Origin of the sequence: Pseudomonas frederiksbergensis (assembly GCF_900105495.1) — a bacterium.
GTDB classification, from domain to species: Bacteria; Pseudomonadota; Gammaproteobacteria; order Pseudomonadales; family Pseudomonadaceae; genus Aquipseudomonas; species Aquipseudomonas frederiksbergensis.
The window spans coordinates 2,988,111-3,101,866 of record NZ_FNTF01000002.1 but is presented as its reverse complement, the minus strand read 5'-3'; the positions used below and the strand labels follow the sequence as shown (position 1 = coordinate 3,101,866).

113 protein-coding genes, 1 tRNA gene and 1 pseudogene (2 of these 115 cut by a window edge) are annotated in these 113,756 nt (G+C 59.2%); 41 read left to right on the top strand and 74 right to left on the bottom strand.

The genetic code is table 11. The features are described from left to right. Positions 1–1,319 carry the 5' portion of a bifunctional 23S rRNA (guanine(2069)-N(7))-methyltransferase RlmK/23S rRNA (guanine(2445)-N(2))-methyltransferase RlmL gene (gene rlmKL / locus BLW70_RS14580; protein WP_074875043.1) on the bottom strand. Its footprint begins 958 nt before the window's first position, so the window shows 1,319 of its 2,277 coding nt (coding positions 1–1,319); its start codon is at positions 1,317–1,319; its stop codon lies beyond the left edge, outside the window. Between the two features lie 531 nt (positions 1,320–1,850). On the opposite strand from rlmKL, the gene rmf reads away from it, so the two are divergent. After that, entirely contained in the window at positions 1,851–2,066 is a 216-nt protein-coding gene (gene rmf / locus BLW70_RS14570; RefSeq protein ID WP_003223300.1) for a ribosome modulation factor, read from the top strand. A 285-nt stretch (positions 2,067–2,351) separates the two neighbouring features. Here rmf and BLW70_RS14565 read toward each other — a convergent pair whose 3' ends face one another. Further along, entirely contained in the window at positions 2,352–3,371 is a 1,020-nt protein-coding gene (locus BLW70_RS14565; protein WP_074875041.1) for a quinone-dependent dihydroorotate dehydrogenase, read from the bottom strand. Between the two features lie 229 nt (positions 3,372–3,600). Here BLW70_RS14565 and BLW70_RS14560 point away from each other — a divergent pair, with 229 nt between their 5' ends. From BLW70_RS14560 to cobA, 8 genes are all read left to right on the top strand, one after another. Beyond that, the gene (locus tag BLW70_RS14560) at positions 3,601–4,812 is read left to right on the top strand and encodes a CmpA/NrtA family ABC transporter substrate-binding protein (RefSeq protein ID WP_074875039.1); all 1,212 of its coding nucleotides are present in this window, start codon (positions 3,601–3,603) and stop codon (positions 4,810–4,812) included. A 15-nt stretch (positions 4,813–4,827) separates the two neighbouring features. After that, entirely contained in the window at positions 4,828–5,403 is a 576-nt protein-coding gene (locus BLW70_RS14555) for an ANTAR domain-containing response regulator (protein ID WP_074875038.1), read from the top strand. Positions 5,404–5,751: 348 nt separating this feature from the next. Next, positions 5,752–6,963, top strand: a complete 1,212-nt coding sequence (locus tag BLW70_RS14550) for a nitrate/nitrite transporter (protein ID WP_074875036.1) — start codon at positions 5,752–5,754, stop codon at positions 6,961–6,963. 7 nt (positions 6,964–6,970) lie between these two features. Next, positions 6,971–8,641: a bifunctional protein-serine/threonine kinase/phosphatase gene (locus tag BLW70_RS14545; RefSeq protein WP_074875034.1), complete on the top strand. Its 1,671-nt coding sequence runs from the start codon at positions 6,971–6,973 to the stop codon at positions 8,639–8,641. A 463-nt stretch (positions 8,642–9,104) separates the two neighbouring features. Then, positions 9,105–11,558 carry a nitrite reductase large subunit NirB gene (gene nirB / locus BLW70_RS14540; RefSeq protein ID WP_074875032.1) on the top strand — a complete coding sequence of 818 codons (2,454 nt, stop codon included), beginning with the start codon at positions 9,105–9,107 and terminating at the stop codon, positions 11,556–11,558. Further along, positions 11,555–11,872 carry a nitrite reductase small subunit NirD gene (gene nirD / locus BLW70_RS14535; protein ID WP_074875030.1) on the top strand — a complete coding sequence of 106 codons (318 nt, stop codon included), beginning with the start codon at positions 11,555–11,557 and terminating at the stop codon, positions 11,870–11,872. The genes nirB and nirD overlap by 4 nt, the downstream gene beginning before the upstream one ends. Further along, positions 11,872–14,586, top strand: coding sequence for a nitrate reductase (locus BLW70_RS14530; RefSeq protein ID WP_074875028.1), 2,715 nt, complete (start codon positions 11,872–11,874; stop codon positions 14,584–14,586). The genes nirD and BLW70_RS14530 overlap by 1 nt, the downstream gene beginning before the upstream one ends. A 10-nt stretch (positions 14,587–14,596) precedes the next feature. Then, a complete protein-coding gene (gene cobA, locus BLW70_RS14525) occupies positions 14,597–15,361 on the top strand; it encodes a uroporphyrinogen-III C-methyltransferase (protein WP_074875027.1) in 765 nt (254 codons plus the stop codon). 86 nt (positions 15,362–15,447) lie between these two features. Here cobA and BLW70_RS14520 read toward each other — a convergent pair whose 3' ends face one another. The 8 genes from BLW70_RS14520 to ppsA form a co-directional block, all read right to left on the bottom strand. Next, positions 15,448–16,482, bottom strand: coding sequence for an OmpA family protein (locus BLW70_RS14520; protein ID WP_074875025.1), 1,035 nt, complete (start codon positions 16,480–16,482; stop codon positions 15,448–15,450). A gap of 107 nt (positions 16,483–16,589) precedes the next feature. Further along, positions 16,590–17,180 (bottom strand): RNA polymerase sigma factor SigX, encoded by a 591-nt coding sequence (sigX, locus tag BLW70_RS14515; RefSeq protein ID WP_008146300.1) that lies wholly within the window; start codon positions 17,178–17,180, stop codon positions 16,590–16,592. Positions 17,181–17,269: 89 nt separating this feature from the next. Beyond that, positions 17,270–18,094, bottom strand: coding sequence for a mechanosensitive ion channel family protein (locus tag BLW70_RS14510; protein WP_074875022.1), 825 nt, complete (start codon positions 18,092–18,094; stop codon positions 17,270–17,272). 2 nt (positions 18,095–18,096) lie between these two features. After that, entirely contained in the window at positions 18,097–18,345 is a 249-nt protein-coding gene (locus BLW70_RS14505; protein ID WP_008146303.1) for a hypothetical protein, read from the bottom strand. Positions 18,346–18,408: 63 nt separating this feature from the next. Beyond that, positions 18,409–19,404, bottom strand: coding sequence for a zinc transporter ZntB (locus BLW70_RS14500; RefSeq protein ID WP_074875020.1), 996 nt, complete (start codon positions 19,402–19,404; stop codon positions 18,409–18,411). 26 nt (positions 19,405–19,430) lie between these two features. Continuing rightward, positions 19,431–19,922: a ribonuclease E activity regulator RraA gene (rraA, locus tag BLW70_RS14495; RefSeq protein WP_074875018.1), complete on the bottom strand. Its 492-nt coding sequence runs from the start codon at positions 19,920–19,922 to the stop codon at positions 19,431–19,433. A gap of 121 nt (positions 19,923–20,043) precedes the next feature. Next, the gene (locus BLW70_RS14490; protein ID WP_074875016.1) at positions 20,044–21,033 is read right to left on the bottom strand and encodes an alpha/beta fold hydrolase; all 990 of its coding nucleotides are present in this window, start codon (positions 21,031–21,033) and stop codon (positions 20,044–20,046) included. 162 nt (positions 21,034–21,195) lie between these two features. After that, on the bottom strand, positions 21,196–23,571 hold the full coding sequence (gene ppsA / locus BLW70_RS14485) for a phosphoenolpyruvate synthase (RefSeq protein WP_074875014.1): 2,376 nt from the start codon (positions 23,569–23,571) through the stop codon (positions 21,196–21,198). Between the two features lie 174 nt (positions 23,572–23,745). Between ppsA and ppsR the strand changes: the two genes are divergently transcribed. After that, positions 23,746–24,564: a posphoenolpyruvate synthetase regulatory kinase/phosphorylase PpsR gene (gene ppsR / locus BLW70_RS14480; RefSeq protein WP_074875012.1), complete on the top strand. Its 819-nt coding sequence runs from the start codon at positions 23,746–23,748 to the stop codon at positions 24,562–24,564. Positions 24,565–24,701: 137 nt separating this feature from the next. Here ppsR and BLW70_RS14475 read toward each other — a convergent pair whose 3' ends face one another. Continuing rightward, the gene (locus BLW70_RS14475) at positions 24,702–26,111 is read right to left on the bottom strand and encodes an aminotransferase-like domain-containing protein (RefSeq protein WP_074875009.1); all 1,410 of its coding nucleotides are present in this window, start codon (positions 26,109–26,111) and stop codon (positions 24,702–24,704) included. A gap of 137 nt (positions 26,112–26,248) precedes the next feature. Between BLW70_RS14475 and BLW70_RS14470 the strand changes: the two genes are divergently transcribed. Further along, a complete protein-coding gene (locus BLW70_RS14470; protein WP_162493970.1) occupies positions 26,249–27,136 on the top strand; it encodes a DMT family transporter in 888 nt (295 codons plus the stop codon). 41 nt (positions 27,137–27,177) lie between these two features. Here the strand turns inward: BLW70_RS14470 and prpD are convergent, their stop codons facing one another. From prpD to BLW70_RS14440, 6 genes are all read right to left on the bottom strand, one after another. Then, on the bottom strand, positions 27,178–28,662 hold the full coding sequence (gene prpD / locus BLW70_RS14465; RefSeq protein WP_074875005.1) for a 2-methylcitrate dehydratase: 1,485 nt from the start codon (positions 28,660–28,662) through the stop codon (positions 27,178–27,180). Positions 28,663–28,875: 213 nt separating this feature from the next. After that, positions 28,876–30,066 (bottom strand): 2-methylaconitate cis-trans isomerase PrpF, encoded by a 1,191-nt coding sequence (gene prpF / locus BLW70_RS14460; protein ID WP_074875004.1) that lies wholly within the window; start codon positions 30,064–30,066, stop codon positions 28,876–28,878. Between the two features lie 54 nt (positions 30,067–30,120). Beyond that, on the bottom strand, positions 30,121–32,715 hold the full coding sequence (gene acnD / locus BLW70_RS14455; RefSeq protein WP_074875002.1) for a Fe/S-dependent 2-methylisocitrate dehydratase AcnD: 2,595 nt from the start codon (positions 32,713–32,715) through the stop codon (positions 30,121–30,123). 205 nt (positions 32,716–32,920) lie between these two features. Beyond that, entirely contained in the window at positions 32,921–34,048 is a 1,128-nt protein-coding gene (gene prpC, locus BLW70_RS14450; protein WP_074875000.1) for a bifunctional 2-methylcitrate synthase/citrate synthase, read from the bottom strand. 202 nt (positions 34,049–34,250) lie between these two features. After that, positions 34,251–35,141, bottom strand: coding sequence for a methylisocitrate lyase (gene prpB, locus BLW70_RS14445; RefSeq protein ID WP_008146328.1), 891 nt, complete (start codon positions 35,139–35,141; stop codon positions 34,251–34,253). Beyond that, the gene (locus BLW70_RS14440; protein ID WP_173860498.1) at positions 35,138–35,857 is read right to left on the bottom strand and encodes a GntR family transcriptional regulator; all 720 of its coding nucleotides are present in this window, start codon (positions 35,855–35,857) and stop codon (positions 35,138–35,140) included. Before BLW70_RS14440 ends, prpB begins: the two co-directional genes overlap by 4 nt. A 302-nt stretch (positions 35,858–36,159) precedes the next feature. Here BLW70_RS14440 and rloA point away from each other — a divergent pair, with 302 nt between their 5' ends. The 4 genes from rloA (at position 36,160) to pabB (ending at position 40,779) form a co-directional block, all read left to right on the top strand. Beyond that, positions 36,160–36,696, top strand: a complete 537-nt coding sequence (gene rloA, locus BLW70_RS14435; RefSeq protein ID WP_074874996.1) for a retropepsin-like aspartic peptidase RloA — start codon at positions 36,160–36,162, stop codon at positions 36,694–36,696. 5 nt (positions 36,697–36,701) lie between these two features. After that, on the top strand, positions 36,702–38,237 hold the full coding sequence (rloB, locus tag BLW70_RS14430) for an osmotic stress tolerance membrane protein RloB (protein WP_074874994.1): 1,536 nt from the start codon (positions 36,702–36,704) through the stop codon (positions 38,235–38,237). After that, positions 38,237–39,223 (top strand): alpha-L-glutamate ligase-like protein, encoded by a 987-nt coding sequence (locus BLW70_RS14425; protein ID WP_074874991.1) that lies wholly within the window; start codon positions 38,237–38,239, stop codon positions 39,221–39,223. Before rloB ends, BLW70_RS14425 begins: the two co-directional genes overlap by 1 nt. Before the next feature lie 218 nt (positions 39,224–39,441). Further along, positions 39,442–40,779 carry an aminodeoxychorismate synthase component I gene (pabB, locus tag BLW70_RS14420; RefSeq protein ID WP_074874989.1) on the top strand — a complete coding sequence of 446 codons (1,338 nt, stop codon included), beginning with the start codon at positions 39,442–39,444 and terminating at the stop codon, positions 40,777–40,779. A gap of 144 nt (positions 40,780–40,923) precedes the next feature. On the opposite strand, the gene thrH is transcribed toward pabB, so the two are convergent. Further along, positions 40,924–41,541 (bottom strand): bifunctional phosphoserine phosphatase/homoserine phosphotransferase ThrH, encoded by a 618-nt coding sequence (gene thrH, locus BLW70_RS14415; protein WP_074874987.1) that lies wholly within the window; start codon positions 41,539–41,541, stop codon positions 40,924–40,926. Positions 41,542–41,714: 173 nt separating this feature from the next. Between thrH and BLW70_RS14410 the strand changes: the two genes are divergently transcribed. The 3 genes and pseudogenes from BLW70_RS14410 to BLW70_RS14400 all read left to right on the top strand — a co-directional run bounded on the left by BLW70_RS14410 (position 41,715) and on the right by BLW70_RS14400 (position 45,346). Further along, on the top strand, positions 41,715–42,455 hold the full coding sequence (locus BLW70_RS14410) for a phosphoadenylyl-sulfate reductase (protein ID WP_074874985.1): 741 nt from the start codon (positions 41,715–41,717) through the stop codon (positions 42,453–42,455). A gap of 571 nt (positions 42,456–43,026) precedes the next feature. Continuing rightward, positions 43,027–44,561 (top strand): annotated as a pseudogene (locus BLW70_RS14405) (NCS1 family nucleobase:cation symporter-1). 56 nt (positions 44,562–44,617) lie between these two features. Continuing rightward, positions 44,618–45,346 carry an aspartate/glutamate racemase family protein gene (locus BLW70_RS14400; protein WP_074874983.1) on the top strand — a complete coding sequence of 243 codons (729 nt, stop codon included), beginning with the start codon at positions 44,618–44,620 and terminating at the stop codon, positions 45,344–45,346. A 132-nt stretch (positions 45,347–45,478) separates the two neighbouring features. Here BLW70_RS14400 and BLW70_RS14395 read toward each other — a convergent pair whose 3' ends face one another. Then, the gene (locus tag BLW70_RS14395) at positions 45,479–46,402 is read right to left on the bottom strand and encodes a LysR family transcriptional regulator (protein WP_074874981.1); all 924 of its coding nucleotides are present in this window, start codon (positions 46,400–46,402) and stop codon (positions 45,479–45,481) included. A gap of 125 nt (positions 46,403–46,527) precedes the next feature. Here BLW70_RS14395 and BLW70_RS14390 point away from each other — a divergent pair, with 125 nt between their 5' ends. Continuing rightward, entirely contained in the window at positions 46,528–47,274 is a 747-nt protein-coding gene (locus tag BLW70_RS14390) for a 3-oxoacyl-ACP reductase family protein (RefSeq protein WP_074874979.1), read from the top strand. 72 nt (positions 47,275–47,346) lie between these two features. On the opposite strand, the gene BLW70_RS14385 is transcribed toward BLW70_RS14390, so the two are convergent. Next, positions 47,347–48,042 (bottom strand): HAD-IA family hydrolase, encoded by a 696-nt coding sequence (locus BLW70_RS14385; protein WP_074874977.1) that lies wholly within the window; start codon positions 48,040–48,042, stop codon positions 47,347–47,349. Between the two features lie 263 nt (positions 48,043–48,305). Here BLW70_RS14385 and BLW70_RS14380 point away from each other — a divergent pair, with 263 nt between their 5' ends. Together BLW70_RS14380 and BLW70_RS14375 are read left to right on the top strand one after the other, a co-directional pair. Then, positions 48,306–53,192, top strand: coding sequence for an RHS repeat-associated core domain-containing protein (locus BLW70_RS14380; protein ID WP_074874975.1), 4,887 nt, complete (start codon positions 48,306–48,308; stop codon positions 53,190–53,192). Continuing rightward, positions 53,189–53,620, top strand: coding sequence for a HEAT repeat domain-containing protein (locus BLW70_RS14375; RefSeq protein WP_232252146.1), 432 nt, complete (start codon positions 53,189–53,191; stop codon positions 53,618–53,620). Before BLW70_RS14380 ends, BLW70_RS14375 begins: the two co-directional genes overlap by 4 nt. A 550-nt stretch (positions 53,621–54,170) precedes the next feature. Here BLW70_RS14375 and BLW70_RS14365 read toward each other — a convergent pair. The 5 genes from BLW70_RS14365 to BLW70_RS14340 form a co-directional block, all read right to left on the bottom strand. Beyond that, positions 54,171–54,383, bottom strand: a complete 213-nt coding sequence (locus BLW70_RS14365; protein WP_074874971.1) for a hypothetical protein — start codon at positions 54,381–54,383, stop codon at positions 54,171–54,173. 107 nt (positions 54,384–54,490) lie between these two features. Continuing rightward, entirely contained in the window at positions 54,491–54,679 is a 189-nt protein-coding gene (locus BLW70_RS14360; protein ID WP_074874970.1) for a hypothetical protein, read from the bottom strand. Between the two features lie 128 nt (positions 54,680–54,807). Further along, on the bottom strand, positions 54,808–55,236 hold the full coding sequence (locus tag BLW70_RS14355; RefSeq protein ID WP_074874968.1) for a glycine zipper domain-containing protein: 429 nt from the start codon (positions 55,234–55,236) through the stop codon (positions 54,808–54,810). Positions 55,237–55,418: 182 nt separating this feature from the next. After that, complete coding sequence (locus tag BLW70_RS14350) at positions 55,419–55,790, bottom strand: hypothetical protein (protein WP_059404653.1); 372 nt, start codon at positions 55,788–55,790, stop codon at positions 55,419–55,421. A gap of 665 nt (positions 55,791–56,455) precedes the next feature. Next, complete coding sequence (locus BLW70_RS14340) at positions 56,456–56,776, bottom strand: YbjQ family protein (protein WP_074874964.1); 321 nt, start codon at positions 56,774–56,776, stop codon at positions 56,456–56,458. Positions 56,777–58,045: 1,269 nt separating this feature from the next. Between BLW70_RS14340 and BLW70_RS14335 the strand changes: the two genes are divergently transcribed. Beyond that, positions 58,046–58,297 (top strand): hypothetical protein, encoded by a 252-nt coding sequence (locus BLW70_RS14335; RefSeq protein ID WP_074874962.1) that lies wholly within the window; start codon positions 58,046–58,048, stop codon positions 58,295–58,297. An 8-nt stretch (positions 58,298–58,305) separates the two neighbouring features. Continuing rightward, positions 58,306–58,602, top strand: coding sequence for a hypothetical protein (locus BLW70_RS14330; RefSeq protein WP_074874960.1), 297 nt, complete (start codon positions 58,306–58,308; stop codon positions 58,600–58,602). 83 nt (positions 58,603–58,685) lie between these two features. Here the strand turns inward: BLW70_RS14330 and BLW70_RS30245 are convergent, their stop codons facing one another. The 25 genes from BLW70_RS30245 to BLW70_RS14210 all read right to left on the bottom strand — a co-directional run bounded on the left by BLW70_RS30245 (position 58,686) and on the right by BLW70_RS14210 (position 77,671). Continuing rightward, the gene (locus tag BLW70_RS30245) at positions 58,686–60,053 is read right to left on the bottom strand and encodes a HEPN domain-containing protein (RefSeq protein WP_139273383.1); all 1,368 of its coding nucleotides are present in this window, start codon (positions 60,051–60,053) and stop codon (positions 58,686–58,688) included. Positions 60,054–60,136: 83 nt separating this feature from the next. Beyond that, complete coding sequence (locus BLW70_RS14320) at positions 60,137–61,114, bottom strand: phage baseplate assembly protein V (protein ID WP_074874956.1); 978 nt, start codon at positions 61,112–61,114, stop codon at positions 60,137–60,139. Continuing rightward, positions 61,087–61,791: a hypothetical protein gene (locus tag BLW70_RS14315; RefSeq protein ID WP_074874954.1), complete on the bottom strand. Its 705-nt coding sequence runs from the start codon at positions 61,789–61,791 to the stop codon at positions 61,087–61,089. The genes BLW70_RS14320 and BLW70_RS14315 overlap by 28 nt, the downstream gene beginning before the upstream one ends. Next, positions 61,788–62,339, bottom strand: coding sequence for a baseplate complex protein (locus BLW70_RS14310; protein ID WP_074874952.1), 552 nt, complete (start codon positions 62,337–62,339; stop codon positions 61,788–61,790). The genes BLW70_RS14315 and BLW70_RS14310 overlap by 4 nt, the downstream gene beginning before the upstream one ends. Next, positions 62,336–63,259, bottom strand: coding sequence for a hypothetical protein (locus BLW70_RS14305; protein WP_074874950.1), 924 nt, complete (start codon positions 63,257–63,259; stop codon positions 62,336–62,338). The genes BLW70_RS14310 and BLW70_RS14305 overlap by 4 nt, the downstream gene beginning before the upstream one ends. Further along, positions 63,256–63,963: a DUF4376 domain-containing protein gene (locus BLW70_RS14300; protein WP_074874948.1), complete on the bottom strand. Its 708-nt coding sequence runs from the start codon at positions 63,961–63,963 to the stop codon at positions 63,256–63,258. Before BLW70_RS14300 ends, BLW70_RS14305 begins: the two co-directional genes overlap by 4 nt. Positions 63,964–63,971: 8 nt before the next feature. Beyond that, positions 63,972–65,711: a phage tail-collar fiber domain-containing protein gene (locus BLW70_RS14295; protein ID WP_074874946.1), complete on the bottom strand. Its 1,740-nt coding sequence runs from the start codon at positions 65,709–65,711 to the stop codon at positions 63,972–63,974. Positions 65,712–65,720: 9 nt separating this feature from the next. Further along, positions 65,721–66,245 (bottom strand): phage tail protein, encoded by a 525-nt coding sequence (locus BLW70_RS14290; RefSeq protein WP_074874944.1) that lies wholly within the window; start codon positions 66,243–66,245, stop codon positions 65,721–65,723. Next, entirely contained in the window at positions 66,242–67,414 is a 1,173-nt protein-coding gene (locus BLW70_RS14285) for a baseplate J/gp47 family protein (protein ID WP_074874942.1), read from the bottom strand. Before BLW70_RS14285 ends, BLW70_RS14290 begins: the two co-directional genes overlap by 4 nt. After that, a complete protein-coding gene (locus tag BLW70_RS14280; protein WP_074874940.1) occupies positions 67,411–67,728 on the bottom strand; it encodes a DUF2590 family protein in 318 nt (105 codons plus the stop codon). Before BLW70_RS14280 ends, BLW70_RS14285 begins: the two co-directional genes overlap by 4 nt. Beyond that, complete coding sequence (locus tag BLW70_RS14275) at positions 67,725–69,758, bottom strand: phage tail tape measure protein (protein WP_074874938.1); 2,034 nt, start codon at positions 69,756–69,758, stop codon at positions 67,725–67,727. The genes BLW70_RS14280 and BLW70_RS14275 overlap by 4 nt, the downstream gene beginning before the upstream one ends. A gap of 5 nt (positions 69,759–69,763) precedes the next feature. Beyond that, positions 69,764–69,904, bottom strand: a complete 141-nt coding sequence (locus BLW70_RS30805) for a DUF6890 family protein (protein ID WP_162842852.1) — start codon at positions 69,902–69,904, stop codon at positions 69,764–69,766. Positions 69,905–69,927: 23 nt separating this feature from the next. After that, a complete protein-coding gene (locus BLW70_RS14270; protein WP_074874936.1) occupies positions 69,928–70,218 on the bottom strand; it encodes a putative phage tail assembly chaperone in 291 nt (96 codons plus the stop codon). A 48-nt stretch (positions 70,219–70,266) separates the two neighbouring features. Continuing rightward, positions 70,267–70,734 carry a lysis system i-spanin subunit Rz gene (locus BLW70_RS14265; RefSeq protein WP_074874934.1) on the bottom strand — a complete coding sequence of 156 codons (468 nt, stop codon included), beginning with the start codon at positions 70,732–70,734 and terminating at the stop codon, positions 70,267–70,269. Further along, the gene (locus tag BLW70_RS14260) at positions 70,731–71,258 is read right to left on the bottom strand and encodes a lysozyme (protein WP_074874932.1); all 528 of its coding nucleotides are present in this window, start codon (positions 71,256–71,258) and stop codon (positions 70,731–70,733) included. The genes BLW70_RS14265 and BLW70_RS14260 overlap by 4 nt, the downstream gene beginning before the upstream one ends. Continuing rightward, positions 71,255–71,551 carry a hypothetical protein gene (locus BLW70_RS14255; RefSeq protein ID WP_074874930.1) on the bottom strand — a complete coding sequence of 99 codons (297 nt, stop codon included), beginning with the start codon at positions 71,549–71,551 and terminating at the stop codon, positions 71,255–71,257. The genes BLW70_RS14260 and BLW70_RS14255 overlap by 4 nt, the downstream gene beginning before the upstream one ends. Next, a complete protein-coding gene (locus BLW70_RS14250) occupies positions 71,551–71,760 on the bottom strand; it encodes a TraR/DksA family transcriptional regulator (RefSeq protein WP_074874928.1) in 210 nt (69 codons plus the stop codon). The genes BLW70_RS14255 and BLW70_RS14250 overlap by 1 nt, the downstream gene beginning before the upstream one ends. Beyond that, positions 71,760–72,212 carry a phage protein gene (locus tag BLW70_RS14245; RefSeq protein ID WP_074874926.1) on the bottom strand — a complete coding sequence of 151 codons (453 nt, stop codon included), beginning with the start codon at positions 72,210–72,212 and terminating at the stop codon, positions 71,760–71,762. The genes BLW70_RS14250 and BLW70_RS14245 overlap by 1 nt, the downstream gene beginning before the upstream one ends. 6 nt (positions 72,213–72,218) lie before the next feature. After that, on the bottom strand, positions 72,219–73,334 hold the full coding sequence (locus BLW70_RS14240; protein WP_074874924.1) for a DUF2586 domain-containing protein: 1,116 nt from the start codon (positions 73,332–73,334) through the stop codon (positions 72,219–72,221). A gap of 11 nt (positions 73,335–73,345) precedes the next feature. Beyond that, on the bottom strand, positions 73,346–74,029 hold the full coding sequence (locus BLW70_RS14235; RefSeq protein WP_074874922.1) for a phage virion morphogenesis protein: 684 nt from the start codon (positions 74,027–74,029) through the stop codon (positions 73,346–73,348). Beyond that, positions 74,016–74,468 (bottom strand): phage tail protein, encoded by a 453-nt coding sequence (locus BLW70_RS14230; protein WP_074874920.1) that lies wholly within the window; start codon positions 74,466–74,468, stop codon positions 74,016–74,018. The genes BLW70_RS14235 and BLW70_RS14230 overlap by 14 nt, the downstream gene beginning before the upstream one ends. Next, positions 74,465–74,926, bottom strand: coding sequence for a head completion/stabilization protein (locus BLW70_RS14225; protein WP_074874917.1), 462 nt, complete (start codon positions 74,924–74,926; stop codon positions 74,465–74,467). The genes BLW70_RS14230 and BLW70_RS14225 overlap by 4 nt, the downstream gene beginning before the upstream one ends. Before the next feature lie 99 nt (positions 74,927–75,025). Continuing rightward, positions 75,026–75,742, bottom strand: a complete 717-nt coding sequence (gpM, locus tag BLW70_RS14220) for a phage terminase small subunit (RefSeq protein ID WP_074874915.1) — start codon at positions 75,740–75,742, stop codon at positions 75,026–75,028. Next, positions 75,742–76,758: a phage major capsid protein, P2 family gene (locus tag BLW70_RS14215; RefSeq protein ID WP_074874913.1), complete on the bottom strand. Its 1,017-nt coding sequence runs from the start codon at positions 76,756–76,758 to the stop codon at positions 75,742–75,744. Before BLW70_RS14215 ends, gpM begins: the two co-directional genes overlap by 1 nt. 1 nt (position 76,759) lies before the next feature. Further along, complete coding sequence (locus BLW70_RS14210) at positions 76,760–77,671, bottom strand: GPO family capsid scaffolding protein (protein WP_074874910.1); 912 nt, start codon at positions 77,669–77,671, stop codon at positions 76,760–76,762. 162 nt (positions 77,672–77,833) lie between these two features. Between BLW70_RS14210 and BLW70_RS14205 the strand changes: the two genes are divergently transcribed. The 3 genes from BLW70_RS14205 (at position 77,834) to BLW70_RS14195 (ending at position 81,010) form a co-directional block, all read left to right on the top strand. Then, complete coding sequence (locus BLW70_RS14205) at positions 77,834–79,897, top strand: terminase large subunit domain-containing protein (RefSeq protein WP_074874908.1); 2,064 nt, start codon at positions 77,834–77,836, stop codon at positions 79,895–79,897. Next, complete coding sequence (locus tag BLW70_RS14200) at positions 79,809–80,687, top strand: phage portal protein (RefSeq protein ID WP_083383371.1); 879 nt, start codon at positions 79,809–79,811, stop codon at positions 80,685–80,687. The genes BLW70_RS14205 and BLW70_RS14200 overlap by 89 nt, the downstream gene beginning before the upstream one ends. Positions 80,688–80,752: 65 nt before the next feature. After that, positions 80,753–81,010 (top strand): ogr/Delta-like zinc finger family protein, encoded by a 258-nt coding sequence (locus tag BLW70_RS14195; protein WP_074874904.1) that lies wholly within the window; start codon positions 80,753–80,755, stop codon positions 81,008–81,010. Positions 81,011–81,356: 346 nt separating this feature from the next. Here BLW70_RS14195 and BLW70_RS14185 read toward each other — a convergent pair whose 3' ends face one another. Next, positions 81,357–81,707 carry a helix-turn-helix domain-containing protein gene (locus BLW70_RS14185; RefSeq protein ID WP_074874900.1) on the bottom strand — a complete coding sequence of 117 codons (351 nt, stop codon included), beginning with the start codon at positions 81,705–81,707 and terminating at the stop codon, positions 81,357–81,359. Between the two features lie 84 nt (positions 81,708–81,791). Between BLW70_RS14185 and BLW70_RS14180 the strand changes: the two genes are divergently transcribed. The 8 genes from BLW70_RS14180 to BLW70_RS14145 all read left to right on the top strand — a co-directional run bounded on the left by BLW70_RS14180 (position 81,792) and on the right by BLW70_RS14145 (position 88,062). Further along, positions 81,792–82,004 carry a helix-turn-helix domain-containing protein gene (locus BLW70_RS14180; RefSeq protein WP_074874898.1) on the top strand — a complete coding sequence of 71 codons (213 nt, stop codon included), beginning with the start codon at positions 81,792–81,794 and terminating at the stop codon, positions 82,002–82,004. A 29-nt stretch (positions 82,005–82,033) separates the two neighbouring features. Then, the gene (locus BLW70_RS14175) at positions 82,034–82,513 is read left to right on the top strand and encodes a YmfL family putative regulatory protein (protein WP_328586412.1); all 480 of its coding nucleotides are present in this window, start codon (positions 82,034–82,036) and stop codon (positions 82,511–82,513) included. Beyond that, on the top strand, positions 82,510–82,875 hold the full coding sequence (locus BLW70_RS14170) for a hypothetical protein (RefSeq protein WP_074874894.1): 366 nt from the start codon (positions 82,510–82,512) through the stop codon (positions 82,873–82,875). Before BLW70_RS14175 ends, BLW70_RS14170 begins: the two co-directional genes overlap by 4 nt. A gap of 72 nt (positions 82,876–82,947) precedes the next feature. Beyond that, positions 82,948–83,181 (top strand): hypothetical protein, encoded by a 234-nt coding sequence (locus tag BLW70_RS14165; RefSeq protein ID WP_074874892.1) that lies wholly within the window; start codon positions 82,948–82,950, stop codon positions 83,179–83,181. Between the two features lie 4 nt (positions 83,182–83,185). Then, positions 83,186–85,984: a toprim domain-containing protein gene (locus tag BLW70_RS14160; protein ID WP_074874890.1), complete on the top strand. Its 2,799-nt coding sequence runs from the start codon at positions 83,186–83,188 to the stop codon at positions 85,982–85,984. Between the two features lie 15 nt (positions 85,985–85,999). After that, on the top strand, positions 86,000–86,293 hold the full coding sequence (locus BLW70_RS14155) for a hypothetical protein (protein WP_074874888.1): 294 nt from the start codon (positions 86,000–86,002) through the stop codon (positions 86,291–86,293). A gap of 66 nt (positions 86,294–86,359) precedes the next feature. Then, positions 86,360–86,608: a hypothetical protein gene (locus tag BLW70_RS14150; protein ID WP_074874886.1), complete on the top strand. Its 249-nt coding sequence runs from the start codon at positions 86,360–86,362 to the stop codon at positions 86,606–86,608. 269 nt (positions 86,609–86,877) lie between these two features. After that, positions 86,878–88,062: a site-specific integrase gene (locus BLW70_RS14145; RefSeq protein WP_074874884.1), complete on the top strand. Its 1,185-nt coding sequence runs from the start codon at positions 86,878–86,880 to the stop codon at positions 88,060–88,062. On the opposite strand, the gene BLW70_RS30690 is transcribed toward BLW70_RS14145, so the two are convergent. From BLW70_RS30690 to BLW70_RS30685, 8 genes are all read right to left on the bottom strand, one after another. Next, positions 88,046–88,198: a hypothetical protein gene (locus tag BLW70_RS30690; protein WP_159439162.1), complete on the bottom strand. Its 153-nt coding sequence runs from the start codon at positions 88,196–88,198 to the stop codon at positions 88,046–88,048. The genes BLW70_RS14145 and BLW70_RS30690 overlap by 17 nt on opposite strands. Before the next feature lie 26 nt (positions 88,199–88,224). After that, positions 88,225–88,437, bottom strand: coding sequence for a hypothetical protein (locus BLW70_RS14140; protein WP_074874882.1), 213 nt, complete (start codon positions 88,435–88,437; stop codon positions 88,225–88,227). A gap of 89 nt (positions 88,438–88,526) precedes the next feature. Continuing rightward, the gene (locus tag BLW70_RS14135; RefSeq protein ID WP_074874880.1) at positions 88,527–88,766 is read right to left on the bottom strand and encodes a DUF1652 domain-containing protein; all 240 of its coding nucleotides are present in this window, start codon (positions 88,764–88,766) and stop codon (positions 88,527–88,529) included. Positions 88,767–89,006: 240 nt separating this feature from the next. Continuing rightward, complete coding sequence (locus tag BLW70_RS14130) at positions 89,007–89,198, bottom strand: hypothetical protein (protein WP_074874878.1); 192 nt, start codon at positions 89,196–89,198, stop codon at positions 89,007–89,009. A 367-nt stretch (positions 89,199–89,565) separates the two neighbouring features. Further along, positions 89,566–89,970 carry a response regulator gene (locus BLW70_RS14125; protein WP_074874876.1) on the bottom strand — a complete coding sequence of 135 codons (405 nt, stop codon included), beginning with the start codon at positions 89,968–89,970 and terminating at the stop codon, positions 89,566–89,568. A 607-nt stretch (positions 89,971–90,577) separates the two neighbouring features. Next, a complete protein-coding gene (locus BLW70_RS31075; protein ID WP_074874872.1) occupies positions 90,578–90,796 on the bottom strand; it encodes a hypothetical protein in 219 nt (72 codons plus the stop codon). A 224-nt stretch (positions 90,797–91,020) separates the two neighbouring features. Beyond that, positions 91,021–91,110: transfer RNA gene (locus tag BLW70_RS14110), tRNA-Ser, on the bottom strand. Positions 91,111–91,203: 93 nt separating this feature from the next. Next, positions 91,204–91,353, bottom strand: a complete 150-nt coding sequence (locus BLW70_RS30685) for a hypothetical protein (protein ID WP_156886736.1) — start codon at positions 91,351–91,353, stop codon at positions 91,204–91,206. Between the two features lie 64 nt (positions 91,354–91,417). On the opposite strand from BLW70_RS30685, the gene BLW70_RS14105 reads away from it, so the two are divergent. The 3 genes from BLW70_RS14105 (at position 91,418) to BLW70_RS14095 (ending at position 94,178) form a co-directional block, all read left to right on the top strand. After that, positions 91,418–92,107, top strand: a complete 690-nt coding sequence (locus tag BLW70_RS14105) for a crotonase/enoyl-CoA hydratase family protein (protein ID WP_074874870.1) — start codon at positions 91,418–91,420, stop codon at positions 92,105–92,107. Between the two features lie 214 nt (positions 92,108–92,321). Beyond that, positions 92,322–93,044 carry a 1-acylglycerol-3-phosphate O-acyltransferase gene (locus BLW70_RS14100; RefSeq protein WP_074874868.1) on the top strand — a complete coding sequence of 241 codons (723 nt, stop codon included), beginning with the start codon at positions 92,322–92,324 and terminating at the stop codon, positions 93,042–93,044. 162 nt (positions 93,045–93,206) lie between these two features. Further along, on the top strand, positions 93,207–94,178 hold the full coding sequence (locus tag BLW70_RS14095; RefSeq protein ID WP_074874866.1) for a magnesium and cobalt transport protein CorA: 972 nt from the start codon (positions 93,207–93,209) through the stop codon (positions 94,176–94,178). Positions 94,179–94,293: 115 nt separating this feature from the next. Here the strand turns inward: BLW70_RS14095 and BLW70_RS14090 are convergent, their stop codons facing one another. From BLW70_RS14090 to BLW70_RS14080, 3 genes are all read right to left on the bottom strand, one after another. Beyond that, positions 94,294–95,025, bottom strand: a complete 732-nt coding sequence (locus BLW70_RS14090) for an amidotransferase (protein ID WP_074874864.1) — start codon at positions 95,023–95,025, stop codon at positions 94,294–94,296. A 95-nt stretch (positions 95,026–95,120) separates the two neighbouring features. Next, positions 95,121–97,265 carry a 3-hydroxyacyl-CoA dehydrogenase NAD-binding domain-containing protein gene (locus tag BLW70_RS14085; RefSeq protein WP_074874862.1) on the bottom strand — a complete coding sequence of 715 codons (2,145 nt, stop codon included), beginning with the start codon at positions 97,263–97,265 and terminating at the stop codon, positions 95,121–95,123. A gap of 29 nt (positions 97,266–97,294) precedes the next feature. Next, on the bottom strand, positions 97,295–98,500 hold the full coding sequence (locus BLW70_RS14080; protein ID WP_074874860.1) for an acetyl-CoA C-acetyltransferase: 1,206 nt from the start codon (positions 98,498–98,500) through the stop codon (positions 97,295–97,297). A 598-nt stretch (positions 98,501–99,098) separates the two neighbouring features. Between BLW70_RS14080 and BLW70_RS14075 the strand changes: the two genes are divergently transcribed. After that, a complete protein-coding gene (locus BLW70_RS14075; protein ID WP_074874858.1) occupies positions 99,099–99,920 on the top strand; it encodes a c-type cytochrome in 822 nt (273 codons plus the stop codon). Positions 99,921–100,072: 152 nt separating this feature from the next. Here BLW70_RS14075 and BLW70_RS14070 read toward each other — a convergent pair whose 3' ends face one another. The 7 genes from BLW70_RS14070 to BLW70_RS14040 all read right to left on the bottom strand — a co-directional run bounded on the left by BLW70_RS14070 (position 100,073) and on the right by BLW70_RS14040 (position 105,401). Further along, entirely contained in the window at positions 100,073–100,882 is an 810-nt protein-coding gene (locus BLW70_RS14070; protein ID WP_074874856.1) for a transglutaminase family protein, read from the bottom strand. Then, a complete protein-coding gene (locus tag BLW70_RS14065) occupies positions 100,879–101,829 on the bottom strand; it encodes an alpha-E domain-containing protein (protein ID WP_033055742.1) in 951 nt (316 codons plus the stop codon). Before BLW70_RS14065 ends, BLW70_RS14070 begins: the two co-directional genes overlap by 4 nt. 12 nt (positions 101,830–101,841) lie before the next feature. Next, positions 101,842–103,251, bottom strand: coding sequence for a circularly permuted type 2 ATP-grasp protein (locus BLW70_RS14060; RefSeq protein WP_074874854.1), 1,410 nt, complete (start codon positions 103,249–103,251; stop codon positions 101,842–101,844). A gap of 403 nt (positions 103,252–103,654) precedes the next feature. Next, positions 103,655–103,996: a ribonuclease E inhibitor RraB gene (locus BLW70_RS14055; RefSeq protein ID WP_008148805.1), complete on the bottom strand. Its 342-nt coding sequence runs from the start codon at positions 103,994–103,996 to the stop codon at positions 103,655–103,657. A gap of 213 nt (positions 103,997–104,209) precedes the next feature. Next, positions 104,210–104,443 (bottom strand): hypothetical protein, encoded by a 234-nt coding sequence (locus BLW70_RS14050; RefSeq protein WP_008148802.1) that lies wholly within the window; start codon positions 104,441–104,443, stop codon positions 104,210–104,212. Positions 104,444–104,614: 171 nt separating this feature from the next. After that, entirely contained in the window at positions 104,615–104,806 is a 192-nt protein-coding gene (locus BLW70_RS14045) for a PLDc N-terminal domain-containing protein (protein WP_008148797.1), read from the bottom strand. Positions 104,807–104,870: 64 nt separating this feature from the next. Further along, complete coding sequence (locus BLW70_RS14040; RefSeq protein ID WP_074874852.1) at positions 104,871–105,401, bottom strand: hypothetical protein; 531 nt, start codon at positions 105,399–105,401, stop codon at positions 104,871–104,873. A 178-nt stretch (positions 105,402–105,579) separates the two neighbouring features. On the opposite strand from BLW70_RS14040, the gene BLW70_RS14035 reads away from it, so the two are divergent. Beyond that, a complete protein-coding gene (locus BLW70_RS14035) occupies positions 105,580–107,061 on the top strand; it encodes a methyl-accepting chemotaxis protein (RefSeq protein ID WP_074874850.1) in 1,482 nt (493 codons plus the stop codon). 229 nt (positions 107,062–107,290) lie between these two features. Beyond that, on the top strand, positions 107,291–107,656 hold the full coding sequence (locus BLW70_RS14025; RefSeq protein ID WP_074874845.1) for an Mpo1-like protein: 366 nt from the start codon (positions 107,291–107,293) through the stop codon (positions 107,654–107,656). On the opposite strand, the gene BLW70_RS14020 is transcribed toward BLW70_RS14025, so the two are convergent. From BLW70_RS14020 to BLW70_RS14010, 3 genes are all read right to left on the bottom strand, one after another. Further along, the gene (locus BLW70_RS14020; RefSeq protein WP_074874843.1) at positions 107,657–108,454 is read right to left on the bottom strand and encodes an acyl-CoA thioesterase; all 798 of its coding nucleotides are present in this window, start codon (positions 108,452–108,454) and stop codon (positions 107,657–107,659) included. It lies immediately after the preceding gene. A gap of 171 nt (positions 108,455–108,625) precedes the next feature. Continuing rightward, on the bottom strand, positions 108,626–109,384 hold the full coding sequence (locus BLW70_RS14015; RefSeq protein WP_074874841.1) for a CHAD domain-containing protein: 759 nt from the start codon (positions 109,382–109,384) through the stop codon (positions 108,626–108,628). A gap of 88 nt (positions 109,385–109,472) precedes the next feature. Further along, positions 109,473–109,751, bottom strand: a complete 279-nt coding sequence (locus BLW70_RS14010) for a hypothetical protein (RefSeq protein WP_052964059.1) — start codon at positions 109,749–109,751, stop codon at positions 109,473–109,475. Between the two features lie 222 nt (positions 109,752–109,973). Here BLW70_RS14010 and BLW70_RS14005 point away from each other — a divergent pair, with 222 nt between their 5' ends. Beyond that, positions 109,974–111,014 (top strand): patatin-like phospholipase family protein, encoded by a 1,041-nt coding sequence (locus BLW70_RS14005; protein ID WP_074874839.1) that lies wholly within the window; start codon positions 109,974–109,976, stop codon positions 111,012–111,014. Positions 111,015–111,155: 141 nt separating this feature from the next. Here the strand turns inward: BLW70_RS14005 and BLW70_RS14000 are convergent, their stop codons facing one another. Both BLW70_RS14000 and BLW70_RS13995 read right to left on the bottom strand, forming a co-directional pair. Further along, positions 111,156–111,854 carry a response regulator gene (locus BLW70_RS14000; protein ID WP_074874837.1) on the bottom strand — a complete coding sequence of 233 codons (699 nt, stop codon included), beginning with the start codon at positions 111,852–111,854 and terminating at the stop codon, positions 111,156–111,158. A 68-nt stretch (positions 111,855–111,922) separates the two neighbouring features. Continuing rightward, on the bottom strand, positions 111,923–113,756 hold the 3' portion of the coding sequence (locus BLW70_RS13995) for a sensor histidine kinase (protein WP_074874835.1). 812 nt of this gene lie beyond the right edge of the window; 1,834 of the gene's 2,646 nt are visible here — the last part of the coding sequence; the start codon falls outside the window, past its right edge; its stop codon occupies positions 111,923–111,925.

Genomic DNA, 113,756 nt, shown 5'->3' with positions numbered 1-113,756 from the left:
ACCGGGGCCGGTTTGATCGGGTTGCCGTTCTTGTTGTACTTCTCGTACTTGCCCGGTGCTACGTCGTTGTCTGCAGCTTCGACTTCGGCTTGAACTTGTTCGCGCTCGACCTGACGCTGCTCCGGAGTGCGGCGTTCGCCAGTGACGAACTGGTCCGGGGTGACTTTGATCAGCAGCAATTTGCACGGCAAGGCGCCGTTCCAGAACGAATACTGTTTGTGGCTGCGGATGCCCATGCGCTTGCCCAGCTCCGGGGCGCCGGTGAATATGGCGGCTTCCCAGTTCAAGCAGGCCTGTCGCAGACGTTCGCCGAGGTTCTGGTAGAGATAGAGCAAGCTCGCTTCATCACCCAGACGCTCGCCGTACGGTGGATTGCAGATCACCAGGCCTTTCTGGTTCTGGTCCGGACGTGGCTCGAACGTCCCGACTTCGCCCTGGTAGATCTTGATCCACTCGCTCAGGCCGGCACGTTCAACGTTGTTGCGACCCGGTTGAATCAGGCGCGGATCGGCTTCGTAACCGCGAATCCACAGCGGTGGCTTGGCCAGACCGGCCGCGCAACGCTCAGTGGCTTCTTCGTGAAGCTTTTTCCACAGGGCCGGGACGTGACCGAGCCACGCGGTGAAGCCCCACTGCTCGCGACGCAGGTTCGGTGCCATGTCGGCGGCGATCATCGCGGCTTCGACGAGGAACGTACCGACACCGCACATCGGGTCAGCCAGCGCGCCGCCCTCGGCCGCAATACGTGGCCAGCCGGAACGGATCAGGATCGCTGCCGCCAGGTTTTCCTTCAGCGGCGCTGCGCCCTGCTGCAAGCGATAGCCACGCTGGTGCAGGCTGTGGCCGGAGAGGTCGAGGGACAGGATCGCTTCGCCGCGGTCCAGGCGCAGGTGAATGCGCAGGTCCGGGTTGAGCTTGTCGATGGATGGACGGTCGCCCTGTGGCGTGCGCAGTTTGTCGACGATGGCGTCCTTGACCTTCAAGGCGCCGAAGTGAGTGTTGTCGATGCCCGAGCCGTGACCGCTGAACTCAACGGCCAGGGTGCCGTCATTGAGCATGTGGTCTTGCCACTCGATATCCAGCACGCCGTGGTACAGGTCTTCGGCGTCCTTCATCGGGAACCGCTTGAGCACCAGCAGCACCCGGTTCGCCAGACGCGACCACAGGCACAGGCGATAAGCGGTTTCCATGGTGGCCATGCCGCGCACGGCAGAGGTGTGCTCACGCGCTTCTTCAAGGCCAAGCCCGACGGCTTCCTCGATGAGCAGGCCTTCAAGGCCTTTAGGGCAAGTGAGGAAGATTTCGAATTGATCGGACATTGGAATTTCAGAGCCTTTCGCTAAGTGAACCGGCAACGCATTGCCGGCCCGGTTTTCAATCAGGCGCTTTTCTAAAAGAGCGCCCGCGTGGCACGAAGGTGTGCCGTCCCATCCCTGCAAGCTCGGGTTAAAAGAGCTTAGATGCAAAGACAGATAAAAAAGTTGATGCAATAAAATGTCATAAGTCGACCCTTCGTCGAATAATGCCTCATTTCAACGCGAGCCATTCTCAGCAAAGGATTAACCCCATCATCCAGCGAGGGGCTGATCATACCGGGGTTTTGCCAATAAACACGGGACAACATGGTGTTACTTATCGCCATACCATCTTTATCGTTACGTCCTTATGACAAAACGATCATTCCCTCGATGTGACGCATTGGTTAGAACTCACCACAGGTTGACGCCGCTATGACGTCAACACCTTGGCTCGCGACGCCGGCAGCGAGCCCCAACGGCAGGAGGTTTTTCTGCCAGACCTCGATTGAGGTCAACGCGATAAATACAGTCAACAAGTGAGGGCAACACCCTATGAGAAGACTTAAGCGTGATCCGTTGGAAAGAGCATTTTTGCGCGGATATCAATACGGCGTTGGTGGCAAATCCCGCGAGCTTTGCCCATTTACTCTACCGTCGGTACGCCAAGCCTGGATTAACGGCTGGCGAGAAGGACGCGGCGACAACTGGGACGGTATGACCGGCACTGCGGGAATCCATAGACTCAACGAACTTCACGCCGTCGGCTAATACAGGGCACACACTCCGACACGACAATCTGATTACGTAACGACTTACCACGCACGCCCCATCCGGGCGGCGGGCTTCGGCCCAGGGGCTCCTTCGAGGAGCCCTTTTTTATGCCTGCTCCCCACACATCCCCCTGTAGCAGCTGCCGAGCACCGCGAGGCTGCGTTCGGCTGCGAAGCAGTCGTGAAGTCAGACACTGTGGTCTTGCAGGTACGCCGCGCATGCAGATTTTACGACTGCTTCGCAGCCGAACGCAGCCTCGCGGTGCTCGGCAGCTGCTACAGGTCAGCGCAGGGCTGCTATCGCGTCGACGGATTCCCGGATCAGCGCCGGGCCTTTATAGATGAAGCCGGAATAGAGCTGCACCAGGCTGGCCCCTGCAGCGATTTTCTCAGCCGCGTGCTTGCCTTCGGTGATGCCGCCCACGGCGATGATCGGCAAGCGACCAGCCAACTCGGCCGCCAGCACCTTCACGGTGTGGGTGCTCTTGTCGCGAACCGGTGCGCCGGACAGACCGCCCGCCTCGTCACCATGCTCCATGCCTTCTACGCCAACGCGGCTCAGGGTGGTGTTGGTGGCGATCACCGCGTCCATACCGGTTTCGATCAGCGCTTGCGCGACCTGAGCGGTTTCTTCGTCGGTCATGTCCGGCGCAATCTTGATCGCCAGCGGTACATGTTTGCCGTGGCGCAGCGCCAGTTCTGCACGGCGCGTCGCCAGGTCGGCCAACAATTGCTTCAGCGAATCGCCGAATTGCAGGCTGCGCAGGCCCGGGGTGTTCGGCGAGCTGACGTTGACTGTCACGTAGCTGGCGTGGGCGTAGACCTTGTCCAGGCAGATCAGGTAGTCGTCGACCGCTCGCTCAACCGGGGTATCGAAGTTTTTGCCGATATTGATGCCCAGCACACCCTTGAACTTTGCCGCCGCCACTCGAGCCAGCAGGTGATCGACGCCGAGGTTGTTGAACCCCATGCGGTTAATGATCGCCTCGGCATCCGGCAGACGGAAAATCCGTGGCTTGGGGTTGCCCGGCTGCGGACGCGGAGTGATGGTGCCGATTTCGACAAACCCGAAACCCAGTTGCGCAAAACCGTCGATGGCCGCGCCGTTCTTGTCCAGACCGGCCGCCAGACCCACCGGGTTCGGGAAGTCCAGGCCCATGACGGTCACCGGCAATTTAGCCGGCGCCTTGCACAGCAAGCCGTTGAGGCCCAAACGCCCGCCCGCGCCGATCAGGTCCAGGGACAGATCGTGGGAGGTTTCCGGGGAAAGTTTGAACAACAGCTGACGGGCCAGGGTGTACATGGGCAGGTTTGACTCTGGGCTACGAAAAGTGGCGGCGATTATAGCCGGGCATCGGGGTTGCAGGCGAGGCGCGCGAGAAAATCAGCGGGCGATGGCATATGCCTTGCACCGCCACTCACATCAGCACTCATGCCAACGGCGGGATGAGTCGAAAGACAAAGGCGTCGTCACTTGGCCTTGCCCTGGCAAGCAGCCCGGTCCGGCGCTTTTTTATGAAAGGTGTTTACAGATGATTGAAGTTCCAGCCAACCCTCTGGCCTGGGTCAACGGCAGCGATGCCCCGGAAAAGACCGAAATCAACCTCGGCTTCATGGCCCTGAGCGACTGCGCCTCGGTAGTGGTCGCGGCCACGCAGGGCTTTGCCCAACCGTACGGCCTGACCCTGAACCTCAAGCGCCAGTCGTCCTGGGCCAACCTGCGGGACAAACTGGTCAGCGGCGAACTCGACGCCGCCCACAGTTTGTACGGTCTGATCTACGCCGTGCATTTGGGCATCGGCGGTGTCGCGTCGACCGACATGGCGGTGCTCATGGGCCTGAATCAGAATGGCCAGAGCATCAACCTCTCCCATGGCTTGCAGGCGCTGGACGTGACCAGTCCTGAAGCACTGGAGCGGCACGTGCACCAAAGTCGCCCAAAACTCACCTTCGCCCAGACATTTCCTACGGGCAGCCACGCCATGTGGCTGTATTACTGGCTCGCGAGCCAGGGCATCCATCCGTTGCAGGACGTCGACAGCGTGGTGGTACCGCCGCCGCAGATGGTCGCGCACCTGCAAGCCGGGCGCATCGACGGCTTCTGCGTCGGCGAACCATGGTCCGCCAGCGCGGTGCAGCAAAACCTGGGGTTCACGATGGCCACCACCCAGACCATCTGGCCCGATCACCCGGAAAAAGTCCTCGGCTGCACCCGCGCCTTTGTCGAGCAATACCCCAACACCGCACGGGCGCTGGTGATGGCGATTCTGGAGGCCAGCCGCTTCATCGAAGAAAGCACCGAGAATCGCCGCAGCACCGCAAAGCTGTTGAGCGCTCCGCAATACCTTGACGCGCCACTCGATTGCATCGAACCGCGATTGCTCGGTGACTATGCCGATGGCCTGGGTAATCGCTGGCAAGACCCGCACGCCCTGCGCTTCCACGACAATGGCGAGGTCAATCTGCCGTATTTGTCCGATGGCATGTGGTTCATGACTCAGTTCCGCCGTTGGGGCTTGTTGCGCGACGACCCGGACTACCTGGGCGTGGCCCGTCAGGTCCAGCAACTAGACTTGTATCGAGAGGCCGCCACCGCTGTCGGTGTGGCCGCGAGTGATCAGCCAATGCGCAGCAGCCAGTTGATCGACGGCAAGGTCTGGGATGGCCTGGACCCTGCCGGTTATGCCCGCAGTTTCAAGCTGCACGCCATGAGCGACAGCTCGCCCCTTCTCGCCAGCCGCTGACAGGAGACTGCGAATATGTTGCGTATCCTGCTGATCAACGACACCGCAAAGAAAGTCGGACGCCTGAAGGCGGCCCTGACCGAAGCCGGGTTCGAGGTGATCGACGAGTCAGGCCTGACCATCGACCTGCCCGCGCGCGTCGAAACGGTGCGTCCGGACGTGATTTTGATCGATACCGAGTCACCGAGCCGCGATGTCATGGAACAAGTGGTGCTGGTGAGCCGCGACCAACCGCGGCCGATCGTGATGTTTACCGATGAACATGACCCCAATGTGATGCGTCAGGCGATCAAGTCCGGGGTCAGTGCCTACATCGTCGAAGGCATCCACGCACAGCGCTTGCAGCCGATTCTCGACGTCGCCATGGCGCGTTTTGAAAGCGACCAGGCCCTGCGCGCCCAACTCAATGCCCGCGACCAGCAACTGGCCGAGCGCAAGCGCATCGAGCTGGCCAAAGGGCTGTTGATGAAAATGAAGGACTGCAACGAGGAAGAGGCCTACACCCTGATGCGCCGCCAGGCCATGAGCCGCCAGCAGAAGCTGATTCAGGTGGCGGAGCAGATCATTGCCATGAGTGAGTTGCTCGGCTGACTCCCCCAAACGATCGTTCCCACGCTCCGCGTGGGAATGCCGCCATGGACGCTCTGCGTCCGCTTCGAGCTGTGACGCAGAGCGTCACGGGATGCGTTCCCACGCAGAGCGTGGGAACGATCAGCGTGAATGTGGCACAGATCTCGCTAGGTAATCACTACAGGTAACCAACGGCGGTTGCCCCACCTACGACAAAGACGTCGCTCACCTCATTTGCCCTTTGGCGAATCCGGTGGCGGCGTTTTTTTGTTTTGGCCCCACAGACCGGGGCCGGTGGTGCGGCCGATGCGGCGCCCCACCTGCAAGCTCATGACTCCTTCTCGAGACTCCTAACAGCTGAGGTGCGCGATGAATTCAAGCTTCTGGAAATCTGGCCATACCCCGACATTGTTCGCGGCCTTCCTCTATTTCGACCTGAGTTTCATGGTCTGGTACCTGCTCGGCCCACTGGCGGTGCAAATCGCTGCTGACCTGCACCTGACCACCCAACAGCGCGGGCTGGTGGTGGCCACGCCGATTCTGGCCGGGGCCGTGTTGCGCTTTGTAATGGGCTTGCTGGCTGATCGCCTGTCGCCGAAAACCGCCGGGCTGATTGGCCAGGTGATCGTCATCTGCGCCCTGTTCGTTGCCTGGAAACACGGCATCCACAGCTACGAACAAGCGCTGGTGCTGGGCCTGTTCCTCGGCATGGCGGGCGCATCCTTTGCCGTCGCCTTGCCGCTGGCCTCGCAATGGTATCCCCCTCAGCACCAAGGCAAAGCCATGGGCATCGCCGGTGCCGGTAACTCGGGCACTGTGCTCGCCGCACTGATCGCCCCGGTGCTGGCCGCAGCATTTGGCTGGAGCAACGTGTTCGGCTTCGCCCTGATCCCGCTGATCCTGACCATCATCGTCTTCGCCTGGCTGGCGAAAAACGCGCCTGAGCGGCCAAAAGCCAAGTCCGTGTCCGACTACTTCAAGGCCTTGGGCGACCGCGACAGCTGGTGGTTCATGTTTTTCTACAGCGTGACCTTCGGCGGCTTCATCGGCCTGGCCAGCGCCTTGCCCGGCTATTTCAACGACCAATATGGCCTCAGCCCGGTGACCGCCGGCTACTACACTGCCGCATGCGTGTTCGGTGGCAGCTTGATGCGTCCGTTGGGTGGCGCTCTGGCGGATCGTTTCGGTGGCATTCGCACCCTTCTGGGGATGTACACGGTGGCGGCGCTCTGCATCGCCGCGGTGGGTTTCAACCTGCCGAGTTCCTACGCAGCGCTGGCACTTTTCGTCTGCACCATGCTCGGTTTGGGTGCCGGTAACGGCGCCGTTTTCCAATTGGTGCCGCAGCGTTTTCGTCGCGAGATCGGTGTAATGACCGGTTTGATCGGCATGGCCGGCGGTATTGGTGGATTTGCGCTGGCAGCGGGCATGGGCGCGATCAAGCAAAGCACCGGCAGTTATCAACTGGCCTTGTGGTTGTTCGCCAGCCTTGGCGTTCTGGCCTGGTTCGGCCTGCACGGTGTGAAACGTCGCTGGAGAACCACGTGGGGTTCGGCGGCCGTGACCGCTGCACGGGTCTGAGGCTTCAATGAGCCTGCAACTGAGTTTTGCCGAAGCGAGCGCCATCGGCCCTCGCGAGGAGAATCAGGACGCCCTGCGCCTGGTGACTCCGGCCCCGGCGCTGGCGGCGAGCAAGGGTTACCTGTTCGCCATCGCCGATGGCGTCAGCCAGTGCGCCGATGGTGGCCTCGCCGCCCGCTCGACGTTGCAGGCCCTGGCGCTGGATTACTACGCCACGCCGGAAACCTGGGGCGTCGCACAGGCCTTGGATCGCCTGCTACTGGCACAAAATCGCTGGTTGCAGGCCAATGGCGGTGGGCAACCGTTGCTCACCACTGTCAGTGCTTTGGTCATGCGCGGCAGGCGATTTACCTTGGCCCATGTCGGCGATTGCCGGGTTTATCGCTGGCACGCCGACACCTTGCAACGGGTCAGCGAGGATCACGTCTGGGACCAGCCGGGCATGCAGCATGTACTCAAACGGGCACTTGGGCTCGATCAGCATTTGGTGCTGGATTTTCTCGATGGCGAACTGCGCTTGAACGAAAGTTTCGTACTGCTCAGCGACGGCATTTGGGCCGTGCTGGGCGACACTGCGATCGCGGCAATTCTGCGCGATCAACCGGATTTGAACAGCGCGGCGCAGACCTTGGTCAGTGCGGCGCATCTGGCCGGCAGCCAGGACAACGCCAGCGCCTTGTTGGTGCGGGTCGATGCCCTCGGTGAAACCAGCATCGGCGATGCGTTGATTCATTTGCAGCAGTGGCCGCTGCCACCGGCCTTGAAACCAGGCCAGACTTTCGAAGGCTGGCAGGTTGAAGGAATACTCGGCCAGAGCCAGCAGTCGCTGCTTTATCGGGTGCGCGATGGGCAACAACAGCCCTGGCTACTGAAAACCTTGCCGGGCGCGCTGCGTGACGATCACCTCGCAGGGCAGGCGTTGCTGTCGGAAGAATGGTTTCTCAAGCGCGTGGCCGGGCGGCACTTCCCTGAAGTCCATGCCGCCAGTCAGCGTCAGCATTTGTACTACGTGATGCGGGAATATTCCGGATCGACCTTGGCGCAATTGCACGCCGATGTAGGACCGCTGCCGCTGCCCCAATGGCAGGATCTGGCCGAACGCCTGCTGCGCGCAGTAGGCATGCTGCATCGACGGCAGATTCTTCATCGCGATATCAAACCGGAGAACTTGCTGCTGGGGGACGACGGCGAATTGCGCCTGCTGGATTTCGGTCTCGCCTACTGCCCGGGCCTGTCCGAAGACCAGCCTTCTGCCCTGCCCGGGACCCCCAGCTATATCGCGCCGGAAGCCTTTCGCGGGGACGCACCGACACCGCAACAGGACCTGTATGCCGTCGGCGTGACCTTGTATTTCCTGCTCACCGGGCATTATCCCTACGGTGAAATCGAAGCTTTTCAGCGCCCGCGGTTCGGGGTTCCTGTCAGCGCCAGTCGCTATCGACCCGACCTGCCGGAATGGATTGCGAAAAGTCTGGAGCACGCAGTAGCGGCGGATCCGGATCAACGCTTTGAAACGGCGGAAGAATGGTTACTGCTGCTGGAACAGGGCGAGCGGCGCAGTTTGAGCGTGCGCCCCAGGCCGCTGCTGGAGCGCGAACCATTGAAGGTCTGGCGGACCTTGGCGCTGGTGTCGTTGCTGGTGAACCTGGTGCTGCTGTTTCTGCTGTTCCACGACTGACACCGCCCCCTTGTAATTCCCTTGTAGCAGCTGGCGAAGCCTGCGTTCGGCTGCGAAGCAGTCGTGAAATCAGGCACCGCGCTGTTTCAGGTAAATCGAGCTGGCTGGATTGACGACTGCTTCGCAGCCGAACGCAGGCTTCGCCAGCTGCTACAGAGACCGCGCCAATTACGGGCAACATGCATTGTTTCGGTGCACAAACATCCCAATCCAAATGCCTAGAGCGCGATTCCCTCCAGTAAATCCGGGCACCTGAAGAACTTGGCACAACCACTGCATTACCTCTCTCACCATACATAAAGCCCAGCCTTCAACGATGAAGGGTGCGCTGCCCGAGAGAACGGGACCAGGACAAAGGCGTCCTCGCTAGGCAACTAGCGGGACGCCTTTTTTTGTTTGCGCACATTTGTCGAGCAAGACCTGAAAGCCCTGTTGAGGCGAGTCTGAGCTCCCGGAGATCCTGATGAAAAAACTAAAACTGGTGATGATCGGCAACGGCATGGCCGGGGTTCGCACCCTGGAAGAACTGCTCAAGTTGAGCAATGAGCTGTACGACATCACGGTCTTCGGCGCCGAACCTCATACCAACTACAACCGCATCCTGCTCTCGCCCGTGCTGGCCGGCGAACAGACCTTCGAAGAGATCGTGCTCAACGATCTGGACTGGTACCTGGACAACAACATCAAGCTGCTGCTCAACCGCAAAGTGGTGGAGATCGACCGGGTCAAACGCCGCGTGATCGCTGAAGACGGCAGCGAGGCCGAATACGATCGCCTGCTGATCGCCACCGGTTCGACCCCGTTCATCCTGCCGATTCCCGGCAACACTCTGGACGGCGTAATCGGCTACCGCGACATCGCCGACACCCAGGCCATGATCGACACGGCGAAAACCCACAAGCACGCCGTTGTAATCGGTGGCGGCCTGCTCGGCCTGGAAGCGGCCAACGGCCTGATGCTGCGCGGCATGCACGTCACCGTGGTGCACATCGGTGAATGGCTGCTGGAACGGCAACTGGACAAAACCAGCGGCCAACTCCTGCAAACCGCCCTGGAAGCCCGTGGCCTGCACTTTCGCCTGTGCGAGCAGACCCAGGCCCTGCACGATGCCGGCAATGGCCGGGTCGGCTCGGTCGAGTTCAAGAATGGCGACATCATCCCCGCCGACCTGGTGGTGATGGCCGCCGGTATTCGCCCCAACACCGAACTCGCGGAAAAATCCGGCATCCCTTGCAACCGCGGGATTCTGGTCAATGACACGATGCAAACCTACGACCCTCGGGTCTACGCCATCGGCGAATGCGCCAGCCACCGCGGCATAGCCTACGGCCTGGTGGCGCCGCTGTTCGAACAGGCCAAGGTCTGCGCCAACCACCTCGCCCAACTGGGCTTCGCCACCTACAAGGGTTCGGTGACGTCGACCAAATTGAAAGTCACCGGCATCGACCTGTTCTCCGCTGGCGACTTCATGGGCGGCGAAGGCACTGAAACCATCACCCTTTCCGACCCTATCGGCGGGGTCTACAAAAAACTGGTGATCAAGGATGACGTGCTGGTCGGGGCCTGTCTGTACGGCGATACGGCAGACGGTGGCTGGTATTTCCGGCAGATCCGTGAGAACCACGCCATCGACGAGATCCGCGATCACCTCATGTTCGGCGAAAACGCCTTGGGCGACGTAGGACATCAGGGTCAGGACAAAGCCATGAGCATGGCCGACACCGCCGAAGTCTGCGGCTGCAACGGCGTGTGCAAAGGCACCATCGTCAAGGCGATTCAGGAACACGGGCTGTTCAGCGTCGACGACGTCAAGAAACACACCAAGGCTGCCAGCTCCTGCGGCTCCTGCGCAGGGTTGGTGGAACAGATCCTGATCAACACCGTGGGCGGCGCAGCAGACGTCAAACCGAAAAGCGAAAAAGCCATTTGCGGTTGCAGCGACCTGAACCACGGGCAAATCCGCCAGGCCATCCGCGACCAGCACCTGCTGACCATCGCTGGCACCATGAGCTACCTGAACTGGCGCACGCCGAACGGCTGCGCCACATGCCGCCCGGCGCTCAACTACTACCTGATTTCCACCTGGCCGGGCGAAGCCAAGGACGACCCGCAATCGCGCCTGATCAACGAACGGGCCCACGCCAACATTCAGAAAGACGGCACTTACTCTGTAGTCCCGCGGATGTGGGGCGGTGTGACCAATCCTTCGGAACTGCGGCGCATTGCCGACGTGGCCGACAAATACAACGTGCCGATGGTCAAGGTGACCGGCGGCCAGCGTATCGATTTGCTGGGGATCAAGAAGCAGGACCTGCCCGGCGTCTGGAAAGATCTCGACATGCCGTCCGGCCACGCCTACGGCAAATCCATCCGCACCGTGAAGACTTGCGTCGGCAGCGAGTTCTGCCGTTTTGGTACGCAGAACTCCACGCAACTGGGCATCGAGCTTGAGCACGACCTGTTCAACATGTGGTCGCCGCATAAAGTGAAACTCGCCGTCTCCGGTTGCCCACGCAACTGTTCGGAAGCGGGCATCAAGGACGTCGGAATTATCGGCGTGGATTCGGGCTGGGAAATGTACATCGGCGGCAACGGTGGGATCAAAACCGAGGTCGCGGAATTCTTCGTCAAACTGAAAACCGCCGAAGAAGTGCGTGAATACAACGGCGCGTTCCTGCAGCTTTATCGCGAAGAGGCTTTCTACCTCGAACGCACCGTGCACTACCTGCAACGGGTCGGCATGGAACACATCAAGAAAGCCGTGCTGGAAGACCCGGAGCGGCGCAAGGCGCTCAACGAGCGCTTGCAATTCTCCTTGTCGTTCGAACAGGACCCGTGGAAGGAACGCCTGGAACAACCGCTGCTGAAGAAAGAATTCGACGTCATCACAGTGAAGAATCTGGAGGTGCCGGCATGAACTGGCTGGATATCTGCGCACTGGAAGAAATCAATGCCCTGGGCTCGCGGATCATCGCTGGCCCGAAAGGCGACATCGCGATTTTTCGTACCAGCGACGATGAGGTTTTCGCACTCGATGACCGCTGCCCACACAAGGGCGGGCCACTGTCCCAAGGTCTGATCTACGGCAAACGAGTCGCCTGCCCGCTGCACAACTGGCAGATCGACCTTGAGACTGGGGAAGCCCAGGCCCCGGACATCGGTTGCGCTCACCACCACTCAGCACGGGTCGAGAACGGCCGGGTGTTGCTGGCTCTGCGGGAAGCAAACTGATGAACCAGATCACCGCCTCCACCTGCTGCTACTGCGGGGTCGGCTGCGGCGTGCTGATCGAGCATGACGGCGAGCGCATTCTCGGCGTCAGCGGCGATCCGGCCCACCCGGCCAACTTCGGCAAATTGTGCAGCAAAGGCTCTACCTTGCACCTGACCGGCGACCTCGCAGCCCGGGCGTTGTACCCCGAGCTGCGCCTGGGCAAAGGCCTGGCCCGCAGCCGCACCGACTGGGACACCGCCCTCGATCACGCCGCCAGCGTTTTTGCCGAGACCATTGCCGAACACGGCCCGGACAGCGTGGCGTTCTACATTTCCGGGCAATTGCTGACCGAGGATTACTACGCCTTCAACAAACTGGCGCGCGCGCTGGTGGGCACCAACAACATCGACAGCAATTCGCGCCTGTGCATGTCTTCGGCAGTAGTTGGTTACAAGCGCAGCCTGGGCGCCGACGCACCGCCGTGCAGCTACGAAGACCTGGAACTGAGCGACTGCGTGATGATCGTCGGCAGCAACATGGCCTACGCCCACCCGGTACTTTTCCGTCGACTGGAAGAAGCGAAATCCCGCCGGCCGCAGATGAAAGTCATCGTTATCGACCCGCGTCGTACCGACACCTGCGATCTGGCTGACCTGCACCTGGCGATTCTGCCAGGCACCGATGTCGCCTTGTTCCATGGGATTTTGCACCTGCTGCTGTGGGAAGACTGGGTCGACCGCGACTTCATCAAGGCCCACACCGAAGGCCTGGCCGAACTGAAGAACCTGGTGCGCGATTACACGCCGCAGATGGTTTCGCAGCTCTGTGGAATCAGCATTGATCAACTGCATCAATGCGCAGAATGGGTTGGCACTTCACCGAGCTTCCTGTCGCTGTGGTGCATGGGCTTGAACCAGTCCACCGCTGGCAGCGCAAAAAACAGCGCACTGATAAACCTGCACCTGGCCACCGGGCAAATCGGCCGCCCCGGCGCAGGACCTTTCTCCCTGACCGGTCAGCCAAACGCCATGGGCGGCCGCGAAACCGGTAGCCTGTCGAACCTGCTGCCCGGCCATCGCGAAGCCGCCAATGCTGAACATCGCGCGGAAGTGGCAGGGTATTGGGGTGTGGATCAATTGCCTGCAAGCACCGGGCTTACTGCCATTGAATTGTTTGAGCAGGTGCGCAGCGGAAAAATCAAGGCTCTGTGGATCGCTTGCACCAATCCAGCACAATCAATGCCGGATCAAACCGCTGTGCGCGAGGCGCTGCAAGCCTGTCCGTTCGTGGTGTTGCAGGAGGCCTTCCGCACCACCGAAACCGCAGCCTTCGCTGACTTGCTGCTGCCTGCTGCCAGTTGGGGTGAAAAGGACGGCACGGTAACCAACTCCGAACGGCGCATTTCCCACGTTCGTCGAGCCATCGTCGCACCTGGCGAAGCCCGCTCTGACTGGGCGATCACCGTGGATTTCGCACAGCGCCTGGAGAAATATCTGCGTCCCGGACAAACCAGTCTGTTTGCCTTTGAAAACCCGGCGCAGATCTTCGACGAGTACAAGCAATTGACCCGCGGGCGTGATCTGGACTTGTCCGGCATCAGCCATGCGTTGATCGACCGCCTAGGCCCGCAGCAATGGCCTTTCCCCATGGGTGCCAGCGAAGGCACGGCCCGGTTGTATCTGGACGGGATTTTCCCGACGGCCAGTGGGCGCGCGCAATTCGTGGCCGACCCGTACCGCGCCGCCAAGGAACAACGCGACGCGCGCTTCCCGCTAACCCTGATCACCGGCCGCCTGCGCGATCAATGGCACGGCATGAGCCGCACCGGCACCGCCGCCCAGCTATTCGGCCACGTCAGCGAAGCCGTGTTGAGTTTGCACCCGGATGAACTGCGTCGGCATCGGTTGCAATCGGGCGACCTGGTCAGCCTGAAAAGTCGCCGTGGTGCGGTGATTGTCGCCGTTGGAGGCGACGACAGCGTGCGCCCCGGCCAGGCCTTTCTGCCTATGCATTGGGGTGATCGCTTCCTCAAGGGCGGCGTAAATACCCTCACTCTTCCCGCCTTCGACCCGCTATCGAAACAGCCCGAACTCAAACACAGTGGCGTGCGTCTCGAAGCTGTAAATCTGCCATGGCAGCTATTCGCCCTCATCGAAGGCGATGTTCAACAGAGTTTTGAGACGCTACGACCGCTTTGTGAGGCGTTTTCCTACGTCAGCCTCAGCCTCGCTGGCCGTGAACGCCCCGCGCTGCTGATACGCGCTGCCAGCGCCGTCGCGCCCGATCCGCAACTGCTGCGCGACATCGATCAATGCCTGGGACTCAACAATGGCCCGGTTCTGGCCTATGACGACCCCCGGCGCTCCATCGGAAAACGCGTGCGGATCGAGAACGGCCGGATCACCGCGATTCGCCTGGCGGGTGAAACCCTTGCCCAACACTGGCTGCAAAGCCTGTGGCTGGAAGGTCGCGCTGACGAACAGCTGCGGCGCTGGCTGCTGGCACCGCTGAGCGCGCCACCAGGCAACGCCAATGCACCGGCCGCGGGGAACAAAACCCTGTGCAACTGCAAAAACGTCAGCCAAAGCGCAGTCTGCGCCGGCATTAGCCGCGGCCTGGACCTGCAAGGCCTGAAACAAGAATTGGGCTGCGGCACGCAATGCGGCTCCTGCGTCCCGGAAATCAAGCGTTTGCTGGCCGCCACTGCGCAGCCGGTCGCCGTCACCTCGTGAGGAAAACACTATGAGCGCAAAAGTCTGGCTGGTGGGCGCGGGTCCTGGCGATCCGGAATTGTTGACCCTCAAGGCCGTGCGGGCGTTGAGCGAAGCGGATGTGGTGCTGATCGATGACCTGGTCAACGATGCGGTGCTGGAACATTGCCCGCAGGCGCGGATCATTCCCGTGGGCAAGCGCGGCGGCTGTCGCTCCACACCTCAGGCATTCATTCATCGCCTGATGCTGCGTTATGCCCGCCACGGAAAATGCGTGGTGCGCCTCAAGGGTGGTGATCCGTGCATTTTCGGCCGGGGCGGCGAAGAGGCGCAGTGGCTGCGTGAACGTGGAGTCGAAGTGGAACTGGTCAACGGCATTACTGCAGGGCTTGCCGGCGCAACGCAATGCGATATTCCGTTGACCCTGCGGGGTGTTGCGCGTGGCGTGACGCTGGTCACCGCCCACACTCAGGATGGCAGCAGCCTGAACTGGCAAGCCCTGGCCCAAGGTGGCACGACGTTGGTGGTGTATATGGGTGTCGCAAAACTGAGCGAGATCCGTGAGCAGTTGCTCGCCGGAGGAATGGCGGCGGATACCCCGGTGGCGATGATTGAAAACGCTTCCCTGCCACACCAACGGGAATGTCGGAGCGACCTGACTGCGATGGAAGAAGATGCCTACGCTTTTGAGTTGAAAAGCCCGGCCATCCTGGTGATCGGAGCGGTCGCGGCCAGTGCAGAAGTATCCCTGTCGGTATCTGATTTCTCTTCGATTGCAGTCAATCAGTCAACCTGACTTCCCCCCGCTTCATCCCTCCCCTCATCAAATCGCAGACAAAGAAAAGCCCGGCCTAAGCCGGGCTTTTCAGAGCTGCGAGCTAATTACTTAGCTTGAGCTTCAACCTGCGCTTCTACGCGACGGTTTACAGCTTGGCCAGCTTTAGTAGCGTTGTCAGCAACTGGGCGGGATTCGCCGTAGCCAACAGACTGAACGCGGGACGATTCAACACCGTACTGGTTGGTCAGAACGTTCTTAACGGCGTTTGCACGACGCTCGGACAGTTTCTGGTTGTAAGCGTCAGGACCGACGGAGTCAGTGTGACCTTCAACAGTAGTGCTGGTCGATGGGTACTGCTTCATGAAGTCAGCGAGGTTTTTGATGTCGCCGTAGCTGTTAGGCTTGACTACCGACTTGTCGAAGTCGAACTTCACGTCCAGCTCAACACGAACAACTTCAGCAACTGCTGGGCAACCATCAGCGTCAACAGTTACGTTGGCTGGGGTGTCCGGGCACTTGTCAACGTTGTCGCAAACGCCATCGTTGTCGCTGTCGGCGCAGACTTCAGCTGGTGCTGGAACTGGAGCAGCAGCAGGCTTGGAGCCGCCACCGAAGTTCACACCGATACCGACGCTTGGAGCCCACTCGGTGTCGCCCTGGTCGATGTTGTATTGAGCTTCAACGCCAGCACGAGCGTAGAAGTTCTCGGTGAAGTACAGCTTGGCACCGCCGCCAACGTTGGCGAAGGTGGAACGGTCACGACCGCCGGAGCCATTCTGACCGATGCTTTGATCGGAGAAGCCAGCCGATACGTACGGACGCAGCATGTCGCCCGGGTTGTTGAAGTGGTACAGAGCGTCCAGAGCGGTGTTAGCGCCCTTGATGTTACGACCGTCGTCGGAACGCACGTTGTGCACTTCGTCGTAGGCCAGACGCAGTTCAACGTCGTCGGTCAGGAAGTAACCAACCGAACCACCGAAGAGGTTGCCGTTGTTCTTGAAGTTACGAGCGCTGTCGAATTGTTCTTTCTTGGCGAAGCCTTCGATTTCAACTGCGCCTTGGCCTTGTGCCAGAGCGCCGAACGAAGTGGCGGCAATCAAAGAACCAATGGCCAAGCCCAAGGTGTTTTTCAGTTTCATCCGTTAAATCCCCATCTGGTGATTGTGAAGCAGTCCCGCAAACCGGGGGACAACTCGGCGGCAAGTCTATCAGAACTTGCCTACACGTAAGAGATATTTGCGCCGAACTAAGTTTCAGCAATGCCTGCAAATTTCTCACGCAATTTATCTAGAGCACGTTTGTAACGCATTTTTGTTGCACTCAAACCCATGTGCATGATATCCGCGATCTCTTGAAATTCCAGCTCTGCGACAAATCGTAGCACCAGAATTTCACGGTCAATCGGGTTCACATACACTAACCAGCGATCGAGTCCACCCTTATCCTCGGGTTTCGGCGCCTTTTCTTCAGACGCTTCCTCAAGGGGGTCCAGACTCAAAGCATCCATCAAGCGACGCTTTCGCCGTTCTTTCCGATACTGCGTGATGCACTCGTTATACGTGATGCTGTACAGCCACGTCTTGAACTTCGATTTACCCTCGAAGTTCTTCAGGCCATACAACACCTTCAACATCACTTCCTGACAGACATCGTCTGCGTCGCGATCGTTCCCAAGATACCGTGCGCAGACGTTAAATAATGTTCGCTGGTAACGCCGCATCAGTTCTTCATAGGCGCGCGTTACGTGAAACAGCTCGGTATGCGAGCGCGCGACCAACTCCTCATCAGAGAGCTCGCGGGGGTCGTAGCGCGTAGACAGCGATTGAGCTTTATTCAAAACAAGTCGGGCCGACAGTCAGGTCAATGTCCGCCACAACCCTTTTCAGGGCATTTTTGCGGCGGCATACATTAGCAGGGTTTGCCGGGTTAGCGGCTACTCACATGCTGTTCCAGGAGGATCCGATTGGAGAGAGAGACTAGCTCACCCTCATCGGTCAGCAATGTGGTTTTAACCGTGCCGATCTCTTCGATCTGACCTTCGACCTCGCCAACACGCACTTGTTGCCCAACCTGATACAACTCACGCACATAGATTCCCGCAAGAATCTGACCGGCAATTTCCCGGCTTCCCAACCCCATGGCCAGCGCAACCGCCAGACCAACGGTAATCAATACAATCACAATCACGTGGTTGAGCAGGTCAGTCTTGACCTCCAACTGGCTGATTGCGACCGAAATACTGATGATAATCACCAGGCCCTGGGCAATTCTCCCCAAGCCCGCAGCGTAGTCCAGCCCTACGCCCTCTGCCGCACCACGCACCAGCCCATTGGCCAATTGCGCGAGCAAAACACCCACCAGCAACACCAGCGCGGCGCCAAATACTTTCGGCAAATACAGCGCAAGCATGTCAAGCGTAGCCGAAACTCGCTCAAGTCCAAGGGATTCTGCGGCAGAAACCAGAAAAATCAGCAGAACGAACCAATAGACAATCTTGCCGATCAAGGTCGAGATCGGTACTTGAAGGCCGGCCCGGGACAGTAATTTGGTCAGGCCAGTGCCGCCCATCAGGCGATCGAGCCCCAGTTTGGCGAGCAACTTCGACAGCAAAGTGTCCAAAAGTTTCGCAACGACGAAACCCAACAGCAGCACAACCAGTGCGCCGAACAGGTTCGGGATGAAATTTGCAATCTTGGTCCATAACGCAGTCATTGCAGTGACGAGGCTCTGAGTCCAGAGATCAAGTTCCATATTCAATCAGCCTTATCAGCAGTGCGAACGGTAGGTTTACGGTGACGGGAAACCGGAGCGACATGGGCCGATCCGTTATTCAAGGCAATCATCAGCGCGGGCAGCCAGCGGCCCAGCAAGCTGAACAGATCACCGGCGCCGACCTGGCGGTTGGCGGTTTTCAGTACACGCCCCAGGCACGCATCGTCGTCCCGGGTGGACGGTGATGCCTTGAGCATGTCACGCAAAGACTGTTCAAACGGATCGTGCATACGCACCTCTCGTGATGTCTGTGAAAGACGCGATCAAATTTGCCCGGGTCACATGGCTCACCGTCAGAACCAGCGCAAACGGCGGAATAACCACCACTGCCCCAGCGCCACCGAGACCATCATCAGACACGCAATCAGGAAGCCATAAGGGCTTGCAGAGAACGGAATTCCGCCGACATTGATGCCCAGAAGACCCGCCAGAAAACTCATCGGCAAAAAGATTCCAGTGATGATCCCGAAGCGGTACATCGTGCGGTTCATTCGCACGCTCAAACGTCTATCTTCGGCCTCGAGGACCAACCCCACCCGCTCCCGGGTCAATTCCAGCTCCTCGAGATAGCGGGTCAGGCTGTTGTTCAATTCGTTCCAGTAATCACCGTCGTCTTCGACGAACCAAGGCAGTTTTATCCGTGTCAGCTGTCCGAATATTTCCCGCTGCGGCGCAAGAAAACGCTTCAGCGCAGCGGCCCTGCGTCGGATCTGCAAAACGGCTCCGTGCTCGGGGGTATACCGTTCGTCGGTATCCAGCTTTTCTTCTTCCTCATCGACCACTTCCGAGAGGCAACTGACCAGATCCTGCACCTTGTTGGTGAGGTACTGCGCCATATAAAGGATGAGTTCCGACGCGGTTTTCGGTCCTTTGCCTTCGGCGAGCTGCACCAGCAACTCATCGGTGGCACGCAACGGACGCAAACGCAGGGAAATAACCCGCTGGGCCGAGCCAAAAATCCGCACCGAGACCATGTCTTCCGGCTCGGCGCCCGGATTCAGGTTGACCCCGCGCAAAAATAGCAGCAGTTCGCTGTCCGGAAGCTGTAAAAGACGCGGACGGGTGTTCTCTTCAAGTAAAAGATCACAGCTGAACTCGCTCAGACCGCTGGATTTTCGTAACCAGGTCCGGGTTTGCGGATGACTGCGATCCCAGTGCAGCCACAGGCTTTCATGGGCTTGCAGCCGCAAGTCATCGAGTTCAGTCCGGGCTATCGAACGCGCACTGCCTTTACCGTCCAGCACCAGGGCATGTACCAGCCCCCACTGCGCGTTTTCTTCCTCGAACATCCTCACCCCTTTGGTTGACTCAACGCTTATTCAGGCATTTTCAGCGGGCTTGGCGAAATGATCACGCCGTTGTTGTCCGCATAAATGTAGTGGCCCGGATGGAACGTCACACCGGCAAAAGTGACCGCAACGTTGAGATCGCCGAGCCCGCGCCGGTCGGATTTGCGCGGGTGACTGGCCAGTGCCTGAACGCCCAGATCGGTCTGCGCGATGATATCCACGTCACGGATGCAACCGTAGATCACCAGCCCTTCCCAACCGTTTTTCGCGGCTTTCTCGGCCAGCATGTCACCCAGCAGCGCATGACGCAGGGAACCGCCACCGTCGACCACTAGCACCTTGCCATTCCCCTGGAGCTCGACCTGCTCCTTGACCCGCGAATTGTCTTCGAAACATTTGATGGTCACGATTTCGCCGCCGAAAGAATCACGGCCGCCGAAATTGCTGAACATCGGTTCCAGCACCTGCACCAGTTCTGGATAAGCGTCGCAAAGGTCAGGCGTGATGTAATGGTTCATCGAGAAACTCCTGTAGAGAGGAAGACAATCGAGGATGTCGCAAAGTGACCAGAAAAGCTCAATGCGTCATATCTTAGCCGCAAGCCGAACGGAGCGAAATGCCCTTGTTAGAGCATCTGACTCAGCTTGCCGTAGCAAGATCCGGCTTTTCACCCAGCAAGGGAGTCTGTTGATCCGCCAACCAGCGCGCCACCAGCGGCCAGACTTCAGTCTGCGCGGCTTTGCTGACAAGCATCTCTACGTGACCGAAATTATCGCCAAAGCCCTGCTCGCGACCCAGGCTGATGAATTGCTTATGCTCGGAACCCACCTGATCGAACAGCTTGCGACAAGCCCAAGTCGGGTCCTGATGGTCACCGGCGGCGCTCACGGCCAATACCGGTAACTGAACGTCGGCCAATCCGGCCCACCAATCCTTGTCGGCATCGCCGAAGCGCCCGAACAAGCCATGCCAGCGCATGCTTTCCAGGGCCAGGCCAATGGGCTCGTCCTCCGGGCCGCGCTTGAGCCGTGAGCCGGACAACTGGGCGAAACGCTTGAGAATGAAGCGCCCGCTCCACTCCACCGGCGGAATTTTCAACGGCCAGTAGGTGCGGCTGATTTGAGTACCGAAAAACGCGGCGGAAGCCACCACCGGCTCGCCGATGTACTCACCACCCAATGCCGCCGCCAGGGTAATCCCGCCCAGCGAGTGACCGATCCAGTGCGGGACCTGGCCGCTCTGCTCGCGCACGAACGCGCCAATGGCCGGCAAATCGTAACGGGCATAGTCGGCAACACGGTTCTTGCGGTAGTTCTGGTTACGCTGGGACAGGCCATGTCCACGCATTTCGGGAATCCATACATCGAATCCCAAACGCGTCAGATAGGCGCCCAGCCCAAGCCCCTTCGGGGAAAACCAGAACCGGCGATTGGAAAAGCTGCCATGAAGCAAAATAACCGGAACGCCGCGCACGTCGGAGCCATCCGCCATGCCCAGGCGAGTCACAGCCAGTTCGACGGTGCCGTCAGGGCTGTTGCCGGGTTTCAGACGATAGACGTCTTCGCTCAGATCGCCGCGCCGTTCGGCGCTGATCAGGGCGACAGGAAATAGGTTGCTGCTGCTTTGCATAATGCTCTTGCACAAAAAAGGGCGGCTTCCAGAGGAGCCCGCCCTACTTCAATCTCAGAAAACGACTACTCCCTGTAGGAGCACAGCTTGCTGGCGATGGCGATTTTGAAGACACCATCGCGGGCAAGCCTTGCTCCTACAGGGAGCGGTCCGTGCACACCATCAAGCCGAAGCTTGACCTTCAGCCAGGAAGAACCAGGTTTCCAGTACGGAATCGGGGTTCAACGAAACGCTTTCGATGCCCTGTTCCATCAGCCATTTGGCCAGATCAGGGTGGTCCGAAGGACCCTGGCCGCAAATGCCGATGTACTTGCCAGCCTTGTTGCAGGCCTGAATCGCGTTGGCCAGCAGTTTCTTGACCGCCGGATTACGCTCGTCGAACAGGTGCGCGATGATCCCGGAGTCACGATCCAGGCCCAGGGTCAGCTGGGTCAGGTCGTTGGAACCGATGGAGAAGCCGTCAAAGAACTCGAGGAACTCTTCGGCGAGGATCGCGTTGGACGGAAGTTCGCACATCATGATGATGCGCAGGCCGTTTTCGCCGCGCTTCAGACCGTTTTCCGCCAACAGGTCGATGACCTGGCTGGCTTCGCCCAGTGTACGGACGAACGGCACCATGATTTCAACGTTAGTCAGGCCCATCTCGTTGCGCACGCGCTTGAGGGCACGGCATTCGAGTTCGAAGCAGTCACGGAACGATTCGCTGATGTAACGCGAAGCACCGCGGAAGCCCAACATCGGGTTTTCTTCTTCCGGCTCGTAGAGCTTGCCGCCGATCAGGTTGGCGTATTCGTTGGACTTGAAGTCCGACAGACGCACGATGACCTTTTTCGGGGTGAACGCAGCGGCCAGGGTGCTGATGCCTTCAACCAGCTTCTCGACATAGAAGCCAACCGGATCGTCGTAGCCGGCAATGCGCTTGTCGACACTGTCCTTGATGTCCTGCGGCAGACCGTCGTAGTTCAGCAGTGCTTTCGGGTGAACACCGATCATGCGGTTGATGATGAATTCCAGACGGGCCAGGCCCACACCGGCGTTCGGCAACTGAGCGAAATCGAAGGCGCGGTCCGGGTTGCCGACGTTCATCATGATCTTGAACGGCAGATCAGGCATGGCGTCCACGGAGTTTTTCTTGATGTCGAAGCCCAGTTCGCCTTCGAAGATGTAGCCGGTGTCGCCTTCAGCGCAGGAAACGGTCACGCCCTGGCCGTCTTGCAGCAGCTGGGTGGCGTTGCCGCAACCGACCACTGCAGGGATGCCCAGCTCGCGGGCGATGATTGCCGCGTGGCAGGTACGACCGCCACGGTTGGTGACGATGGCGCTGGCGCGCTTCATGACCGGTTCCCAGTCCGGGTCGGTCATGTCGGAGACCAGTACGTCGCCGGGCTGGACTTTGTCCATCTCGGACACGTCCTTGATGATGCGGACCTTGCCGGCGCCGATACGCTGGCCGATGGCGCGACCTTCAACCAGCACGGTGCCGGTTTCTTTCAACAGGTAGCGTTCCATGACATTGGCCGAAGTGCGGCTCTTCACGGTTTCAGGACGGGCCTGAACGATGTAGAGCTTGCCGTCGTCGCCGTCTTTGGCCCATTCGATGTCCATCGGGCACTTGTAGTGCTTCTCGATGATCATCGCTTGCTTGGCCAGTTCGCTGACTTCGGCGTCGGTCAGGCAGAAGCGTGCGCGATCGGCCTTGTCGACGTCGATGGTCTTGACCGATTTACCGGCCGTGGCGACTTCGCCGTAGATCATCTTGATGGCTTTGCTGCCCAGGTTGCGACGCAGGATGGCCGGACGACCGGCTTCCAGCGTGCCTTTGTGGACGTAGAACTCATCCGGGTTCACCGCGCCTTGTACGACGGTTTCACCCAGGCCGTAGGCGCCGGTGATGAACACCACGTCACGGAAGCCCGATTCGGTATCGAGGGTGAACATCACGCCGGCGGTGCCGGTTTCGGAGCGGACCATGCGCTGCACGCCAGCCGACAGGGCAACCAGCTTGTGGTCGAAGCCCTGGTGGACACGGTAGGAAATCGCGCGGTCGTTGAACAGCGAAGCGAACACCTCTTTGGCGGCGCGAATGACGTTTTCGACACCACGGATGTTCAGGAAGGTTTCCTGCTGACCGGCGAAGGAAGCGTCCGGCAGGTCTTCGGCGGTAGCGGAAGAGCGCACGGCTACGGCCATGTCAGGGTTGCCGGCCGACAGCGTGGCGAACGCGGTGCGGATCTCGGCGTTGAGTTTCTCGGGGAATTCGGCTTCCATGATCCATTGACGGATCTGGGCGCCGGTCTTGGCCAGGGCATTGACATCGTCGACGTCCAGGGCGTCGAGGGCTGCATGGATCTGATCGTTCAGGCCGCTCAGCTCGAGAAAATCACGATAAGCCTGAGCTGTCGTGGCGAAGCCACCGGGCACCGATACACCGGCACCTGCAAGGTTACTGATCATCTCGCCCAGGGATGCGTTCTTGCCCCCTACGTGCTCTACATCATGGACGCCGAGCTTATCGAGGGAAACTACGTACTCTACCAAGGTGATCTCTCCACTAACTGTGTTGGAAAAGCTCAGAAGCCGGCTGCTCTAAGGAGCGTTTGCCAGCTGTATGGCCTGGACCTGGAAAATAAGTGAGAATGCGGGCCACTGGCGGCCGGCAAATCGCGCCTATCATATCCAAGATTCGTCACTAGCTTAAGGCCCAAGGTGCAAATGAAACGATCTGCTTTCTTTATTTCCGACGGCACCGGCATCACAGCCGAAACCCTCGGCCAAAGCCTCCTGGCGCAGTTCGAAAACATTACCTTCAGCAAATTCACGCGGCCATACATCGACAACGCGGATAAAGCGCGGGCCATGGTACAACAAATCAACAAAGCCGCCGAAACCGACGGCTTTCGGCCGATCATCTTCGACACCATTGTCAACCAGGACATCCGTGAGATCCTCGCAACGTCCAATGGTTTCATGATCGACATTTTCTCGACCTTCCTGGCGCCTCTTGAACAGGAATTGACCGAGCATTCTTCCTACACCGTCGGCAAGTCCCATTCGATTGGCAGCAACTCCAATTACATGGAGCGGATCGAAGCGGTCAACTTCGCCCTCGACAACGACGACGGTGCGCGCACGCATTATTACGACAAGGCGGACCTGATTCTAGTGGGCGTGTCGCGTTGCGGTAAGACGCCGACGTGCCTGTACATGGCCATGCAATTCGGCATTCGCGCGGCCAACTATCCGCTGACCGAAGACGACATGGAACGCCTGCAATTGCCAGCAACCCTGCGTGCCCACCAGCACAAACTGTTCGGCCTGACCATCGACCCGGACCGCCTCACCGCGATCCGTAACGAGCGCAAGCCCAACAGTCGCTATTCGAGCTACGCCCAGTGCGAATTCGAAGTGCGCGAGGTGGAGAATCTGTTCCGTCGCGAGAACATTCCGCACATCAATTCCACGCATTTTTCGGTGGAAGAGATTTCGGCGAAGATTCTGGTGGAGAAAGGTGTGGAGCGGCGGTTCAAGTAGTGCTGTAGCGCCCGTTATACCGCTATCGCGAGCAGGCTCACTCCCACAGTTGATCTCTGTCGTACATAAACTTTGTGTCCACTGGGGATCAACTGTGGGAGTGAGCTTGCTCCGGGCGGCGTTCCGACGATGAACGATCACTCAGTCTCAGCCAAAGCTCCCGCCAACGCTTCAAACCCTTGAAGCAACAACCGATCATCCCCCGCCGAATTACACACACTCGCCCTGATAAACTGCGGCACCGCCCCCTGCCCGACCGCAAACGATTCAGCCGTCGCCACCAGATAATTATTCGCCTTGAGCTCCTCAGCAATCTGCGAGGCCCGCCAAGGCTTGGGCACTTCGATCCAGAAGTGCGGGCTATGCGGATGGGTTTTGTACGGCAAACCTTCCAGCAAACCACTGACCAACGCCTTGCGCCGACCGATCTCGGCAATCTGCTGGCCCAGCAACTGCTCGGCCATGCCGTTTTCTATCCACAGACTCGCCACCTCCAATGACAACGGGCTGGCCATCCAGCACGTCCCGCGTACGGCTGCGCTCAAGCGTCCGATCAACGGTTGCGGCGCATGCAGGTAACCGACCCGCAAACCCGCCGAAACCGCCTTGCTCAGACTGCCGATCAGCACCGAACGCTCCGGGGCGAAATGGCTCAAGGGTAACGGTCGCTGTTGAGCCAATACCGCGTGGGCTTCGTCTTCAAAGATCAACAGATTGTGCTGCCGACAGACCTCTGCAATCGCCTCCCGCCGTGCGACGGACATCACCGCAGCCGTAGGATTCTGGATTGTCGGTGTGCAATACAGCGCCGACACACGATGATTGCGGCAAACCTCATCCAGGGCATCGGGCACCAGGCCTTCATCATCGATCCCGACGCCGATGAGTTTTATCCCGAGCTGGCGCGCGACTCTGATCAACCCCGGATAGGTCAGGTGTTCCGTCACCAACGTATCGCCCGCCTTGAGCAACCCCATCAAGGCACACAACAGGCCGTGCTGGCCGCCGTTCACGCAAACGATCTGCTCGGCATTCGGGACAAATTCTTTATGCCTGAGCCATTGCGCGCCCGCCGCACGATAGCGTGGCAAACCGACGTCGACGGTGTAGCCGCTGATGTGTTGCAACGCCTCAGCATCAAGGGACAACGCTTGCAGGCTCCGACTCAGAAAAAGCGCTTCCTGCCCCGGAATCGGTTGATTGCGGCTCATGTCAAAAAACGCACGAGGCTCATTGCTGACATTGCGAAAGCCACCGTCCCGCGGTCGCTCCATTCCGCGCTGACGCACATAGGTGCCGTCTCCTACGCGAGCGACCACCAATCCCACCCGTTCGAGTTCACCATAAGCGCGGCTGATGGTACCGATGGTCACACCAAGGCTCTCCGCCAACAGGCGATGCGGCGGCAATTTGCAGCCGGACTCTATAACCCCTTCAGCAATGCCTTTCTCAACGGCGTCGGCGAGGCGTTTGTATTTCACACCCAGACCGTTCGCCAGGCCGTCGCGCAGGATTGACACCGTGGCAATACTTGTTTTGACAGTCATTGCAGCCCCGAATAGCGTGCTTGAAACAGGTTCAATCAGGGATAGACCTTTTGCAGAAGGAGGTCAATTCCGACGATAAAAGGAGTCCGATCATGTCCATTGCCATCAACGCACCTTCACCTATTGCCAAACCCTGGCTGGCCGCCCTGGTCACCAGCGTGCTGTTCCTGATCGTATGCCTGAGCTGGGGCACCACGTGGCTCGGGATCAAGATTGCCGTTGAAAGCGTGCCGCCGCTGACCGCCGCCGGCCTGCGGTTCCTCATCGCCTTCCCGCTCTTTCTCGGCTTCGCCCTGATACGTCGTGAGCCGCTGCTGTTTCCCAAGGAAAGTCGCTGGTTTTTTATCTTTGTCACGCTGTCGTATTTCAGCCTGCCGTACTACTTGCTCAACTACGGCGAGATGCACGTTTCGTCCGGCCTGACGGCGCTGCTGTTCAGCTGCATGCCGGTGTTCATCCTGCTGTTTTCCTCGCTGTTTCTGCGGGAGAAAATCTACCCCTCGCAAGTGCTGGGCATAGCCATCGGCTTCGGCAGTCTGTTCATGATCATCCGCAGCCAGGGGCTGCATCTGGACCATGCCGAAATGTTCGGGGTGTTGGCGATCCTCTGCGCGGCGGTGATGCATGCACTGTGCTACGTGGTGACGAAAAAACACGGCACGGCGATCAGCGTGATTACCTACAACACGCTGCCAATCGGCATCGCCGGGCTGATGCTGTTTGCCGCCGGGTTGAGTGTCGAAGCACCGGAGTTCGGCGCCATCACCGCGCGTTCGTGGAGCGCCCTGCTCTATCTGGGGCTGGTGGCGTCGGTGGGCGGGTTTATCGTTTACTTCCTGCTGCTCAAGCGGCTGAGCCCGATCATTCTGTCGTTTGTGTTCATCATTTTTCCGGTGTTCGCGGTGATCATCGGTGCCTGGTACGAGGGGCAAACCGTGTCCCAGGAATTGATGATGTACTCGGTGATTCTGCTGACGGGGTTTGCGATCACCAAGTTGCCGATCGAAAAATGGTTTAACACCTGAAGCCCCACCTCTGTAGGAGCATGCTCCTACAGAGATTTGCATCAGATTACGAAGAGGTCCATGAAGCGGTTCACCGGTGTCGCTTCAAGCTTCGCCTGGTCCTTGCACAACGCAAAAATCTCGGCGCTGCGCTGGGCGGTGAAGCGCGTTGCCAGGTTCGCCCTGAACTTGTCCTCCAGCAGCGGGATGCCGTCGGTGCGGCGACGGCGATGGCCGATCGGGTACTCCACCAACACGTTTTCGGTGCTGGTGCCGTCCTTGAAAAACACCTGTATCGCATTGGCGATGGAGCGCTTATCGGCCTCCAGGTATTCGCGGGTGTAGCGCGGGTCTTCGACGATGACCATTTTGTCGCGCAGCACGTCGATGATCGGGTGCGCCGCGTGAAAGACGTCCTCGTACTGCTCGGCCACCAGATTGCCGAACGCCAGCGGCACGGCTGTCATGTACTGGATGCAATGGTCACGGTCCGCCGCATTGGCCAGCGGGCCGACCTTGGAGATGATGCGGATCGCCGATTCGTGAGTGGTGATAACGATTTTGTCGATTTCGTGCAGGCGATTTCTGACTTGCGGATGCAACGTCACGGCCGCTTCGCAGGCCGTTTGCGCGTGGAACTCGGCCGGGAAGCTGATCTTGAACAGCACGTTTTCCATCACGTAGCTGCCGTACTTGCGGGAGAAGCTGAACGCACGTTTGTCTTCAGGCTTGAGCGCCAGGTCGCTGTTGGTGTGGCTGAACAGCACGTCGTAGAAGCCCCATTGTTTCGCGCTGAGTACACCGGGGATGCCCATTTCGCCACGCATCGCGATGTCTGCCAGACGCACGCCACGGCTGGATGCATCGCCGGCCGCCCAGGATTTACGCGATCCGGCATTCGGCGCATGACGGTAAGTGCGCAACGCCTGGCCGTCGGCGAACGCATGGGACAGCGCCGACAACAACTGCTCACGATTGGCGCCCATCAGCTTGGCGGTGACCGCGGTCGAGGCGACTTTCACCAGAATGACGTGATCCAGGCCTACACGATTGAAGGAGTTTTCCAGCGCTATCACGCCCTGGATTTCATGAGCCATGATCATGGCGTCGAGCACCGCGCGAACGGTCAGCGGCGCGTCGCCATTGGCCAGGCGTTTTTGCGACAAGTGATCGGCCACCGCGAGTATGCCGCCGAGGTTATCGGACGGATGGCCCCATTCGGCCGCGAGCCAGGTGTCGTTGTAGTCGAGCCAGCGGACGATGCAGCCGATGTCCCAGGCGGCCTTGACCGGGTCGAGGCGATAACGGGTGCCGGGGACGCGCGCGCCAAACGGGACAACGGTGTCTTCCACCATGGGGCCGAGGTGTTTGGTGCACTCAGGGAAGCGCAAGGCCAGCAAGCCGCAACCCAACGTGTCCATCAGGCAGTTGCGGGCGGTGTCGAGGGCTTCGGCGGACTGGATCTTGAAGTTGAGGACGTAGTCGGCAATGTCCTGCAGGACCGTGTCGTAGTCGGGGCGGTTGTTCTGGTCGACGTTGGTGCTCATGTTCGATTCACTCTTGAAGTGGTTCGTTGATGGGACCTCGGTTCAGGGGCAATCTTGGTTGGTTACAACATTCTTATTGTTGAAATGCAGTCCCCTGTGGGAGCGGGCTTGCCCGCGATGGCGGCGTATCAGCCAGCATAGATGCCGAATGTGAAGGCCTCATCGCGGGCAAGCCCGCTCCCACAGGGTTTTGTGTTCATCTCTGGATTGGGATCAGAAAGAATCGCCCGGCACGCGGACGTAACCTTCCATCAACACCCGCGCACTGCGGCTCATGATGGCTTTGTTCACGGTCCACTCGCCGTTCACCAGGCTCGCCTCAGCACCCACACGCAACGTGCCGGACGGATGCCCGAAGCGCACGGCATTGCGTTCGATACCGCCCGCGGCGAGGTTCACCAGCGTGCCGGAAATTGCCGCCGCCGTACCAATCGCCACTGCCGCCGTGCCCATCATCGCGTGGTGCAGTTTGCCCATGGACAGCGCGCGCACCAGCAGATCGACATCAGCCGCCGCAATCGCTTTGCCACTCGAAGCAACGTAGTCCGCAGGCTTGGCCACAAAGGCAACCTTGGGCGTGTGCTGACGCTTCGCCGCTTCGTCCAGATCCTTGATCAGGCCCATGCGCAATGCGCCGTAAGCCCGAATGGTTTCAAACATCAGCAACGCTTTCGGATCGCTGTTGATCGCGCTTTGCAGCTCGGTGCCGGTGTAACCGATGTCTTCGGCATTGACGAAAATCGTCGGAATACCGGCATTGATCAGGGTCGCCTTGAAGGTTCCGACGCCAGGCACTTCGAGGTCATCGACCAGGTTGCCGGTAGGAAACATCGAACCACCGCCGCCCTCTTCTTCCGCTGCCGGGTCCATGAATTCGACCTGCACTTCAGCGGCCGGAAAGGTCACGCCGTCGAGTTCGAAATCACCGGTTTCCTGCACCTCACCATTGGTGATCGGCACGTGGGCGATGATGGTCTTGCCGATGTTGGCCTGCCACACGCGAACCACGGCAACGCCGTTGTGCGGGATGCGGCTGGCGTCCACCAGACCATTGCTGATTGCAAACGAACCGACCGCCGCCGACAGGTTGCCGCAATTGCCGCTCCAATCGACGAAAGGCTTGTCGATGGACACCTGACCGAACAGGTAATCGACGTCGTGATCGGCCTTGGTGCTTTTCGACAGAATCACGGTTTTGCTGGTACTGGAGGTCGCGCCACCCATGCCGTCGATTTGCTTGTCGTACGGGTCGGGGCTGCCGATCACGCGCAGCAACAAGGCATCGCGCGCCGGGCCTGGAACCTGTGCCGCTTCAGGCAGATCTTTCAGGCTGAAGAACACGCCTTTGCTGGTGCCGCCGCGCATGTAGGTGGCAGGGATTCTGATTTGAGGTGCGTGAGCCATGATGTTCCTTTTAGGATCAGGCGAGGCCGCATGGCCCCGCCCGAACTCATCGTGTTAAACGGCAACCGCCGATTCTTCGAGGAAGTCCTGAGCGAAGCGTTGCAGCACGCCGCCGGCCTCATAGATCGACACTTCTTCGGCGGTGTCGAGGCGGCAGGTCACCGGCACTTCGACGCGTTCACCGTTCTTGCGGTTGATCACCAGCGTCAGCTCGGCACGCGGGGTGCGCTCACCGATCACGTCGTAGGTTTCGCTGCCATCGATGCCCAAGGTCTTGCGGTCGGTGCCCGGTTTGAACTCCAGCGGCAACACGCCCATGCCCACCAGGTTGGTGCGGTGAATGCGCTCGAAGCCTTCGGCGGCAATCGCTTCCACACCCGCCAGACGCACGCCTTTGGCCGCCCAGTCGCGGGACGAACCCTGACCGTAGTCGGCGCCGGCGATGATGATCAGCGGCTGCTTGCGTTCCATGTAGGTTTCGATGGCTTCCCACATGCGCATCACTTTGCCTTCAGGCTCGACACGAGCCAGCGAGCCCTGTTTGACCTTGCCGTTTTCCAGAACCATTTCATTGAACAGTTTCGGGTTGGCGAAGGTGGCGCGTTGCGCGGTCAGGTGGTCGCCACGGTGAGTCGCGTAAGAGTTGAAGTCCTCTTCCGGCAAGCCCATTTTCGCCAGGTATTCGCCGGCGGCACTGTCCAACATGATCGCGTTCGAAGGCGACAGGTGATCGGTGGTGATGTTGTCCGGCAGCACCGCCAGCGGACGCATGCCCTTGAGCGGACGCGCCCCGGCCAGCGCGCCTTCCCAGTACGGCGGACGGCGGATGTAGGTGCTCATCTCGCGCCAGTCGTACAGCGGCGTCACTTTCGGACCGGTGTCTTCATGGATGGCGAACATCGGAATGTAGACCTGACGGAACTGCTCCGGCTTGACCGAAGCCTTGACCACCGCGTCGATTTCTTCGTCGCTCGGCCAGATGTCTTTCAGGCGGATTTCCTTGCCGTCGACCACACCCAGCACATCTTTTTCGATGTCGAAACGGATGGTCCCGGCGATGGCGTAAGCCACCACCAATGGCGGCGAAGCGAGGAAGGCGTTCTTGGCGTATGGGTGGATCCGGCCATCGAAGTTGCGGTTGCCGGACAGCACAGCGGTGGCGTACAGGTCGCGGTCGATGATTTCTTGCTGGATCACCGGGTCCAGTGCGCCGGACATGCCGTTGCAGGTGGTGCAAGCGAAGGCCACGACGCCGAAGCCGAGCTGTTCCAGTTCGGTGGTCAGGCCGGCTTCGTCCAGGTACAACGCCACGGTTTTCGAACCCGGCGCCAGGGACGATTTGACCCACGGCTTGCGGGTCAGGCCGAGCTTGTTGGCATTGCGCGCCAGCAGGCCGGCGGCGATCACGTTGCGCGGGTTGCTGGTGTTGGTGCAACTGGTGATAGCGGCGATGATCACTGCGCCATCCGGCATCTGGCCAGGAACGTCGTCCCACTGGCCGGAGATGCCTTGGGCGGCGAGGTCCGAGGTGGCGACGCGGGCGTGCGGGTTGCTCGGGCCGGCCATGTTGCGCACTACCGAGGACAGGTTGAAGGTCAACCCACGCTCGTATTGCGCATTCTTCAAGCTGTCAGCCCACAGGCCTGTGGTCTTGGCGTAGTTCTCGACCAACTGCACCTGCTCGTCTTCACGGCCGGTGAGTTTCAGGTAGTCGATGGTCTGCTGGTCGATGTAGAACATCGCGGCGGTGGCGCCGTATTCCGGGGCCATGTTGGAGATGGTCGCACGGTCGCCGAGGGTCAGCGCGGAGGCGCCTTCGCCGAAGAACTCCAGCCATGCGCCAACGACTTTTTGCTGACGCAGGAACTCGGTCAGCGCCAGCACCATGTCGGTGGCGGTGATGCCCGGTTGCAGCTTGCCCGTCAATTCGACGCCGACGCTTTCCGGCAGACGCATCCACGACGCGCGGCCAAGCATTACGCTTTCAGCTTCCAGGCCGCCGACACCGATGGCGATCACGCCCAGTGCATCGACGTGTGGAGTGTGGCTGTCGGTGCCGACGCAGGTATCGGGGAACGCCACGCCGTCGCGCACCTGGATCACCGGAGACATTTTCTCCAGGTTGATCTGGTGCATGATGCCGTTGCCCGGCGGGATCACATCAACGTTCTTGAAGGCCTTTTTGGTCCAGTTGATGAAGTGGAAACGGTCTTCGTTGCGACGGTCTTCGATGGCGCGGTTCTTCTCGAACGCCTCCGGATCGAAACCACCGCGTTCGACGGCCAGGGAGTGATCGACGATCAATTGCGTCGGCACCACCGGGTTCACTTGCGCCGGGTCGCCACCTTGCAGGGCAATGGCGTCACGCAGGCCGGCGAGATCGACCAGCGCGGTCTGGCCGAGAATGTCGTGGCACACCACGCGGGCCGGGAACCATGGGAAGTCGAGGTCGCGTTTGCGCTCGATAAATTGCTTCAAGGATTCGGTGAGCGTGGCCGGGTCGCAGCGACGCACCAGGTTTTCCGCCAGCACGCGGGAGGTGTACGGCAGAGTGTCGTAGGCGCCGGGCTGGATGGCCTCGACAGCCGCGCGGACGTCGAAGTAATCCAGATGGCTGCCGGGCAGCGGTTTGCGGAATTCAGTATTCATCGTCAAGACTCGGTCACGGTGGTTACGAAGGGTGGGCGCCTGGCGCAGCTATTGAAGCAAACACGATCCACTGTGGGAGCGGGCTTGCCCGCGATGACTGAGTCATATCCGACAAAGATGTCGACTGACCCACCGCTATCGCGGGCAAGCCCGCTCCCACAGGGTTATTCGTTTTGCCCAGTAACCATTACCGGCGCCCTCCCATTCAGCGTTGTTCGATTGGCACGAACTTGCGCTGTTCGACGCCGACGTATTCGGCGCTCGGGCGGATGATGCGGTTGTTGGCACGTTGTTCGAACACGTGCGCCGCCCAGCCGGTCAGGCGCGAGCAGACGAAAATCGGGGTGAACAACTTGGTCGGGATGCCCATGAAGTGGTACGTCGACGCATGGTAGAAGTCGGCGTTCGGGAACAGCTTCTTCTGCTCCCACATGGTTGCGTCGATGGCTTCGGACACCGGGAACAACACGGTGTCGCCCACTTCCTCGGCGAGTTTTTTCGACCAGCCCTTGATCACCTCGTTGCGCGGATCGTTGTCCTTATAGATCGCGTGACCGAAGCCCATGATCTTGTCCTTGCGCGCAAGCATGCCGAGGGTGCCTTCGACGGCCTCTTGCGGCGAGCTGAAGCGCTCGATCATTTCCATCGCCGCTTCGTTGGCGCCGCCATGCAGCGGACCGCGCAGCGAGCCGATGGCCGCCGTGATGCACGAATACATGTCCGACAGGGTCGAGGCGCAAACCCGCGCGGTGAACGTCGAGGCGTTGAACTCGTGCTCCGCGTAGAGGATCAGCGAAACGTTCATCACTTTAACGTGCAACTCGCTCGGCTTCTTGTCGTGCAGCAGGTGCAGGAAGTGGCCGCCGATGGATTGTTCGTCGCTCACGCAGCTGATGCGTTTGCCGTCATGGCTAAAGCGATACCAGTAGCACATGATCGCCGGGAACGCGGCGAGCAAACGGTCAGTCACATCGTGTTGTTCAGAGAAGTCTTTCTCCGGTTCGATGTTGCCCAGGAACGAGCAACCGGTGCGCATCACGTCCATCGGGTGGGCGTCGGCAGGGATGCGCTCCAGCACTTCTTTCAGCGCTTGCGGCAGATCGCGCAGCTTGCCCAGTTTGCTGATGTAAGCGGCGAGTTGGGTTTGGGTCGGCAGTTCGCCGTACAGCAGCAGGTAGGCCACTTCTTCGAACTGTGCGTCAGCCGCCAGTTCGCGAACGTCGTAGCCACGATAGGTCAGGCCTGCGCCCGACTGGCCCACGGTGGACAGTGCGGTTTGCCCGGCAACCTGACCACGGAGCCCGGCGCCACTGAGTACTTTTGCTTCGGCCATTGCTGTCTCCAGTTTTTCTTGAATTTGTCAGGGAATCTGCAATTTCTAAACGGTTATCTCACTTCGTAGCAGCTGTCGAGCAGCGCGAGGCTGCGTTCGGCTGCGCAGCAGTCGTAAAACCTGCTGACGCGATCGCCTGGCTTGGCGAGTCCTTCGGCCTCGAACGCAGCCTCGCGTTGCTCGGCAGCTGCTACATAAACAATTACTTCTTCGCGGCAAACAACGCATCGAGCTTCTGCTCGAAGGTGTGGTAGTCGATGCGATCGTAAAGCTCCATGCGGGTCTGCATGGTGTCGATCACGTTCTGTTGCGTGCCGTCGCGGCGGATCGCGGTGTAGACGTTTTCCGCCGCCTTGTTCATCGCGCGGAACGCCGACAGCGGGTACAGCACCAGTGACACATCGGCAGCGGCAAGCTGCTCGGTGGTGTACAGCGGCGTCGCGCCGAACTCGGTGATGTTGGCCAGGATCGGCGCTTTCACGCGGCTGGCGAACAGCTTGTACATGTCCAGTTCGGTGATGGCTTCCGGGAAAATCATGTCGGCGCCGGCCTCGATGCATGCGGCGGCGCGATCCAAAGCGGATTCCAGACCTTCCACTGCGAGGGCGTCGGTACGGGCCATGATCACGAAGCTGTCGTCGGTGCGCGCATCAACGGCGGCCTTGATCCGATCGACCATTTCCTGCAAGGACACGATCTCTTTATTAGGACGGTGACCGCAGCGCTTGGCGCCGACCTGGTCTTCGATGTGAATGGCTGCCGCGCCGAACTTGATCATCGACTTCACGGTACGGGCCACGTTGAACGCCGAGGAACCGAAACCGGTGTCCACGTCCACCAGCAGCGGCAGGTCGCAGACGTCCGTGATGCGACGCACGTCGGTCAGCACGTCATCCAGGCCGGTGATGCCCAGGTCCGGCACGCCGAGGGAGCCGGCAGCCACCCCGCCACCCGACAGATAAATAGCCTTGAAACCGGCGCGCTTGGCCAGCAGCGCGTGGTTGGCATTGATCGCGCCGACCACTTGCAGCGGATGTTCGCTGGCGACCGCATCGCGGAATCGCTGGCCTGGAGTGCTCTTGTTGGAACTCATGACTCACCTCGTTGAGTGGCTGTCTGGTTGGCGCCGTCCTGATAGTGACGAGCGATATTGCGTTTGGAGGCGCCGATATGGCGGCGCATCAACAACTCGGCGAGCTCACCGTCACGGTCGGCGATGGCGTCGAGAATTCGGTGGTGCTCGGCAAAGGCCTGACGCGGACGATTGGGCGTGGTGGAAAACTGGATGCGGTACATGCGCACCAGTTGATAGAGCTCGCCGCAGAGCATCTGCGTCAGGGTGCGGTTGCCGCTGCCCTGGATGATTCGGTAATGGAAGTCGAAATCGCCTTCCTGTTGGTAGTAGCCGACACCGGCCTGAAACGCCGCATCGCGCTCATGGGTTTCGAGGACCCGGCGCAGTTCGTCGATTTCTTCGAGTGTCATGCGCTCGGCCGCCAGACGGCAGGCCATGCCTTCGAGGGATTCGCGGATTTCGTAGAGTTCCAGCAGCTCGGCATGGCTCAACGAAACCACCCGCGCCCCGACGTGCGGTACGCGAACCAGCAGGCGCTGGCCTTCCAGACGGTGGATCGCCTCACGTAGCGGCCCGCGGCTGATGCCATAGGTGCGCGCCAGTTCCGGCTCGGAGATCTTGCTGCCCGGGGCGATCTCGCCCTTGACGATGGCCGCCTGAATGCGCCGGAAGACGTTCTCGGAAAGCGTCTCTGAATCGTCTTGGGCAATGACCGGGGGATCGAGTTGATCCAGCATATTGTCGACACCTTGAAAGCGGATGCCGCAAAAACTAGCGAATACAGGTCGATTAGTCAAAGAGAAAATCGGTATTGTCGACAATCGTCTAATAACCGCCCGCACCATAACAAAGCAGCACTGTGGTTTATAGCCACCCGCCAGCGCTGGCGCCATAAAACCACCGTGCTAGAATGCCGGCCGCATTTGTTTGTGACATCTGCACTGCTTGTCATAAACAGTTGATAGGCATACGAGGGAGCTTGCGCAGCGATGCCAGGGCCTTGAATCGAAATACGGACCGCTGCGCACCAGGATTTATGAGACTCAAGCCCTTCCCCACCTTCCTTTATCTTCTTTGCCTGCCCGGTTTTGCCGCGGCAGGGGAAAAGACTGTCTACGGCCTCAACGAGTACGCCTCCCTGGACGGCATCAACCTGGAAGTTGCCGCCAAACTCGACACCGGGGCGAAAACCGCGTCCCTGAGCGCCCGAGACATCAAACGCTTCAAACGCAATGGCGAGTCCTGGGTGCGCTTCTATCTGGCCATTGACGCTGCGCACTCACACCCGATCGAACGGCCACTGGCCCGCGTCAGCAAGATCAAGCGCCGGGCCGGCGACTACGACCCGGAGGAAGGCAAGAAGTACACCGCCCGTCCGGTGATCGAGCTGAATATCTGCATGGGTTCGGCTTTACGCAGTATCGAAGTGAACTTGACCGACCGCAGCGCCTTCCAATACCCGCTCCTGATCGGCTCCGAAGCGCTAAAACGCTTCGATGCGCTGGTCGACCCCAGTCTTAAATACGCTGCTGGCAAACCCGCCTGCGCCACCGACGCTCATACCGCAGAGTAATTCCAATGCGCTCTCTTACCCTTCATCTGAAATTCCTGATCGCCATCCTGGTGGTGCTGGGTATTTCAGTCACGGCCTATCAGATCTTCGTGCTCGGCATCCCCGTGACCGAAGACGCTACCGACGACTTGTGGAACATCGACGCCAAAGTCGAGTTCGTCGCCAGTACCAAGGACCCGGTCAAGATCCAGATGTTCGTGCCGCCGCTAAGCCGCGATTACGTCAGCCTCAACGAGAGTTTCATTTCCAATAACTACGGCGTGGCCGTGAACCGTGTCGACGGCAACCGCAAAGTCACCTGGTCGGCACGTCGGGCCAAGGGCAATCAAACGCTTTATTACCGCCTGGTATTGACCAAGCGCTACACCGGTGAAAAATCCAAGGTCAAAGGGCCGACCTTCCGTGACAGCATCGCCGTCGAAGGCGCGGAAAAAGTCGCCGCCGAAGCCCTGCTGGCACCGATCCGCCAGCACTCGGCCGACGTCGAAACCTTCATCGGCGAAGCCATCAAGCGTGTCAACAATCTCAACGACGACAATGTGAAGCTGTTGCTGGCCGGCGATCCGTCCCCCGGGCACAAGGCGAAAATCGTCGAATTGGTGCTGTCCATCGCGCACGTGCCGGTGGAAAAGGTCCACACCATTCGTCTGGTGGCCGACCAGCCGCAAATGCCGGAACTGTGGTTGCGCAGTTTCAACGGCACCGACTGGCTGTACTTCAACCCGGAAACCGGTGAACAGGGCCTGCCGACCGATCGCCTGCTGTGGTGGACCGGTGACGAAAACCTGATCACCGTCGATGGCGGCAAGAAGGCCAACGTGACCTTCAGCCTGAACAACAGCGAAATGAACGCGATTCGCCTGGCCAAGCTGACCGACGAAAACACCGACGCCAACTTTCTCGAATATTCGCTGTACGGCCTGCCGCTGCAAACCCAGCAGACCTTCATGATCATGGTGATGATCCCGATCGGCGTGCTGGTGATCCTGATCCTGCGCAACCTGATCGGCATTCAGACCCTCGGCACCTTTACGCCGGTGCTGATCGCCCTGGCATTCCGGGAAACCCAGCTCGGCTTCGGCATCATGCTGTTTACGGTCATCACGGCGCTGGGCCTGTCGCTACGCTCCTACCTTGAACACTTGAAGCTGCAAATGCTGCCGAGGCTGTCGGTGGTGCTGACGTTCGTGGTGGTGCTGATCGCGGCGATCAGCCTGTTCAGCCACAAACTCGGCCTGGAGCGCGGTTTGTCGGTGGCACTGTTCCCGATGGTGATTCTGACCATGACCATCGAACGCCTGTCGATTACCTGGGAAGAACGCGGTTCCGGCCACGCCATGAAAGTGGCGATCGGTACGCTGTTCGCCGCGTCGCTGGCGCACCTGATCATGAGCGTTCCGGAACTGGTTTACTTCGTGTTCACCTTCCCGGCGATCCTGTTGATCCTGGTGGGCTTCATGCTGGCCATGGGGCGTTATCGCGGCTACCGCCTGACCGAACTGGTGCGTTTCAAGGCCTTCCTGAAGAAGGCTGACGCCTGATGTTCGGCTTCTGGAAGACCTGGAAGGCCCTGGAAGCCCGGGGCATCATGGGGATCAATCGGCGTAACGCAGACTACGTGCTCAAGTACAACAAGCGCAGTCTGTACCCGATTGTCGACGACAAGATCATCACCAAGGAACGCGCCATCGCCGCCGGCATTCATGTGCCGGAGCTGTATGGCGTGATTTCCACCGAGAAAGAAATCGACAACCTCGACGCCATCATCGGCGGGCGCAACGACTTCGTGATCAAACCGGCCCAGGGCGCGGGCGGTGACGGCATCATTGTGATTGCCGACCGTTTCGAGGGCCGCTATCGCACGGTGTCCGGCAAGATCATCAGCCATGAGGAAATCGAGCACCATATCTCCAGCATCCTGACCGGCCTCTACTCCCTGGGCGGTCATCGGGATCGGGCGCTGATCGAGTACCGCGTGACCCCGGACCAGATCTTCAAGAGCATCAGCTACGAAGGCGTGCCGGACATTCGGATTATCGTGCTGATGGGTTACCCGGTGATGGCCATGCTGCGGCTGCCCACCCGCCAGTCCGGCGGCAAGGCCAACCTGCACCAGGGCGCCATCGGCGTCGGTGTAGACCTCGCCACCGGCCTGACCCTGCGCGGCACCTGGCTAAACAACATCATCACCAAACACCCTGACACCACCAACGCAGTGGACGGCGTGCAACTGCCCTACTGGGACGGTTTCATGAAACTTGCCGCGGGCTGCTATGAGCTGTGCGGGCTGGGTTATATCGGTGTCGACATGGTGCTGGACCAGGAAAAGGGGCCGCTGATTCTCGAACTCAACGCCCGGCCGGGGTTGAACATTCAGATTGCCAATGATTGCGGGCTGACATTGCGCACCCATGCGGTTGAAGCGCGGCTGGAAGAGTTGAAGGCTCGCGGGGTTGTTGAGACGGTGGAGGAACGGGTTGAGTTCGTTCAGGAAATGTTTGGGCATATTCCGGCGGTTGAGGGCTGAAACCCTTACATCGATCGTTCCCACGCTCCGCGTGGAAATGCCGCCACGGACGCTCTGCGTCCGCCTGTGACGCGGAGCGTCACGGGATGCATTCCCACGCAGAGCGTGGGAACGATCAAACAGCCTTCTATCTAGCAATCCCCGACATCCCCTCTAGGAGCAATTCCCCGAGGAGACTACAATCGCCACCCCGCCTCGATGGCTGATCTGCCCCGCCCATGTTGACCTGTTCCGTACACCCGCTGCCCTATTGCGCCAACCCCGCCGAGTACTTCGCGGCGATTCGTCACGCCCCCGGTGCCGTGCTGCTCGACAGTGGCCGGCCGAGTGCCGAGCGTGGACGTTATGACTTGCTCAGTGCCTGGCCGCTGGAGCAAATAGCGGTATTGCCTGACGAAAGTGGCAGCGATTTCCTGCAACGCCTTCGCGACAATCTGACACGACTCGGTGAAGCGGCTGTTCCTTACGATTTGCCCTTCGCTGGCGGCCTGATCGGTTACCTGAGCTACGACTTCGGTCGGCATCTGGAAAACCTGCCGAGTCAGGCGCAGGACGATCTGCAGCTACCCGACGCACGTTTCGGGCTGTATGACTGGGCACTGATCAGCGATCACCAACTGAATACAAGTCAGTTGGTTTTCCACCCGTCGCTGGTCGACAGCGAACGTCAGCGTCTGATCACCCTATTCAGTGAGCCTCCCGCTGAAGCAGTCGAGTCTTTCAAGTTGAAAGCCCCGATGAAGGCCGACCTGAGCGCTGACGAATATCGCCAGGCGCTAGAACGCATTCAGCAGTACATCCAGGCCGGCGATTGTTACCAGGTCAACTTCGCCCAGCGTTTCCGCGCGCAGTGCCAGGGCGATCCATGGGCCGCGTATTGCGCGCTGCGGGCAGCGTGCCCGACGCCGTTTTCCGGTTTTCAGCGTTTACCCGACGGCGGCGCAGTGTTGAGTCTGTCACCAGAACGCTTCGTCAAAGTCAGCGAACGCCATGTGGAAACCCGGCCGATCAAAGGTACCCGCCCTCGCGGACTGACCGCTGCCGAAGATGCGGCGAACGCCGCCGAACTGCTGGCCAGCCCCAAGGACCGCGCGGAAAACCTGATGATCGTCGACCTGCTGCGCAATGACCTCGGCCGTACTTGCCGTATCGGGTCGGTGCGGGTGCCGGAGTTGTTCAGCCTGGAAAGCTACCCGAACGTGCATCACCTGGTGAGCAGCGTGACCGGTGAGCTGGCGGATGACCGGGACGCCCTGGACCTGATCGCTGGCAGCTTCCCGGGCGGCTCGATTACCGGCGCACCAAAAATTCGCGCGATGCAAATCATCGACGAACTGGAGCCCACGCGTCGTGGGTTGTACTGCGGGTCATTGCTCTATCTGGACGTGCGCGGCGAGATGGACAGTTCGATCGCGATTCGCAGCTTGTTGGTGAAAGATGGGCAGGTGTGTTGCTGGGGCGGTGGCGGGATCGTCGCGGACTCGGAGTGGCAGGCCGAATATCAGGAATCGATTACCAAGGTGAAAGTCCTGCTCGATACCCTGCAAAACCTCTAGCTTTTGTGGCGAGGGAGCTTGCTCCCGCTGGGTGCGAAGCACCCCCAAAACCAGACGCCGCGCACCTTCAGATAGAACGCATGCGCCGGTTTTACGACTGCTGCGCAGCCGAGCGGGAGCAAGCTCCCTCGCCACAGGTTGTGCTTACAAACTCAAAGCCCGGTTCGAAGCCTTGATGAATTCCTGCTTCAGCTCCTCAAAACTGTGCACCGCCGGGAACTGCGGAAACTCGCGAATCACATTGTCCGGCGCATGGAACAGAATTCCCGCATCCGCCTCGCCCAGCATCGTGGTGTCGTTGTAGGAATCCCCCGCCGCGATCACCCGGTAGTAAAGGCTCTTGAAGGCCAAAACCGACTGGCGCTTGGGATCTTTCTGACGCAATTGATAGCTCGTCACCCGACCGGAATCGTCCGTAATCAGACGATGGCAGAGCAAGGTCGGGAAGCCCAGTTGACGCATCAGCGGCTGGGAGAACTCGTAGAACGTGTCCGACAGAATCACCACCTGAAAGCGCTCACGCAGCCAGTTGACGAACTCGATGGCGCCGTCCAGCGGCTGGAGCGTGGCGATTACTTCCTGAATGTCGGAGAGTTTCAAGCCGTGCTCGTCGAGAATCCGCAGACGCTGCTTCATCAGCACGTCGTAGTCGGGGATGTCCCGGGTGGTGGCCCTGAGGGACTCGATCCCGGTTTTTTCGGCGAAGGCGATCCAGATTTCCGGGACCAATACACCTTCAAGATCCAGACAGGCAATTTCCACAAGACACTCCCATTTGTATTGATTATTGAGTCGAGCGAGCAAAAGGACTGCCGAACTCTAGCGATTCAGGCAAGCCTGCGCAACGCAGAGGGCGCGCCAGCGGCCGCAGGATTTTGTTACCATCAGCCCCATATAGAGCGCCCAGCGCCACCGACCTGTAGGAAGCCGCCCTGATGAGCCCAACGTTCGACGTCGTGGAACTCGCCACGACCTATGCCAACAAATCCGCCCAGGACATCCTGAAACTTGCGTTCGCCGAGTTTGGCGATGACCTGTGGATATCTTTCAGCGGCGCCGAAGACGTGGTGCTGGTAGACATGGCCTGGAAGCTGAACAAGAACGTCAAAGTGTTCAGCCTCGACACTGGCCGCCTGCACCCCGAGACCTATCGCTTCATCGATCAGGTGCGCGAGCACTACAAGATCGACATCGAACTGGTGTCGCCGGACTACACCAAGCTCGAACCCTTCGTGAAGGAAAAAGGCCTGTTCAGTTTCTACAAGGACGGCCATGGCGAATGCTGCGGCATCCGCAAGATCGAGCCGCTACGTCGTAAGCTCTCGGGAGTGGCGGCCTGGGCCACCGGGCAGCGTCGGGATCAAAGCCCTGGCACTCGCAGCGCCGTCGCAGTGCTGGAAATCGACACCGCGTTCTCCACCCCGGAACGCACCCTCTACAAATTCAACCCGCTGGCACAAATGACCAGCGAAGAGATCTGGGGCTACATCCGCATGCTCGAGCTGCCGTACAACAGCCTGCATGAACGAGGGTTCATCAGCATCGGCTGCGAGCCCTGCACCCGCCCGGTATTGCCGAACCAGCACGAGCGCGAAGGTCGTTGGTGGTGGGAAGAAGCGACGCAGAAAGAATGCGGGCTGCATGCGGGCAATATCATCAGCAAATCCAAGGAATAACCCCCCAGCCTTGTGAGATCCAATGTGGGAGTGAGCCTGCTCGCGATGGCGGGCTGACATCCAACATTGATGGTGACTGCTACACCGCTATCGCGAGCAGGCTCACTCCCACAGGGGCTGTGCAGCCCCTGTAAATGTGTACACAGGAATGTCACCATAGGTGCCATTTGTGTGTGCACTTTTAATTTCAGCGCCCCAAAAAGTTACACGCCCCTGCCCTGACTTCCTCAGTCGACATTTCCTGAAAATCCCGCTGAAAAATAAATACCTGTTCAAACAGTCAATTTATATTGCCTTTATTTCAGTCACTTATCGCCTACTGATAACAAAACGAAATTAGCGATGAAATTCATAGATCGCTGACTGGCATGGATCTGGCTTAAGTGCATACATGTTTTGTATACAATCATTTCAAAACATACACACACTTTAGATCCGCAAGCCTGAAGCGCCCTATCCCGTACAGGCTGCAGATGCCCCGTAACCAATGATGCTGATTGCCCGCGACGAAGATTTGTCGAGCCAACGCTCATGCACAGTCATCGCGACGCCAAGCTCGGAGCCTGCCGGAATGCGTACTAGTCTTTCCAACAACATCGCGCTGGATCTGCCCTCCTCCCCACCTTCAACCTCTCACGACCAAACGTTTGACGAACCCGTCGTACTCAGCCCTCGCCTGCACAACCAGGACCTGGCGCCGACCAAGGCCGAAGGTCGACGCTGGGGCCGCTACAGCATCTTCGCCCTGTGGACCAACGACGTTCACAACATCGCCAATTACTCATTCGCCATCGGGCTGTACGCCCTCGGACTGGGCGGCTGGCAAATCCTGCTGTCCCTGGGGATCGGCGCGGCGCTGGTGTATTGCTTCATGAACCTCTCCGGCTACATGGGACAGAAGACCGGTGTGCCGTTTCCTGTCATCAGCCGGATCAGTTTCGGCATTCACGGGGCACAGATTCCTGCATTGATCCGTGCCGTTATCGCCATCGCCTGGTTCGGGATTCAGACGTACCTGGCCTCGGTGGTCTTTCGAGTACTGCTGACCGCCATTCATCCAGGCTTCGCCGACTACGACCACAACTCGATCCTCGGCCTATCGAGCCTGGGCTGGGTGTGTTTCGTGGCGATCTGGTTCGTGCAACTGGTGATTCTTGCCTATGGCATGGAAATGGTGCGGCGCTACGAAGCATTCGCCGGCCTGTGATTCTGCTGACCGTCGCCGCCCTCGCCGCGTGGATGTACTTTCAGGCCAATGCGACCATCGCCTGGTCGATCCGCGAACCACTGACCGGCGGCGAGATGTGGCGCAACATCTTTGCCGGCGGCGCGTTGTGGCTGTCGATCTACGGCACGCTGATCCTCAACTTCTGCGACTTCGCCCGTTCTTCGCCGTGCCGCAAGACCATCAAGGTCGGTAATTTCTGGGGCCTGCCGGTGAATATTCTGGTGTTCGCCAGCATCACCGTCCTGCTCTGCGGCGCGCAATTCCAGATCAATGGCCGGATCATCGAAAGCCCGACCGAGATCATCGCTTCGATTCCCGACACCTTCTTTCTGGTGCTCGGTTGCCTGGCGTTCCTGATCGTCACCGTGGCGGTGAACATCATGGCCAACTTCGTCGCCCCGGCCTTCGTACTGAGCAACCTGGCGCCCAAATACCTGACGTTCCGCCGCGCCGGGCTGATCAGCGCGACCATCGCGGTGCTGATCCTGCCGTGGAATCTCTACAACAGTCCGCTGGTGATCGTGTATTTCCTGTCCGGCCTTGGCGCCCTGCTCGGCCCGTTGTACGGGGTGATCATGGTTGACTACTGGCTCGTACGAAAAGGTCAGGTCAATGTGCCGCAGTTGTACAGCGAAGACCCCAACGGTCCTTATTACTACAGCCGTGGAGTCAATTTACGCGCCGTCGCGGCGTTCATTCCTGCCGCGCTGATCGCCATTGTCCTGGCGCTGGTACCCGGCTTCGACAGCGTATCGCCTTTCTCCTGGCTGATCGGTGCCGGGATTGCCGGGATGCTCTACCTGATCATCGCCAAACGGCAGCCCCATTACGCCGACGTCAGCGGCGAAGCCATCGCCGTCGATAACGTCAGCCATTAATCCCTTGGCGGCCCGGCACCGTCGGGCCGCAGAACCACCCGCTATAAGGACTTCCCATGCGAATTCTCGTGGTCAACGTCAACACCACCGAATCCATCACCCAGGCCATCGCGCGTTCGGCTCAGTCCGTGGCCGCGCCGGGCACGGAAATCATCGGCCTGACGCCCTACTTCGGTGCTGACTCCATCGAAGGCAATTTCGAAAGTTATCTGGCCGCCATCGCGGTGATGGACCGGGTAATGTCCTACGACCAACCCTTCGACGCCGTAATCCAGGCCGGTTACGGCGAGCACGGCCGCGAGGGCTTGCAGGAGTTGCTCAACGTGCCGGTGGTGGACATCACCGATGCGGCGGCCAGCACCGCCATGTTCCTCGGCCATGCCTACTCGGTGGTCACTACGCTGGACCGCACCGTGCCGCTGATCGAGGACCGCCTCAAACTGTCCGGACTCTGGGACCGTTGCGCGTCGGTGCGGGCCAGCGGTTTGGCGGTGCTGGAACTGGAATCCGATCCCGAGCGTGCGCTGGAAGCCATTATTCGTCAGGCGGAACTGGCCGTGCTTGAAGATAAGGCCGAGGTGATTTGCCTGGGCTGCGGCGGCATGGCCGGGCTGGATGAACAGATTCGCCGACGCACTGGCGTACCGGTGGTGGATGGTGTGACGGCGGCGGTGACGATTGCCGAGTCGCTGGTGCGGTTGGGATTGTCGACGTCGAAAGTGCGGACCTATGCGACGCCGCGGCCGAAGAAAATTATTGGCTGGCCCGGGCGTTTCGGGCAGTAGACCGCGTTATCGTTCTTCGCGGGCAAGCCACGCTCCCACAGGTTCTGTGTCGTATCTCAATAATGTAAACGACGCAGATCTTGTGGGAGCGTGGCTTGCCCGCGATGGCCGCGCCTCGGTTTTGAAGCTGGCTCAAACCGCACTAAACCGCTGCCCCAACCCCTGCTCCGCAAACTGCTCAATGATGAAATCCACAAACGCCCGAGTCTTGCCCGGCAACAATTTGTGCTCCGCGTAATAGATCGAAATGTTGCCATCGTCGACAAACCATTCCGGCAGCACCCGCTGCAACGTCCCGGCCTCCAGATAGCCCACGGCAAACGGCATGCTCACCAGCGCAATGCCCAACCCTTGGGCGGCGGTAGCGCAGGCCGCCTCCGAATCGCTCATGGTCATCCGCGCCTTGAGCGTCAGCGGGCTGTGTTGCTGGGTGCGACTGGTCAATTGCCAGGAACGCACACGACCCGTCTGTGGCGATCGAATCAGGATGCCATCGTGATGTTTGAGATCATCGGGCTCGGCAATCACCTCACGCCCTGCAAGATAGTCGGCTGACGCCACCAACACCCGATGGGCCGGTGTCAGCTTGCGCGCCACTACCCCCTGCGGCAGCTCGAATCCCCCACCAATCGCCGCATCGAAACCCTGAGCGATCAGATCGACCTGACGGTTATCGAAATGCCAGTCCGGGTTGATCGCCGGAAAGCGCCGCAGAAACTCCCCGAGCAACGGCACGATGTACAAACGCCCAAACACCGTGCCCATGCTGACCTTCAACGTCCCCGCGGGTAGCCCCTCGGCGCTGGCCAGATTGGCCACGGCATTCTGGATCGTGTGAAGACTGGAACTCACTTCGCCGAGAAACCGATGACCCGCTTCAGTGAGCGTCAGGCTGCGAGTGCTGCGCTGAAACAGCCGCACACCCAGCCGCGCTTCAAGCTTGGCGACGCTCTTGCCCACCGCCGCCGGGGTCAGGCTCAGGCGACGTGCGGCCTCGGCGAAGCTGCCGACCTCGGCACTGCGCACGAAGCATTCGATACTGCTGAAGGTTTCCATAAGCGCCACTATAAACTTTTGGTTTACACAGACTATCGCAATTACCGTCTACACAGCTGGTAACACTGAATCGATACTAGGCTCCATCAACCGAGACATCTCGCCTCGGGACTTTGGAGATCGATATGACTACTCAGAACCTCAGCGGCAAAGTGGCTTTGATTCAAGGCGGATCCCGCGGTATCGGTGCCGCCATTGTCAAACGCCTGGCCGCTGAAGGCGCGACAGTGGCCTTCACCTACGTCAGCTCCACGGCCAAGGCCGAAGAATTGCAAAACAGCATCACCGGTAACGGCGGCAAAGCCCTCGCCATCAAGGCTGACAGCGCCGACGCCGAGGCCATTCGCGACGCCGTGACCGCCACCGTAAACGCCTTTGGCCGCCTGGACATTCTGGTCAATAACGCTGGCGTACTGGCCGTTGCCCCCTTGGAAGACTTCAAACTCGAAGACTTCGACCAGACCCTCGCGATCAATGTGCGCAGCGTATTCATCGCCACCCAAGCCGCCGCCAAACACATGACCGAAGGCGGTCGCATCATCAACATCGGCAGCACCAACGCCGACCGCATGCCCTTCGCCGGTGGAGGCCCGTACGCCATGAGCAAGTCGGCGCTGGTCGGCCTGACCAAAGGCCTGGCGCGCGACCTCGGCCCACGCGGCATCACCATCAACAACGTGCAACCGGGCCCGGTCGACACTGACATGAACCCGGCCACTGGTGACTTCGCCGAAAGCCTGATCCCGTTGATGGCGGTGGGTCGTTACGGCAAAGCGGAAGAAATCGCCAGCTTCGTCGCCTACCTCGTCGGTCCCGAAGCCGGCTACATCACCGGTGCCAGCCTGACCATCGATGGTGGTTTCGGCGCCTGATGTTCTGAATCACGCATAAAAAAACGCCGGTAACCCTGGTCAGGTTGCCGGCGTTTTTTCATGTACCCGGCCTTAAGCCCATTCGAGCGCCGGCAATCCGCAAGCACTCGGCTTGAACGCTTTCAGCGTACGAAGAATGCCGTCGGCGTGTGCGTATTTTTCGTCAGCCATCGCCGCATCCGGGATCGCAATCGCGGTCATTCCCGCCGCTTTCGCCGCCGTGACACCGAACGGCGAATCCTCGAACACCAGGCAATCCTCAGGCGCGACACCCAGGCGCCGCGCCGCCGTGAGGAAGATGTCCGGCGCCGGTTTGGCCGCGCCGACCTCCGGATCATCGGCCGTCACGATGAAATCGAACAGCGCGAACCAGTCGCGGTGCAAGGTGGTTTTCTGGCCGAACGACTGACGCGAAGAGCTGGTGCCCACCGCAATCGGAATGTTATTGGCCTTCAGATGCCGAACCAGCTCCTGTGCGCCAGGCATCGCCAGTGCTGTAGGAAAACGCTCGCGCATCAGCGGTTCGCGGATCACCAGAAACTCTTCGGCGGTAATCGGCAGGTCCAGCGCCTCGACCACATAACGCGCCAGATCGCCCGCGCCACGGCCGATGATGTTCTGCTTGATGCTCCAGTCGAAGACCCGCCCGTAACGCGCGGCAATTATCGACGTGACTTCGGTGTAAATGCCCTCGGTGTCCAGCAACAAGCCATCCATATCGAAAATCACGGCCTTGATCGGGCCGAATTCATTTAGCGGTGCATTCATCGCATCTGATCCGTTTTCTAATGACATCCCAGAGGCGGCTCAGGTACGGCCGGGTCCGCGATCGATTAAAGGATTCAGCAGCATAGCGAGCGCAGCGGGCATAGAGCAACGGGCAATACCTGATCGGTATTGAAACCTGCGCCGAAGTGCTGTTGGTCATTTAACGATTTCCCCTACACCAAACACTTACTTTCCTGACTTCTTTCCTCGCCGATCCCACGCAAAGTCTCGCGCTCTGAATTGATCCGCGCGAGGGACAGCGAATGTTCATACCTGACAACCTCCTGGCCTTGAACAACACCATCGGGCTGCTGGTGGTCGCCGCCATGGACCCTGAGCAGCCGAATGTCGAAGCGGTATTGGGTGATTTTCGACTGTGCCTGAACGACTACGACGCCTGGGCTGAAAGTTTCTGGACCGGCAAGGCCCTGGATGTCGAGCAAGTATTCAAGGTCGGCAACGAAGTCCGGCTTAGCGCGCCGAAGAATTCCACTACGCCTGTCAGCGCGACAGTCGCCGCGTGCCCGGCCAGCGGCCCGTTGACCCTGGTGCATATGTTTGAGGCGGCGCGCTTCGTGCCGATCGGCAATACGCCGATGATGCTTGAACCTTTGCTTTCCGACGTGGCGGGTAAGCAGACATTCGGCAAGCCGATCTACGACGAGATCGGCCCCAGCGGCATTCTGGAAATCCCCGATTGCCAGCGCGGCCAGCGTTATCGCATCACTTTCTTTCCCGATGTATCCGCCGATCACGTCAAAGCACTTTACGCCTCCTATCAGGGCGTCATCGACGAGCTGGAAGGCTGGTTGCGCAACGAGTGGACGAGCGAGTTCGAACCGGCGTGGGCCGGGTTCTCCCAGGCCGCTTTCATCGAGCGCTACGGCATGCTGCAACAGGCCGATTGGCGCGGCTTCGAGAACTCGCTGAACGGTTTGTGGGATGACGTAAAACAGGTTTACGTCCTGATCGCCGACCTGCAGGCCAACAGCGAAAAACTCCTTGAATACCTGACCCGATCCGAGCTTGAAACGCTGCTGAACGCTTCGGCGGAATCCATCGCCAAGGTGTTGCTGATGCTGAGCGACGAGCCGTTGATGTTCATTCATCTCGCGGCGTTCACCAGTTGGCTGAGGATGCTGCCGCCGCAGTACATCGCCGAGGTCGTGGCGGAAATTCGTACGGAGATTTTGATCAGTTTCCTGCTCATGTGCCTTACCAGTCCTGCGGGACTGAAATTGCACCTGAGTGAGAAGGTGCTGTCCAGAATCAAGTCCCCGCGAACCCGGAAATGGCTGGCGGGCGCCAGTTTGCGACTGGCTGAGCTCACCGCCAGGTCTGACCTGACAGCCCACGCGGGCACGCTAAAACCGCTGATGGTCCACAGCCGGCATGCACCGATCAAACCTGCGCCCGCCGTGCCGTTGCAAATCACCCCAGGTGTTGCGCCAGTTCTGTCGGTGAAGAATCCAGTGGCCATCGCGCGCGACAAGTCTCAAGCCATGACCAGGATTGGTCGGCAGGAACATCGCGACGATGCGCCCGATCAAGCGAAAAACCCCAACGGCGACAGCGCCGATTCCGTCGATAAAACCGCGACCAATAAATGCCCGGTGTCGATGGTCACCGGCGAGGAACTGCTGACCCTGACCGACGGTGCGCTGGACGGGATTTTGCCGTTCGAGTTCACCCGCCTCTATCGCACCAGCGCGGTGGAGATCGATTGCGGGCTCGGGTTTGGCTGGAGTCATTCGCTGTCGCATCGACTGGAAATCGAGGGCGACAGCGTTATCTGGATCGACCACGAAAACCGCCGCACCACCTTTCCGTTACCGAATATCGAGCGCCCGGCGATTCACAACAGTCTGTCGCGGGCGGCGATTTATCTGGGTGACGAGCCGGAAGAACTGATCCTCGCCCAGGCGGGGGAAAAATCCCGGTTTTTCCATTTCCGTGCCGGGCGTCTGACGGCGATCAGCGATGCCTACGGCAATCGGCTGACGGTGCAGCGGGACATTTCTGACAGGATCAAGCGCCTCGACAACGGCGCCGGGCGCTCTCTTCTGTTGCGCTATGACCGCAGCCATTTGCTCGCCATCGACTATCAGCGTTTTCAGCCCGCCGACACCCTGGAAGACGCCTGGCGTACCGAACAAACACTGGTTGCCTACCGCTACGACGCTCGCCATCGCTTGATCGAAGCCACCAATGCCGCCGGCGAAAGCGAGCGTTACGACTACGACGATCAGCACGTCATCCTGCAGCGGCAGTTGGCCGGTGGGGCGAGTTTTTTCTGGGAGTGGGAACGCTCCGGCAAGGCGGCCCGCTGCATCCGGCATTGGGCGTCGTTTGCGCAAATGGACGCGCGTTACGTCTGGGACGACCACGGCCGTGTGCGGGTTAACAACGCCGACGGCAGCGAAGAGGTTTACGAACACGACGAGCGCGCGCGGCTGGTGCGCAAGGTCGGGCTGGACGGCGGCGAACACCTCAAGGCCTACGACGACCACGGTCGGCTGCTGGCCGAGCAGGACCCGCTCGGCGCCGTCACCGAATACCGTTACGACGAAGTCGGACGGCTGATCGCGCTGATTCCGCCGGAAGACGTGCCGACGGCCTACGAATACCGCAACGGTTTCCTGCAGGCGCGGTACCGCGGTCAAGCGGTGTGGACATACCAGCGCAACGCCCAGGGCGACATCACCGAAGCGAGCGACCCCGACGGCCAGGTCAGCCACTATTACTACGACGACAAAGGGCAACTGCTGTCGATCCGCTACCCGGACACCAGCCGGCAAGTGTTCGTCTGGAACGCCTTGGGGCAACTGCTCGAAGAGACCTTGCCGGACGGCGGTCGGCGGCGCTTTTCCTACGATGCGCTGGGGCGGCAGCTTACCCGTCAGGACGAACATGGCGCCGTCACCCGCTACCAGTGGGATGCCGTCGGCCGACTGCTCCAGACCACACTGCCTACCGGCGCCAGCCGCGCGTTCAGCTACAACGCCTACGGCAAGATCACCGCCGAACGCGATGAACTGGGCCGCGTCACCCGCTACGAATACCTCGACGACCTGCACCTGGTCAGCCGCCGCCTCAATCCCGACGGCACCCAGCTGCGCTACCGCTACGACAACGCCCAGCTGTTGCTCACGGCAATCGAAAACGAATCCGGCGAAACCTATCGCCTGGACTACACGCCCAATGGTTTGATCCGACAGGAAACCGGCTTCGACGGCCAACGCACGGCGTACGCCTACGACCTCAATGGCCAGCTGCTGGAGAAAACCGAGTTCGGCGAGGACGGCTCGCAGCGGCTGACCGCTTACCAGCGGGATTCGGCCGGCCGCCTGCGAGTCAAAACCCTGCCCGACGGCAGCCAGGTTGAGTACCGCTACGACCGCCTCGGCCGGTTGGTCAGCGTCGACGACGGCCACGACCATCCGCTGGAATTCGAGTACGACCCGCAGGACCGGCTGATCACCGAGCATCAGGGCTGGGGCACGTTGCGTTATGGCTACGACGCTTGCGGCCAACTGAATCGCCTGCGCCTGCCGGACGGCAGCAAACTCGATTACCACCACGCCCGGGGCGGCGCGCTGACCGCGATCGACCTCAACGGCGCGCGGCTCAGCGATCACCAGTTCGCCTTCGGCCGCGAACAGCAACGCCAGCAGGGGCAGTTGCTCAGCGAATATGCCTACGACGATCAGGGCCGCTTGAAGGCCCACGCGGTCAGTCAGCTGTATCGCCGTGACTATGCCTACAGCGCCAACGGCAACCTTGACTACATTGCCGACACGCGACACGGTCAACGCAGTTACCACTACGACCCGCTCAACCGCCTGATCGGCGTCCGCCACACCCGCGATCAACCCCCGGAAAGCTTCGCCCACGACCCGGCTGGCAACCTGCTGATGCACGATCGTCCCGGCCCGTCCACCGTCAAAGGCAACCGCCTGCTGAGGCAAGGCGACCGCCACTACGACTACGACGCCTTCGGCAACCTGATCCGCGAACGCCGCGGCACCGGGCAAAAACGCGTCACCGAATACCGCTACGACGGCCAGCACCGCTTGGTCGGCGTCACCACCGCGGACGGCCGCAGCGCCAGCTACCGCTACGACGCGTTCGGCCGCCGCATCAGCAAAACCGTCGACGGCAAGACCACCGAATTCTTCTGGCAAGGCGACCACCTCATCGCCGAAAGCAGCCGCGAGCACTACCGCAGCTACGTCTACGAACCCGGCAGCTTCCGCCCACTGGCCATGCTCGACGGCAAAGGCCCGGACCAGGCTTGCCCGTTCTACTACCAACTCGACCACCTCGGCACCCCGCAAGAACTTACCGATTACAGCGGCGACATCATCTGGGCCGCCCGATACACAGCCTATGGCCGCCTGACTCGCCTCAACCGCGACACCCATCAGGTGCTGGATCAGCCGTTGAGGTTTCAGGGGCAGTACTTCGATGCGGAGACTGGCCTGCATTACAACCGGCATCGCTACTACAATCCGGATGTTGGACGGTATTTGACGCCGGATCCGAGCAAGTTGGCGGGGGGGTTAAACGGGTATCAGTACACGCGCAATCCGACGGGGTGGGTTGATCCGCTGGGGTTGAGTGAGAATTGCCCGCAGGCGGGAACAGGAAATTGCCTACCTCCGGATAAGACAGGCAACACTCAAGTAAATGATGGAGAGCCTGACCTTCCCTATTCAGGAACTATCTCGGCCGCAATGCAGAACAAGATTCTGTACGGGATTCGGAGCCCTAGGCATAACAGCCCTATTGGTGGGCACTCCGCAAAATTACTTAACTCCCCGAAGTATCAAGTGGATGTACTTCAGACGAACAGAGATGGCACCATCAGCGCAAAAAACTTCAAGATGATTCTGGAACGTAAAGATGGAACATTAGGATGGTCGGCCGCTAAATCACCGAATCGACATACGTTTGCGCCTGAGAACTGGAGTGACGAAAAGATCCTAAGAGCTACAGATGAGGTAGCACTTGCTCCGGGTGTAATCATTCGCGATGAGGCTGGAATGAAAATCACCCAACACACAAAAGTCATTGATGGCGTCGGATGGCAAGTGATTAAAGAGAACGATCAGATCACCTCATCCTATCCAACGGGAGGTAAGCCGTGAGGCCAGAAGATAAGAACGACATTTTCCAAAAATTTGAGGCTTGGATGGGTGATTCAGAAAACTCCAACTGGACTGCCTATTCCAGCGAGCTTGTGGCCAAAGTGGTGTTGTGTGATTTTTCAGCCGATGATTGGATAAAACTTGCAGCAACAGTGTTAAGCAAAGCTGAATACTGGCAGCAGCGTTGTATCGTTTCCTTAGGAGAAAACCGCTCGCCAGAAGCGATTGAAATAATTAAGCTTATCCTCATGCAGTCTTCATATTTTGATGCCCGCACAATCGCAATTTACGAGCTTGATTGGGCGGAGGTCGCAATAGAAAGCAAATATACGCCTGCGATAATTGAAATTATAAACTCGACCCCATACGAGGATGTTGAACCTGAGCTCAAATCGCTATTAGCGAAATCTCAAGCTTCAACGGATTAGGGTGAGCCAAAAATGCCCAGCAGTTTACTGGGCATTCAATTGCAATATTGAGTTACTTAACCACCCGAACCACTCGCACCACCACCAGCACCACCCGTCCCTCCCCCTGCAGACCCAGAGCCCCCACCGCTCCCGCTTCCACTCATCCCTGAACTACCGGATCCTCCAGACCCACCCCCAGAACCGCTCCCCATCGAACCGCCACCATTCATCCCCCCACTTTCGGTCTTCGGGCTGGTGCTACTTCCACTTGCATCACCACCATTCCCACCTTCAATGGCGCCAGACGGCAGCGCCTTCTCATCCGCGGAGCCCGCGTTCATTTCAGAGTACGGCGGCATCCCGCCCTTATTCACAGGTGCATCGGTGCCGGAGGACTGGGCAAACGCCGACATTGAGCCGGCCGACAACACGCCGATCACCGTCAGGGCGGTCAATTTTGACCTGATCATGGTGTCTCTCCTTTAAAAGTGCGTACCTGATTTCTGGCCGTCATCGCTTTTTAAAGGTGCCGCACAATTGACGAGCGGTGCTGTGCCACCGCGTATGTTCAGCTCGGTTCGTTTGAGCCATCTTCATCGGCAATGTCAGGGTCGTGAGGGTGACCTTCAACGTCCCCGCGTTTCACTTCATCCGACGGCAACTGCTCGACAGCGGTGTCGTCATCAGGCGGACGTTGATCACGACTCAGGGAATCGGTTGGTGAAGGCAGCGGATATTCGGGGGTATCGTCAATGTCGGAGTCTTTCGGATCAGCGTTCATAAAGCACCTCGCGTGGGCCTGAAAAGCAGGCCCTGAAATTTCGAGGATGGTGCCGCGCATTGCGTTCGATCAAGGAGACGATCGGTCGCGTCCGTCGCACAGCAGGCTCAATCTTCGTCTTCGTCCACTTCCTCGTCTTCGAACTCAATATTTCCGACGTCGCCCGCATCATCGGAATCATTGAGCGGAACTGTTGCGTCATCCATCAGTGAGCCTGGGTCTTCGTTTCCTGGATCGTTAATGAACGGAAGCCCGCTCGGGCCTTTTTCTTCCTTGCCTTCGGTTTCAGGAGTCATGGCATGCCTCACAACAATTGGGGGTGTATGAAGTTCGAGGCGGCCCACGACCAAACGTTCCAGAGTCCTACTCCCAGACGTGAAAAACCCGGCGCGGGGCCGGGTTTCTTCTGTAGCTCGATGTCGAATCAGTGATGTTTGTTCTTGTGCTTGTTTTTATGCTTATGGTTGTGGCCGCTACCGGAGTGCGAACTGCCGCTATCGTTACCCAAGTTGTTGCCTACCGCCCCACCCGCCGCGCCACCCAGGCCTGCGCCAATGGTCGAACCGGTCTTGCCGCCCAGGCTATTGCCGATCACCGAGCCACCGGCCGATCCCAGACCACCACCAATAGCCGCTTCTGTGCGACTGCCTTTGTTGGCGCCGACCGCGCTACCTGCCGCACCGCCTACACCGGCGCCAATCGCGGCACCCGTGCTGCCGCCCATTTGCTGGCCGACCACGTTACCTAGCGCACCGCCAATACCACCGCCAACTGCAGCGGTGCCGTCACCGGCGGCCATTGCACCTTGAGCGACCAAAAGTCCCAGAACCAACGTGGACAATGTCAAACGCATGATATGAACCTCTAAATTCCGTATCGGGGGTAAGAGAACGCGTTACGGATGGCGTGAGTCTAGCTTTTTCATCACACCAGCGCTGATCGTTGGACAGCTATTAATTCAAAGAGCGCGAAGAAGAAATATCCAGATACAGAAAGCCCGGCATCAAGCCGGGCTTTTGAACAGATCGACGAGGATCAGTGACGCTTGTGACCTTTGGCCAGGTTGCTGCCCACGCCGCCGCCCAATGCGCCGCCCAAGCCTGCGCCGATGGTGGAACCGGTCTTGCCGCCCAGGCTGTTGCCGATCACCGAACCGCCGGCCGCGCCGACACCACCACCGATGGCGGCTTTAGTGCGGCTGCCTTTGCGTGCTGCAACAGCACTGCCAGCCGCGCCCGCGACACCTGCACCAATCGCTGCACCGGTGCTGCCGCCCATGCTCTGACCGACCACATTACCCAGCGCGCCGCCCAAACCACCACCGATGGCGGCAGTGCCATCACCCGCAGCCATCGCACCTTGAGCAACCAAAAGCCCCAGAACCAAAGCAGGCAGTGTTAAACGCATGACAAAAACCTCAAAAAAAGGGGTAACCGAAAGGGGCGAGATTGAATGCTTTAGAGGAGACAAAGTCCAGACACGCACGGGTACAACCTCGCAATAGGCGACGGTTGGACAGCGTTTTCAGAAAAGGTTTTACGACAGGCAAAAAAAAGCCCGCTGGGGAACGGGCCAGGTACTGCTTTCTAACGGATGAGTTGAGACTACGTAGGTAGGTGTGAAAAGTTTGTGAAAAAAAATACCAACAGCGGGTTTTGTAGCTGTAGTCAAAATCGCAACAGCCGATTTTGTGAAAATAAAAACCCCGCTCAATGGCGGGGGCTATCCGGTTGACGGTTACTTCCTGGAAGACGGCATCCTCTTGGGCAAGAAATTCGCCTTTTCGGATCGGGGCACCTTGGATTTCAATTTGGCGACCCGGACCCGGTTTTCACCAAAGCCCGCCATATACTCCGCTTGACCACACTGCACGCAACTATTGATCGGAAACTCAGATCCGTCGTCTTCGATATACGAATCAGCCATACCTTTCCCCTCTCAAAAAAGGGTCGACACCGGCAAGCCCTATTTGCCTGAAAAATATCGACCTTCAACGCTTTTGAGACTAGCCAGTCATTACCGGACTTGTAGTTCGGTTTGTTGCGTGCCCGACGAACGGCCTCGTGACACATTCACCTCAACTTGACCGCCGTCCCGGTCACGAACACCACCACCATCCCGCCCTTCCCGGCCGGCATGCTGATCTCATAATCAAGCCCTACCACTGCATCCGCCTGAATTGCCCGCGCCCTTTCCTTCAACTCGTCGGTCGCCTGAATCCGTGCCTCCTTCAGCGCCCGCTCCAGTGTCTGAGAGCGCCCACCGAAAAAATCCCGCATCCCGGCGAACAAATCGCGGATAACGTTGACCCCCTGCACCGACTCGGCACTGACGATGTCCAGATAGGCGGTGATTTGTCGGCCTTCGATGGAGTGGGTTGTGGTGGTGATCATTAAATTTCCTTTTTCATGGCCCGGGGATGATTACTCAAGGCACCTGGCGCTTAGTCTAGATACGGTGGCGGCGGCACGAGGGAGATGAGCGTGGATCAATAACATTGCCATCCATAAAATCCAGACGCCAGAAACCACAAAACCCCTGACTTCTTTCGAAATCAGGGGTTCTGGTTACATCGAATTTGGCGGTGAAGGAGAGATTCGAAACTACCCGTGAGCGACTTTCGGAACCTAACCTCCCGGTTTACAAGGGCTGCAGCCTGGCAGCGTGCGTAGGATCTGTCCCAGCGTGGTCCCAGAGGTTAAACGCACCAGGTTGCAGAACACGGCCGCGACAGGCGTTTTCCGCGTTTTATGTTGAGCCATGGGAAAAAGGTAATTTTGGTAATGAGCTATAAAAATCAAGATAAAAGCCAATAAAATCAGATAGTTGATATGTTTTTGTAGAGGTAATAATAAGGTAAGTAAATGGTTATGAAATTACTTTCAGTACCAGTAATGCCCATCTACTACCAAACCCAGTGAAATAAGGGCTTGAACAAAACATTACCCTTCCCCTTACCTTAAATTACCCTCTGAGGTAATGGGTGAAAGCTAGGATCTATAAGGGCTCCAGCCCGTTTTTATCCCTCGCTTACTAAAATTACCCTTTTCCCATCCCACGTCTGAAAAATATCCATTCGCCATCAGTTTTGGCGGTTTTTTACAGCGTCTGAATTAGTACTGAATGCCAGCCAATCCGTGGTGATGCCGTGCAATACCGCAAAACGCCGGAAAGCCTCACGGACCGGACCTCACAGCTGTTTTGCTATTGGGTTGGGCGGTCAATAATTCGCACCTGGTGTGAACCGCTCCGAAAACGAAAACCCCGTCTGCAGCTGGTTTTCGCAGCCGTAGTCCCTGTAAACAGGGCGCCTCACTCCGCTGATCAAATCGCGCCGGCCCCATACCGCTGTGCAAGGCCGCTGCACTTGTTTGCAAAACCTTGCACTTCGTGCAATTGCAAAACAGCCCACAGACCCCGCAGCGGGCTTGGGCGCAACCATGATTTGCACCCCCACCCGCCTTTGCACAAAAAAGGGACGCAAAGCCCGTTGGCGGGAGGGGGATAAGTGCTTTTTTCAGCAGTTTTTTCTTTGAAGCGGAACATGTCAGAGCAGCCAAGAGCCGCTGGGTATTGCCGCCAGTCGATCCGATGATGTGCTGGGATGCCGCTACGGATACACTGTTCATGCATACAGTATTCAGCTGGAATGGGTCTGACCGATGAATAGAGATTTTGCGGACACTGCAGGTGCGAAGTTATCAGCGATAACGCATTGGCAAGTCATGCTGCGCGATGACGTGGCACTTCTCGCCATGCCAGGCGCCCACCACAAGGCGTTACTCAGGCAGGCTCACGCGCTGCATCGACATCAAGTAATTGATGCTGACGATCTGAGCGATATGTTGGAGCTGGCAGACGCCGCGCTGGCCTACGCGGTTGAATCGCTACTCGACCTCGACGCTGACGTATAGGAAGAACCATGCATGTACTTGTCACGCCTATGCGCTTGCGTGGTGTCGCTCTTGATCCGAAGGAGCGGCGTCGCTATCCGGCGATCCGAGGCAACGTTATGGTGAACTCTACTATGTGCAGTGAGCTGGGTCGGGCCGCTAATGTTGCTCGTGTTGAAGTGGGTATGCCGCTCGAACCCGATCCACTGCCACCGCTGCTCGATGCGACCTTGGCAGGGATGGCAGTTACGGGATTTGTTTTGAGTGGCATCGAACATATCGATGGTTGCGCTTATGCCCAGTCATGGTGGTGCCGATTAGAGTAGACGAATTGCCTTTTGCAATGCGGACAGTCGAGAACACCACTTCCGAGCATCTCACCTTGATTCCAACTCAGGTTTAGTAACACTCAATAACTCCTGAGGCGATTAGTAATATTTGCGACATCTGCTAGAACAACACCCAACTTCTCTAAAATCGCAAAAATAAGCAAATGATGAACATGAGCAGCAAATAGGTGTAACTTATCTTCTTCGATATTATATTTATTTGCATGTGTAATATTATTCCGAAGAGTGCAAATTTCCGTTAACAAATCTTTAGTCACCCCCAAACCTTTTTTGATGGGCTCGGGCAACGAAGAAAGGAAATCACTGAGACATTTTTCAGTGTTATATTTTTGACCGTTAAACCTCTTAAGCCCGCCCTCAAAACTTTTGATCTGCTTGGCGCTCAACGAGCTATTGCCCTTTACCCAGCCTTTTGCAAGCCGGGAGAATCGAACAAACAAATCCTCGGGAAGATAATACTTCCTGTTATAGCAATGTTTTTCAAGCAACCTAAAGTAACCTAGCAGTCTATCCTCAACATTCCCCATACTTCGATACTTGACGTACTTTTCTAGTAAATCAGGGAGATCGGAATCTGGACTAAAATACAACGCGAATGAAGACATAGGAAATGGCGCAATTCCCCAGTCATCAAAACGAGGGTCTTTCCCAAGGGGAAACATTGCATAAACATCTGATCCTTTAGGCTTCAAACTGCTATTGATACAGTAGAGGTAGCCTTTTTGGCTATATCCATAAAGATCATAGTTGAGCGTCACGCTCTGGACGGAGGGTTCTGCCCCCGTCAAAAACGCTAAAAGATTAAAGATGCGTACATAGATTAAAAATGGGTCAGCAACACGTTCTCCCGAACCCATTAAATAAAACAGTGAAGGTGGAAAGGTAAATCCATGCTCATACAATAAATGAGACTGACGGAATGTCGCATTGTAACGCACGCCTATTTCATCATGCTCATTTGCAGGCGTTGAAAATTCGACTAGCAGCGGCTCCACATCTTCGCGCTTATAACTCGCCTCGAAAATCTTTTGCTGTGTGGTCGTGTAACCTACCCATTCGTTTACTGTCGAAGAAGCTATATCTATTGATTCAAAAAAGCCATTTTCTGGAGGTTCGCTTGGACAAAAAATTACACTTTCAACGGTAAATTCAATCTCCTTTAATCCAACATATGGCGTGTGATTAATTACCGATGACTTAATCCCAACACAATAAAGCCCTTTAAGAAAAAATACATTTCTATGATCGTCACACCTTGCTTCGGTGGCATCCCAAGACAGCGAAAAATCTCGCTCAGACGTAACTTTAAATTTTATTAGCTCCGGAGTTAAATGAAGCGTGGCCGCATAACCAGAGTCACCCTCGCGATAAAACACTTCAAAAAAATATTCTTTGTGTAGTTCCAGCTCTTTAACTGTATCAAACATGAGAGCGCACCGAGTGTCATAGACTGGGCGTCATATTGTGCTGGAGTCATAAAAAACGCAAAGTGGCGTGCGGTACCGGGTAGTTAAAGGGTAATAGCCTTGAGTTTTGCGGATAGCACCAGTGCTTGCTCAGCCTTTGCTGTGAATGCCGCCGCATCAGTTGGACTCGGCGTTGGCCCAGGTACGTGCGTGTGCGCCGCGAGCTGTGTATTCATCTGCTGCAGTAAATTAAGCATGTCGCATACCACTTGAAACAGGTTCACGCCTTCGGACCCGATCCAGTTCTTCGGCGCCTGCAGTCGCTGACTGACGCCGGCAACGCTTTTACGCAGCCCCTCGATCCGCTCCTGCATGTCGCCACCCACCGTGGCGTTGTGCTTCTGCCCCACCACCAGGTTCAGATCGCGGCCGGTGGCCTGGTGCAGATCGTCCACCGCCGCCAGGCTCGCGGATCCGCCCGACAGCAGCTTGAGCGCGCCCAGCGCCTCGATCTTCTTGATGCCACCCACTGACTCGGTCGAATGGTCGTCCACCGTCCTGGTGTGATTCTGGAAGGTCTCGATGTTGTCCAGGGCTTCGACTTCGCGCTCGATCGCCTTGTCCTTGATCTTGCCGTCAGTCTGGCGTAGCCAGTTGCCGTCGGCGTCCACCCGTTGCTGGGCGGCCTCGCTGTGCTGCCACACCTGATCGCCCTTCGGCACTTTGGGCATGCTCAGGCCGTGAGGCAGGATCGTCTGGATGTAAGGCTTGTTTGGCAGGCCATAGGCAAAGCACACCACCACTTGGGTGCCTTCCTCCGGAAAGGCATACATGCCCATTTCCTCGCCACCGGTGGGTAGTGGCAACGGCACGCCGGCGAGCTGCGGTAGCTGCGGATCGGGTTCACCGTCCGGACCGAGTACTTCGATGTCCACGGCATAGCGCGGCCGGAAGTCGTCGCAGATCCCGGCGCCGGCCGGTGCATCGGCCACGGCGACAACCCGGGCGAAGCGCGGCAGGTGGTAACCACCGGTGAGTTCGGGGAATTGGCGCTCTACAGCGCGGCGGATTGCGTCTTCCATCGGATGGCCATCTGGTCATTGGCAAGGGCCACACTGGTGATGCGCTCGCCGTGGTTGATTGTTGCACCTGGTCGCAACCCGGGAAGGGCCGCGACCATTGCGCTTTGGTTGCCCTGGTAGCCGTCGAACAGCTCCGTGGGGATTTGTAGCGGCGACCGTGCGCCGAAAAAGCTGTCGGCCCAGCTGCCGGCAAACACTTCGCCGTCGCCCAGTTGGTGCCAGGTGAAGTCGGGAATGTTGAACACCCGGGCCAGACTGTCCATCGCCTGATAACCGGCCGCGAGGCTGTAGAAGAACGGCGCCTTGACGCTCGCGTAGGGCCGATCGGGCACGCGAAAGCGCAGACCGGTCTGCTCGCTGACCTCAGCCAGCACGGCGCGCAAATCGACGTGACGCAGGTTCAGCGGCAGCGGGTTGGCCAGGACGGCGGCCAGCTCGCGACAGAACAACACCTGCTCGACGCCGTTGGCGGCAGTGCAGCGCTCGACGTAGCCAATGAAGTGCCGTTGCAACGTGCCTTCGTTGTAGCCGATATCCAGCGTCACCAGGCCTTTCACCGGCACCGCGGATTGGATGGTGAACGTCGCCCGCCCGGGGCTGGTGGCGTCCAGCCGAACATCCTCTTTGACCAGGGCGATCGGCGCGCCATTGATTGTCAGAATCTTATGCAGTTTCACTTCGGCTCACTCTCGCCCAGCCACTTGTCCACGCGGCCCAGCACCTTTTCAAAACCGCTCAGCGCCGGGTTATCGCTGGTTGCATCCGTCCCACTGCCGCCGTCGCCGACTGCGCTTCCCGGGGCGCCTTGCGCGTTGACCTTGTTGCCGGCGCGTCGGCCTTCAACCTTTTCCGGGTTCGACTCGCGTTCACTCAGCGTGAACTGGACCAGCCAGGCGCGCAGGGAATCGTCCTCGCGGGCGCTGATGCCGTCGGAAAACTCGACCTGGCGCACGCCGAAGACCTCGGCCGAGTCGTTGACCACGCGGTACAGGTGCAACTGGCCGCCGCCGGCAGTGGCTTCGGCCAGGCGCATCAGATCGACCAGCTGGGACTTATCCACAAAGGGAATCATCAACGAGACGGTCAGCGTCTTGGGCTTGAAGCCTTTGTGGGCCTTGTCCGTGTTGCTGGTTTGGCCGGACATGTCGCCGCTTTCAATACGCAGATTGGCCGTCACCTTGAGGTTCTTGCCCTGGACCTTGTGGCCGTCGAGTAGCAGCGTCATAGGCCGACCAGCTCCTGGACAAAACTCAGCCCTTCCTTTGAACCGACCAGCATCAGGCCGGCGCACAGCACCCACTCGTGGCCCGGGGCATCGCCGGCCAGCAGCTCGCGCCGCAACTCGCTGGTGTTGCCTGGGCCGATCAGGCGGGCCAGCATGCTGGCGTCAGGGTTTCCCCCAGTCAGCAGCTCTTTCAGATCAGCCAGCTGCTGATCGCGGCCCTGCTGCTGGGCGACTTTGCGGGTCGCCAAAGCAGCCAGATCACCCAACGGCGAACTGTCGGCCGCGTAGCTCTCCAGCACCGTCAGTTGGCCGGCCATGGACTGCTTGGCGGCCTTGACCACCGTGCAGCGCTCCAGGGGCAGTGCTTGCCAGCGTGGCAATGGACCGGCGCCGGGGATCTCCCACTTTTCGGTTTCCAGCTTCACCAGGTGCTGGGCGCGGCGTTCCGTGCGCACCAGGTCAGGGATCGGCAGCAAGGCGTTGAACCGTGACAGGCTGCTGGCCAGCTGTTCCAGACGCGTGCCCAGGAACAGAATCGACAGCGCGTATTGCGGCCCGGCCGGGCGCCCGGTGTCGCTGACGTCGTCCAGTTTCTTCGCCAGGTGTTCCAGCAGATTGGGCGCTGACAGAAAACGCTGATAGCCCTTCCCCTGGCCGATGCCGCTTTGAAACGGCGTCACCACTAAGCACGCCGGTGCCTGGCCCAACTGCTCGGCCAGGGCCGCACGGCCGGCAGTGATCGCGCCTTTGGCCGCATCACCGACCGGCCCCGGGTTGGTGCTGGCCAGCCCCTCGAGGCCGGCCAGGCGCTGGGCCGTGCTGGCCAGTTCCCCACCGGCCAGATCTTTGGCGGCCGACAGGCCCCCCATCCATTGTGTGGCCTGTTCTGGCCAGCGCATGGTCACCGGCGCCCAAGTCATGCCGGCGGCGTCCAGGTGATGGCTTTCATGGTCTTCAGATCCTTGTCGTCCAGGGCTTTGGCCAAGGCCTGCCTGAGGCTGTCGGCGTGCTGCATGGCGGCCTGTTTGAAGCGCACCAGATCCTGGCTGACTTTCTGCAGTTGGACGATGGAATGCGCTCGAAAGGCTTTCACCTGGTCAACGTCATAGCACGGGTAGACGTCATCCATGCCCAGCAGCACCTGGCCGTTTAAATCCACCTGGTCGTCAATCGTGCTGCCGTAACGGTGTAACTCGCCCAGGGCATCCGAACTGAAGCCGCCGGCGACGTACTGGCTGTACGCCACGCCGATCGCCTGCTGTTTGTTGTCGTACAGCGCGGCCAGCACGGCGTCGATATCGTCGACCCATTCACCGTCCTTCCAGATCTGGTTCGGCCCGGGCTTTTCCAATGTGAAGCCGGCCGGAAGCGGTTCAAACCCTTCCAGGGTTCGCGCCTCGCCGGTGTCGATGCTGTAGACGACCACACCGCCGAAGTAGTCCACCAGCTGCCAGGCCTGGCCATTCCACCAGGCGACTTTGTGGTCAGGGATCGTCGGCGGCGGGGTTTCCACACAGCCACCGGGAATGAGGTACACACCCGGCTCCAGGGGCGATTCATCAGCCTCGACCGGGCCAATGAAAATGCCCAGGTGGTCCGTCTGATAGACGAGCTTGTCAGTCATGATCGATCTCAATACTTGATGCAGAAAAGAAGGGCCAAGTTCTTCGGACGGGTTTCGCTACCGCCGGCAGCGGCGACCGTCAGGGCGTGGGTGTGGTTGCCTGCACCGCCGATACCGACGTTATGCCCGTGGACGCCGGCGGCGGCGATGCCAACGTTGTGCGCGTGATTACCGGCTTCGCCAATACCGACGTTATGGCTGTGGGTACCGGCCCCTTCTGTGGGCGCAGCCATACCGTTGGCACCGTTGGCCGTGGTGATGTTGGGGCTGCCGCCACCCACGCTACTGTTCGCTGCCCGGAAAATGCCGTGCTGGTGGTGGCCCTGTGCATCGGTCCAAGCACTGTGTGCGTGGTTGCCTTGGGCGTCCGTCGATGCGGCGTGGACGTGATTACCCTGGGCATCAGTCCATGCACCGTGAACGTGGTCACCGACGGCGGCGGCCGAGGCGGTGTGCGCGTGGGATTGCATCAGCATGTCCTGGAGGGTGCCGAACACCCGCCCCGGGTCAACACCACGTCCGTCGTCCCAAGCCCGGGGAAAGAGCCCTCGCGCATCCGGAACGTTAAAGGTCGTAACCCCATCTCCAGGCCCGAAGATGGTCCCAATACGGTCAAACAACTTGGCAAATGCCGTTCGCGAAAGCGCCGCGAAATTGCATTTAACCCAACCCTCGGGGGCCGTCGGCATGGCGAACCCGCACACCATGCCGGTCATGGAATCTCCAACCTGCTGTTGCAGCTTGTTCAGTGCAGCGGTCGTGGCCAGGATCTCGCTGCTGTTGGTCGTAGGATCGTCGCTCTTGGCATTGGGCAGGTTGCCCAAACCGACGTCTTCCTTCTTCGTCCCCCGGGCACGCAGCTTCGGATAGTCGCCCGTACGGGCTGCCAGGTACGTAATCAAGGAGCTGTCGATCGGCTCCGAGATACGCAGATCGGTGATTTGCGTGCTCGAAATAAAGTCAGCGATCGGCACGCAGTAGTGAAGGGCTCCGGCGGCGTCGGTGTAGTCCGCCTGGTTGCCGTAGACCACTTTCCAGCTGGCCACTCGATCGTTGAGCTGCCGTTCCAGGCACACATCCAACCAAACTTTGCCCACGGGAATAACGCCGGTGACAACGAATGGCTGAGGCAAGTCCACGCGAATGCCTTCGATGAAGACCTTGCCAGGGCGGAGCTGGAACGCGTTGCCGACCTTTTCGAACATCATTGCGTCAGCGATGAAACAAGCCCGGCCGTACATATTGCGGTTGCTAAGGCGTTGGCGCTCATCAATGCCAGCCAGGCGCACGGTGAAGTCATGCTGCCAGGTGCTGGCGTCGATGGTGATGCCGGTCAACTCCAGGGCGCCATCGAAGGCCACCAGGAAGTTGCGGGTGACGTTGTTGCCGATCTGGAGCGGCGGAATGTTCTTGCGCTTCTGCTGCAACGGCACCGAAGACACCGCGAACAGCACGCCCTCTTCGTCCTCAAGGCCGACCCAGTTGAAATCCCAGTCGCCAATGTCCGATCCCAGCTGGGCGCTGTACACCACCTGGTTGGGGTTCACATAGCCGGCGTTTTGCGCAGGGATGGTGTAGACGTGGACGATCTGCGCCGCCGGTGGTTTGCCGGCAGCGCGATCGATCGGCGCCACCGGATCCAGCCCGGGCACGTTGGCAAAAATGAATTTGCTGATGATCAGCGGTTTTTTCTGGCTTTGCTTCAGGGCAATCTGGCTTTCGCCGGCCAGGGTGATGTTGGCGCTCACGGTGCGCTCCTACAGGCTGGCAACCAGCGTTTGCTGGTCGTCGTTAAAGTCGATCAAGGCGATTTGCAGCGCCACGGGGGTGATGGTCACGAAGTCGTAACGCCGGCAGGTCCGGCCGTATTGCTGGATCAACACGCGCAGCAACTCCGGGTTCAGTGACAGTTGGGTGTTGCTGAATTTGAGCAGGACCACGTCCCAGTCCCGATCGGGCTGGCGTTCCTCAATCTCGACGTAACCCACGCCCAGGCGCTCGAAAATGCGCTTCATGCCGGCGGTGCTGCCGGCGTCTACGGAGTTGATGAAGGCGTATTTCACCCGCAGCCGGAACAAGGCCTCAGGTTCGCCGTTGAAGCGCGTGACGTCGCGTTGCCAAGCCCACAATTCCAGAATGGTCAGATGGCAGGTGTCTGGATCGATTTGCAGGTATGGCCAGTTCAGCCAGCCGGTGACGGTTTCCCACCAGGCTTGCGCGGCGGCGATCAGCTTTGACAGTTCGGTGCCGGCGAGCCAGAACGGCAACTTGATTTTGATCATCGAGCCGTCACCTTCAACGCCTGGACCCGGGGGATGTCCAAGCCGGAAATGATGTCGGGTGTAGCGAATCTCATCGAGCTGATATCGGGAAACTGGCGGTGCAGTTCCTCAGTCAGACGACTGAAACTGAATCGCGACTGGGGATAAGTGAGCGTCGGCTTGTAGTCCCGAACGGTGCTTTCGCGAAACGCGGCACGGATAAACAGTTCCACCTCGGCTTGCAGCTTGGCCAAGTTCTCAGCGCCCAAATTGGGCCGTGGCCATAGGTCCAGCTCGATGGTGTACTGGATCTCCGGTATCACCATGGCCAGTAGGTCATCGCCGTGCCCATGGTTGCCCTGGTCGCGGATGTGCGAGTTGATTTGTTCCAGGTAGCTGTCCGCCGGCACACCCGCATCAAACAGCACATAGGCGTTCGCACTGCCGGGGCCCCGGGGCGCGCCGTGTTCGAAATACACGCCATCGGGGCGCACGCCGGGGAACGCGGAAATCATGGCGCGATACACCGCGTCGGTGTGCCACTGGTTGACCGCCGAGAACTGGTTGCGCACACGCAGTCGCAGCTGGTCGTTCGGTTCCGGATCCGCACCCGGTGATTCCAGCCAGCCGTCCACGTTGGCCACCTGGACAATGCCTGGTACCGGAACCGGCAGGATCGCGTAGTAACCCGGTGCCAGGTTGTAACCGCTGCCGGCCTCGTTCGCTTCCACCGGCACTTCCAGCTGTAGCTGGCCTTGCTGAAAAATTGCGGCCGCTGTGGTGGTCAGTTGGTAAACGTTGCTGTTGATCGCAGCGGACTGCACCGCGATGCCTTTTTCCAGCTCCATCACGCCGTCCGGCGTGGCCCGGGTAAACAGCACGGTGCCTTGGGCTTTGGTCGCGCCCTTGCGCTCGACGTTGACCGCCCAGGCGAGCATGTCCAGCCAGGCATCCACCGCCGTTTTCACAAAGAAGTTTGGCAGCACGGTCAGGCACAGGAAATCCAGTAACCACAGTACCGGCTTGGTGACCAGCGCCGTCATCACCCGCCAGAACGGCGAATAGCTGCTGGTGTTCGCCACCTTGGCGCCTTGGGCTTCGACCTCCTTTTCCCAGGCCGCTTTCAGACCGGCCTCGGTGGTCGGGATGCCGGCGTCGGCGATCACCTGTTTAAAATCGACCTCACTCACAGGCTTACCTCGATCAATCCGAATTTCAGGGTTTTGGCAGTAACCAGGTACTGACCTGGCTCCAGTTGCGTGATGTGCGCAGTCCCGGGCACCAGGCGCTCGTCGGCCTCCACCAGCAGTTCCATCTGCTGGATGCAGTCGCGCTGCCGCAGCCGATCGCGTTCGGCCACCAGCGTCACCAGCAGGCCGCTGTCGCGGATCATGTGCGCGATGTCCTGGGCGATGCAGGCGCGGTCATCGATCAGCCGCGGCTGATTCGAAGGGTCCAGCGACAGGTCGTTGTCGACGATCAACAGGTCAACGTATTCGCTCATCCACCCACCGCCATGGCCATCATGTTTTCCATCTCCAGCGGGTTCATCGGCTTGCTGTTTTGAATGGTCATGTTCTCCACATGCACACCTTTGTTCTGGCTGTTGCTGTTGTTCTGAATGCTGGTCAGCAGGCCGCCAGGCGGCACCGCAGTCGGTCGCGTGGGGGAAATGCTGGGAATGGCCGCATTGATGGTCTGCTGGGCTTTTTGCGCGGCTGTTGCGGTGTCGGCGGCGTTGATGCTCTGCTGGACTTTTTGCCCGGCAGTTGCCTTGTCGGCGATGTTGGTAGCCGCATCGATACCGGGCACTTCGGGCATGCCGCCGAAGCGCGCCTCGATGTTCACACCGGGGATGCTGTTGAGCAGTTCGATCAGGCCATTAACGGCCTTGTGAAAGATGCTGACGATGCCGTCCCAGGCGGCCTTGGCCATACCGGACCAGCCGCCCATGGAGTTAAACCAGTCAGACAAGGCCTGGAGCTGGGCGCTGACCCACTTGAACGCCTCACTGTTGAGCAGCGCGGTGGTCCACTCGTCCCAGAAAGAGATCGCAGCGGCTACGGCCGCGACCAGAGCGATCACGCCGATAACGATCCAGACGATCGGGTTGGCCAACAGCGCCGCATTGACCAGCCAGACTGCCCCCTGCCAAAGCAGCATGCCCGTCCTAACCAGGCCCATCCAGGTGTACATCAGGGCGAGCCCGGCCACGAACGCAATGACCATCACCGTGTGATAGAGGAATATCGCCACACTGCGCAGTCCGGTCATGTTGAGGATCTTCCAGACCGTCAGCAGGCCCAGCCAGGTCAACTTCGCGATTCCCACCGTCAGGGTCAGCAGAGACATGGCGCCGATAATCGTCATGATGGTCAGCGCGGTGATACCGATCACCCGGGTAATGTTCGGGAACAGCTGCGACCAGCGCACCAGGGTCTTGCCGATCTCCACCATCTTGTTCATGAACGGCGACAGCACCGGGATCAGCACCTGGCCGAACACCACGCGCATGACCTCGACCAAGGACGCCCATTGCTGCCACGGATCGACCATGGCCTGGGCCATTTGCTCGGCCTTCTCCAGACCGCGTACTTTGCCCAGTTGATCGAGGCCGTCACGCAAGCGGCCGGTGTCCTTGGCCAGTGCGCCGATCACCTGGGCGCCTTCACCGCCGAAGGCCTCCATCAGCTTGGCCCCGGCCGACGCACTGGTCAGATCGCCGAACTTGCCCTGGAGCTTGTCCAGGATGGACATGATCGGCAGGATCTTGCCCTGCTGGTCAGTGAACTTCATGCCGAGCTTTTCCGAGGCAGCGCCGATGTTTTCGAAGAACGCCTTGTAACGTCCGCCGGCATCGCCACCCTCCATGGTGCTGCTCAGCGTACCGATCACCGCCATCTGTTCGGCCAGGTCCACGCCGGCCGTCGTGGCGATCGCACCGGCTTCCTTGAACGCGTCTTTCATGGCCGTACCGCTGGTGCGGAACAACTGCACCGCCAGCGCCGTCTGCCCGCCGAGTTTTTCGACCCACGCGCCTTTGCCCATGGCGTCCGCCTGGGACTTCTGCAAGTTGTAGAGGGTGCCGACGTATTCGCCCATGGTCGCGGCGTCGGTCTTGGTGGCCTTGGCCACCAGACTGCTGGCGTTGGTGAAGGTGGCCAGCTGATTACCGACCAGCCCTTTAATCGCGCCATCGATCTGATACGCCGAAGCGACGAATTCCCGGGCGTTCTCGCCGTAGTTCACGGCGAACGCCAGCGACTTGCTGTTGAGCGCGGTCAGCGCGTCCTCAGCGACGCCCAGCGATCGGACGTCGCCCAGGGCACGATTGACCTCCAGTGCCGGCGCCATGGACTGCTGGATCCCGACCACCGCCGCCGTCAGACCGCCCAGGCCCAGGCCAATCGACTTGATGTGCTTTTCGCTCTGCTCGGCAAGGTCGGAAAAACCCATTTTCACTTTGCCCAGGGGCGCGGTGACCTTGTCGGTCAGGCTCAAGATAAAAGCCAGGCTGGCGCTACGGTCTGCCACTGTCGTTACCCGTTCAGCGCAAGGGCGATGCCGTTAGCCACGGCCATCTCCATGCGTCTCCAGTATTCGTCCTCCAGCCACTTGGCCGTGCCCATCACCTCAGGTGTGGGCTCGGCTCCAGGCAGCCAGCGGTTCGTCAGGGCCATCAGCTGACCCAGGCCGTTTTCGGTCAGGCGCTCAGCGTGGCCGAGCGCTTTTTTACGATCACCTCAACCTTCGGGCCGTACTCCTCGAGGAGTGCTCCGGCGAGTTGCATGACCATCACCGGGTTAGCCAGCAGCGGTTTCAGCGTGGCGCGTTCTTCCTGCTTGACGGTGGTCATCAGCAGGTTATTGCCCGGGGCGACCTTGTTGGTCTGGGTCAGTGCGTTGAAGTACTTGGTGACGTCTGCCGGGGTCAGGGTGAAAGTGAATTCCTGCTCGCCGACTTCCAGGGTGATTTCTGCGTTTTGCTCGTTCATGGGATAGCTCTCGGTTGAGGTTAAAAAGTGATTGCCCTAGTCCGCCGGTTAACGCCGGCAGACCCTAAGGGCATGCTGCTGCAAACCCAGAATCATTTGCCGGCTTAAGGCGAGCTGATCTCGGAGGGTGAAATAATCCGGTCGAGCGTCTGCTGTGAGTTCGGCGGTGCCTGCATCAGCCAAGCGGCCGGCGCCGGGATCGGCGGGCACTGAGGCGGGACAGGTGGCGCGGATCCGCAACCGCTTAGTGCCATCGTCAACAGCGCGGCGCAGGTTTTGGTTTTCAGTGCGGACATGGATCAACTCCGTGGTGTTTCTCAGGTCGATCGCATCCCGCTCGGCGAGCATTTCGCCGCTGATGCGGGCCGCTTCACGCAGGCCTTTCGCTTCCCATTGCGCACTGTCGCGCTCGCGCCGGGCATCGTTGCGCTGATCGGTCACCCGATCGAACGCCACCCATGCGAGCAGGCTGGCCAGCAGTACAAACAGCACCAGGCGCGACGGGGAAAAGGTCATTTCAGGCACAGCTCCATCTCGGCCAGCCGGCGGTTGTGCAGGCCTTTAACGAACTGTTTGCGGCCCTGGGCATCGGTGACGAAAGCCCAGACCGGCGTCTTGCCATCCGGTGCCCAAGCCAAGGCCTTGCAGCCTTCGGCAACGCGGCCGGCGTTGATCAGCCCCATCGCCCGACTAGCGCAGGTGTTGGGCACACCAACGTTATGCGCATGACTGCTCAGGGCATCGAACGTGTTCTGGCCCACCTGCTGATTGGTGATGCAGTCGGCGAGCTGTAGCTGCCCTTTGCCGATCACCAGCTGCTCCACCTCAGCGCATCGAGCGTCTGACCAGAAGTCGCCGACCACCACCGGATACGGACTGGTGTGACGGGTGATGCCCTTGCACACAGTCGGCAGCCCACGGGCCAGATTGTCCGCGTAAACGGTGTTCTGTCCTTGGCCTTCCCAGGTGCCCAGAAACGCCAGCAACGAAGCGCTGACCAGGGCGATTGCACCGGCTTGAATCCGGCCGCGCAGGCTCATGGGAACCACACCCGCAGCAGTGCTGGCACGGCCATTTGCAGCACAGCGCCGACCAACGTCAGGATGGTCAGCAACCGTCCCACTTTGGAGCCGATCACGTTGACCGCCACGGTCAGCTTCTGCTGGCCCTGATTCAGCTCTGAGAGCTGGCCAGCCATGTGTTCGAACTGCTGTTCCAGTTTGGTGACACGCGTCGGCACGGTTTCGTGCCGATCTTCGATTTCACTCAACCGGTGCTCGATCACAGCCAGTTGTTGTTCCATCGATCCGAGGCGTAGGGCGTCTGTCGTCATCAGCGTTTACTCTGTTCGTGGCCGGTCTGGCACGGGACGCACCGCGTCATGCCTCCCAACGCCTGGCGCGCCGGCGGGATCTCGTTGTTGCAGTCCTGGCAGTGGGTCAGGCTTGGCCCGACCGGCCGTGGTTGCTGCAGCTGGGCTTTGATCGCCTGGTCACGCTGGCGTTGCTCCAGTTCCTGGGCGCGGTCGAACCAATCCACCATCAGCGCAGCCCCTCGATCTCGGCAGCGTTGAGGTACGGCACTCCGTTGATGTGGATAAAATCCGGGCTGGTGACGTCGAACGGCACCTTGTGTTTGCTCTTCTCGCCGCCTTTCGGATCGATCCCCAGCAGACTGGAAATCTTCACCTTGCAACCGAACGCTTCCACGCGCAGTTCTTCGTCCTCGCCGGCCTTGGCGAAGAACACCGCGTCAAAGGGCTTCAGCGCGCGGAAGCTGCCGGCCGATCGCGCCGCGTCGATCAGCAAGTTGAAGTTGGTGGTGTCCAGCTCGAACTCGCCGGCCGCCGCCACATCGCCATCCACGAAGCCATCCGGCACGCCCCGGGTTTGGGCCACCGCCGAGTTGTCGGTGATGTCCAGGGTGCAGTTCTCGACGTGCAGCGACAGGTCGCCCAGGCTCACGTCGAAGTTCTTGCCGCCAATTTTTGCCATGGGGCGTTACTCCGTTTTGTCGGTGGAAAGATCAAGGGCGATGTTCGCCGTCAGGTCTTTCGGGCAGTTGAGGGGTTTGAGCTTGATGTAGGCCGCGACCTTGGTTTTGCTCAGCCAGTTCAGCACCAGGTCACCGTCTTTCGGCGGCTCGATGTCACCGGGGAACACCTCGCCGTTGAACGTGGTGGACTTGGCCATCGCACGCAGGGGCGCCATCAGTTGGTTGGTGTTGACTGCCATGCTGTTGGGGGTGCTGTTCAAGCGGCGATCGGCCACGCGACGGATCAGCAGCGGACGAATTAGGCGTGCTGCCTTGTCGGTGATGCGCAGGTGTTCAACGACCTGAAAGTCACTCGCCGGGGTGTCGAGCATGTTGCCGTCTCCCCAGTACACGCCCTGGTAATCCGGGTAGGTCTGCGAAACGGAGAAGCGCGCCCGATCCAGCTCACTGCGCACCGCCGATGGCAGCGGGATTTTGTCGGCATCGATCGGCACCGGACCAAGACCCAACACGGCACCAGTGGCCACGCGCATCGGGCTGTCGGCAATGCTGACCGCCGCGTTGGCCAAGCGGCCGGCCAGCACGCCCAGGTCATTGCCGTGCAGTTGCGGCACCGGCAGGACACGCGGCGCTGCCAAGTCAGCGACCAGGGCTTTTTGCTCGGTGACGTATTGCGCCCAGGTCTGTTGCGCGGTGATGCCGACAGCAGCCGCCATCACGAACACGCGGCGGCCGTAGGTGTTGTTCAGGGCAATCGCCGCGTCATGCATGGCCGACAGCTCGGCGGCGGTGGTCACCGGTTTGGTGATTACCACGGCCTCCACCGAGAAGCCCTGCTGTTGCGCTTTTTCCAAGGCCTCGGACCAATTGCCCTCGTTACCGATCGGAGCGGCCACGCACGCCCAGCGCTGGCCACCGTTGAGACGGGCAGCAGTGATTTGGGTTTTCAGATCGCTGGCCGGAACGCCCAGTGAAGCGTCCAGGTCGCTGTCGGTGTTCAGCGGGATGAACTGGCCGACGTTCTTGCCGGCCGGGCCGATGAAAAGGAAGTAACGCTCAATCTCTGTCACGGCACCCTGGCCCAGATTGAGATTGTCGACGGTGACTTGACCGAGTGCCATGCAGTGCCTCGTTAGCGGGGTGAATGTAGGATTTGTTGCAACACCTGGTTAACCAGCAAGCTGGTGTCGCGGTCGGTGCTGACGCCGATGAACTGGCGTTTTGGAAGCGTGATTTCCCAGCTCTGCGCGCCAGTGGACTCGCTTCGCTCGTCATCCAGGATGCGGATCAACAGCCCCGCCTTGGCGTAGTTCACATGCTCTTGAATCCACGCCACTGACGGCCGGGTCAGCGTCTTTTTGCCCGCCTGGCGCACACGAAAGCCCAACCGGCGCAGGCGCTTTGCCTGCTTGTCGGTGGCGGCCAGGCCAGGTGGTGTTTTGTTCCAGCGGCGCATCTGCGCAGCGGTGCGCCGTTCACTGACGCCATGGTGTTGCTGTGCGGCGACCCAGCGGGTCAACGCGTTTTTCCAGCCCAGTTCGGCTTCGTCGGCACTGACACGGGTCACCACCATCAGCTTGGCCAAGCCGGCTTCCATCTTCTTTTTGCCCTTACCGGAACCCTTGCGTGCCTTGAAAGGTGAGCCGTCCAGGTTCTGCTGATCGCGCACGCGCTTGCGGCTCATGGTCCGTACACGCTTGGTCACGTTGTTCAGCAGGCGTCGGCGCAGTTGGGGCGGCAGGCTGAGCAGTGCCAGTTGCTCGCGCACGCCCAGGTAACCGCGTGCATCCAGTTCGAAGGTGCTACGCCCCGCCATGGGTAGCCACCTCGCCGCGTTCAGCGACCCACAGGTCAAATGGCACAAATGCCCAAGTCTTGCCGAAGGCCTGGATCTCGCCGGCCGGGTCTTCGGCCAGGTATTGTGGCTCGACGAATTCCAGCGTGATGTCCACGTCGGCCAGGTCGTTGTCCAGCATCTCGATGGCAAACAACGGTGCCGGCAACTCGTCCCGATCGCGGCCGGGATCGTTGGTTTCCAGCCAACTCCCGACCAGTGCCATCAGTCGCGCCGGATGGTCGGCGAAGCGCTCCAGCACGATCGCGGCGCGATAGCGCATATTGCCCATGTGCATGCCGTCCACGTCCGGCTTCCATACCAGCTCGAGGGTGACCTGTTCGGTCCAGCTGTCGAGCTGCTCAGTCGCCACCAACTGGCGTTCAATGAGGTAGGCCGTCAAAGCCTGGAGCTTGATCACAGCAGCGCCGCCGTAATGCGGCCACGGCCCTGCAGCGACCGAACGGCTTGCTGGCTGAACTCGAGGAAGGTCTCGCCACGCTCGGGCAGCTCTTTACCGGTGTTTTCCGCGCTTTCACGACGGGTCACCGTGGCGAACTGGGACAGCAAGCTTGCCTTGGCGCGGCAATACACGGCGCGCTTGTACGTCGCTTTGTGAAATGTGCGCTCTGGCAGCACCATAGGGTCAGCAGATTCCACGGTGGTGATGCCCACGTTCTGCCATTGGCCTTTGCGCTTGGCGAGATCTCGATTGACCTCGGTCATCGCCGTGGTCAGATCAGTGACCAGCATGTCTACCAGGTACTCCGCCGGCAGGCGGTAACCCTTCTGGAACTCGGCCACGGAGAGGTCCGGCCAGAAGCCGTCGTTCTCAATCGCCTGTTCCACAAAGGTCGTGGGTTTCCCGGAAAAGCTCATTGCTGGGCACTCGAATAGGGGCGGGAAAACTGTTTCAGTGGGTCAGGGCCATAAATGGTTGGCTCACATCCACAGTTTCTCGCCGGGGGGGTAGTCGGGTTATGCGGTGGCTTTGTTAGCCTGTTCTTTTGCCAGCGCCTTGCGGGCGCCTTCCAGGCGTGTGCCCACACCAACGGCGGCGTGCAGCTCAGTGGCGCGTTCAAAGTGGGTGATGGCCTTCGTCCACTCCCTGGCGTCCAGGGCGCGGATCCCAAGCAACTTGTGGTACTTGGCCGGGATCTGCTCAGTGAGGTTCCATTCGCCATCGACACGCGGCAACAGGTCGGAAACATACGGCTCTGGACTGCGTCCGGCCTTCTGCTCGGCCTCGGCCCACTCGATCACCGCATCCGCGACAAATGTCGGCACGTCGCGCCTGAAGCGCTCAGGCATCGGCTGGTTTTGCTCCATCGCGAAGTTCCCCAGATCAAGACCCGCTTCGAATTGCACGGTGTCGAACAGCCAGACCAGGACCTGCATCACTACCGAGTTCGGGAAACTCAATCCGGAATCGCGGTAGCGCTGCACGTAGTCCAGGTACTTGGGCAGCAGCTCGTCACGCTTGAGTTGCTGACGCAGTTCTCGGCTGTTGATGGCACTGACGCGTTCCAGGTCCTGTGCTAATGCGTCTTCCATCAGCTTCAGGTGTTTCTTGGCGTTGGCTGGGCTGGACAGCGCGGTGGCGGATGAATACACCACCGCTTCGGCACCGGCACGTGCAGCAGCTGCTGGGCCTTCGGCTTGAACGCGGCGCTTGTGCGCCAGTGCCAGACTCATCAGATCAACTCCACGTTTTCAGCGGCCGCGAATTTCTCCAGCTGCTCGATCACGTAGCCTTCGTTCCGGCCGTTGTAATCCTCGACGCGGGAGCGCTTCGGGTTCTCGAGCAGGTGACGACGCCAGCTGCTGTCCTGGAAGTAGATCGACAGGTTGTCCCAGCTGGTGACGACCACGGCATTGACCGGGAAGTGCGGCACGGTGAAGGTCGGCAGGCCGCCATAGGTCGCAATGACCTGGGCGCTTTCGATGCGTTCTTTCTCAGTGGGCTTACCGGCCTGGCTGGAATACAGCTTGGCTTTGTCGGCCGCCAGCAGATCACTGCCAACGATCGCCACCAGGTCGCCGCCATCACGGAACACGGAGCTGATCATTTGCTTGGTGTCGTGCACCAGGGCATCGAGGTTTTCGTAGTCGCCGCCGGCGCCGAGGGTGATTTTCCCAGCGACCGCGCCTTCGTGCAGGACCTGCTCAGGAATCTGCTCGCGAGCCAGCTGCAGCCAACCTTTGTTGACGTCCTGCAGCATCGGACTGGTGGCCAGATTGGTCTGGGGTGCTGCAGCAACGCCATGCCAGCCGATCATGATGCGATCGAGGGCAATCTGCTTTTGCACCGCCGCCGAGTAGCGATCGGCGAAGTCCGGGAACTTGGCCCAGCTGTCGATCTTGGCGAAGGGCAAGCCCACGTCGGACTCGGTGGCAAACAGCTCGTAACCCAGACCGTTGAGGTCAGAAACGTCCTTGGCTTCGCGGTCGGTGGTCTTGGTGTTGGTGCGGCTGGTCACAGGACCATTCACACCGAACATTACCTTTTGACCCTTGATTTCAGTGACCGGTACGACGTTGATGCGCTCGAGGAAATCGGCGCGCTCAGTGATCTTGTCGTTCAGTTCCTGGGCAATGCTCGGCTCTACGTTGAACTGGCGAGTCACGTCGACGCTGTAGGTCTCGGCGATCGCCAGACACAGGGCGGAGTATTGCAACAAGGCGCGATTGGAAAGAGATTGTTGGCTCATATCACAGCACCCGTTTTTTGGCGTCGGCTGGGCCGGTGGAGCGCGGCAGCTGACGACCTTGCGGGGTATTCGCCAATGTAGCGAATTGCTTTTGCAGTTGAGCCAGGCTAGCCAAAACGGCCTGGTTGCCGAACTTTTGGCGACTGAGGTTCTTTTCTTCCTCGGCCGTAGCGACGATCGCATCGACCGCCGTTTGTACGTCATCGATTGGCGCCTGGTCCGGCTCTTCCTCGGTGACGACCGGCTCAATCAACACTTGAAGGCCAGCGGCCACAATCATCAATTGCTCGATCAGGGCCTTCACAGCCTTGGCTGTAGCTTCATCCATTGGGGGTTTGCTCTCGGTGGGGGTTTGCGGGTCTGCTGGGGTTTCTTCGATACCGAAGCGCTTGAACAGCCCGGTGAACATGCCCAGGAGCTTGGTCAATTCGCCTTGTGGCTGGTCATCGCGTAGGGGACCAAGCTCGAGGGAGGCGGCGAAATACGCGGCCTTACTGGTCTTGTTCGAAAAGTAGAGTTCCTGAGTACCCAGGCTGGCCGGTTGATCGGTAACGCCCAGGCCGGTCAGATAGGCTTTGCCGGTGTTCGCGAAGTTGGGCGTGATCTCGATGCTGGTAAACAACTTCTCGCCCTGGTCGTTGAGCCACAGCAATTTGTTGTTAGGCTTCAACTGCGCCTCGAGGGCAATCTGTCCCGGGACCAGATCGTCGCCCTCTTCCACCAGGCGCACCGCGAAGACGGTGCCGTGGGAGCCCGGCCAGCGTTCGTGGTCGCACCAGATCACAGCCGTATACAAGGATGGTTTGTAGGTCTCAGCGATATCACGCAGTTCCTGGGGAAGGATCTCGCGGCCATCTACGGTCGGGCCGCTGGTGGCGACACGTTTCCAGAACGAAACAAGGGAACGGGGCATGGGCGATAACTGCGCTCAATCGGTGATTTGAGCCGCCACGATATGCACCGTCAGACCACCAAACAAACGGTTCACTTTTGCGTTGGTCCTATTTCGCAGATATAGGTTGAACACGGATTTTAACCCCGCGTTTCCAGCGTTTTCGCCGCATAGACTGCGGCCATGCCATACGCCCCCGAACTAAAAGAAGCCGCCAAACGCCTCTATTTACGCCGCTGCAAGCCGCGTGAAATTCAGGCGCAATTGTCCCTGCCCAACATCCGAATCATTTACTACTGGATCCGCCAGGGTGAGTGGGACGACATGCTGTCGGATGAAGAACCGCTGACCGCTGTTGGCCGGAGAATCACCCTCCTCCTCGACAAAACCACGTCGCTCACCAAGGGCGATCTGGATGAACTCGATCGCCTGACCACCGTTCGCGATCGCCTGTTGAAGCAATCCGTGAAACCGGCGTCGGCGCCGATCGGCGATCCGCCGGCGGACGATGGCCAGCGCAGAGAAGGACAGCGCAACGAACGCCGGGACCGAGGCGATCGCGGCGACAAGGGAGGTAAGAAACGCGAGAAGAAAGCCAAAAACGAAGTCGGCGAGCTGACGGAAGTGGACTTTCTCGACAAGTTCATCAGCAAGATGTACGGCTACCAGAAGGAGCTGTTTGCCGCCAAACAGAACCCGCTGACGAGTCGGATCCGCAACATCCTCAAAAGCCGCCAGGTGGGCCTGACCTACTACTTCGCCGGCGAAGCATTCATGGATGCCGTGCTGACCGGCGACAACCAGATTTTCCTGTCGGCCAGCCGCGCCCAGTCCGAGATTTTCCGCAGCTACATCATCTCGTTCGCTCAGGAATGGTTTGGCCTGGAGCTGACCGGTAACCCGATCGTGCTGAGCAAGGACGGCAAGCCGTGGGCCGAGCTGCGCTTTCTCAGCACCAACAGCAGCACTGCCCAGGGGCACCATGGCCACGTCTATGTTGACGAGTACTTCTGGATCCGCGACTTCGAGAAGCTGAACACCGTCGCCAGTGCCATGGCCACCCACAAGAAGTGGCGCAAGACTTATTTTTCCACCCCCAGCGCGGTATCGCACCAGGCGTACCCGTTCTGGACCGGCGAGAAATTCCGCAACAGCAAACGCAAAAACGCCAAGGATCCGTGGCCCAGCGAAGCCCAAGCCGCGGCCGGCACGCTGTGTCCGGATGGCCAATGGCGCAAGGTCATCACCATCCTCGACGCCATTGCCGGCGGCTGCGATCTGTTCGACCTCGAGCAGCTGCAGCTGGAGTACGACGAGGACAAATTTCAGCAGCTGTTCATGTGCAAATTCATCGACAGCACGCAAAGTGCCTTCTCCCTGGTCGACCTCGAACGCTGCTACTCCGACCTGTCGTTGTGGACCGACTACGACCCGGACGACCCGCGTCCATTCGGTAACAGCCCGGTGTGGATTGGCTACGACCCGAGCCGCACCCGCGACGACGCCAGCTGCGTGGTCATCGCTCCGCCGCTCGAGGACGGCGGCAAGTTCCGGATCCTGGAGAAACACAGCTGGCGTGGGCAGTCGTTCAAGTACCAGGCCGAACAGGTCAAGAAACTCACCGAGCGGTTCAACGTCCAGCACATCGGCATCGATACCACCGGTATCGGTTACGGCGTGTTCGACCTGGTGCGCGATTTCTACCCGCGTGCGACCTCGATCCACTACAGCCTCGAAACCAAAAACACCCTGGTGCTCAAGGCGCAGGACACGATTCAGGGCAGCCGCATCGAGTGGGACGCCGGCTGGAACGACATTGCTCAAGCGTTCTTGACGATCAAGCGTGGCACCACCGGTGGTGGCCAAGTCACCTACAGCGCATCGCGCACCGACGCCTCCGGTCATGCCGACATCGCCTGGGCGATCATGCATGCCCTGGCCCACGAACCCCTCAACACCAACAAACAGCGGCGCAGCCGCTACACACTCAGCGGACCAAGTACCCATGGGCAAACCAGCAAAAAACCAGCCGCAAAAACCAGCACCAGGTCCGATGCGGGCGTTCTCATTCGGTGCACCGGAACAGGTCCTGACCGAGAACATCGGGCATTACCTGGGCGTATTCGCCACCCACGACGGAAAGACCTACACGCCGCCGGTGTCACGCCAAGGCCTGGCCAAGCTGCTGCGCGCCAACGCTCACCACGGCGCCATTCCCGGGTTCAAGCGCAACTTACTGCTGCGTGAGTTCATTGCTTCAGAGGGTTGTTCGGTTCAGACCATGAGCCGTGCCGGCTTGGATTTCATGGTGTTTGGCGAGGCGTACTTTCAACGCAACCGGAACGCCTTCGGCCAAGTACTGGAAATGGAACATCTACCGGCAATCAACATGCGGGTCAGGGTTGGTGGCGGGTTTGTGATGCTGTTGCCGGACGGCAAGGAGGTGGAGTTCGAAGAGCATGAAGTCGAGCATGTAATGAACTACGACGTGGAGCAGAACATTTACGGCGTGCCCGACTACCTGGGCGGTATGCAGGCGCTGTTACTCAATGAGGCCGCTACCCTCTTCCGCCGCCGCTACTACAGCAACGGCGCGCACGCCGGTTACATCTTCTACACCAACGATCCGAACCTGACCGAGGAAGACGAGGAGTCCCTACGCGATCAAATCAGCGCGAGCAAGGGTGTGGGTAACTTCCGATCGATGTTCGTGAACATCCCGGGCGGCGCCGAAAAGGCAATCCAGATCATCCCCGTCGGTGACTTTCAGGCCAAGGACGAGCTGGAGAAGGTCAAGAACATCACCCGCAACGACGTGATCGCCGCGTGGCGTATGAACCCCGCGTTGGCCGGCATCATTCCGGAAAACAACGCTGGCTTTGGCGATATCGAAAAGATCGATCGCGTGTACACCAGTAACGAGATTCGGCCGATCTGCCAGCTGTTCAACCAGCTGAATGACACGTTGCGCGAAGACAGGCGATTCACCTGGAGAAAACAAGAAGAAGCAGTTGATTCCACCACACCCAGTACCTAGCTAAGAGAATGGCACTACATATTGTGGCAAACTAGTGGCGATTGGCTGCCCTGGGGAGGGACACAATGCGAGTTGAATGCAAATGCGGACACAAGGGACGGATCGCTTCACGCGAAAAGCTATCCACGGATTTCGCAAAGCTTTACTGCCAGTGCCTGGACGCAAAGTGCGGGCACACCTGGGTGGCGAACCTGACGTTTTCGCACACGCTCAGTCCGTCGGCTCAGTCATTCGAAAGGATGTTGTTCGATCATTTGAGGGAAATGCCCAAGGCGAAACAGCGGGAACTGTTCGAACAGCTCGGGTCACAAGCCGTTGCGTAAAATGCAGGTCGCCGCTCCAATGGAGTCGGCGACTTAATCTCTAAATTATGAACGGCCTATCAACATCCAGACGACCTCTCTGGATTAATGACCAGGACCTCGGCCAATCGCTTTAGTTGACGCTGTTCCCCTTCGGCCAATTGCCGGTAATAACAGATCAGGCGACGTTCGGTTTTCGTCAATGGCGACCTTTCAAGCTCAACCATTTCGTTCAGCCGTTCTTCGACTGCTGTGCGATCCAACATGCTTACTACTCCATAAACTGCATTGCTGAATCGGCGTTATCGGGGCGGGATCTGGCTTTGGAACGAGGGGACGACGAATACTGCGCATGCTTTGTTACAAGTTAATTCTGCTGTCGAGCAGCATCATCGGCCATCGCTTTCAGAAATCTACGGATCGCTTCCTGGTCGCCCGGTGTGATGCTCCTATATTGGGTAATCAAGCAGTCCTCAACTTCGGAAAGTGCCTCATTAGTTAGCGTGGTGCGGACCCCATTGATGATAAAAGCCACGTCAAAACCCAGCTCGCGAGCAGCCAGACTCAGGTAAGACGCTGGAGCATCGCTTGCACCAGATTCGTAATTCCCTTGAGTGCGTTTTGAGACGCCAAGTTTCTCGGCTAGCTGATCTTGCGTCAGCCCAGCTTGAGCGCGCAATTGTCGGAGACGGGCGCCAATCTCTTCAGAAAGAGTCAATATTTTTCCACTCGCATATTTACAATGGCAGTTTTTTGCCACATCCTGCGTCTGTCATCACACGAAAACGCAAGGAATTGCACTATGCCCAACACAAGCATCACCGAGCAAGCTCGGCAACAAGCGCGTGAAGCTTTAGAAAAGCGCGGCCAGACCGCGAAGAACTTTGCTGAATTGCACAACCTGAATCCCAGCACCATTTACGCGGTGCTGAGTGGACAAAGCCATTGTCGCCGTGGGGAGGCACATCGCGCCGCCGTACTACTTGGCATCAAAGACGGCGTGATCGAACAGTAATGGCAGTGGACTACAGGGAAAAGCAGAAGATGAAGAACTCAGTTCTAAAAACTCGGCGACAGGTAGTCAGTGCAATTATTTGCGCCTACCCAGGTGGACGTGAATGTGCGGCAGTTCGAATCGGTCTGTCACTCAAAAAGTTCGATAACCACGCCTACGAGAACAACAACAGTCGTCCACTGACAGACGCTCAGATCTATCAGCTCGAACTCGAGACAGGTACGACCTTTTTACCCGAATACGTCGCTGCCATGTATGGCGGCATGTTTGTTCCCGTAGCCGAACCTGAGTCACTGGACAACGTCGAGATGTATGCCCGATGCGTCCACGCCGCCGCTAAAAAGGGCACCGTTGACCACCTCATTGCCGAGGCACTGAAAGATGGAATCATCAACGACACCGAGGCCGAAGCCATCCTCCATGCAGACACCTTGCACCTGGCGGCCCGGCACGCCGAGGTTCTTGCCGTCATCCAACTGCACGCGTCGCAGGCGGGGAAATCCAAATGACTCAGTTGCCTGCAGGACAGGAATATCAAGACGTACTCAAAGCCGCAGCGCTTGTGTTCTTGGAACGCCACCACTGCGAACACCTAGGCGACGATCAACAGTTGTTCGACCGCGCCGTGCAGCACTTGGTCAGCGACTATGACGTGCTGACACAGACAGCTGAAAAACTGGTGCATTTAGCCTGCAGCGATATGTCCGCCGTCCGAGATCGGCAGCGCCTGGACATCGTCAGCAGCACGTCGACGCACACCGTCATCATCGACCCCGCCACAGGCAATGCCTGGGCAGTTCCGGTCAGTCTGATTTACGAACGCATTCTCAACGCACCGGACAACGGTCGTTTCCGCGTAGTCGCACCGTAACTCCCAACCAATAAACCGCCTGTCCCACCTCCGTGGGTTTGGGTGAGCTGCGCCCGAAATCGAGGTTTAACGATGGCAAACGCCGTAATTGTCACCACTCAACTGCCCCCCGCAGAGGCCGAAGCATTGTTGGCCAACCTGCGTGAACAGTATCGCTTGAGCCTCAACGAACACTGGTATGCCGATCAGTTCCGCCTTGTTGCGGACGGCCTGCGCCACGGCGCAATTCTCGCCCACATTCCGGTGATGGCTGCGCAAAAACGCCTTATGGCAGCCCTGTCCCACAGCCTCAAAGCAGTGAAGTAACCCCATGAAAGAAGATCTTCGCCACGACGTGTTGCAACGCCTCCAGTCCGACTTCGGACTCAAGCACCGCACGGGCACCGACTACATGCGCGGCGGCACCTGCCCCAAGTGCAAGAAGAAAGAGCTGTATTCCCGGTTCGATACACCATGGATGGTGATCTGTGGTCGCCCTGAAAAATGTGGCCACACCCTGCACGTTAAAGAGCTGTACGACGATCTGTTTGAAGACTGGAGCAAGCGTGCGCCGGCTACAGACCAGCACCCCAACGCCACTGCGCGTGCCTACCTGGAGTTCGCACGAGGCTTTCGGTTTGAGCTGATCCAGGGTTGGTTCACTCAGGAAAGTTTCTACTCTGCTGAACACAACGCCGGCAGCGCCACTGTGCGCTTTGCCTTGGAAAAAGGCGGCTGGTGGGAACGGCTGATCGATCAGCCGCATCGTTTCGGCAAGATGAAGGCCCGCTTCAAATCCAAGGACAGTTATCGCGGCGTCTGGTGGTGCCCGCCTTGCGTCGACCTTCTTGAAGCTAAGGAAATCTGGATCGTTGAAGGGATCTTCGACGCCATCGCCCTGCTGCACAACGACATCGCGGCCGTATCAGCCATGTCGTCTAACGCGTTTCCTGGGGACTCGCTCAAGGCATTGGTTAAAACCCGCGAGGGAGGGAAGCTGCCCAAGTTGGTATGGGCGCTTGATAACGAGCCGAGCGCCAACGCGTATACCCGGCGCTGGGTACGCGAAGCCCGTGCCCTGGGCTTCGTCTGTGAGTCAGCGCAGATCCCGCAACGCGATGGCCGTAAGGCTGATTGGAACGATCTCCATCAGCGCTGGAGCTTCATCCAGGACGACACCAAGCGTGCCGAACAGATCGCTACCGACCTCAAACAAGCCCGCCACCAGGGAGCCTTGCTGCTGGCAGAGAGCGCTGCGGAAAAAGCCCTGCTCATGTACGACTGGAACAAGCGTGGGGAATTTCACCTGGGCTTTGGGAGCCGCCTGTATTGGTTCAAGTTGGACATGGAGAAATTCAACCGGGCCATGTCCGACATCGAGGACAGCGAAAACCACGACGACCAGTTGCTCAATCAGGCACAACAGCGCGAAAAGGCGCTGCAGCAGTCCGGCAGCGTCGTGGAAATTGCTAACTGCTACCCGCAAGCCTTGTATTTCCAGCGCAACGAGGTAACGGACGAATCCTGGTACTACCTGCGCGTGGACTTCCCTCACGACTCCGAAAGCGTGAAAAACACCTTCACCAGCGGCCAACTGTCGGCCGCGAGCGAATTCAAAAAGCGGCTGCTCGGCATGGCGGCAGGCGCCATGTTTACAGGCAGTGGCCAGCAGCTCGACAAGCTCATGAAAGACCAACTGTTCGGCATCAAAACCGTTTCGACGATCGACTACGTGGGCTACAGCAAGGAGTACGTCTGCTACGTCTACGGCGATATCGCGATCAAGGACGGCACCACCTATAAGGTCAACAGCGAAGACTATTTCGAGTTCGGCAAGCTGCGCCTGAAAACCCTGCAGAAAGGCGTGCCCATCAAGCTGCAGCGCGAAGCAAAGGGCTTTGACGAGAAGTGGGTGCAGCTGTTGTGGACCTGCTTCGGCGCCCAAGGCTTCGTTGCCTTGGTGTTCTTTTTCGGTTCGCTTTTTTGTGAACAGATCCGGGCTCGCTACCAGTCATTTCCGTTCCTGGAAGCCACCGGTGAGGCCGGCGCCGGCAAAACTACCCTGCTGAACCTGCTGTGGAAACTACTCGGCCGCGAAGGTTATGAAGGATTCGACCCTATGAAATCCACCAAGGCCGGGCGTTCTCGCCTGATGGGCCAAGTCTCCGGCATGCCGGTCGTATTCCTAGAAGCCGATCGCCACAGCGATGATCGGGCACACGCTAAAACCTTTGAATGGGATGAGCTGAAAGACTTCTATGGCGGCGGCACTCTGGCTACGAAAGGCGTCAAGACGGCCGGCAACGAGACGTACGAACCCCCATTCAGGGGAACGATCGCTATCAGTCAGAACGCGGCCGTGGTCGCCCACGAAGCGATCATGACGCGCATCGTAAAACTGCACTTTGTGCGCCCGATCGTCACACCGGAAAGCCGTGCTGCAGCGGATCAGTTGAACGCGTTGGAGGGCGGCACCCTCAGCCACTTCCTGTTGCGTGCCGTGGGTAAAGAATCCGCGGTGCTTGATCTGTTCGCCCAGCGGATGCCCGAACACGAGGCGAAGCTGCGCCGTCTGCACACCCATTGCTTTGCCTGCAGCACGGCCTACAACAGCGACCAGGGCAACTGCAGCAGTTGCGGTTATGACCTTCGCGGCTACATCCGTGTGGAGCGCATTAGCAAGAACCACGCTCAATTGCTCTCGCTACTGGACGGCCTTCGCTTGGTCCTGAAACTGAGTGATCCCCAAGTCGCCGCCACCCAGCGCCAGATCGTACGGATGGCCATCGAGCGCCAAGCCTCAATCAGCTCCGACCATGCGGCCGTTGCCGAGTTTTGGGAGGTCTACGACTACCTCGAATCCTTGAGTGAAGATCCGGTAGTTGACCACAGCAGTGATCCGACCGTGATAGCCATCAACCTCAACGAATTCTGCGAGCGCGCCGCCGAACACAAACAGAAGCTGGCCGACGTGGCCACGTTGCGCGATCTGCTCAAAGAGTCCCGTTCCCGCAAGTTCCTGGATAGCAACAAGGCCGTGCATAGCGCCGTACGCGCCGCGTTCAACAACCGCAACCCCTGTTCACAACCCCGGCCGACGACAGTGAAGTGCTGGACATTCAAAGCGTAAAGGAGAGCAAGACCGATGCAGATTCAAGTGTTTATGGGCAATGCCGGCGACGGCAAAACTAGCAAGCTCCAATCAGTGCAGGACCGATTGGACTTCACAGGACAAAGTGCGCCGATCATCCAGGCAGGTGCTTATGGGGAGGATGGCTTGCTGGAGATCCTGGAAGTCCGGGCAGCAGGTGGCCAGCGCGAAATCCTGGTGGACGACTGCAGCGGGCAACAGATTTTGAGGGTTCTGGAATGGCAATCATGTGTTGAACATGAGCCGGATTTTGACGGCCTGGTGATCCATCTGGCCCGTAAGGACTGACCGTAAAAGAAGCAGTGCCGAGGAGTTGCACCTCCCCGACACCTAACCACCACCGAGGGCTATACCATGCAAGCACAGAACCAAAGCAGCAGCGGCTCGAAGGCTACCACACCGGCGCGGCACCTAGTGGCCACCGCGATCATCGGCGCGGCCGTCATTGGCTACCTGGTGCACAAAACCCTTGAATCACGAACGCACCTCGAAAGCCTCAGCCAGATGGCCAGCACCCTGGGTGAACTGAGCGAAACGGATGCCGCCGTGGTGACCCAACTGCTCGCCAACCCCGCAACCCGGGGTGGATCGCGCAATGTCTAATAACCCTGCAGTAACACCAGTACGGCGCTTTCCCTGGAACATTGATTACACCAGCGTTTGCGACCAGTGCGGCAAGTGGCGCGCCCAGAGCAACCATCTTAAATGCAGCCGGCGGCGCCAGCAGCTGAATGCCCATCTGCGCAACCACAAGCCCAAGCCATAAGCCGCGTCCACCAGAAGATGCGCTTCCAGATACTTGGCCCGGAAACGGGCCTTTTTGTTTCCGATCGTCAGACTGTCGATACACAAGCACAGCGTTAGGGGTTTACATGAGTGGGGTCGAAGCTCGCGGTAATTCCGTGAGAATCTATTTTCAACACAATGGGGAAAAGTGCCGGGAAGCAATCCCGGGAGGCAATACGCCGGCCATCGTGGCCCAGGCAAGGCGCCTGGTCGACATCATCGAATACGAGATCCAGACCGGCACCTTTGATTACGCGCGGCACTTCCCCAACTCGGCCAAGCTGGTCGAAAACACCTTCGGTCACTACCTGGACCTGTGGTTAAAGATCAAGGCCAACAGCGTGGCCGCCTCGAGCTATCGAGGCTATGCAAACAAGGCAGAGGTTCATGTGCGGCCGCGCTGGGGGAAGGTACAGATCAATAAGATCGATCACCTGGACCTACAGGAGTGGATCCAGGGCACCCTGTCGAAAACGCTCAAGAACAAGACCATCCGCGACATCATCAGCAACGTGCGGCAGGTGTTCAGGCTGTACCGCACCAGGATGAAAGTTGCGCATGACCCCACCGAAGGCTTAATGGTGCGCCTGCCAGATCCCGAGGCACCGGACCCGTTCACCCGGGCCGAAATCAAACAGATCCTGGAAACTCCGACCAGCCGCACGCAAGAGCTGTTGATGGTTCAGTTCATGATGTGGGCCGGGCCCCGGGTATCCGAGACCATCGCCCTCGCCTGGGAGGATGTCGACCTGGAGCAAGGCACGGTGACCTTCCGCAGATCCAAGGTGCGCGGGGCTTACCGAGTGACGAAAACCCGGCGATCGACGCGTAGGGTCCGCCTACTTGCACCCGCCTGGGACGCACTGCAAAAGATCGATGCGCTCAACCGAAAAAGGAAAGCGGAAACCATTGATATCGTCGAGCGGGACAACAAGACGGTACGGCAACACAAGCTGCATTTTGTTTTTTTGAACACCAAGAGCGGCCTACCGCACGTCAACGATTTCGTGGTCCGAGACCGGTTCTTCAAGGCTCACTTGCTCGCGGCCGGGGTTCGGTATAGGGGGCCTGGCCAGTGCCGGCACACATACGCCAGTCAGTTGCTGACCACCGGTGTTGCGTCGATCGACTGGATTGCAGAACAAATGGGACACACCAACGGGAATATGATCCGCCAGCACTATGGGACGTGGATCAATGAGGACGGACCGGATGTGGTGGGGATGTTGCAAATGGCATTGAAGCTTTCACCAGTCACAACTCCACACTGAATTCGGAGATGTCCACGGTTTCGGCGAAGCGCCCCACTGCCGTCAAGCTTGCCCAGGTGCGCAACGGCTCATGTCGGGAGCGCCCCGGCACCAGCTGCGCCGAGGGACTGCCCAGGCGCATCGATAGGGTCCACATCGCATTACTCGAGTCTTCAAATGCACTCACTTTTTCAGTTGGAGATCTATTCGGGAAGCTAAAGGGCTGTCAAGCAAGCACCGCATCGTCTCGTGCGCTTTACGCTCCCGCTCAACTGCGGCTTTCCATTCACCACCGAACGTTTTTTTAGAGTTGACCAGATCCATGACATCGGTCATAGCGGTCTTCAGTTCCATACGGGCCTTCAGCAGGTCCTCATTGAATTTTTCCACGGTCATCTTGGCCCTCGAAAGCGATGAACTCGTTGGATAGACACCCCGCCCCTGAGCTGACGGTAGCTTCGGAGCGGGTGAAACTCTGTTTGTCCTTACGCAATCGTCGTATGCCTATTGAGCATTTCACCTCGTAATTCCGCGATGAGCTCCGCAATCGCTCGACTGGACGTGAGCGTCTCCGTCGTAATGGCGGTGACCAACAATTCAACTTGTCCGGACGACGGATCAAACACCTTGATCATGAGCGATCCATCGGGATTGGCAGTGCAGGAGCATGAGAGAGGAAGAAATCCACATTCAATGATATGGCGAAGCTCTAGCATGGAAATCATGACTTCGTCCTCAGAGTCAGGGTGACTGATTTCTGCTTATTAATAATAGACACCCTGCTTCAGGGCAGTAGGGCAATTACGACCAATTGCATCGACTGCCTTTCGTATCTGTGGGCGCCGGGGTTCTGGTCAACCAGTCTAGGGGCTTGTGGATTCCGCGCTGCAACAAAAAGGCCCCCACACCTGGGCAAGGTGTGAGGGCCTTTTGAACATAAGTGGCGTTATGCGCACCTGACGGGATTACCTGCGCGGCGCGTCATGCCGAGGGCTGTTATGCAGCATTTGAGCGACTTCCTTCGGTTTGCCTAGGACATAGGTCACGCCATTCGCGCCGGGGGCAACGGCCAATAATTTCCAGCCTTCTTGAATCGCTGTATTGGCGTTGCTCACCGAATACGCTTCTTTCAACTCAACCGCTTCATGCAACTGCATACCTGCTCCTTGTGATTGGACCGTAATGACTAGTCCAGCGTAGCGCATTGGCCAAGCCGGCAGGGGTTCCTTTTCTGGCGAAAGCTGATCCGGTTAGAGGTAACGCATTCCCGGTCCGATCAATAGGCGTTCTATCTACCTGTCGTCAAAGGCCGCAATCGACTCAGGCTGTGTGAAACGCATGCGCCGTTTTGAAGTCTGCGTTGCTACGTAAAATCTGCTGGCGTTTGGTTAATCAGCAGGCCTGAAATTTGCGCAGGAGCGCGATTTTCCTTCCAGTTCTGACTGTCAAAACTGCTCTAAAACGATTTCACACAGCCTGGCCCCAAAGCGGTCATCGAGCAAGTGATGGGAACATCCCTCACTTTTACACCAGTGGACGTTGCTGTTGGAGAACAGCAACGATGGTCATTTCTAATTGATTGAGCGTGTAAGGTTTATGCAGAAAAATCGTCGAGGGCGGGATCAGCTGTTCTTCGACGACATAGCCAGAAGTGAGAATCGACGGAATCAATGGCCATTGTTCTTTTGCTAGGCGGATGAATTCAGATCCCTGGATTCCTCCCGGAAGTCCCTGATCCGCGATGATCAAGATGCACTCACCTTTGATTCTCAGGAGGTGGGTCAAAGCTGAGGCAGCGTTGTCGAAAGTTGCTGATGAAAAACCAAGCTCAGCAAGAGTTTCTTCAAACAGCATCCGCACCACCGAATCGTCCTCAATGACGATTACGTGCCCGGTTGCAGGCAATTGTTCATCTAAACGAACGCTCACTTGCGAGATTCCTTCTCCAAAGTGCTTATGGGTTGACGGTTCAGTGTAAGCGCCTTTTGACCACTGCAATGTGAAAGCGAGTTTTTGGCATGGCTGGAGGGGGAAGTATTCGAGCAACACGGACCAGCGGTCAGACGGTATGAATTATCTCGCGCCTCCGCACTCCACCGCCCGATGGGCAGTTGTTTCTTAATGGCGGCGAACTCCGCTCCGAGGCAAATCTGATGGCATCAATCGAAGACTTCAGGATCAAATCACACGATCTCCTATTAGAGCTCGACGCCGCTACGATGGGAATGATGACGTTGGTCACATCCAAATGTGTATCGGGTCCAGACTGGGATTTTGCCAGCAGGAGGCAGCACGACGCCTATAAAAGCTGGGATGCCTTTATGAATGCACCTACCGCAAAGATTCAGGTTGCAGACTCTGAAGACGACTCTCTCGCTGGCTGAGATCGCCAAATGAATCAATACTTCTTGTCTGATGCAGGATGATCCTATGAATCGGCAGGAAGAGTTTTTGGCGAAAGCGTTAGAAATACATCATGAGTATGAAGCGGCCTCAGCGGCCAATTATTTGCATTGGCAGAGCCTGGTGCAGTTCCCTAGGACTGCCTTAGTCGCATAATCGCAGCTGTAACATCTTTCACATTGGTGTCCAAAGTTTCCATAGCCGCTGCTGCGTTAACAGCAACATTCTCTACACCATTCTCTGAAAGCCACTTAGTGATCTCCTCTATCGCAGCGCCCAAGGCGTGTTGGTTGTGCAGGAGCAATGTCAGAGCGTCTGCAGCGGCAATCTTGCAGTCTGAGTTATCTAGCATGGCGGTCATCCTTGATGAGTGGTGCGACAAGCCTAGCTCACCCGGCCCAGCACAGCTTTCTGGCGCAAGAGCTGGAGTTTGACTCCATCTGCCTTTCCCCCTGCTTTACGCACCATAACAGGGCGCCAGTCCCATATCAGTCCCATATGGGCTTTTTTTAGACGCCAAAAACCACAAACCCCCGACTTTCTCTAGGAAAATCAGGGGTTTGTGTTTTACAAATTTGGCGGTGAAGGAGAGATTCGAACTCTCGATACAATTTCTTGTATACACACTTTCCAGGCGTGCTCCTTAAGCCACTCGGACACTTCACCGTATCTCGTCAAACAAGTTCTGTCTGTCGAGGCGCGCTAATGTAGTCGAAAGCTTTTCCGATGGCAAACTTTTTTTGCAGAATTTTCATGCGCTTAGCGTTTCAGTCGTTCGAGCAGGTTCCAGTCCATGGCAAACCCGCCAATCTCCGGCTTCGCGACTTCCTCTATATAGAGGGGAATGCGCGGTTGGCGTGGCGGGCCACGCTTGCCGGGCGGGGAAAGGGTGACTGGGCGGTCAGTCATGGCGCTTTACCTGGCCTGCGGCGGTGGGTAACGTCTGCGCTACTTTATTGAAAGGAATAGCGTCATGAGTGAGTTGATTTCCTACCATCTCGAAGACGGTATCGCGACCCTGACCTTGAGCAATGGCAAGGTCAATGCCATCTCTCCGGACGTGATTGCTGCGTTTAACGCTGCGCTGGATCAGGCGGTGACTGATCGTGCGGTGGTGATCATTACCGGTACGCCGGGGATGCTGTCGGGCGGTTATGACTTGAAGGTGATGACCTCCGGCCCTAAAGAAGCCGTGGCGCTGGTGACTGCCGGTTCGACCCTGGCTCGTCGTCTGTTGTCGCACCCGTTCCCGGTGATCGTCGCGTGCCCTGGGCATGCGGTGGCCAAGGGCGCGTTCCTGCTGTTGTCGGTGGATTACCGCATTGGTGTCGACGGCCCGTTCACCATTGGTTTGAACGAAGTGCAGATCGGCATGACCATGCACCACGCCGGTATCGAGCTGGCGCGTGATCGTCTGCGCAAGTCGGCGTTCCACCGCGCGGTGATCAACGCTGAGATGTTTAATCCGCAAAGTGCCGTGGATGCCGGGTTCTTTGACCTGGTGGTATCGGCCGAAGAGCTGCAAGGCGCGGCGCTGGCGGCAGCTCGTCAGTTGAAGAAGATCAACATGATCGCTCACAAGAACACCAAGCTAAAAGTGCGCAAGGCGCTGCTGGAGAGGCTGGACAACGCGATTATCCTGGATCAGGATTTTTCGGTTTAAACCCAAACGTGCCGCACCGAAAAGCCCGACCGTCGTGTCGGGCTTTTTCTTACGTGCTCCGTTGAAAAGCCGACAACCGCTCTAGATCGCATCTGACCCACAAGTCGGAAACATGCGCTCAAACATCGCCTATCTCCTACCTCTATAGTGGCAATTGCCGAAAACAGTGCACATCCGTACACTGCGCCACCTTTTGTCCCGGTGGGGCCTGTAAATGTTGTTTGTGTTTCGTATGTTATTGATGGGCCTGCACTTTATTCTGGCCGGTGTGCTTGGGGTAATTCTCGGCCTGTGCCGACCGTTCAACCCGGACAACAGCCGATTGTGCGCGCGCCTTTATGCATGGCCGGCGATGTGCATTTTGCGTTTGCGGGTGAAGGCCGAGGTCGGACCGCTGCTGGATAAGCCCGACAGCTGCGTGATCATCGCCAACCACCAGTCCAACTACGATCTGTTTGTGTTCGGTAACGTGGTGCCCCGCCGCACCGTATGTATCGGCAAGAAGAGTCTGAAGTGGGTGCCGCTGTTCGGTCAGTTGTTCTGGCTGGCGGGCAATGTGCTGATCGATCGCGGCAATGCGCAGAAAGCGCGCCAGTCGATGCTGACCACGACTCACACGCTGCAGAATGAAGACACTTCGATCTGGGTCTTCCCGGAAGGCACGCGCAACCTGGGTGAAGAGTTGCTGCCGTTCAAGAAAGGCGCCTTTCAGATGGCCATTGCCGCCGGTGTGCCGATAGTTCCGGTGTGTGTCAGCAGTTACGTTAAACACATGCGATTGAACCGTTGGCGCAGTGGGAAGATTCTGATCCGCTCGTTACCGGCGATTCCTACGGCTGGATTGAACCTGGACGATATGCCGCTGCTGATTGCTCAGTGCCGCGAGCAGATGCGCGAGTGCATCGCTTCGATGGATCGGCAACTGCAAGCCGCTTAAAAGAAACCCGCCTGGTGCGGGTTTTCTTTTGCCTGCGAGCTTTTGCCTGCGAACTCAACAGATTTCACTGACTCTCAAACAGCAGACAGGGCTAAGCTGGAGACTGCCTGCCACTGCAATCATTGCTAATTGAAAGCTGCCAATAAGAAGTGAATCACTATCATGGGTAGAGTTGTTGCTGCTGCGGTTTATAGCGCCGGTAAGAAAGTCACCAATATCACCCTCGACGAAGGCGCTGCCTGGGCTGCAAAGCCTGGCCACTTTGTCTGGATCGGCCTTGAAGAGCCCAACGCTCAAGAACTTTTCAATCTGCAACGCCAGTTCAACCTGCACGAACTGGCCATCGAAGACGCCTTGGAAAAACACAGTCGACCAAAACTGGAAACCTTCGGCGACGCGCTGTTCATCGTCACGTATTCGCCGATCCGCCATGAAGGCAAACTGCAGTTCATCGAAACTCATATCTTTGCCGGCAACGGTTACATCATTACCGCACGCAACGGCCACTCCGCTTCCTACGCCTATGTCCGACAGCGCTGTGAGGCGCGTCCGCTGTTGCTGGAGCACGGGGAAGATTTCGTACTCTATGCCATCCTCGACTTCGTGATCGAAAACTACCAGCCAATGGGCGAGGCGATCCACGCAGAGATCGATGAGCTGGAACGCAACGTCATGTGCGGTTCCCTGAACGAGCGCGACATTCAAAAACTCCATAGTCTGCGCCGGGATGTCTTGCGTTTGCGTCGTTATGCGGCGCCGATGGTAGAGATTGGCGAGGAACTGCAAAAGCTCAACTTCCCGTTCATCGACAAGAACATGCGCCCGTACTTTCGCGATGTGCAGATCCACGTGACGCGGCAGATGGAAGACCTGACGACCCTGGCGGACATTGCCAGCCAGACCATCGAAGTCGGGGTATTGCTTGAGGCGTCACGCCAAAGCGTGGTGCAGCGCAAGTTTGCGGCGTGGGCGGCGATTCTGGCGTTCCCGACGGCGGTGGCGGGGATTTACGGGATGAACTTCCAGAACATGCCGGAGTTGAGTTGGCATTACGGGTATTTCGGGGTGTTGGGATTTATTGCGGTCGGTTGTGTGGGTTTATGGGCGAGCTTCAAAAAATCCGGGTGGTTGTGACAAGCGTTGTGGCGAGGGAGCTTGCTCCCGCTGGGTCGCGTAGCGGCCCAAAAAAGAGGGGACTGCTGCGCACTCCAACGGGAGCAAGCTCCCTCGCCACAGGTTCGTTGTCAGCTCATTGAACCGATCCAGCTTCAGGCTTGTGCGCAACAAACCGCATCATCCACTCCGCAACGGTCGTGCCGTGATGGTCGTGCTCAAGGCTCGCCATCCCTTTCGAGTAAATCTGCTCGCCCAACGCTTCCTGACGAATATCCAACAAGGCACGCGAGTAATCGTGAATGAACTCCGGATGCCCCTGGAAGCACAGCACCTGATCGTTGATGTGGTACGCGGCAAATGGGCAGAAATCGCTGGAAGCGATGACCGTAGCGTTTTCCGGTAGCGCGGTGACCTGATCCTGATGGCTGATCAACAAGGTCAGTTCTTCCCTCACCGGGTTCATCCACGGCGCCTTGGCGGCGAGTTTGTACTTGTGGGTGCCGACGCCCCAGCCTTGGGTCGCGCGTTCGCTCTTGCCGCCCAGCAGCAGCGCCAGCAGTTGATGGCCGAAGCACACGCCCAGCAGTTTGTCGCCGCGCTCGTAGCGGGTCAGCAGGTAAGCCTTGAGGGTTTCAATCCACGGGTCGGTGCCGAAGGAATCGGCCTTGCTGCCGGTGACCAGGTAGGCATCGAAGGTCAGATCATCGCTGGGATACTCGCCCTGCATCACGTTGTACACGGTGAACTCGGCAGCGATGGGTTGCTGCGAAAACAGACGCTGGAACATCTGCCCGTAACCCTGATATTGATCGACCAGTTCCGGACGCAGGATGTCGGTTTCCAGAATGCAGATGCGTAACGACATAAAAAATACCTGACACGTGATGGGAATAATGCACACCCCAGAGCCTGCCTTGAAACACAGTGGCAAGGCAAGCCCCGGAATGCGTCATCCGTCCCCTAGAATGCCTCCCCTTTGGCCGCTTTCTCCAGCAATAGCGCAGGGGGCGCGAATCGCTCGCCATACTGCTCCGCCAGGTACTGGGCACGGGCAACGAAATCTTTCACGCCGTACTGGTTGATGAACTGCAGCGCACCGCCAGTCCAGGCGGCGAAACCGATCCCGAAGATCGAGCCGACATTGGCGTCCGCCGTCGAGGTCACTACGCCCTCCTCCACACAGCGCACGGTTTCGATGGCTTGCACGAACAGCAGCCGATCACGCACGTCCTTCGGCGAAATCTGCCCGTCAGCCTTCTCGAAAAGGCTTTTCAGCTCTGGCCACAGATGCTTCTGCCCACGGGCCGGATAATCGTAGAAACCACCACCAGCCGCCTTGCCCGGACGCTTGTATTCCTTGAGCAGCAAGTCAATCACGGCGAATGCCGGGTGCTCAATCAGCGGTTTCCCTTCTGCTTGCAGGTCTTTGGCGGTTTGCTGGCGGATATGGCTCATCAGGCTGAGGGAAACTTCGTCGGAGATCGCCAGAGGTCCGATCGGCATGCCGGCCTTGCGCGCTTCGGTCTCGATCATCGGCGCGCTGACGCCTTCGCCCAGCATGGCGATGCCTTCGTTGGTGAAGGTGCCGAACACCCGCGAGGTGAAGAAACCACGGCTGTCGTTGACCACAATCGGTGTTTTCTTGATTTGCTGTACGAAATCGAACCCGCGCGCCAGGGTTTCGTCGCTGGTGTGGGTGCCTTTGATGATTTCTACCAAGGGCATTTTCTCCACGGGGCTGAAGAAATGCAGGCCGATGAACTTGCTCTGATCCGGCACCGCAGTCGCGAGGCCGCTGATGGGCAAGGTCGACGTGTTGGATGCAATCACCGCCTCCGGGCCAACGATCTTTTGCGCCGCCGAAGAGACGCTGGCTTTCAAATCGCGATCTTCAAACACCGCTTCAATGATCAGATCACAGCCGGCCAGGTCAGCATCGCTTTCAGTGGGGTGAATTCGCGCCAGCGTTGCATCGCGTTGATCGGCATTCAATTGGCCACGCGCAACCTTCTTGTCCAGCAGCGCTGCCGAATGAGCCTTGCCCTTCTGTGCCGCCGCAAGATTGATGTCCTTGAGCACCACCTCGATGCCGGCCGATGCGCTGACAAAGGCGATTCCGGCGCCCATCATGCCGGCACCCAGCACACCCACGCGACGCGTCACGTAGGGCGCAAAGCCTTGGGGCCGCGAGCCACCGGCATTGATTTCGTTGAGCTGGAACCAGAACGTGCCAATCAGGTTTTTCGACACTTGGCCGGTGGTCAATTCGGTGAAGTAACGGGTTTCGATCAAGTGCGCGGTGTCGAAATCCACCTGAGCACCCTCTACCGCCGCGCAGAGGATTTTCTCTGGCGCGGGCAGGCAGCCCTGGGTTTTGCTGCGCAGGATCGACGGCGCGATGGCCAGCATTTGCGCGACTTTCGGGTTCGACGGCGTGCCACCGGGAATCTGGTAACCCTTCACGTCCCAGCGCTGCACAGCCGCAGGATGGGCAATAATCCAGGCGCGCGCCTTGGCCAGCAGTTCGTCACGATCGGCCGCCAACTCATCAATCAAACCTGCCCGCAACGCCTGTTGCGGCCGGACCTTCTTGCCTTCGAGCAGATAGGGCAAGGCTTTTTCAATACCGAGCATTCGCACCATGCGCACCACCCCGCCGCCGCCCGGCAACAGGCCGAGGGTGACTTCCGGCAGGCCGAGTTGCACCGAAGAATCGTCCAGCGCAACCCGGTGATGGCACGCCAGGCAGATTTCCCAACCGCCACCCAACGCGGCGCCGTTGATCGCGGCGACCACCGGTTTACCGAGGGTCTCAAGGGTGCGCAGTTGCCCTTTGAGTGTCAGCACCATGTCGTAAAAGGCTTTGGCTTCGGGCTTGCCGACCTTGATCAGTTCGTTGAGGTCGCCGCCGGCGAAGAAGGTTTTCTTGGCCGAGGTGATGATCACGCCGGCGATAGTGTCTTTGTCGGCAACCAGTCGGGCGACACACGCGGCCATAGCTTCGCGGTAGTCCGCGTTCATGGTGTTGGCGCTCTGGCCCGGCATGTCGATGGTCAGGACGACGATCTGGTCCTGACCTTTTTCGTAACGGATGGCTTCGGTCATGAAAGGGTTTCCTTGAAGTCGGTCGGGGCTCAGAGGCGTTCGATGATGGTGGCGATGCCCATGCCGCCGCCGACACACAGCGTCGCGAGGCCATAGCGCAGGCGCCGGGTTTCCAGTTCATCGAGCAGCGTGCCGAGGATCGCGCAGCCGGTGGCGCCCAGCGGGTGGCCCATGGCGATGGAGCCGCCGTTGACGTTGACCTTGTCCGGATCGATTGCCATGTCCTTGATGAATTTCAGCACTACCGAGGCAAACGCTTCGTTGACCTCGAACAGGTCGATGTCTTCAACCCGCAACCCGGCCTTGGCCAGAGCCTTGCGGGTGGCCGGCGCGGGGCCGGTGAGCATGATGGTCGGGTCGGTGCTGGTGACGGCGGTGGCGACGATTCGCGCCCGCGGCTGCAAACCCAGCGCGCGGCCCTTGGCCTCGGAGCCGATCAGCATCAGCGCGGCGCCATCGACGATCCCGGAACTGTTACCCGCCGTGTGCACGTGGTCGATCCGCTCAACATGGCTGTAGACCCGAAGTGCCGTGGCATCGAAGCCCATTTGCCCGATCATCTCGAAGCTAGGCTTGAGCTGGCCCAAGCCTTCCAGGGTCGATCCGGCGCGGATGAATTCATCGTGATCGAGCAGGATGATGCCGTTCTGATCCTGCACCGGCACCAACGATTTGTTGAACGAACCGTCGGCCCTCGCCCGCGCAGCCTTTTGCTGAGAGTGCAGCGCATAGGCATCGACGTCCTGACGGCTGAAGCCTTCCAGCGTGGCGATCAGGTCAGCGCCCACGCCTTGAGGGGCGAAATGGCTGTGAAAACTGGTTTCCGGGTCGTGTGCCCAAGCGCCACCATCGCTGCCCATCGGCACGCGGGACATGGACTCGACGCCGCCGACCACCACCAGGTCTTCGAAGCCGGAACGCACTTTCATTGCGCCGAGGTTCACCGCCTCCAACCCCGAGGCGCAGAAGCGGTTGATCTGCAAACCCGCCACGCTGACGTCCCAATCCGCCACCTGGGTCGCGGCTTTGGCAATGTCGGAGCCTTGATCGCCGACGGGCGTCACGCAACCAAGCACCACATCGTCGACCTGACTGGTATCGAGAGACGTGCGCCGTTGCAGCGCCGTGAGTAGCCCGGCTACCAGGCTCACCGGTTTGACGCTGTGCAAGGCGCCATTGGCCTTGCCTTTGCCGCGGGGCGTGCGTAACGCGTCGAAAATAAAAGCTTGGGTCATGACGTTCTCGAACCTGGGCAGGGGAGTAAATTCAGAGTCTCCACCTTAGGCCGAGCAGCCCGGGATTCAATGACCGCAGTGCTCACAGACGTTGACGGTCACGCTCAGACGGACGGTAGGCAATCAGCGGATTAACCGATTCAGGACAGCAAGCTGTCTAGCAAACGGGCGCCCAAGAAGCTGGCAATAGGCCTCATGCCTTTTTAGGAGCAATTTATGCCAAGCCCATACGAAATGGATCTAAAGCAAGCGTGACGCGGCCTCTAAGGTGAACTTGTACGAAGTTGTCGTCGGGTTTTGCCGAGGCGCTCGTCAAACAGGAAGTGCAACGCTCTGCCGTCATGGAGAAATGCAGGCAGGCATCAGGAAATAACAATAAAGGCGGTCAAGCCATGTTCAAACAATCAAAAGTACGTCAAGCCGGGCTCATTCTTTTCGCCACTACGCTGTTGTTGATTTTGCCGAACCTGACCAAGGTGATCGGTTAGTCGGTCAATAAAAAATACGGCGCCAGGTTTTTGTATCGCCCTCTGAAAATGTGACTGGCTCGCTACCCGGGTCAGCGTGAGTGTGCCAACCTTTGCGGCACTTCCACGACATGGACGGCGATCATTTGAAAACGCTCATTGTGTTCGGGGCCTTGCTGCTCAGCACGCCTCTGTCTGCCGCACAGCTGAACCTGGAGCTGGGCGCGAGCAGTCGCACCTGGCAAACCGAGGAACTGCTCAAGCATCCTCAGGCTCAGACCATCACCATCAGCAACGACGTTTCCTACAAACGGGACATGAGCTATCGCGCTGTTCCGGTGGCCGCGTTGTTGACGGGCATCAAGCCTGAAGACCATTTACAGGCGGTAGCCCTGGATGGTTTTGCCGCAGAACTGTCAGCCGCACCGTTGCTCAATTCCCAGGGTGCGCGCGCCTGGTTGGCGATTGAAGATCCCGCCAAGCCGTGGCCACCGCTGTCGGAAGCCAAACCCGGCGCCGGGCCGTTCTATCTGGTCTGGACCGATCCACAGGCGGGCGACATCAGTCCCGAGCAATGGCCTTTTCAAGTGGCAAGCATCAAGCGCTTGGCAGCGGTGGCCGAGCGCTTCCCTGCCCTGCTGCCCGATCCGGCGTTGAAGGCTGATGACCCGGTGAACAAGGGCTTTGCGCTGTTTCAGAAGAATTGCCTGGCGTGTCACCGATTGAACGGCGCCGGGGATGCGCAGTTTGGGCCGGACCTGAATATTCCGTTTAACCCGACCGAGTACTTCGGCGCGGATTTCCTCAAGCGCTACATTCGTGATCCGCAGAGCTTGCGCCAGTGGCCACAGGCGAAGATGCCCGGGTTCTCGGCGACGGTGTTGCCGGACGAGGATCTGGAGAGGTTGGTGGGGTATTTGAAGCACATGGCTGGGCGCAAGACGAAGCCCTGACACTCCCCCCTGTGGGAGCGAGCCTGCTCAGTGATCGTTCCCACGCTCCGCGTGGGAATGCAGCCCGTGACGCTCTGCGTCACATTCAAAGCCGAACGCGGAGCGTCCGTGGAGGCATTCCCACGCAGAGCGTGGGAACGATCGGTGGTAGGTTACTGCTGTTGGACGGAGATCACCGGCGCTGGCGTCGGCGAGACAAACACCTTCGCATGCATCTGCTCGCACCCACCGCCACGCCGCATGCCACGCACCGGGCAGGCATCCAGGTAATCCAGGCCCACCGCCAGTTTCAGATGACGCTCAGGCCGCGCCAGTTCATTGGTCACGTCGAAGCTGTACCAGGCGTCATCGAGCCAGGCTTCCGCCCAGGCGTGACTGGCCAGGTGTTCGCTGTTCTCGCTGTACAAATAGCCCGACACATAACGCGAAGGAATGCCCAGGCTGCGAGCGCAGGCGAGAAACGCATGGGTGTGGTCCTGGCAGACACCGGAACGCCCGGCGAAAGCCTGCGCGGCACTGGTATCCACTTCGGTGGAGCCCGGCGTGTAGGTCATGTGCTGGTTCAGGCCATGCATCAAATCGATCAGCGCCGTGCGATCCCGGCGTTGCTTGCACGCCTTCTCGGCGAACGCTCGCAGGGCTTCGTCGGCTTCGGTCAAGCGCGTGAAACGCAAGAACGGCAGCGCCGACTGGCTCTCATGCTCCGCCTCGCGCAATTCGTCGATGTCCACCTGGCCCCGGGCGCCGATGATGATCGCCTCGTGGGGCTCGTCCATGGTCAGCACGTGCAGGATGTTGCCGAACGGATCGAGTTGCGCGCGCACCGGGCGCGGCAAGTCGAGCTGCCAACTGAGCACGTGCTGGCGCTCGCTGTCGTGGGGGGTCAGTCGCAGGTACTGGATGCTCGCCCGCACCTGATCTTCATAGTGATAGGTGGTCTCGTGGCTAATGGAAAGTCTCATGCAGCCTCCAGGTAGGAACTGTGTATGGCGTTACCCAACTGGCGCACCAGCGGGATGAACTCGGTCAGCCAGGCGTGCAGGCCTTCGTCGAGAATTTCGGTGATACCGGTGTAACGCAGGCGTGCGTCCATTTCCGCCGCCAGACGTTGCGCGGGACGGCCGTTGGCCCCCGGCAGCTGGGCAAGGATCTGGTCGATTTCTTCGGTGCAGGCGCGCAATGAACGCGGCACGTCGGCACGCAGCAACAGCAACTCGGCCACATGCCGGGCGCCGGGCGCATCGCGGTAGATCTCGGTGTAGGCCTCGAACGAGGACAACGCCCGCAGCAAAGCGCTCCACTGGTAATAGGCGTGAGCGGTGCCATCACTGACCGCCTCGGCCTGATCGCCAGCCATTTCGTAACGGGCATCGAGCAGGCGCAACGTGTTGTCGGCCCTTTCGATAAACGTCCCCAGGCGAATAAAGCGGAACGCATCGTTACGCATGATCGTGCCGTAGGACGCGCCGCGGAACAGGTGGGAACGTTCCTTGATCCACTCGCAGAAACGGCTCATGCCGTAGCGACTCAAGCCTTGATCGGCAATCCCGCGAATTTCCAGCCAGGTGGCGTTGATGTTTTCCCACATGTCGGCGGTGATTCGCCCACGCACCGCATGGGCACTGGCCCGCGCAGCGCCGAGGCAGCTGTAGATGCTCGCCGGGTTGGCCGCGTCCAAAGCGAAGAAATGCAGCAGCCGTTCAGCATGCAGATCGCCGTGGCGCTCCAGGTAATCGTCCAGGGTGCCGGTGATCAACAACGGCATGGCGAGTTCGTGCAGGCCGTCACCACGGCCATCTTGCGGCATCAGCGACAGCGAATAACTGATGTCGAGCATCCGTGCGAGGTTTTCCGCCCGCTCCAGGTAACGCGACATCCAATACAAATCCGAGGCAGTTCTACTTAACATGGCAGGCTTCCTTCAATCCTCGACCACCCAGGTGTCCTTGGTTCCGCCGCCCTGGGATGAATTCACCACCAGGGAGCCTTCGCGCAGGGCAACACGAGTCAAACCGCCGGGCACAACCCGGGTTTCGCGGCCAGACAATACAAACGGACGCAGGTCGATGTGGCGTGGAGCGATGCCGTTTTCGACAAAGGTCGGACAGGTCGATAAAGACAACGTCGGTTGCGCGATATACGCGTGGGGCTTGGCTTTGATCCGCGCACGGAAAGACTCGATTTCCGCCGCCGTCGCCGCCGGCCCCACCAGCATTCCGTAACCACCGGAGCCCTGGGTTTCCTTGACCACCAGTTCCGGAAGATTGGCCAGTACGTGGGACAGTTCGGAGGGATTACGACACTGCCACGTCGGCACATTCTTCAGGATCGGCTCTTCATCCAGGTAGAAACGGATCATGTCCGTGACGAAGGGATACACCGACTTGTCGTCCGCGACCCCGGTGCCGATGGCATTTGCCAGCACGACATTGCCGGAGCGGTATGACGACAGCAGCCCTGGAACACCAAGCATCGAGTCCGGGTTGAACGCCAGCGGATCGAGGAATGCATCGTCGAGGCGACGGTAGATCACATCGACGGCTTTCGGCCCGTCCGTGGTGCGCATGAACACCTTGTCATCGCGCACGAACAGGTCCGCGCCTTCCACCAGCTCAACGCCCATTTCCCGGGCCAGAAACGCATGCTCGAAAAACGCGCTGTTGAAACGACCCGGCGTCAGCACCACCACGCTCGGGTTGTCGATCGGGCTGGAGCTTTTCAAGGTATCGAGCAACAGGTTGGGATAGTGGTCGATCGGTGCGATGCGCTGGGCCGCGAACAGTTCAGGGAACAATCGCATCATCATCTTGCGGTCTTCGAGCATGTAGCTCACGCCGCTCGGTGTACGAAGATTGTCTTCGAGCACGTAGTACGTGCCGTCACCATCGCGCACCAGGTCGACACCGGAGATGTGGGAATAGATATCACGGTGCAAATCAAGCCCTTGCATCGCCAACTGATATTGCTCGTTGGCCAGCACTTGCTCGGCCGGAATGATGCCAGCCTTGATGATGCGCTGCTCGTGATAGAGGTCGGCGAGGAACATGTTCAACGCCTTGACCCGCTGAATGCAGCCGCGCTCGACGACTCGCCATTCACTGGCGGGGATGCTGCGGGGAATGGTGTCGAAGGGAATCAGGCGCTCTGTCCCTTGCTCATCACCATAGAGCGTGAATGTAATCCCGGCGCGATGAAACAACAGATCGGCCTCGCGTCGCCGTTGTGCCAAAAGCTCGTCAGGCGTTTCGGCCAGCCAACGGGCAAACTCCCGATAATGCGGGCGGACCTGGCCGCCGGCATCGTACATCTCATCAAAATAGGTGCGGATCATGCCGTACTCCTTGTCACCCGGACATGCAGGCCTTCGCAAGGCCCGTGCCATCGGCATAAACGCTTTGATATCAATCAGTTGAATAATCGCATTGCACGCACCGCACCAATCCTGTGCGGTAAATGCCCCCACCTGATCGCCCCCGCTTCATTGCGAAGCAATGTTGTTGCCTATCACCAGCATAGCCAGAGTTGATTTCACTGCCCGGGAGGCGATGCGGATAATCCGCGCATTCGCTGGAAAACTTGACGAACTTCCCTTTGGCCGCCTGTTTAGGCGGCTTTTTTTTGCGTAGTTGAAACGTTATGAATCAAAAACACGATCTTTTGTCTTTTCAAACCGCGAAAACGAAAACGGCCAACCCGAAGGTCAGCCGTTGCTGAGTGTTGTCACTGTTCATAAGTTATGCGAGTCGCCCTCGTACCTCCTGCTTGACGCCCCATCCTTCGATGATGCCGCCCAAAGGCTCAACCACCGCCTCGAAATCCTGCTCGAAATCGCCGATGCCGTCATAAGTGGCGTACATCACTTTGCTCAGTTCCAGGTACCACGCGCCGTCATCGCGCACGCTGATTTGTGCATTCAAGGATTCACCACAGTAATGCCCTGCCGCCCTGCGCGCCCGCTCCTCGTCCGGAAAAATGGCGTAGAACTCGATGGGATGGAATCTTGAAAAGTCGAAGCCGCCTTCTTTCATGCGGCGCAACACGCTGGTGCTGATGTCTTCTTGATAGGCTGTGCTCATGAAACGTCCCCCTCAGACTGATGGATAGACTTTCCGTAATCCCGGCACTCGCAACCGAATGGGGCGAGCGATGCGGCAACAACGTTGCCGGTGGGAAGCAAGCATGTAGCTGACAAGACCAGACCTTAGCGATCCGTTCGCTGATCTCGGTTGCAGAGTAGCCTCAAGATAGAGCCACTGCCAAGGCCTGGTTAGAAATGTGACAGGAGATGTTCAGATTGGCGTGATGCTGAGGATTTCAATGCTGTTCTGGGTTTTCAGACTTTTGACAGTCGGATCATCGGCGCGCCCTTCCAGATCGTTGAGGTCCAGTTCGGCAGCCACAGGCAGACAGCGGGCGCGAATGAGCTTCGCGGCTTGTTCGTTGTTCGGGCATTCATCGCTCTCGAACACCTCGTCAACTTGTTCACCGTGATCATCAACGAAAGTGACTTTCCACTTTTGCATCAGTGCCTCCTCGATAAAACCCATGGATGGGCTTACATGTATCTCGACATCCTTCCCCGGCCAATCGTTCAACCGGACCTTCTATAAGTGAAGCATGAAAAAAGGGCTCTCCGCGGTGTGTTTTCACACAACCTGAGAGAGCCCTTTCTGGCTTGGCGCCTGAAGACGCCGTCAGATCCGGACGTTGCCTCGTGGCCCGGCGATGGCCCAGATGATCAGGCCCAGCACTGGCAGCAGCAGGATCAGCAGCACCCAGATGATTTTCATCCCTGTGTCGGCACCACTTTTGAGCACGTTGATGATTGCCCAGATATCCAGGGCAAGAATTATCAGGCCAATCAGACCGTTGAACGTGGAACCCATGGTGTCGCTCCCTAAGAGTGGTTTGCACTCTTAGGATAGCCGGGCCTTGCGAGGGTTCCGTGTTTTAAACGTGAACGGCGATTTTCAGGGCTTCGAGCGAGGGTGCGGCAGCGATGCCGACTTGGGCGCACAACTCAAGCACGCGGGGCACATCATTGCCGTAGACCAGCACCACTTGCAGATCGTCGTCGAGCAACTGACTGAAGTTCATCAGCGTGTAACCGCCGTTTTCCTTGTTCATGCTGCCCATCTGCACCTGAATGCGATTGAGCGCGGTCAGCGCTTCGGTCTTGGCCAGTTGCTTGGGCTTGATATTGAAATCGACCCCGGGGCCGAACGAGGAAACGATCTGGGCGAACAGGTCCACATAGGTGTCGGCCTGGAACAGCACGGTCTCTGGAAGACTGCCGACGACGACCCACTCGCCCAGCGGAATCGGGAAGGTTTCGTCGTAGTTGATATCCGGATTGGCCGTCAGAAAAGCCTCGGGATCGGCGTAGGCCTGGGCCGCTTCGTCAGCGACTTTGAGGATTTCGTCATCGCTCATGCAGCCGGAGCTTATTTTGCTGATGAGTTCGACGAGTGCGGCTTTCATGGGGCGGAATCCTGTAGCGAGGGAATTTTGAAGGCGCGAAGGATAGCGCATTACGCCCCGCAATTCCTGCGCGCGAGCAGGGCCGGGGTTGTTGACCCACATCAAGATCCAGCCCCCTCAGTAGCGGCACAATACTGGCACCTTGCCGAAACTGTTTCCGCTATCAGAGAAGACCTCCATGGGTGCCTGGCTTAGCAATATCTCGCTGAAATACAAATTCTGGGCGGTCAACGCCGTCGCCTTCGTCACGACCTTGCTGTTGGTGTTGTACGCCGTACAGCTCGAACAACAGGCCCGCAGTCATGCTTCTCAGGCATCGGCACAAGCCCAGGCGCGACTGCTCAACGCCTGGCCCGCCGGGCAGCCGCTCCCCAAGGCCGATAACGTGCTGACGTTCAGTCGCGGGCAGACACCGTCGCTGAACGGGCAACCGGTACTGGAACTGGCCGATACCAACGGCTGGGTCGCCATCAATGTCATGCCGCTGTTCGGCGACAACCCGTTGATGGGCGCTGAAGTGTTCACGCGCACGGAGGGTAACCAGGTTGCGGTGATTGCCCAAGGCCCGAGCCTGGCCCAGGTATTTGGCGAGCGTTTTCCCAACTACGCCGTGGCGGTGGCGGTCCTGATGCTGGCGATGCTCGGCGCTTCGCAATTGTTGATCCGCTTCCTGCTCAGCCAACTCAATACGCTGAAGGACGTGATGCTCCACGTCGAGAAAACCGGCGACCTGTCCGCCCGCGTGCCGCTGGCCTGCACTGACGAAGTCGGGCAGATGGCCAATGCCTTCAACGCCATGCAGGCCGGTTACCAGCGGGTGGTCAACACCGTCGCCAGCACCGCCCGGCAACTGGATGTCGGCGCGGCGCGGCTGGCGTCGAGCATGAACGAGGTACGTCACGGCATGCTCGGCCAGCAAAGCGAAACCGATCAGGCTGCCACGGCGATCAACGAAATGACTGCCACGGTTTATCACATTGCCCAGCACGCCGGCGCCACCCGTGACCTCTCGCAAACCGCTGACACCCTGGCCGGCAGCGGGCAAGAAGTGGTCAGTCGGGTGCAGAAATCGATTGCCGGCCTGTCCAGCGGAGTGCAACAAACTGCCGAGATGATCCAGCGCCTGGCCGAGGACAGTCAGAAGATCAACGGCGTGGTCAGTGTGATTCACAGCATTGCCGAACAGACCAATCTGCTGGCGCTGAACGCCGCGATTGAAGCGGCCCGTGCCGGTGAAATGGGGCGCGGGTTTGCGGTGGTCGCCGATGAAGTGCGCAACCTGGCCAAACGTGTCCAGACCTCCACTGACGAGATCACGATCATGGTTTCGGCGTTGCAGGCCGGGACTCGGGACGCGGTGGATTTCATGCAGGAAAGCTCGTTCAAGGCCGACGATTGCGTGCAACAGGCTCAGGAGGCTGGAGCAGCGTTGGCGGAGATCACCAGTGCCGTGGCGCAGATGCGTGAAAGCAACACGCAGATCGCGGTGGCGGCCGAGCAGCAGAGCCATGTGGCCGAAGAAATGAATCGCGCAGTGGTGAGCATTCGGGATGTGACCGAGAACACCGTGCAGCAGACCGTGGATTCGGCGACGACCAGCAATGAGCTGGCGGCGTTGGCCGGAGAACTGAGCAAGGCTATCGGGCAGCTGAAACTGTAAGGGCCCCATCGCGAGCAGGCTCGCTCCCACAGGTGATCTTCAGTGGCCATTAATTTTTGGTACAAAAGAGATTTACTGTGGGAGCGGGCTTGCTCGCGAAGGCGTCAGCCCGTTCAACATCAATTCCGAACATGACACCTATCACGTCAATAGCCAGCCTTGATTCGCCGACTGGTTTGCCCCGGCCTATTCTTTGTTCAAGAGCCTCAACGAACCAAGGATTAGCATCATGGGCAAACGTCATCCCAACCTTCCCGCCTGGCAATGGCGCGCGTACCCGAACAATCACCAGCACCCGACCAATCTGGTGCTGCACCTGATTGCCGTGCCGCTGTTCATCGTGGCGTTTCTGCTGATTGTCTCGGGCGTGTTCAGTCTGAGTTTTACCAATGTCGCGATTGGCATTATCGGACTACTCGCTGCCCTCGGCCTGCAACGCCACGGCCACCGCCTGGAGGCGCAAGCCTCCGAGCCGTTCAGTGATCGCAAGGATGCCGTGTCGCGCTTGCTGGTCGAGCAATTTCTGACCTTCCCGCGGTTCTTCCTGAGCGGCGGTTGGTGGCGCGCCTGGCGTGAGCGCCACCGTCGTCACTGATCAGGCGAAAATCGTCACCGTCTGCCGGCTCATGGCAATCAACTGACCGTCCGCGTTCCACAATTTCGCGGCCGCATGACCGTAGCCGTCAGCGGCATGTTCGGTTTCAACCAGGTATTTGCACCAGTCCAGCGTGCTCAGTTCAAGCAACGGCTGAACGAATTCGATGGTCCAGGTCTGCGTGCTGCCCATCGCCGGTTTACTCAGGTGCGGCATCAGGGCCGGTGGCCAGGCGTCAACCAGCGCCAATATATGCGCTTCGCTGACCGCTTCTTCCTTCACGTCCCCACGCAAGCGCACCCAGCCGCCCATCTCGCGGGATTTGTTGCCCGTGAACGGCAGACCGCCGACACTCCAGCGCATCGCCAGATGCTGCATGAACTCCGGGAGCACCCCTTTGATGAACGGCAGTTCCTGACAATCGTCCCAGTGCTTCATCTCGGGTGCCGGTTCGGCGATCACCGCCACTTCCGACAGTCGCGAGGCGCCGAAGCTGCCCTGGACCAACGTCACCACTTGGCCGTTCTGCATCGCCCGACCCAGCACCTGGCTGACAGCCTTCCCTTCGCGCAACACATCGACTTCAAAGCTGACCGGCACCTCAGGCTCGACCGGGCCGACAAAGGTGATCGACAGCGAGCGCACCGGACGATCCGCCGGGACCTTCGCGCGCATGGCTTCGTACTGCAAGGCGGCCACCAGGCCACCGAAACTGGCGCGCCCCTGAGCCCATTTGGCCGGGATAGACAGCTCCAGCGGCTGGCTGCGGACAGCATCAAGCAGATCGGAAAAGCGCATGAAAACCTCGGTATGAGAAAAGGATGAAGGGATCTTAACCAGCCGGCGAGGATGGCACAGCGCTTATTCCGGCCAAAGAGACTGACAGATAGGCCGGATAACACCGCCATCTCTGTAGCAGCTGCCGAAGGCTGCGTTCGGCAGCTGCTACATAAGCGGTTTGTGGTGGTATCAGGATTTGAAACAGGCAGCGCTGAGTTTGTCGAGGACACGATCGGCGCGGTCTTCGGCCTTGGCCATCGCAGTTTTCCAGCCTGCGACGCAGGGCTGCAAATCGGTTTCCTGTTCGGCCATGGCCAGCCATTGCAAGCAATCGTGCCAATCGCCCAAGGCACCTTGTGCGGATTTCAAGCGCGCCATCGCCGCTTTCGGCAGTCTATCCAGTTCGGGATAGGCGTCGATGCCATAGCGCACGCGCTTGATCAGAAGGCGCAAACGGTGGCGATCATGTGCCGGATCGTGCAGGGCTTCGTCGAGTTTTTTCCACTGCTTGGCCAAGCGTTTTTCGATGCGCCGACGCAAGCCCTTGACCAGGCCCTGACGTTGGGCGGCCCGCAAAAAACGCGGAAAGGCATCGAGGATCATCAGCACTTGCGCCACTTCAGGACTCGTCGCGACCGCTGGATAAGCCTCGGCCATTTGCGCCATACGCCGATGGGCAGCCTCGGGTTGATCATGCTCGAGCAGGTAGGCCGCCAGCACTTCGCGATCACGTAATGGCGTGGTCAGGTCGCCGACCCGGGACGCCGCCGCTTCCAGCTGTTCGACCCCAGGCAAACCACGCAATGGTCGCAGCAGACTGCGCAAACGGCGAACCGTGGTGCGCAGATCGTGCAGCGCTTCAGGGTCGGTGCGCGCACTCAAGCGTGCCTGACAGGCCAGCAAACGGACTTCCAGGCCCAGGACATGAGCCACCAACCGGTTAATCATGGGAGTTACTCCGTAAACAGCTGCCAGCCGCCAGCCGAAATCCGGGGCGACTGACTTATCGCAAGCAGCTTAGAGCTTAGAGCGGTTTTCAGCGTCCCGCGCGCGACTCACGAATGTAAAAGCGTGCTTTTTCGGCCTTCTTGGTACAGCCCTCATAGGCTTCGAATTGCTGCTGGGTCTTGGCACCGGTCAACAACGACAGCGCCTTGGAGTAGCTGACGGTCCCGGCAAAGCCCTCGACTTTGGCCAGGTCCAGTTCATGCCAGGCGGCGTCGAGCTGGCTACCGCAGCTGTCACGGTAAGCGGTTTTACCGGCACAACCGGCGAGTGCCAGGGCAATCAACGGCACACAGATCCAGACTTTCATTTTTCACACCTCAAAGATAGGTAAACAATCGTGCAGTTAAGACGGTCTGGCAGGTGAAAAGTGCCTTGGCCCCGCCTCGGAAACTCTAGCGCTCGCGAGAATACCCATCTGCCGCCAAAGAGTGTCGAAAAAACGACGCCCTCGCCTCGCCGAACGACCTTAGCGATTGAAGCGCGGGCCTCGATAGGTGCATTGTTGAACCTTGTCAGACGAGGGCGATTCATGAAAAAGCGTGTCGCGCTGGTGCTGGGCTCAGGTGGAGCCCGGGGCTACGCCCATATCGGGGTCATTGAAGAAATCGAACGGCGTGGCTACGACATTGCCTGTATCGCTGGCTGTTCCATGGGCGCAGTGGTCGGCGGGATCTATGCCGCCGGCAAACTCGACGATTACCGCAACTGGATCGAAAGCCTGGATTACCTCGACGTCTTGCGCCTGGTGGACGTCAGTTTTCGTCTGGGTGCGATTCGCGGGGAGAAGGTTTTCGGGCAGATCCGCAAGATCGTCGGCGAGATCAATATCGAAGACTTGCGCATCCCCTACACGGCGGTGGCCACCGACCTGACCAACCAGCAGGAAATCTGGTTTCAGGAGGGCTGCCTGCACCAGGCCATGCGCGCCTCGGCGGCGATTCCCAGCCTGTTCACCCCGGTGATGCAGGGCAACCGCATGCTGGTGGACGGCGGCATCCTCAACCCTTTACCGATCGTGCCGGTGGTGTCGAGTCATTGCGACCTGATCATCGCGGTCAACCTCAACTCCACCAACCAGCGCCACTATCAACTGCCGGTGATCCAGCGTCCGGCGGCATTCAAGACCCGTTTCGACAGCCTGATCAACTCGCTCGGTTCAAAATTGCCTTTCCGCCGCAAACAGGCGGAACAATTGCTGCTGCTGGAAAAGGAAGCGTTGATGGCTGAAGCAGCCGATATCAACCCGTGGATCGAGTCCGCCGAACCCGAAGCCCAGCAACCCGCCGCCGCCCCCGAACGCGACGGCGCGCCAAAATCCGCAACCGGGTCGTTCATCATCGACAACGTCGGACCAGCGTCTTTGCTGGACCTGATCAACCAGAGTTTCGAGGTGATGCAGACGTCATTGGCGCAGTACAAGATCGCCGGTTATCCGCCGGATATTCTGATCAACGTGCCAAAGCGAGTGTGCCGGTTTTTCGAGTTTTACAAGGCGCCGGAATTGATCGCGCTGGGACGGGAGATTGCACGGGATACATTGGACCGGTATGAAAATGAGCGGGATTCCTGAGAATCTCGAATGAATTTCAGGGCCCCATCGCGAGCAGGCTCGCTCCCACAGAGTTTTGTGACGGTCACATGATCTGTGAACACCCGGATCACTGTGGGAGCGAGCCTACTCGCGATGGGGCCGGATAATCCAACATAAAAACTAAAGACTGTCTTCACTCAACAACCGATACCCGACCCCAGCCTCGGTGACGATGAATCGCGGCTGAGTCGGGTCATCCGCCAGCTTCTGGCGCAGGTGCCCAACCACAATCCGCAGGTAGTGACTGTCCTCGGTATGGGTCGGCCCCCAAATATCCTTGAGCAATTGCTGCTGGGTGATGACCCGCCCTGGATGCCGCGCCAGTTGCGCCAGCACCGCGTATTCCTTGCGGGTCAGCGCGACTTCGGTGCCGTCGAGCAACACCCGGCGATACGCCAGATCCACGGTCAACGGGCCGAACGCCAGCGCCGCTTGCTGCGCTTCTCCCGCCGGAGCCTGACGCAGCAAGGCACGCACCCGCGCGAGAAACTCCTGAATGCCAAACGGCTTGGTCACGTAGTCGTTGGCGCCGTTGTCGAGCGCTTCGACTTTCTGCCCTTCACTGGCGCGCACCGAGAGCACCAACACCGGCACCGTCGACCACTCGCGAAACTCGCGCAGCACCTGTTGGCCGTCCATGTCCGGCAAACCGAGGTCAAGCACCAGCAAGTCCGGTTTATTCAGCGCCGCCTGGGCCAGGCCTTCGGTGCCGGTGCCGGCCTCCAGCACTTTGTAGCCTTGGGAAACAAGGCTGATGCGCAGGAATTTACGGATCTGCGGTTCGTCGTCGATGACCAAAATGGTCGCGGTCTGGCTCATGAATTCACATCAACACAAAGAAGTGGCAAGAGAGTAACGCAAGGGCGATCAGGCTTCACTTTCGGTTCTTAATTTTCAAAGGTCGGCTGAGCCTGCAACGGCAGGTGCAAAGTGATGCAGGTGCCTCGTCCTTCGATGCCATCGGCGACGCTGATCCGCCCGCCATGGGCACCGACCATGCCCTGACAGATCGCCAGCCCCAGCCCGGTGCCCTGCCCGCCACGATCACCGCGCGCGGCGGTGTAGAACATGTCGAAAATCTTCTCCCGATCCTCCGGAGGAATCCCCGGCCCTTCATCGCTCACCGAAAAAAACAGCTCACTGTCGTCGGCCCCGGCGCGCAATTGCAGGCGACCGTGAGGCGGTGAAAACCGCGCGGCGTTTTCCAGCACGTTGACCAGTGCCTGTTCGATCAGCGCAGCGTGGACGTACAGCAGCGGCAACTGCGGCGGCACTTCGGTGGTCACCTGCAACGGCGCCAGCACGGCGCGCAGACGATTGAGCGAACTGCCGACGATGTCGGCCGGCGACACCCAGTCCCGCGCCAGCTTCAGGGCGCCGTGCCCGAGGCGGGTCATGTCCAGCAGGTTCTGGATGTAGCGATCGAGGCGCTCGGCTTCATCGCGAGTGCCTTCAAGCAGTTCGCGGCGATCCTCCAGCGGGATCGCCTCACCGAGGGCCAACAGGCTGTCGATGCTGCCGCGCATGGAAGTCAGCGGCGTGCGCAAATCGTGGGATACCGAGGCCAGCAAGGCACTGCGCAGTTGCTCGGTTTCGCCGTGCAGCCGGGCGGCTTCCAGGTCTTCGGCCAATTGCGCGCGGGCCAGTGCCTGGGCCAGTGGCTGGCTGAGCGCGGTCAACAAACGCCGACGCTGGCCGCTCAAGGTCTGGCCCTCTTTGGCGCACACACCGAGCAATGCCAGCGGCCCGTCTTCCACCGACAACGGCCACCACCACCAACGCCCGAACGGCAACGTGCCGGTGCCCGCGCCGGCCGGTTGATCGTGTTGCCAGGCCCAATCGGCGGCAGCGCGCTCGGCTTCGGAAAACTCCAGCGGGCCACCGGTTTCGACTTTCCAGCCGCCCTGGCCGTCTCGATTGAGCAGGCACAGTTGCAGATCACTCCAGCCATCGAGGTGCTGGGCCGCTGCGCTGACCACTGCCTGGCGGTCGGTGGCAGCGGTGAGTTTGCGCGACAGGTCGAGCAGTTCGGTGGTCTCTTCCTGAGTGTCGCGCAGCGCCTGCAATTGCCGCCGTTGGCGGGCCGCGAGGTTACCGGTGAGCGCCGCCATCAGCAGGAAGAACAGCAAGGTCAGCACGTCTTCTTCGCGCTGAATGCTGAAGGAAAAATTCGGCGGGATGAACAGAAAGTCATAGGTCAGAAACGACAGCGCCGCACAGGCCAGCGCCGGGCCCAGACTGCTGCGCACCGCCACCAGCAACACCGCGGCGAGGAACACCAGCGAGATATTGGGCAGCGGCAACACACTCGCCACCGCCCAGGCCAATGCGGTGGCGAGCACCGTCGCCACCAGCGCCAGCGCGTAGTCGAACCACACCAGTGACTGCGCCGAACGCTGACGCGGCTGATGCTGTTCGTGATCGCTGTCGAGGACGTTGATTTCCAGCCCGCGCGCATCGCGCAGCAGCCGTGACGCCAGGCCGCCGCCGAACAACCGGCGACGCAAACGCTGCCGGGACTGACCGACCAACACCAGGCTCGCGCGGCGTTCGGCGGCATGCTGGATCAGGGTTTTCGCCACCTCGCCGGCGCGCAGCAGCACCACTTCGCCGCCGAGGCGTTCGGCCAATTGCTGGGCACTTTGCAGGCGCAGGCGTGACTGCTCGTCTCGCACGCTGCCGTTGTCCACATGCACCAGGCTCCACGGCAAGTGCCGACGC

Bases quoted from the DNA above. Each gene is read 5' to 3' on its own strand.
- rmf (WP_003223300.1), top strand. From the start codon at position 1,851: ATGAGAAGACTTAAGCGTGATCCGTTGGAAAGAGCATTTTTGCGCGGA.
- BLW70_RS14565 (WP_074875041.1), bottom strand. From the start codon at position 3,371: ATGTACACCCTGGCCCGTCAGCTGTTGTTCAAACTTTCCCCGGAAACC.
- BLW70_RS14560 (WP_074875039.1), top strand. From the start codon at position 3,601: ATGATTGAAGTTCCAGCCAACCCTCTGGCCTGGGTCAACGGCAGCGAT.
- BLW70_RS14555 (WP_074875038.1), top strand. From the start codon at position 4,828: ATGTTGCGTATCCTGCTGATCAACGACACCGCAAAGAAAGTCGGACGC.
- BLW70_RS14550 (WP_074875036.1), top strand. From the start codon at position 5,752: ATGAATTCAAGCTTCTGGAAATCTGGCCATACCCCGACATTGTTCGCG.
- BLW70_RS14545 (WP_074875034.1), top strand. From the start codon at position 6,971: ATGAGCCTGCAACTGAGTTTTGCCGAAGCGAGCGCCATCGGCCCTCGC.
- nirB (WP_074875032.1), top strand. From the start codon at position 9,105: ATGAAAAAACTAAAACTGGTGATGATCGGCAACGGCATGGCCGGGGTT.
- nirD (WP_074875030.1), top strand. From the start codon at position 11,555: ATGAACTGGCTGGATATCTGCGCACTGGAAGAAATCAATGCCCTGGGC.
- BLW70_RS14530 (WP_074875028.1), top strand. From the start codon at position 11,872: ATGAACCAGATCACCGCCTCCACCTGCTGCTACTGCGGGGTCGGCTGC.
- cobA (WP_074875027.1), top strand. From the start codon at position 14,597: ATGAGCGCAAAAGTCTGGCTGGTGGGCGCGGGTCCTGGCGATCCGGAA.
- BLW70_RS14520 (WP_074875025.1), bottom strand. From the start codon at position 16,482: ATGAAACTGAAAAACACCTTGGGCTTGGCCATTGGTTCTTTGATTGCC.
- BLW70_RS14510 (WP_074875022.1), bottom strand. From the start codon at position 18,094: ATGGAACTTGATCTCTGGACTCAGAGCCTCGTCACTGCAATGACTGCG.
- BLW70_RS14505 (WP_008146303.1), bottom strand. From the start codon at position 18,345: ATGCACGATCCGTTTGAACAGTCTTTGCGTGACATGCTCAAGGCATCA.
- BLW70_RS14500 (WP_074875020.1), bottom strand. From the start codon at position 19,404: ATGTTCGAGGAAGAAAACGCGCAGTGGGGGCTGGTACATGCCCTGGTG.
- rraA (WP_074875018.1), bottom strand. From the start codon at position 19,922: ATGAACCATTACATCACGCCTGACCTTTGCGACGCTTATCCAGAACTG.
- BLW70_RS14490 (WP_074875016.1), bottom strand. From the start codon at position 21,033: ATGCAAAGCAGCAGCAACCTATTTCCTGTCGCCCTGATCAGCGCCGAA.
- ppsR (WP_074875012.1), top strand. From the start codon at position 23,746: ATGAAACGATCTGCTTTCTTTATTTCCGACGGCACCGGCATCACAGCC.
- BLW70_RS14475 (WP_074875009.1), bottom strand. From the start codon at position 26,111: ATGACTGTCAAAACAAGTATTGCCACGGTGTCAATCCTGCGCGACGGC.
- prpD (WP_074875005.1), bottom strand. From the start codon at position 28,662: ATGAGCACCAACGTCGACCAGAACAACCGCCCCGACTACGACACGGTC.
- prpF (WP_074875004.1), bottom strand. From the start codon at position 30,066: ATGGCTCACGCACCTCAAATCAGAATCCCTGCCACCTACATGCGCGGC.
- acnD (WP_074875002.1), bottom strand. From the start codon at position 32,715: ATGAATACTGAATTCCGCAAACCGCTGCCCGGCAGCCATCTGGATTAC.
- prpC (WP_074875000.1), bottom strand. From the start codon at position 34,048: ATGGCCGAAGCAAAAGTACTCAGTGGCGCCGGGCTCCGTGGTCAGGTT.
- prpB (WP_008146328.1), bottom strand. From the start codon at position 35,141: ATGAGTTCCAACAAGAGCACTCCAGGCCAGCGATTCCGCGATGCGGTC.
- rloA (WP_074874996.1), top strand. From the start codon at position 36,160: ATGAGACTCAAGCCCTTCCCCACCTTCCTTTATCTTCTTTGCCTGCCC.
- rloB (WP_074874994.1), top strand. From the start codon at position 36,702: ATGCGCTCTCTTACCCTTCATCTGAAATTCCTGATCGCCATCCTGGTG.
- BLW70_RS14425 (WP_074874991.1), top strand. From the start codon at position 38,237: ATGTTCGGCTTCTGGAAGACCTGGAAGGCCCTGGAAGCCCGGGGCATC.
- pabB (WP_074874989.1), top strand. From the start codon at position 39,442: ATGTTGACCTGTTCCGTACACCCGCTGCCCTATTGCGCCAACCCCGCC.
- BLW70_RS14410 (WP_074874985.1), top strand. From the start codon at position 41,715: ATGAGCCCAACGTTCGACGTCGTGGAACTCGCCACGACCTATGCCAAC.
- BLW70_RS14400 (WP_074874983.1), top strand. From the start codon at position 44,618: ATGCGAATTCTCGTGGTCAACGTCAACACCACCGAATCCATCACCCAG.
- BLW70_RS14395 (WP_074874981.1), bottom strand. From the start codon at position 46,402: ATGGAAACCTTCAGCAGTATCGAATGCTTCGTGCGCAGTGCCGAGGTC.
- BLW70_RS14390 (WP_074874979.1), top strand. From the start codon at position 46,528: ATGACTACTCAGAACCTCAGCGGCAAAGTGGCTTTGATTCAAGGCGGA.
- BLW70_RS14385 (WP_074874977.1), bottom strand. From the start codon at position 48,042: ATGAATGCACCGCTAAATGAATTCGGCCCGATCAAGGCCGTGATTTTC.
- BLW70_RS14380 (WP_074874975.1), top strand. From the start codon at position 48,306: ATGTTCATACCTGACAACCTCCTGGCCTTGAACAACACCATCGGGCTG.
- BLW70_RS14365 (WP_074874971.1), bottom strand. From the start codon at position 54,383: ATGAACGCTGATCCGAAAGACTCCGACATTGACGATACCCCCGAATAT.
- BLW70_RS14360 (WP_074874970.1), bottom strand. From the start codon at position 54,679: ATGACTCCTGAAACCGAAGGCAAGGAAGAAAAAGGCCCGAGCGGGCTT.
- BLW70_RS14355 (WP_074874968.1), bottom strand. From the start codon at position 55,236: ATGCGTTTGACATTGTCCACGTTGGTTCTGGGACTTTTGGTCGCTCAA.
- BLW70_RS14350 (WP_059404653.1), bottom strand. From the start codon at position 55,790: ATGCGTTTAACACTGCCTGCTTTGGTTCTGGGGCTTTTGGTTGCTCAA.
- BLW70_RS14340 (WP_074874964.1), bottom strand. From the start codon at position 56,776: ATGATCACCACCACAACCCACTCCATCGAAGGCCGACAAATCACCGCC.
- BLW70_RS14335 (WP_074874962.1), top strand. From the start codon at position 58,046: ATGAATAGAGATTTTGCGGACACTGCAGGTGCGAAGTTATCAGCGATA.
- BLW70_RS14330 (WP_074874960.1), top strand. From the start codon at position 58,306: ATGCATGTACTTGTCACGCCTATGCGCTTGCGTGGTGTCGCTCTTGAT.
- BLW70_RS30245 (WP_139273383.1), bottom strand. From the start codon at position 60,053: ATGTTTGATACAGTTAAAGAGCTGGAACTACACAAAGAATATTTTTTT.
- BLW70_RS14320 (WP_074874956.1), bottom strand. From the start codon at position 61,114: ATGGAAGACGCAATCCGCCGCGCTGTAGAGCGCCAATTCCCCGAACTC.
- BLW70_RS14310 (WP_074874952.1), bottom strand. From the start codon at position 62,339: ATGACGCTGCTACTCGACGGCCACAAGGTCCAGGGCAAGAACCTCAAG.
- BLW70_RS14305 (WP_074874950.1), bottom strand. From the start codon at position 63,259: ATGACTTGGGCGCCGGTGACCATGCGCTGGCCAGAACAGGCCACACAA.
- BLW70_RS14300 (WP_074874948.1), bottom strand. From the start codon at position 63,963: ATGACTGACAAGCTCGTCTATCAGACGGACCACCTGGGCATTTTCATT.
- BLW70_RS14290 (WP_074874944.1), bottom strand. From the start codon at position 66,245: ATGATCAAAATCAAGTTGCCGTTCTGGCTCGCCGGCACCGAACTGTCA.
- BLW70_RS14280 (WP_074874940.1), bottom strand. From the start codon at position 67,728: ATGAGCGAATACGTTGACCTGTTGATCGTCGACAACGACCTGTCGCTG.
- BLW70_RS30805 (WP_162842852.1), bottom strand. From the start codon at position 69,904: ATGGCCCTGACGAACCGCTGGCTGCCTGGAGCCGAGCCCACACCTGAG.
- BLW70_RS14270 (WP_074874936.1), bottom strand. From the start codon at position 70,218: ATGAACGAGCAAAACGCAGAAATCACCCTGGAAGTCGGCGAGCAGGAA.
- BLW70_RS14265 (WP_074874934.1), bottom strand. From the start codon at position 70,734: ATGACCTTTTCCCCGTCGCGCCTGGTGCTGTTTGTACTGCTGGCCAGC.
- BLW70_RS14260 (WP_074874932.1), bottom strand. From the start codon at position 71,258: ATGAGCCTGCGCGGCCGGATTCAAGCCGGTGCAATCGCCCTGGTCAGC.
- BLW70_RS14255 (WP_074874930.1), bottom strand. From the start codon at position 71,551: ATGACGACAGACGCCCTACGCCTCGGATCGATGGAACAACAACTGGCT.
- BLW70_RS14250 (WP_074874928.1), bottom strand. From the start codon at position 71,760: ATGGTGGATTGGTTCGACCGCGCCCAGGAACTGGAGCAACGCCAGCGT.
- BLW70_RS14245 (WP_074874926.1), bottom strand. From the start codon at position 72,212: ATGGCAAAAATTGGCGGCAAGAACTTCGACGTGAGCCTGGGCGACCTG.
- BLW70_RS14240 (WP_074874924.1), bottom strand. From the start codon at position 73,334: ATGGCACTCGGTCAAGTCACCGTCGACAATCTCAATCTGGGCCAGGGT.
- BLW70_RS14235 (WP_074874922.1), bottom strand. From the start codon at position 74,029: ATGGCGGGGCGTAGCACCTTCGAACTGGATGCACGCGGTTACCTGGGC.
- BLW70_RS14225 (WP_074874917.1), bottom strand. From the start codon at position 74,926: ATGAGCTTTTCCGGGAAACCCACGACCTTTGTGGAACAGGCGATTGAG.
- gpM (WP_074874915.1), bottom strand. From the start codon at position 75,742: ATGAGTCTGGCACTGGCGCACAAGCGCCGCGTTCAAGCCGAAGGCCCA.
- BLW70_RS14215 (WP_074874913.1), bottom strand. From the start codon at position 76,758: ATGAGCCAACAATCTCTTTCCAATCGCGCCTTGTTGCAATACTCCGCC.
- BLW70_RS14210 (WP_074874910.1), bottom strand. From the start codon at position 77,671: ATGCCCCGTTCCCTTGTTTCGTTCTGGAAACGTGTCGCCACCAGCGGC.
- BLW70_RS14205 (WP_074874908.1), top strand. From the start codon at position 77,834: ATGCCATACGCCCCCGAACTAAAAGAAGCCGCCAAACGCCTCTATTTA.
- BLW70_RS14195 (WP_074874904.1), top strand. From the start codon at position 80,753: ATGCGAGTTGAATGCAAATGCGGACACAAGGGACGGATCGCTTCACGC.
- BLW70_RS14180 (WP_074874898.1), top strand. From the start codon at position 81,792: ATGCCCAACACAAGCATCACCGAGCAAGCTCGGCAACAAGCGCGTGAA.
- BLW70_RS14175 (WP_328586412.1), top strand. From the start codon at position 82,034: ATGAAGAACTCAGTTCTAAAAACTCGGCGACAGGTAGTCAGTGCAATT.
- BLW70_RS14170 (WP_074874894.1), top strand. From the start codon at position 82,510: ATGACTCAGTTGCCTGCAGGACAGGAATATCAAGACGTACTCAAAGCC.
- BLW70_RS14165 (WP_074874892.1), top strand. From the start codon at position 82,948: ATGGCAAACGCCGTAATTGTCACCACTCAACTGCCCCCCGCAGAGGCC.
- BLW70_RS14160 (WP_074874890.1), top strand. From the start codon at position 83,186: ATGAAAGAAGATCTTCGCCACGACGTGTTGCAACGCCTCCAGTCCGAC.
- BLW70_RS14155 (WP_074874888.1), top strand. From the start codon at position 86,000: ATGCAGATTCAAGTGTTTATGGGCAATGCCGGCGACGGCAAAACTAGC.
- BLW70_RS14150 (WP_074874886.1), top strand. From the start codon at position 86,360: ATGCAAGCACAGAACCAAAGCAGCAGCGGCTCGAAGGCTACCACACCG.
- BLW70_RS14145 (WP_074874884.1), top strand. From the start codon at position 86,878: ATGAGTGGGGTCGAAGCTCGCGGTAATTCCGTGAGAATCTATTTTCAA.
- BLW70_RS30690 (WP_159439162.1), bottom strand. From the start codon at position 88,198: ATGTGGACCCTATCGATGCGCCTGGGCAGTCCCTCGGCGCAGCTGGTG.
- BLW70_RS14140 (WP_074874882.1), bottom strand. From the start codon at position 88,437: ATGACCGTGGAAAAATTCAATGAGGACCTGCTGAAGGCCCGTATGGAA.
- BLW70_RS14135 (WP_074874880.1), bottom strand. From the start codon at position 88,766: ATGATTTCCATGCTAGAGCTTCGCCATATCATTGAATGTGGATTTCTT.
- BLW70_RS14130 (WP_074874878.1), bottom strand. From the start codon at position 89,198: ATGCAGTTGCATGAAGCGGTTGAGTTGAAAGAAGCGTATTCGGTGAGC.
- BLW70_RS31075 (WP_074874872.1), bottom strand. From the start codon at position 90,796: ATGCTAGATAACTCAGACTGCAAGATTGCCGCTGCAGACGCTCTGACA.
- BLW70_RS30685 (WP_156886736.1), bottom strand. From the start codon at position 91,353: ATGACTGACCGCCCAGTCACCCTTTCCCCGCCCGGCAAGCGTGGCCCG.
- BLW70_RS14105 (WP_074874870.1), top strand. From the start codon at position 91,418: ATGAGTGAGTTGATTTCCTACCATCTCGAAGACGGTATCGCGACCCTG.
- BLW70_RS14100 (WP_074874868.1), top strand. From the start codon at position 92,322: ATGTTGTTTGTGTTTCGTATGTTATTGATGGGCCTGCACTTTATTCTG.
- BLW70_RS14095 (WP_074874866.1), top strand. From the start codon at position 93,207: ATGGGTAGAGTTGTTGCTGCTGCGGTTTATAGCGCCGGTAAGAAAGTC.
- BLW70_RS14090 (WP_074874864.1), bottom strand. From the start codon at position 95,025: ATGTCGTTACGCATCTGCATTCTGGAAACCGACATCCTGCGTCCGGAA.
- BLW70_RS14085 (WP_074874862.1), bottom strand. From the start codon at position 97,265: ATGACCGAAGCCATCCGTTACGAAAAAGGTCAGGACCAGATCGTCGTC.
- BLW70_RS14080 (WP_074874860.1), bottom strand. From the start codon at position 98,500: ATGACCCAAGCTTTTATTTTCGACGCGTTACGCACGCCCCGCGGCAAA.
- BLW70_RS14075 (WP_074874858.1), top strand. From the start codon at position 99,099: ATGGACGGCGATCATTTGAAAACGCTCATTGTGTTCGGGGCCTTGCTG.
- BLW70_RS14070 (WP_074874856.1), bottom strand. From the start codon at position 100,882: ATGAGACTTTCCATTAGCCACGAGACCACCTATCACTATGAAGATCAG.
- BLW70_RS14065 (WP_033055742.1), bottom strand. From the start codon at position 101,829: ATGTTAAGTAGAACTGCCTCGGATTTGTATTGGATGTCGCGTTACCTG.
- BLW70_RS14060 (WP_074874854.1), bottom strand. From the start codon at position 103,251: ATGATCCGCACCTATTTTGATGAGATGTACGATGCCGGCGGCCAGGTC.
- BLW70_RS14055 (WP_008148805.1), bottom strand. From the start codon at position 103,996: ATGAGCACAGCCTATCAAGAAGACATCAGCACCAGCGTGTTGCGCCGC.
- BLW70_RS14050 (WP_008148802.1), bottom strand. From the start codon at position 104,443: ATGCAAAAGTGGAAAGTCACTTTCGTTGATGATCACGGTGAACAAGTT.
- BLW70_RS14045 (WP_008148797.1), bottom strand. From the start codon at position 104,806: ATGGGTTCCACGTTCAACGGTCTGATTGGCCTGATAATTCTTGCCCTG.
- BLW70_RS14040 (WP_074874852.1), bottom strand. From the start codon at position 105,401: ATGAAAGCCGCACTCGTCGAACTCATCAGCAAAATAAGCTCCGGCTGC.
- BLW70_RS14035 (WP_074874850.1), top strand. From the start codon at position 105,580: ATGGGTGCCTGGCTTAGCAATATCTCGCTGAAATACAAATTCTGGGCG.
- BLW70_RS14025 (WP_074874845.1), top strand. From the start codon at position 107,291: ATGGGCAAACGTCATCCCAACCTTCCCGCCTGGCAATGGCGCGCGTAC.
- BLW70_RS14020 (WP_074874843.1), bottom strand. From the start codon at position 108,454: ATGCGCTTTTCCGATCTGCTTGATGCTGTCCGCAGCCAGCCGCTGGAG.
- BLW70_RS14015 (WP_074874841.1), bottom strand. From the start codon at position 109,384: ATGATTAACCGGTTGGTGGCTCATGTCCTGGGCCTGGAAGTCCGTTTG.
- BLW70_RS14010 (WP_052964059.1), bottom strand. From the start codon at position 109,751: ATGAAAGTCTGGATCTGTGTGCCGTTGATTGCCCTGGCACTCGCCGGT.
- BLW70_RS14005 (WP_074874839.1), top strand. From the start codon at position 109,974: ATGAAAAAGCGTGTCGCGCTGGTGCTGGGCTCAGGTGGAGCCCGGGGC.
- BLW70_RS14000 (WP_074874837.1), bottom strand. From the start codon at position 111,854: ATGAGCCAGACCGCGACCATTTTGGTCATCGACGACGAACCGCAGATC.